General features: G+C 58.3%; 100 protein-coding genes (2 of these 100 cut by a window edge). 48 read left to right on the forward strand and 52 right to left on the reverse strand.

Annotation, left to right across the window (positions count from 1 at the left end; all coding sequences use genetic code 11):
- The 4 genes from EYC79_RS17300 to EYC79_RS17315 all read left to right on the forward strand — a co-directional run.
- Window positions 1–244, forward strand: partial view of a chemotaxis protein CheW gene (locus tag EYC79_RS17300; protein ID WP_062424057.1) — the final stretch only. 251 nt of this gene lie to the left of the window's left edge; 244 of the gene's 495 nt are visible here — the last part of the coding sequence; its start codon lies off the left edge, out of view; its stop codon occupies window positions 242–244.
- Between the two features lie 12 nt (window positions 245–256).
- Window positions 257–1,105 (forward strand): CheR family methyltransferase, encoded by an 849-nt coding sequence (locus EYC79_RS17305; RefSeq protein ID WP_130978756.1) that lies wholly within the window; start codon window positions 257–259, stop codon window positions 1,103–1,105.
- Window positions 1,106–1,111: 6 nt separating this feature from the next.
- Window positions 1,112–2,200: a protein-glutamate methylesterase/protein-glutamine glutaminase gene (locus EYC79_RS17310; protein ID WP_062424055.1), complete on the forward strand. Its 1,089-nt coding sequence runs from the start codon at window positions 1,112–1,114 to the stop codon at window positions 2,198–2,200.
- Window positions 2,201–2,323: 123 nt separating this feature from the next.
- Window positions 2,324–3,016: a ParA family protein gene (locus EYC79_RS17315; RefSeq protein WP_062424054.1), complete on the forward strand. Its 693-nt coding sequence runs from the start codon at window positions 2,324–2,326 to the stop codon at window positions 3,014–3,016.
- A 35-nt stretch (window positions 3,017–3,051) separates the two neighbouring features.
- Here EYC79_RS17315 and EYC79_RS17320 read toward each other — a convergent pair whose 3' ends face one another.
- Window positions 3,052–4,482, reverse strand: a complete 1,431-nt coding sequence (locus EYC79_RS17320; protein ID WP_130978757.1) for a mannose-1-phosphate guanylyltransferase/mannose-6-phosphate isomerase — start codon at window positions 4,480–4,482, stop codon at window positions 3,052–3,054.
- A 257-nt stretch (window positions 4,483–4,739) separates the two neighbouring features.
- On the reverse strand, window positions 4,740–7,169 hold the full coding sequence (locus EYC79_RS17325) for a glucose/quinate/shikimate family membrane-bound PQQ-dependent dehydrogenase (protein WP_130978758.1): 2,430 nt from the start codon (window positions 7,167–7,169) through the stop codon (window positions 4,740–4,742).
- Window positions 7,170–7,820: 651 nt separating this feature from the next.
- Here EYC79_RS17325 and EYC79_RS17330 point away from each other — a divergent pair.
- From EYC79_RS17330 to EYC79_RS17340, 3 genes are all read left to right on the forward strand, one after another.
- Complete coding sequence (locus tag EYC79_RS17330; RefSeq protein ID WP_130978759.1) at window positions 7,821–10,109, forward strand: NADP-dependent malic enzyme; 2,289 nt, start codon at window positions 7,821–7,823, stop codon at window positions 10,107–10,109.
- 172 nt (window positions 10,110–10,281) lie between these two features.
- The gene (locus EYC79_RS17335) at window positions 10,282–11,859 is read left to right on the forward strand and encodes a glycosyltransferase family 39 protein (protein WP_130978760.1); all 1,578 of its coding nucleotides are present in this window, start codon (window positions 10,282–10,284) and stop codon (window positions 11,857–11,859) included.
- A 132-nt stretch (window positions 11,860–11,991) separates the two neighbouring features.
- On the forward strand, window positions 11,992–13,254 hold the full coding sequence (locus EYC79_RS17340) for an NAD(P)/FAD-dependent oxidoreductase (RefSeq protein ID WP_130978761.1): 1,263 nt from the start codon (window positions 11,992–11,994) through the stop codon (window positions 13,252–13,254).
- 175 nt (window positions 13,255–13,429) lie between these two features.
- On the opposite strand, the gene EYC79_RS17345 is transcribed toward EYC79_RS17340, so the two are convergent.
- From EYC79_RS17345 to EYC79_RS17355, 3 genes are all read right to left on the reverse strand, one after another.
- The gene (locus EYC79_RS17345; protein ID WP_112360358.1) at window positions 13,430–14,377 is read right to left on the reverse strand and encodes a substrate-binding domain-containing protein; all 948 of its coding nucleotides are present in this window, start codon (window positions 14,375–14,377) and stop codon (window positions 13,430–13,432) included.
- A 145-nt stretch (window positions 14,378–14,522) separates the two neighbouring features.
- Complete coding sequence (locus EYC79_RS17350) at window positions 14,523–15,536, reverse strand: ABC transporter permease (protein ID WP_062424046.1); 1,014 nt, start codon at window positions 15,534–15,536, stop codon at window positions 14,523–14,525.
- A 64-nt stretch (window positions 15,537–15,600) separates the two neighbouring features.
- The gene (locus tag EYC79_RS17355; RefSeq protein WP_112519559.1) at window positions 15,601–17,121 is read right to left on the reverse strand and encodes a sugar ABC transporter ATP-binding protein; all 1,521 of its coding nucleotides are present in this window, start codon (window positions 17,119–17,121) and stop codon (window positions 15,601–15,603) included.
- Window positions 17,122–17,283: 162 nt separating this feature from the next.
- Between EYC79_RS17355 and EYC79_RS17360 the strand changes: the two genes are divergently transcribed.
- The gene (locus EYC79_RS17360) at window positions 17,284–18,327 is read left to right on the forward strand and encodes a LacI family DNA-binding transcriptional regulator (protein ID WP_130978762.1); all 1,044 of its coding nucleotides are present in this window, start codon (window positions 17,284–17,286) and stop codon (window positions 18,325–18,327) included.
- A gap of 28 nt (window positions 18,328–18,355) precedes the next feature.
- Here EYC79_RS17360 and EYC79_RS17365 read toward each other — a convergent pair whose 3' ends face one another.
- Window positions 18,356–18,625: a DUF6074 family protein gene (locus EYC79_RS17365; RefSeq protein ID WP_113225246.1), complete on the reverse strand. Its 270-nt coding sequence runs from the start codon at window positions 18,623–18,625 to the stop codon at window positions 18,356–18,358.
- A 342-nt stretch (window positions 18,626–18,967) separates the two neighbouring features.
- Here EYC79_RS17365 and EYC79_RS17370 point away from each other — a divergent pair, with 342 nt between their 5' ends.
- Both EYC79_RS17370 and EYC79_RS17375 read left to right on the forward strand, forming a co-directional pair.
- Window positions 18,968–19,258 (forward strand): exopolysaccharide production repressor protein, encoded by a 291-nt coding sequence (locus tag EYC79_RS17370; RefSeq protein ID WP_130978763.1) that lies wholly within the window; start codon window positions 18,968–18,970, stop codon window positions 19,256–19,258.
- A gap of 126 nt (window positions 19,259–19,384) precedes the next feature.
- A complete protein-coding gene (locus tag EYC79_RS17375; RefSeq protein WP_245495310.1) occupies window positions 19,385–20,374 on the forward strand; it encodes a glycosyltransferase family 2 protein in 990 nt (329 codons plus the stop codon).
- A 23-nt stretch (window positions 20,375–20,397) separates the two neighbouring features.
- Here the strand turns inward: EYC79_RS17375 and EYC79_RS17380 are convergent, their stop codons facing one another.
- Window positions 20,398–21,351: a polysaccharide pyruvyl transferase family protein gene (locus tag EYC79_RS17380; protein WP_113180070.1), complete on the reverse strand. Its 954-nt coding sequence runs from the start codon at window positions 21,349–21,351 to the stop codon at window positions 20,398–20,400.
- A 52-nt stretch (window positions 21,352–21,403) separates the two neighbouring features.
- Complete coding sequence (locus EYC79_RS17385) at window positions 21,404–22,369, reverse strand: glycosyltransferase family 2 protein (RefSeq protein ID WP_130978765.1); 966 nt, start codon at window positions 22,367–22,369, stop codon at window positions 21,404–21,406.
- Window positions 22,370–22,489: 120 nt separating this feature from the next.
- On the opposite strand from EYC79_RS17385, the gene EYC79_RS17390 reads away from it, so the two are divergent.
- The 9 genes from EYC79_RS17390 to EYC79_RS17430 all read left to right on the forward strand — a co-directional run bounded on the left by EYC79_RS17390 (window position 22,490) and on the right by EYC79_RS17430 (window position 33,933).
- Entirely contained in the window at window positions 22,490–23,974 is a 1,485-nt protein-coding gene (locus EYC79_RS17390) for a lipopolysaccharide biosynthesis protein (protein WP_130978766.1), read from the forward strand.
- Between the two features lie 394 nt (window positions 23,975–24,368).
- A complete protein-coding gene (locus tag EYC79_RS17395; protein ID WP_165457066.1) occupies window positions 24,369–25,478 on the forward strand; it encodes an acyltransferase family protein in 1,110 nt (369 codons plus the stop codon).
- A gap of 36 nt (window positions 25,479–25,514) precedes the next feature.
- Complete coding sequence (gene exoK / locus EYC79_RS17400) at window positions 25,515–26,270, forward strand: endo-1,3-1,4-beta-glycanase ExoK (protein ID WP_245495313.1); 756 nt, start codon at window positions 25,515–25,517, stop codon at window positions 26,268–26,270.
- A gap of 41 nt (window positions 26,271–26,311) precedes the next feature.
- The gene (locus EYC79_RS17405) at window positions 26,312–27,511 is read left to right on the forward strand and encodes a glycosyltransferase family protein (protein WP_130978769.1); all 1,200 of its coding nucleotides are present in this window, start codon (window positions 26,312–26,314) and stop codon (window positions 27,509–27,511) included.
- The gene (locus tag EYC79_RS17410; protein ID WP_113265390.1) at window positions 27,508–28,524 is read left to right on the forward strand and encodes a glycosyltransferase family 2 protein; all 1,017 of its coding nucleotides are present in this window, start codon (window positions 27,508–27,510) and stop codon (window positions 28,522–28,524) included. Before EYC79_RS17405 ends, EYC79_RS17410 begins: the two co-directional genes overlap by 4 nt.
- 59 nt (window positions 28,525–28,583) lie before the next feature.
- Window positions 28,584–29,453 (forward strand): glycosyltransferase family 2 protein, encoded by an 870-nt coding sequence (locus EYC79_RS17415; RefSeq protein WP_130978968.1) that lies wholly within the window; start codon window positions 28,584–28,586, stop codon window positions 29,451–29,453.
- Window positions 29,450–30,442: a glycosyltransferase family 2 protein gene (locus EYC79_RS17420; RefSeq protein ID WP_130978770.1), complete on the forward strand. Its 993-nt coding sequence runs from the start codon at window positions 29,450–29,452 to the stop codon at window positions 30,440–30,442. The genes EYC79_RS17415 and EYC79_RS17420 overlap by 4 nt, the downstream gene beginning before the upstream one ends.
- Before the next feature lie 71 nt (window positions 30,443–30,513).
- Window positions 30,514–32,862 carry a Wzz/FepE/Etk N-terminal domain-containing protein gene (locus EYC79_RS17425; RefSeq protein WP_130978771.1) on the forward strand — a complete coding sequence of 783 codons (2,349 nt, stop codon included), beginning with the start codon at window positions 30,514–30,516 and terminating at the stop codon, window positions 32,860–32,862.
- Between the two features lie 126 nt (window positions 32,863–32,988).
- Window positions 32,989–33,933, forward strand: coding sequence for a 2-hydroxyacid dehydrogenase (locus EYC79_RS17430; protein ID WP_130978772.1), 945 nt, complete (start codon window positions 32,989–32,991; stop codon window positions 33,931–33,933).
- A gap of 66 nt (window positions 33,934–33,999) precedes the next feature.
- Here EYC79_RS17430 and EYC79_RS17435 read toward each other — a convergent pair whose 3' ends face one another.
- Entirely contained in the window at window positions 34,000–36,951 is a 2,952-nt protein-coding gene (locus tag EYC79_RS17435; protein WP_130978773.1) for a hybrid sensor histidine kinase/response regulator, read from the reverse strand.
- A 140-nt stretch (window positions 36,952–37,091) separates the two neighbouring features.
- Window positions 37,092–38,303 carry a TIGR03862 family flavoprotein gene (locus tag EYC79_RS17440; protein ID WP_111847486.1) on the reverse strand — a complete coding sequence of 404 codons (1,212 nt, stop codon included), beginning with the start codon at window positions 38,301–38,303 and terminating at the stop codon, window positions 37,092–37,094.
- Between the two features lie 180 nt (window positions 38,304–38,483).
- Here EYC79_RS17440 and EYC79_RS17445 point away from each other — a divergent pair, with 180 nt between their 5' ends.
- Genes EYC79_RS17445 through EYC79_RS17455 form a run of 3 tightly spaced genes read left to right on the forward strand, consistent with a single transcriptional unit; the run spans window position 38,484 to window position 40,430 of the window.
- A complete protein-coding gene (locus EYC79_RS17445; RefSeq protein ID WP_130978774.1) occupies window positions 38,484–39,071 on the forward strand; it encodes an IMPACT family protein in 588 nt (195 codons plus the stop codon).
- A 52-nt stretch (window positions 39,072–39,123) separates the two neighbouring features.
- Window positions 39,124–39,792: an RluA family pseudouridine synthase gene (locus EYC79_RS17450; protein ID WP_111847544.1), complete on the forward strand. Its 669-nt coding sequence runs from the start codon at window positions 39,124–39,126 to the stop codon at window positions 39,790–39,792.
- Window positions 39,789–40,430: a class I SAM-dependent methyltransferase gene (locus EYC79_RS17455; RefSeq protein WP_404944067.1), complete on the forward strand. Its 642-nt coding sequence runs from the start codon at window positions 39,789–39,791 to the stop codon at window positions 40,428–40,430. Before EYC79_RS17450 ends, EYC79_RS17455 begins: the two co-directional genes overlap by 4 nt.
- Here the strand turns inward: EYC79_RS17455 and EYC79_RS17460 are convergent.
- Window positions 40,427–40,612: a hypothetical protein gene (locus tag EYC79_RS17460; protein ID WP_062424028.1), complete on the reverse strand. Its 186-nt coding sequence runs from the start codon at window positions 40,610–40,612 to the stop codon at window positions 40,427–40,429. The genes EYC79_RS17455 and EYC79_RS17460 overlap by 4 nt on opposite strands.
- A 183-nt stretch (window positions 40,613–40,795) precedes the next feature.
- On the opposite strand from EYC79_RS17460, the gene EYC79_RS17465 reads away from it, so the two are divergent.
- From EYC79_RS17465 to EYC79_RS17490, 6 genes are all read left to right on the forward strand, one after another.
- Window positions 40,796–42,019 carry a PQQ-dependent sugar dehydrogenase gene (locus EYC79_RS17465; RefSeq protein WP_113326266.1) on the forward strand — a complete coding sequence of 408 codons (1,224 nt, stop codon included), beginning with the start codon at window positions 40,796–40,798 and terminating at the stop codon, window positions 42,017–42,019.
- 112 nt (window positions 42,020–42,131) lie between these two features.
- Window positions 42,132–43,148: a DNA topoisomerase IB gene (locus EYC79_RS17470; RefSeq protein WP_111847482.1), complete on the forward strand. Its 1,017-nt coding sequence runs from the start codon at window positions 42,132–42,134 to the stop codon at window positions 43,146–43,148.
- Window positions 43,149–43,286: 138 nt separating this feature from the next.
- The gene (locus EYC79_RS17475) at window positions 43,287–44,942 is read left to right on the forward strand and encodes a phosphoethanolamine transferase (protein WP_245495311.1); all 1,656 of its coding nucleotides are present in this window, start codon (window positions 43,287–43,289) and stop codon (window positions 44,940–44,942) included.
- A 67-nt stretch (window positions 44,943–45,009) separates the two neighbouring features.
- The gene (locus tag EYC79_RS17480; RefSeq protein WP_111847480.1) at window positions 45,010–45,663 is read left to right on the forward strand and encodes a response regulator; all 654 of its coding nucleotides are present in this window, start codon (window positions 45,010–45,012) and stop codon (window positions 45,661–45,663) included.
- Between the two features lie 37 nt (window positions 45,664–45,700).
- Complete coding sequence (locus tag EYC79_RS17485) at window positions 45,701–47,014, forward strand: ATP-binding protein (protein ID WP_130978775.1); 1,314 nt, start codon at window positions 45,701–45,703, stop codon at window positions 47,012–47,014.
- A gap of 132 nt (window positions 47,015–47,146) precedes the next feature.
- Complete coding sequence (locus tag EYC79_RS17490; RefSeq protein WP_130978776.1) at window positions 47,147–48,247, forward strand: RHE_PE00001 family protein; 1,101 nt, start codon at window positions 47,147–47,149, stop codon at window positions 48,245–48,247.
- A 129-nt stretch (window positions 48,248–48,376) separates the two neighbouring features.
- Here EYC79_RS17490 and EYC79_RS17495 read toward each other — a convergent pair whose 3' ends face one another.
- The 6 genes from EYC79_RS17495 to minC all read right to left on the reverse strand — a co-directional run bounded on the left by EYC79_RS17495 (window position 48,377) and on the right by minC (window position 54,641).
- Window positions 48,377–50,575, reverse strand: a complete 2,199-nt coding sequence (locus EYC79_RS17495; RefSeq protein ID WP_062444993.1) for a methyl-accepting chemotaxis protein — start codon at window positions 50,573–50,575, stop codon at window positions 48,377–48,379.
- 326 nt (window positions 50,576–50,901) lie between these two features.
- On the reverse strand, window positions 50,902–51,837 hold the full coding sequence (locus EYC79_RS17500) for a dihydrodipicolinate synthase family protein (protein WP_130978777.1): 936 nt from the start codon (window positions 51,835–51,837) through the stop codon (window positions 50,902–50,904).
- A 138-nt stretch (window positions 51,838–51,975) separates the two neighbouring features.
- On the reverse strand, window positions 51,976–52,695 hold the full coding sequence (locus tag EYC79_RS17505) for a GntR family transcriptional regulator (protein ID WP_130978778.1): 720 nt from the start codon (window positions 52,693–52,695) through the stop codon (window positions 51,976–51,978).
- A gap of 114 nt (window positions 52,696–52,809) precedes the next feature.
- The gene (minE, locus tag EYC79_RS17510; RefSeq protein ID WP_130978779.1) at window positions 52,810–53,070 is read right to left on the reverse strand and encodes a cell division topological specificity factor MinE; all 261 of its coding nucleotides are present in this window, start codon (window positions 53,068–53,070) and stop codon (window positions 52,810–52,812) included.
- A complete protein-coding gene (gene minD / locus EYC79_RS17515; RefSeq protein WP_062424020.1) occupies window positions 53,067–53,879 on the reverse strand; it encodes a septum site-determining protein MinD in 813 nt (270 codons plus the stop codon). Before minD ends, minE begins: the two co-directional genes overlap by 4 nt.
- 30 nt (window positions 53,880–53,909) lie before the next feature.
- Window positions 53,910–54,641, reverse strand: coding sequence for a septum site-determining protein MinC (gene minC, locus EYC79_RS17520; RefSeq protein WP_165457067.1), 732 nt, complete (start codon window positions 54,639–54,641; stop codon window positions 53,910–53,912).
- 209 nt (window positions 54,642–54,850) lie between these two features.
- Between minC and EYC79_RS17525 the strand changes: the two genes are divergently transcribed.
- On the forward strand, window positions 54,851–55,699 hold the full coding sequence (locus EYC79_RS17525; RefSeq protein ID WP_130978781.1) for a TIGR02587 family membrane protein: 849 nt from the start codon (window positions 54,851–54,853) through the stop codon (window positions 55,697–55,699).
- A gap of 7 nt (window positions 55,700–55,706) precedes the next feature.
- A complete protein-coding gene (locus EYC79_RS17530; protein WP_130978782.1) occupies window positions 55,707–56,117 on the forward strand; it encodes a TIGR02588 family protein in 411 nt (136 codons plus the stop codon).
- A 3-nt stretch (window positions 56,118–56,120) separates the two neighbouring features.
- Here EYC79_RS17530 and EYC79_RS17535 read toward each other — a convergent pair whose 3' ends face one another.
- From EYC79_RS17535 to EYC79_RS17560, 6 genes are all read right to left on the reverse strand, one after another.
- Window positions 56,121–57,197, reverse strand: a complete 1,077-nt coding sequence (locus EYC79_RS17535; RefSeq protein WP_130978783.1) for an ABC transporter ATP-binding protein — start codon at window positions 57,195–57,197, stop codon at window positions 56,121–56,123.
- Window positions 57,194–58,024: a carbohydrate ABC transporter permease gene (locus EYC79_RS17540; RefSeq protein WP_130978784.1), complete on the reverse strand. Its 831-nt coding sequence runs from the start codon at window positions 58,022–58,024 to the stop codon at window positions 57,194–57,196. The genes EYC79_RS17535 and EYC79_RS17540 overlap by 4 nt, the downstream gene beginning before the upstream one ends.
- Window positions 58,014–58,916 (reverse strand): carbohydrate ABC transporter permease, encoded by a 903-nt coding sequence (locus EYC79_RS17545; protein WP_062424015.1) that lies wholly within the window; start codon window positions 58,914–58,916, stop codon window positions 58,014–58,016. Before EYC79_RS17545 ends, EYC79_RS17540 begins: the two co-directional genes overlap by 11 nt.
- 123 nt (window positions 58,917–59,039) lie before the next feature.
- Complete coding sequence (locus EYC79_RS17550; RefSeq protein ID WP_062600119.1) at window positions 59,040–60,245, reverse strand: ABC transporter substrate-binding protein; 1,206 nt, start codon at window positions 60,243–60,245, stop codon at window positions 59,040–59,042.
- Between the two features lie 52 nt (window positions 60,246–60,297).
- Window positions 60,298–61,230, reverse strand: a complete 933-nt coding sequence (locus EYC79_RS17555; protein ID WP_130978785.1) for a sugar phosphate isomerase/epimerase family protein — start codon at window positions 61,228–61,230, stop codon at window positions 60,298–60,300.
- An 8-nt stretch (window positions 61,231–61,238) separates the two neighbouring features.
- On the reverse strand, window positions 61,239–62,273 hold the full coding sequence (locus tag EYC79_RS17560; RefSeq protein WP_130978786.1) for a Gfo/Idh/MocA family protein: 1,035 nt from the start codon (window positions 62,271–62,273) through the stop codon (window positions 61,239–61,241).
- 136 nt (window positions 62,274–62,409) lie between these two features.
- Here EYC79_RS17560 and EYC79_RS17565 point away from each other — a divergent pair, with 136 nt between their 5' ends.
- Window positions 62,410–63,450, forward strand: coding sequence for a LacI family DNA-binding transcriptional regulator (locus tag EYC79_RS17565; RefSeq protein ID WP_116492883.1), 1,041 nt, complete (start codon window positions 62,410–62,412; stop codon window positions 63,448–63,450).
- Between the two features lie 42 nt (window positions 63,451–63,492).
- Here the strand turns inward: EYC79_RS17565 and EYC79_RS17570 are convergent, their stop codons facing one another.
- From EYC79_RS17570 to EYC79_RS17590, 5 genes are all read right to left on the reverse strand, one after another.
- Window positions 63,493–65,496 carry an aldo/keto reductase gene (locus EYC79_RS17570; RefSeq protein WP_130978787.1) on the reverse strand — a complete coding sequence of 668 codons (2,004 nt, stop codon included), beginning with the start codon at window positions 65,494–65,496 and terminating at the stop codon, window positions 63,493–63,495.
- A 34-nt stretch (window positions 65,497–65,530) separates the two neighbouring features.
- Entirely contained in the window at window positions 65,531–66,613 is a 1,083-nt protein-coding gene (locus tag EYC79_RS17575; RefSeq protein ID WP_130978788.1) for an ABC transporter ATP-binding protein, read from the reverse strand.
- 15 nt (window positions 66,614–66,628) lie between these two features.
- Window positions 66,629–67,465: a carbohydrate ABC transporter permease gene (locus tag EYC79_RS17580; RefSeq protein ID WP_062424008.1), complete on the reverse strand. Its 837-nt coding sequence runs from the start codon at window positions 67,463–67,465 to the stop codon at window positions 66,629–66,631.
- Window positions 67,462–68,322 (reverse strand): carbohydrate ABC transporter permease, encoded by an 861-nt coding sequence (locus tag EYC79_RS17585; protein ID WP_062424569.1) that lies wholly within the window; start codon window positions 68,320–68,322, stop codon window positions 67,462–67,464. The genes EYC79_RS17580 and EYC79_RS17585 overlap by 4 nt, the downstream gene beginning before the upstream one ends.
- A gap of 90 nt (window positions 68,323–68,412) precedes the next feature.
- Complete coding sequence (locus EYC79_RS17590) at window positions 68,413–69,684, reverse strand: ABC transporter substrate-binding protein (RefSeq protein WP_130978789.1); 1,272 nt, start codon at window positions 69,682–69,684, stop codon at window positions 68,413–68,415.
- An 86-nt stretch (window positions 69,685–69,770) separates the two neighbouring features.
- Here EYC79_RS17590 and EYC79_RS17595 point away from each other — a divergent pair, with 86 nt between their 5' ends.
- The 4 genes from EYC79_RS17595 (at window position 69,771) to recX (ending at window position 73,085) form a co-directional block, all read left to right on the forward strand.
- The gene (locus EYC79_RS17595) at window positions 69,771–70,664 is read left to right on the forward strand and encodes a helix-turn-helix domain-containing protein (protein WP_205654420.1); all 894 of its coding nucleotides are present in this window, start codon (window positions 69,771–69,773) and stop codon (window positions 70,662–70,664) included.
- 212 nt (window positions 70,665–70,876) lie between these two features.
- On the forward strand, window positions 70,877–71,107 hold the full coding sequence (locus EYC79_RS17600; RefSeq protein ID WP_062444964.1) for a helix-turn-helix domain-containing protein: 231 nt from the start codon (window positions 70,877–70,879) through the stop codon (window positions 71,105–71,107).
- A gap of 183 nt (window positions 71,108–71,290) precedes the next feature.
- Window positions 71,291–72,538, forward strand: a complete 1,248-nt coding sequence (locus EYC79_RS17605; RefSeq protein WP_130978791.1) for an adenylate/guanylate cyclase domain-containing protein — start codon at window positions 71,291–71,293, stop codon at window positions 72,536–72,538.
- Between the two features lies 1 nt (window position 72,539).
- The gene (gene recX, locus EYC79_RS17610; protein ID WP_130978792.1) at window positions 72,540–73,085 is read left to right on the forward strand and encodes a recombination regulator RecX; all 546 of its coding nucleotides are present in this window, start codon (window positions 72,540–72,542) and stop codon (window positions 73,083–73,085) included.
- A gap of 8 nt (window positions 73,086–73,093) precedes the next feature.
- Here recX and EYC79_RS17615 read toward each other — a convergent pair whose 3' ends face one another.
- From EYC79_RS17615 to cls, 4 genes are all read right to left on the reverse strand, one after another.
- Window positions 73,094–73,480 (reverse strand): c-type cytochrome, encoded by a 387-nt coding sequence (locus tag EYC79_RS17615; RefSeq protein WP_130978793.1) that lies wholly within the window; start codon window positions 73,478–73,480, stop codon window positions 73,094–73,096.
- 101 nt (window positions 73,481–73,581) lie between these two features.
- Window positions 73,582–74,112, reverse strand: coding sequence for a DUF992 domain-containing protein (locus EYC79_RS17620; RefSeq protein WP_130978794.1), 531 nt, complete (start codon window positions 74,110–74,112; stop codon window positions 73,582–73,584).
- Window positions 74,113–74,432: 320 nt separating this feature from the next.
- Window positions 74,433–75,254, reverse strand: a complete 822-nt coding sequence (locus EYC79_RS17625; protein ID WP_112519533.1) for an endonuclease/exonuclease/phosphatase family protein — start codon at window positions 75,252–75,254, stop codon at window positions 74,433–74,435.
- A gap of 104 nt (window positions 75,255–75,358) precedes the next feature.
- On the reverse strand, window positions 75,359–76,819 hold the full coding sequence (gene cls, locus EYC79_RS17630; protein ID WP_062444955.1) for a cardiolipin synthase: 1,461 nt from the start codon (window positions 76,817–76,819) through the stop codon (window positions 75,359–75,361).
- 125 nt (window positions 76,820–76,944) lie between these two features.
- On the opposite strand from cls, the gene EYC79_RS17635 reads away from it, so the two are divergent.
- From EYC79_RS17635 to scpA, 8 genes are all read left to right on the forward strand, one after another.
- Window positions 76,945–78,249 (forward strand): L,D-transpeptidase family protein, encoded by a 1,305-nt coding sequence (locus tag EYC79_RS17635; RefSeq protein ID WP_130978795.1) that lies wholly within the window; start codon window positions 76,945–76,947, stop codon window positions 78,247–78,249.
- Window positions 78,246–78,479 (forward strand): sulfurtransferase TusA family protein, encoded by a 234-nt coding sequence (locus tag EYC79_RS17640; protein ID WP_130978796.1) that lies wholly within the window; start codon window positions 78,246–78,248, stop codon window positions 78,477–78,479. Before EYC79_RS17635 ends, EYC79_RS17640 begins: the two co-directional genes overlap by 4 nt.
- A 196-nt stretch (window positions 78,480–78,675) precedes the next feature.
- Entirely contained in the window at window positions 78,676–79,494 is an 819-nt protein-coding gene (locus tag EYC79_RS17645; RefSeq protein ID WP_130978797.1) for an N-formylglutamate amidohydrolase, read from the forward strand.
- The gene (locus EYC79_RS17650) at window positions 79,491–81,365 is read left to right on the forward strand and encodes a flavohemoglobin expression-modulating QEGLA motif protein (protein ID WP_130978798.1); all 1,875 of its coding nucleotides are present in this window, start codon (window positions 79,491–79,493) and stop codon (window positions 81,363–81,365) included. The genes EYC79_RS17645 and EYC79_RS17650 overlap by 4 nt, the downstream gene beginning before the upstream one ends.
- 10 nt (window positions 81,366–81,375) lie before the next feature.
- A complete protein-coding gene (locus EYC79_RS17655; RefSeq protein WP_062423995.1) occupies window positions 81,376–82,422 on the forward strand; it encodes a glutathione synthase in 1,047 nt (348 codons plus the stop codon).
- A 101-nt stretch (window positions 82,423–82,523) separates the two neighbouring features.
- Window positions 82,524–83,417 (forward strand): DMT family transporter, encoded by an 894-nt coding sequence (locus tag EYC79_RS17660; protein ID WP_116492968.1) that lies wholly within the window; start codon window positions 82,524–82,526, stop codon window positions 83,415–83,417.
- Window positions 83,418–83,605: 188 nt separating this feature from the next.
- Window positions 83,606–84,874 (forward strand): GNAT family N-acetyltransferase, encoded by a 1,269-nt coding sequence (locus EYC79_RS17665; protein ID WP_130978799.1) that lies wholly within the window; start codon window positions 83,606–83,608, stop codon window positions 84,872–84,874.
- A gap of 168 nt (window positions 84,875–85,042) precedes the next feature.
- Window positions 85,043–87,184: a methylmalonyl-CoA mutase gene (gene scpA, locus EYC79_RS17670; RefSeq protein ID WP_130978800.1), complete on the forward strand. Its 2,142-nt coding sequence runs from the start codon at window positions 85,043–85,045 to the stop codon at window positions 87,182–87,184.
- 131 nt (window positions 87,185–87,315) lie between these two features.
- Here scpA and EYC79_RS17675 read toward each other — a convergent pair whose 3' ends face one another.
- The 5 genes from EYC79_RS17675 to EYC79_RS17695 form a co-directional block, all read right to left on the reverse strand.
- Complete coding sequence (locus tag EYC79_RS17675; RefSeq protein WP_130978801.1) at window positions 87,316–88,149, reverse strand: DUF4167 domain-containing protein; 834 nt, start codon at window positions 88,147–88,149, stop codon at window positions 87,316–87,318.
- Window positions 88,150–88,533: 384 nt separating this feature from the next.
- Window positions 88,534–89,397 (reverse strand): peptide chain release factor N(5)-glutamine methyltransferase, encoded by an 864-nt coding sequence (gene prmC, locus EYC79_RS17680; RefSeq protein ID WP_130978802.1) that lies wholly within the window; start codon window positions 89,395–89,397, stop codon window positions 88,534–88,536.
- Window positions 89,394–90,473, reverse strand: a complete 1,080-nt coding sequence (gene prfA, locus EYC79_RS17685; protein WP_113261529.1) for a peptide chain release factor 1 — start codon at window positions 90,471–90,473, stop codon at window positions 89,394–89,396. The genes prmC and prfA overlap by 4 nt, the downstream gene beginning before the upstream one ends.
- 31 nt (window positions 90,474–90,504) lie before the next feature.
- Complete coding sequence (gene ptsP, locus EYC79_RS17690) at window positions 90,505–92,772, reverse strand: phosphoenolpyruvate--protein phosphotransferase (protein WP_062423989.1); 2,268 nt, start codon at window positions 92,770–92,772, stop codon at window positions 90,505–90,507.
- 163 nt (window positions 92,773–92,935) lie between these two features.
- Window positions 92,936–94,216: an aspartate kinase gene (locus tag EYC79_RS17695; RefSeq protein WP_062423988.1), complete on the reverse strand. Its 1,281-nt coding sequence runs from the start codon at window positions 94,214–94,216 to the stop codon at window positions 92,936–92,938.
- Between the two features lie 345 nt (window positions 94,217–94,561).
- Between EYC79_RS17695 and EYC79_RS17700 the strand changes: the two genes are divergently transcribed.
- Window positions 94,562–96,406 (forward strand): DEAD/DEAH box helicase, encoded by a 1,845-nt coding sequence (locus EYC79_RS17700; protein ID WP_130978803.1) that lies wholly within the window; start codon window positions 94,562–94,564, stop codon window positions 96,404–96,406.
- A gap of 33 nt (window positions 96,407–96,439) precedes the next feature.
- Here EYC79_RS17700 and EYC79_RS17705 read toward each other — a convergent pair whose 3' ends face one another.
- Window positions 96,440–97,225 (reverse strand): SH3 domain-containing protein, encoded by a 786-nt coding sequence (locus EYC79_RS17705; RefSeq protein ID WP_165457068.1) that lies wholly within the window; start codon window positions 97,223–97,225, stop codon window positions 96,440–96,442.
- 216 nt (window positions 97,226–97,441) lie between these two features.
- On the opposite strand from EYC79_RS17705, the gene ubiG reads away from it, so the two are divergent.
- A complete protein-coding gene (gene ubiG, locus EYC79_RS17710) occupies window positions 97,442–98,188 on the forward strand; it encodes a bifunctional 2-polyprenyl-6-hydroxyphenol methylase/3-demethylubiquinol 3-O-methyltransferase UbiG (RefSeq protein ID WP_062423985.1) in 747 nt (248 codons plus the stop codon).
- 22 nt (window positions 98,189–98,210) lie between these two features.
- On the opposite strand, the gene EYC79_RS17715 is transcribed toward ubiG, so the two are convergent.
- The 4 genes from EYC79_RS17715 to EYC79_RS17730 are packed head-to-tail and all read right to left on the reverse strand — an operon-like array spanning window position 98,211 to window position 100,590.
- On the reverse strand, window positions 98,211–98,639 hold the full coding sequence (locus tag EYC79_RS17715) for a DUF1178 family protein (RefSeq protein ID WP_112519524.1): 429 nt from the start codon (window positions 98,637–98,639) through the stop codon (window positions 98,211–98,213).
- Window positions 98,636–99,496 (reverse strand): carbon-nitrogen hydrolase family protein, encoded by an 861-nt coding sequence (locus tag EYC79_RS17720; RefSeq protein ID WP_112953015.1) that lies wholly within the window; start codon window positions 99,494–99,496, stop codon window positions 98,636–98,638. The genes EYC79_RS17715 and EYC79_RS17720 overlap by 4 nt, the downstream gene beginning before the upstream one ends.
- Before the next feature lie 37 nt (window positions 99,497–99,533).
- Window positions 99,534–99,788: a glutaredoxin 3 gene (grxC, locus tag EYC79_RS17725; protein ID WP_130978804.1), complete on the reverse strand. Its 255-nt coding sequence runs from the start codon at window positions 99,786–99,788 to the stop codon at window positions 99,534–99,536.
- Window positions 99,789–99,831: 43 nt separating this feature from the next.
- Window positions 99,832–100,590: a ComF family protein gene (locus EYC79_RS17730; protein ID WP_130978805.1), complete on the reverse strand. Its 759-nt coding sequence runs from the start codon at window positions 100,588–100,590 to the stop codon at window positions 99,832–99,834.
- An 81-nt stretch (window positions 100,591–100,671) separates the two neighbouring features.
- On the opposite strand from EYC79_RS17730, the gene EYC79_RS17735 reads away from it, so the two are divergent.
- A complete protein-coding gene (locus EYC79_RS17735; RefSeq protein WP_130978806.1) occupies window positions 100,672–101,544 on the forward strand; it encodes a methyltransferase domain-containing protein in 873 nt (290 codons plus the stop codon).
- A 32-nt stretch (window positions 101,545–101,576) separates the two neighbouring features.
- Here EYC79_RS17735 and EYC79_RS17740 read toward each other — a convergent pair whose 3' ends face one another.
- From EYC79_RS17740 to EYC79_RS17765, 6 genes are all read right to left on the reverse strand, one after another.
- A complete protein-coding gene (locus EYC79_RS17740; protein WP_062423979.1) occupies window positions 101,577–101,774 on the reverse strand; it encodes a Flp family type IVb pilin in 198 nt (65 codons plus the stop codon).
- A 205-nt stretch (window positions 101,775–101,979) separates the two neighbouring features.
- Window positions 101,980–102,297, reverse strand: a complete 318-nt coding sequence (locus tag EYC79_RS17745; RefSeq protein WP_062423978.1) for a hypothetical protein — start codon at window positions 102,295–102,297, stop codon at window positions 101,980–101,982.
- A gap of 143 nt (window positions 102,298–102,440) precedes the next feature.
- Window positions 102,441–102,854, reverse strand: a complete 414-nt coding sequence (gene mutT, locus EYC79_RS17750) for an 8-oxo-dGTP diphosphatase MutT (RefSeq protein WP_130978807.1) — start codon at window positions 102,852–102,854, stop codon at window positions 102,441–102,443.
- A complete protein-coding gene (locus tag EYC79_RS17755; protein ID WP_062423976.1) occupies window positions 102,854–103,624 on the reverse strand; it encodes a GNAT family N-acetyltransferase in 771 nt (256 codons plus the stop codon). The genes mutT and EYC79_RS17755 overlap by 1 nt, the downstream gene beginning before the upstream one ends.
- A gap of 18 nt (window positions 103,625–103,642) precedes the next feature.
- The gene (gene argJ / locus EYC79_RS17760; RefSeq protein WP_130978808.1) at window positions 103,643–104,884 is read right to left on the reverse strand and encodes a bifunctional glutamate N-acetyltransferase/amino-acid acetyltransferase ArgJ; all 1,242 of its coding nucleotides are present in this window, start codon (window positions 104,882–104,884) and stop codon (window positions 103,643–103,645) included.
- Between the two features lie 78 nt (window positions 104,885–104,962).
- Window positions 104,963–105,826, reverse strand: a complete 864-nt coding sequence (locus EYC79_RS17765; RefSeq protein ID WP_130978809.1) for a peptidylprolyl isomerase — start codon at window positions 105,824–105,826, stop codon at window positions 104,963–104,965.
- 240 nt (window positions 105,827–106,066) lie between these two features.
- On the opposite strand from EYC79_RS17765, the gene secA reads away from it, so the two are divergent.
- Window positions 106,067–108,784 (forward strand): preprotein translocase subunit SecA, encoded by a 2,718-nt coding sequence (gene secA / locus EYC79_RS17770; protein ID WP_130978810.1) that lies wholly within the window; start codon window positions 106,067–106,069, stop codon window positions 108,782–108,784.
- A gap of 120 nt (window positions 108,785–108,904) precedes the next feature.
- Here the strand turns inward: secA and EYC79_RS17775 are convergent, their stop codons facing one another.
- The 4 genes from EYC79_RS17775 to EYC79_RS17790 form a co-directional block, all read right to left on the reverse strand.
- On the reverse strand, window positions 108,905–110,722 hold the full coding sequence (locus EYC79_RS17775) for an alpha/beta fold hydrolase (protein WP_130978811.1): 1,818 nt from the start codon (window positions 110,720–110,722) through the stop codon (window positions 108,905–108,907).
- A 97-nt stretch (window positions 110,723–110,819) separates the two neighbouring features.
- The gene (locus EYC79_RS17780) at window positions 110,820–112,076 is read right to left on the reverse strand and encodes a glycosyltransferase (protein ID WP_130978812.1); all 1,257 of its coding nucleotides are present in this window, start codon (window positions 112,074–112,076) and stop codon (window positions 110,820–110,822) included.
- A gap of 71 nt (window positions 112,077–112,147) precedes the next feature.
- A complete protein-coding gene (locus EYC79_RS17785) occupies window positions 112,148–113,227 on the reverse strand; it encodes a glycosyltransferase family 4 protein (RefSeq protein WP_130978813.1) in 1,080 nt (359 codons plus the stop codon).
- Complete coding sequence (locus EYC79_RS17790) at window positions 113,224–114,336, reverse strand: glycosyltransferase (protein WP_165457069.1); 1,113 nt, start codon at window positions 114,334–114,336, stop codon at window positions 113,224–113,226. The genes EYC79_RS17785 and EYC79_RS17790 overlap by 4 nt, the downstream gene beginning before the upstream one ends.
- 269 nt (window positions 114,337–114,605) lie before the next feature.
- Here EYC79_RS17790 and EYC79_RS17795 point away from each other — a divergent pair, with 269 nt between their 5' ends.
- Window positions 114,606–115,343, forward strand: the 5' portion of a protein-coding gene (locus tag EYC79_RS17795) for a glycosyltransferase (RefSeq protein WP_130978815.1). Its footprint extends 504 nt past the window's final position; the window shows 738 of its 1,242 coding nt (coding positions 1–738); its start codon is at window positions 114,606–114,608; the stop codon falls past the right edge of the window.

Consider the following 115,343-nt stretch of genomic DNA (forward strand, 5'->3'; position numbering starts at 1 on the left):
TCCTTTCGTCGACAAGGTGTTGGCGCTTGGTCTCGTTGCCGACAAGGTTTTTGAAGTCGCGCCTTTCAGGCAGGACCAGATCGAGACCGCACCGGACATCGGCATTCGCTGGAACTCCAGCTACATCGCCGGTGTCGTTCGCCGCGAAAGCGATTTCGTCGTCATCATCGATCTCGCAAAGCTTTTCTCTGGCGACGCCGGTGAGCTTGCCAAGGTCGACAACGGCCCGATGCGCGCAGCCTGAAAGGACGAGTAATTGAGTACCGCTGTTAGCGTCAACTTCGAAGATAGTCTGAGCACCCGCGATTTCCGCCAGCTATCCAGTTTCATTTATGATTATTGCGGGATCAAGATGACGGACGCCAAGCGTTCGATGCTGGAAGGCCGTCTGCGCAAGCGCTTGCGCGCAACAGGCTTTCGATCCTTTGGCGACTACTGCGAATACCTGTTCCGCCAGGACGGTCTGAAAGACGAGGTCATCTATCTCATCGACGTGGTGACGACGAACAAGACGGACTTCTTCCGCGAACCGAACCATTTTGATTTCCTCGAAAAAACTGCTCTTCCTACGCTCGCCAAGCAGGGGATCAGACAGCCCCGCACGTGGAGCTCCGCCTGTTCGACGGGTGCCGAACCCTACACGATGGCGATGGTCATGGCCGAAGCCGTCGAGAAGGGTGTGATCGCCGATTTCAGCATTCTCGCGACGGACCTCTCGACAGACGTTCTGAGGAAGGCGCATTCCGGTATTTACAACCGTGATCTTCTGGAGCCTGTACCCTCCGCCATGCAGCGCAAATACGTGATGCAGGCGCGCGACAAATATCGCAGCGACGTCAGGATTTCGCCGAAGCTGCGCGCCAAGGTCGGCTTTGCCCGCATGAACCTTATGAACCCGTCCTATGAGATCGGCGCGCCGGTCCATGTCATCTTCTGCCGCAACGTGCTGATCTACTTCGACAAGAAGACGCAGACCCACGTGCTCACCGAGCTTTGCAAGTGCCTGGCACCGGGCGGCTACCTGATGATCGGGCATTCGGAATCTGTCACCGGCATCAATCTTCCGGTCAAGCAGGTCGCCAATACGGTTTTCCTCAAGCAGTAGGTTATCATGGTCAAAAAAGTACGCGTCCTCATTGTTGATGACTCTGCCAGCGTAAGACAGACGCTGACTGCGGTGCTAGAGGGCGATCCTGCGATCGAGGTCATTGGGGCAGCGTCCGATCCGTTCATGGCGGCGAAGAGGATCCAGGAAGATCTGCCCGACGTCATCACGCTCGATGTCGAAATGCCGCGCATGGACGGCATCACCTTTCTGCGCAAGATCATGTCGCAGCACCCGATCCCGGTGGTCATGTGCTCCTCCTTGACCGAAGCAGGCTCCGAAACGCTGATCCAGGCGCTGGAAGCCGGTGCCGTCGACGTCATCCTCAAGCCGCGCATCGGCGCTGCGGATCATCTGGCAGAATCCGCCTTGCGCATCTGCGAAGTCGTCAAGAGTGCGGCACATGCGCGCGTCAAGAGCGTGCGCGCCCAGCCTCGCGGGTCGAGTTCGCTCGGCACCCAGGCCAAGTTGACGGCAGATGCCGTGCTGCCGCCGCCATCCGGCAAGGCGATGGCGCGCACCACCGAAATGGTAATCTGTGTCGGCGCCTCCACAGGCGGTACAGAAGCTTTGCGGGAGATGCTGGAGAGACTGCCGGCAAACTCACCGGGCATGGTTATCGTCCAGCATATGCCGGAAAAGTTCACAGCGGCATTCGCCAAGCGCCTGAATGGTCTTTGCGAAGTTGAGATCAAGGAAGCGGAAGATGGCGATCCGGTTTTGCGCGGCCACGTGCTGATCGCACCGGGCGACAAGCACATGCTTCTGGAGCGCCAGGGGGCGCGCTATCATGTGTCGGTCAGAAACGGCCCGCTCGTTTCCCGGCACCGGCCGTCGGTCGATGTTCTCTTCCGCTCCGCCGCCCGCTCCGCCGGGTCTAACGCCATGGGCGTGATCATGACGGGCATGGGGGACGATGGCGCGCGCGGGATGCTCGAAATGCATCAGGCCGGAGCCTATACGATTGCCCAGGATGAAGCCTCCTGCATCGTCTTTGGTATGCCCAAGGAAGCGATTGCGCACGGCGGCGTCGACAAGATCGTTCCGCTCGATCAGATCGCCCGTGAAATCATGGCGGAAGACCACAGACGCTGACTTCTCGCACTTTCTCTTCAGACCCTATTAACCATATTGTTGAATGATCGAACCGCACCATGAGATGGGTGCGGTTTCTTGCGCGATGATCGCCGCCTCCCTCTTTTTACGCTCGGGTTCATCATGGCAGTCATCACGTTCGCAAACACCAAGGGCGGTGCAGGCAAGACAACCGCAGTTCTTCTCTTGGCATCGGAGCTTGCGCGGCGGGGCTTGCGCGTCTGCGTGATCGACACCGACCCGCAGCGCTGGCTCTCGAAGTGGCGCGATAATGCCGACCACCGCATTGACCTTACGGTCATCACCTATGTTTCGATAACCACACTGCAGCAGCATGTGCTCGACAACCGCAAGAAGTTCGACCATGTGATCGTCGATCTGCCGGGCGCCCAGTCTCCGCTTCTGGCGACGGCGGTTGGCCTCTCCAATCACGTCATCATCCCGGTCCAGGGCAGCACGATGGATGCGCAGGGCGCAGCACAGGTGCTGGAACTACTGCGCTATCTCGACGATCGCGCAGGCATCAAGATCCCGCACTCCGTGCTGTTGTCACGCGTGAATTCCATGGTCACCACGCGCGCGCTGCTGGCAGCAAAGGCGCTTCTGGCCAAGCGCGACGTCAACGTCCTCAACACGCCGATCATCGAACGTGCCGCCTTCCGCGACATGTTCGAGTTCCGCGGCTATCTCCACATGATGAACCCGTCACAGGTCAGCAATCTCGACAAGGCGCTTCAAAACAGCATGGCCTATGCCGATGAAGTGCTGAGACTTCTGCCGGCACAGGGAACCGTCAGGCTGTCTTCCGCAGCCTGATCCGATCCACGTTTCGGGGCGCTGACGCTTCGATCCTACTCGCGCTTGTAGTCGTCGTGCAGTCGAACGATATCGTCTTCGCCAAGGTAGGAGCCGGTCTGGATTTCGATCAGTTCCAGCGGGATCTGGCCCTCATTTGCCAGGCGATGCGGCTTGCCGATCGGGATATAGACCGACTCGTTTTCCGTCAGAAGACGGGTCTGGTCCTCAATCGTGACTGTCGCGGTGCCGCGAACGACGATCCAATGCTCTGAACGATGATAGTGTTGCTGCAGCGAGATCCGGTGGCCCGGCTCGACCTTGACGTGGCTGACACGGTAGCGGTGGCCGGAATCCGTCTGCTCGATATGACCCCAAGGACGGTAGGCGCGCTTGTGCCGCTCCGTTTTCAAGGAATGATCGCCACTTTTCAGAGTCTCCACCAGGCCCTTGACGTCCTGAACACGATTCTTCGGTGTGACAAGAACCGCATCCTTCGTGGCAACAACGACGAGATCCTTGGCGCCGACGACAGTCGTCAGCAGGCCGTTGGAATGCACGAGGCAACCTTCGGAATCGATAATGATCCCCTGTCCCTCGATCGCATTATCAGCGTCATGCTTGTCGGCAATCTCCCAAATGGCATCCCAGCTACCAATATCGGACCAACGGAAATGCCCCCGCACGACGGCCGTGCGTTTGGTGTTCTCGATGACAGCATAGTCGATCGAGTTCTTCGGCGAGGACTCAAAGCTTTCCTTGTGCAGGCGAACGAAACCGAGGTCGACTTCCTGGTTTTCCACGGCCGCCTGAACTGCGGCCAGGATCTCGGGAGCATGGCTCCTCAACTCCTCGATCATGATGTCGGAGCGAAACAGGAAGTTGCCGGAATTCCAGAGATAGCCCTTCTCGACGTAGCTGACAGCACGCGCCTCATCCGGCTTTTCGACGAAGGCTTCGACAACGCAAAGGTCCGGATTTCCGTTGATAGCTTCGCCGGGATTGATGTAACCATAGGACGTGCGCGGCTCGGTGGGCGTCAGGCCGAAGACCACGATGTTGCCCTGCTCTGCCGCTTCCGCACCCAGCCTCACGGCATCGGCGAAAAGATCATTGTCCAGCACCACATGGTCTGCCGCGAGCGCCAGCACGAGCGACCCCTTCTCGCGCCGATCCGCCAGCAATGCTCCAGCAGCCATGGCCGCAGCGCTGTCGCGGCGCGCCGGTTCCAGAACGACGGTTGCCGGCAGATCGATCTCTTCGGCCTGTCGTCTTGCGAAGAAGCGAAAATCCTCGTTGGTGATCACCAGCGGTTCCGCATAGAGGCTTTTGTCGCTGACGCGCTTTAAGGTCTGCTGATATGTCGAAAGCTCTCCGACAAGAGGCTGGAACTGTTTGGGCAACTGATCCCGTGATACTGGCCAAAGTCTAGATCCAGCGCCGCCTGCCAGAAGTACTGGGGTGATCTTTCGAGATAGTTCCTTCACAAATAAAACCTTTCCAAGCTAAAAATGCCTGCGCCGACCATATAGATATTTCCCAACATCGCTATGACCGTTCTTGGGCGAATACGAAACTTATCAGCCCAACCCGTCAATAGTCTGTTGATCGAAATGGTTACTGCCCGGCGCGGGGCTCCTAACGCCCTCCAAAGTGAGCGGTTCCAGCGGTATTCTGCTCTCCAAAACACACGAACCCGGGATTGCTCCCGGGTCCGATCGTCATTCAGCGCATCTTGTGGCCATCATTCCGGCAGCGCGTAAGCGATGACGTAATCGCCGCGGTCGGGAGACTGGCGCGCGCCGCCAGCCGAAATAACGATGTACTGCTTGCCGGTCTTTGGCGACTTGTAGCTCATCGGGCCGCCCTGGCTGCCCACGGGAAGGCGGGCTTTCCAGACTTCCTTGCCGGTCGCGGTGTCGAAGGCACGCAGATAGTAATCCTGCGTTCCGGCGATGAAGACCAGACCGCCCTGCGTGGCGAGCGTACCACCAAGGGTCGGCATGCCGATCGGGATCGGAAGACCCATCTTGATCCCGAGCGGGCCGGTATCTTCGACGGTGCCAACAGGAACCTGCCACTTGATCTGCTGTGTCTTCATGTCGATGGCGGTCATGGTGCCATAGGGCGGCGCCTGGCAGGGAATGCCGAGTGCGGACAGGAAGCGGTTCTTGTCGACGGCATAAGGCGTTCCCTTCATAGGCACGAGGCCCATGCCGGTATTGACGCTTTCGCCACCGCTTGCTGTTGCCTTGGTCGGTGCGGCTTCCTTCATCTGGATCCACAGGCCGAGACGCATGTCGTTGACGAAGATGGTGTTCGTCGTCGGATCGGTCGATAGACCGCCCCAGTTCATCCCACCAAGCGAGCCCGGGAAGCTGAGCGACAGGTCAGTGCCAGGCGCGGTATAGAGGCCGTCGTAGCGCATGCCCTTGAAAGCGATACGGCACAGAAGCTGATCGAATGGGGTCGCGCCCCACATATCCGCTTCGGTGAGCGTCTGCGCACCGATCTGCGGCATGCCGACGGAGCGTGGCTGTGTTGGCGCGTAACGCTCGTTTGGAATATTGGCCGGCTTGACCGGGACCTCTTCCACCTTGGTTAATGGCTGACCCGTGGCACGGTCGAGGACGTAGATCTGGCCAGCCTTGGTGCCGAAAACGAGAGCAGGCACGGTCGTACCATCCGCCTTCGGGAAGTCGATGAAGCTTGGCTGCATCGGCACGTCGAAATCCCAGAGGTCGTTGTGAACCGTCTGGTAGACCCACTTCTCACGACCCGTCGTGGCATCAAGAGCGAGCATCGATGCGCCGTATTTATGATCGAGCGGCGTGCGCGTTGCACCGTAAAGATCGACGGAGGGGCTGCCGACCGGCATGAAGACGGTGTTCAGCGCCGGATCATAGGACATTGCGGCCCAGACATTCGGCGTGGAGCGCGTATAGGTCTGGCCTTCGGGCGGCAGCTTGGTGATCTCGGGGTTGCCCGGGTCGAAGGCCCAGCGCAGCTCGCCGGTGATCACGTCGAAGCCACGCATCACGCCACCTGGCATATCAACCTGGACGTTGTCGGCGATACGACCACCGACCACGACCGTGGTGCCTGCAAGCGTTGGTGCGGAGGTCAGCACATATTGCGGATCAGGCGCGTTGCCGAGCCCGACCTTCAAATCGACGCGACCATTGGTGCCGAAGTCCGGGCAAAATGCGCCGGTATCGGCATCGAGCGCAATCAGTTCAGCCGTGATCGTGTTCATCAGAATACGACGCTGGCAAAGCGCACCGTCTGCAACGGTCACGGGCGTGACAGGCGTGGAGCCAGGTACGGTCGGCTGCTGCAACGGTGCCTTAGCGTCGAAATAGGCAAGACCGCGGCAACGCATCCAGACGGACGACTTGGCGTTGATTTCCGTCTTCCACTTCTGAGCACCCGTATCGGCATCGAGAGCGATGACGTTGTTGTGGGGTGTGCAAAGGAAGACAGTGTCGCCCACCTGTAGCGGCGTTTCCTGATCTTCCGCACCGTTTGCACCGGGGCTGATCGGCGTATCGCCAGTGTGATAGGTCCAAGCGACCTTGAGGTCTTTGACATTGTCACGGGTGATCTGATCCAGAGCCACGAACCGGCTGCCGCCTGCGGTATTGCCGTAGTGCTCCCAGTTCTTCTGCTCATCGCCAGCCGTCACCGGTGTCAATTGAGCCGCCTCGCCCTTGAAGGCGACAGTTGGATGCGGCACGAACATGCCGGCGAAACCAGCACCGGAGGCGATGGCCAAGATGGCAGCAACGGCAAAGGAAGAACCATAGGCAGGTGTCTTGCCCTGCGCGCGCCGCAAAAGCGGATAGGACAGCGCAACCACCGTTGCACCGACGCCGATCGCCAGCATACGCGAGATCAGCGGCCAGAAGTGTAAGCCTGCCTCCCACACCGCCCAGATGGCGGTGCCGATGAAAACAAGGCCGAAAAGAAGAGCGCCGGCAGGCTTGCGCAGGATGATCAGCAGGCCCGAGATGACGAGCGCTGCACCAGCCGTGACGAAATAGGGGCTGCCGCCAAGCGAAATGAGCTTGCCGCCGCCGATGGCGAAGAACAAGCCCGCGGCAAGGATGACCACGCCCAGCACCAACAGCCATAATCTGGCTGGAAGTGAAAGTGAATTTGCAGATTTATTCATAGAGTCAATATCCGGTTGGAGAGCCACCAAAAAAAGGAAGGCTCGATAATCATTCGGTTTCCGGCACCGCCGGGACAGTTCGCAGGAAGAGTTTCTGGACGGAACCTCGATGAGGTTGGCGCAACCGAACAAGGACGATTGAGGGGAAAGACGTCCGCCGTGACAGTCATATCGATCCATTCATTGCATAGATCGTCGCCGACCCTGTGGCCGACGACCAAAATACCAGAACAAATCCTCCCAGGGTTCGGAGGACGAGACATTGCCGTCATCCAAAACCACTACCGGCGATATAGCGTCGTCTGGGCCGGAATGACAATGGCGAAAGAGTCGTTTTCATAAGGAGGACTTATCAATAGTCCCTCGGGCAGAAAAGCCTGTGAGCCGGCGCAAACCACGAACTCCCGATGGTGTGGACGCGACAGCAGCACAAGAGCGGCATTGCTCTCGCCCGTTATCCACACTGCGCCCGACGTCCGAAGCAAAGATTAATAAGAGCAATTGCAAACTAATCGATTGAATCTGTCTCAGTGGTTCTCGTCTTCAATTTTGCTGCAGTGAACAACATTCAGTCCTTGGCACCAGCGCCGAAAATACAATAACTACGGCAGAGATTTTATACTGTTGATAGCCGGAAAGTACCGCAAGCTCATGTCAGACTCGTCAAAGCCCGCCAGCACAAGAACATCGGTTACGGATCAGGAAGCCCTGGATTTCCACTCGGAAGGCCGTCCCGGCAAGCTTGAAATCGTTCCGACAAAGCCGATGGCAACGCAGCGGGATTTGTCGCTGGCCTATTCCCCTGGCGTCGCAGTCCCGGTGAAAGCGATCGCGGAAGATCCTGCCACCGCTTATGACTACACCACGCGCGGCAACATGGTGGCGGTCATTTCCAACGGAACTGCCATCCTTGGCCTCGGAAACCTAGGCGCGCTGGCGTCCAAACCGGTGATGGAAGGCAAATCCGTCCTCTTCAAGCGCTTTGCCGATGTCGACTCCATCGATCTGGAAGTGGACACGGAAGACGCAGACGCCTTCATCAATTGCGTGCGCTATCTCGGCCCTTCCTTCGGCGGCATCAACCTCGAAGATATCAAGGCGCCGGAATGTTTCATCATCGAAAGCCGTCTGCGCGAACTCATGGATATTCCGGTGTTCCATGACGATCAGCACGGTACCGCCATTATTGCCGCTGCCGGCCTCATCAATGCCATTGCGCTGACGGGTCGCGACTTCAACAGCACCAAGCTCGTCTGCAACGGCGCAGGCGCGGCAGCAATCGCCTGTATGGACCTGATCAAGGCCATGGGTTTCAACCCTGCCAACATCACCATATGCGATACCAAGGGCGTCATCTATCAGGGACGCACCGAGGGCATGAACCAGTGGAAGTCGGCTCATGCAACAAAGACCGACAACCGCACACTCGTAGAAGCGATGAAGGGTGCGGATGTGGTGTTCGGTCTCTCGCAGAAGGGCGCCTTCACCGAAGAGATGATCCGCTCCATGGCACCGAAGCCGATCATTTTCGCCATGGCCAATCCCGATCCGGAAATCACACCGGAAGAAGTCTCGCGCATTCGCGATGACGCCATCATGGCAACGGGGCGTTCGGATTATCCAAACCAGGTCAACAACGTTCTCGGCTTCCCTTACATCTTCCGCGGCGCGCTCGATGTGCGTGCAAGCCAGATCAATGACGAGATGAAGATCGCAGCGGCCCAGGCGCTCGCCGATCTCGCCCGCGAAGACGTGCCAGACGACGTGGCTGCTGCCTATCAGGGCAACCGCCCCCGCTTCGGGGCTCAGTATATCATCCCTGTTCCCTTCGACCCCCGCCTGATTTCGGCGATCCCTGTCGCCGTCGCGAAGGCTGCGATCGAGACCGGCGTTGCGCGCCGCGTGCTGCCGGACCTCGATGCCTATGCCCGCGAATTGTCGGCGCGCCGCGACCCGATGGCATCCACCACGCAGCGCCTCTACGAGCGCATCCGCCGTTCGCCAAAGCGCGTGGTCTTTGCCGAAGCCGAAGAAGAGCAGGTCATGCGTGCGGCGATCTCGTTTACCGCGCAAGGGCTTGGCACTGCCATTCTTCTTGGGCGCGACGACATCATCAAGGCCAATGCCGAGCGCGCTGGCATCGATCTCGACCGTCCGAACATCAAGATCACCAATGCGCGCCTGTCCGAGCGGGTCGATTCCTACATCGATTACCTCTACGCCCGCCTGCAGCGCAAAGGCTTGCTGCTGCGCGATGTCCAGCGCCTGATCCACAACGACCGAAACCACTTTGCGTCCTGCATGGTGGCGATGGGCGATGCGGATGCTATGGTGACCGGCACAACGCGAAACTACTCCACAGCGCTTGAAGACGTACGCCGCTGCATCGACGTCAAGCCCGGCCACCGCGTCATCGGCGTCTCTCTTGTCGTCTCGCGCAATCGCACTGTCTTCGTCGCCGATACGGCCGTTCACGACATGCCGTCAGCCGAAGACCTCGCGGATATTGCGGAAGAAGCGGCAGGACTGGCACGGCGTTTCGGCTACGAGCCGCGCGTTGCAATGCTCGCCTATTCCACCTTCGGCCATCCCGTTGGTGAGCGCTCCGACAAGGTTCGCGAAGCGGTTCGCATTCTCGACAAGCGCAATGTGAGCTTCGAAGTGGACGGTGAAATGGCGGCAGACATCGCCCTCAACCACCAAAAGATGCAGAGCCAGTATCCGTTCGCGCGGCTCTCTGGACCGGCCAATGTTCTTGTCATGCCGGCAATCCATTCCGCGTCGATCTCGACAAAGATGTTGCAGGAACTTGGCGGTGCCACCGTGATCGGTCCGCTGCTGGTCGGTCTCGACAAGTCGGTACAGATCACCGCCATGGGTGCGAAGGACAGCGATATCGTCAACATGGCCGCGATCGCTGCCTACAACGCCGGACGCTAATGCAAAGGCGGGGTGCCCGGTGGGCCGGGCATCCTCGCTACGCAAAAGATCCCGTAGAATTTTCTGTCTCGAAAGCGTGATTTTTCACGCGCAAAACAATTAGGCCATGCTAAAACGCCCCGCAAACATTCGCCAGTCTGGCGAATGCGCATGACGAAAAGCTGGATCCACTATGGCACTCTGCACAGGTCTGGAGCATAGAGCGTCGGGCATAAACAGTCTCTACAGGCGGCTCACAAGCTCTCTGGTGAACAATCCGAACGCGATAATTGCCCTTTTTGGCGTCTACTTTCTCATTCAGATCGCCGTTCGCCTCCTGCTCCCTCCGGCACTACGTATAGACGAAGCACAGCAGGTGCTGTTTGCCCAGTGGCTGGCGCTCGGCTATGACGCCCAGCCACCGCTCTATAACTGGTACCAGCAGGCAATCTTTGCGATCTTCGGCACCTCGGTGCTGGGTCTTGCTGTTGCCAAGAACCTCATTCTTTTTCTGGTATTTGCGACCTATGTGAAACTGTCCGACCTTGTCTTGAGAGAGAAGTCTCTGGTCCTGGTTGCGTCACTGGCATTTTTCGTGAGCCCTCAGCTGTTCTGGCAAGCGCAGCGCGATCTCACGCACACGACGATGCTGATGCTGACCAGCCTGTGGGCGATCTATCTGAGCGTCCGGCTTCTTAAGACGCCAACCACGATGGGCTATGTGCTGACCGGAGTTGCGGTCGGCCTTGGGATGCTGTCGAAATACAATTTTGTCCTCATCCTTCCCGCGATCCTCCTTGCCGTCTGGCTGCATCCAAAGGGGCGCGAGCGCATCTTCGATTGGCGCATTCTGCTGACGATCGGGATCAGCCTTCTCGTCTTCCTGCCGCATTCGATATGGCTTTTCGACAACCTGCAATTCGCCTCGGATGTGACCCTACGGCGGATGGCGGAGGAGGCGCCTGAAAGCCGGTGGATGCAGATCCTGACGGGCATCGCGCACGTCTTTTCAGGATCGGCGATTGTGATGATCCTGCCTGCACTGGTGCTTTTTGCGTCAAGTGCGAAAAGGACGGGCACCACAACCGGCGAGCAACAGGTCTCGCCTTGGCTCCGCTTCTTCCTGCATTACTTCATCGCGCTTGCGGCGGTTCTCCTCATCGTCATCATAGCAACGACGATGACGGAAGTGAGAGACAGATGGTTGCTCCCGCTCGTCATGCCCTTCCCGATCCTCGCAGCGCTGTGGCTTGAACAGAGGTCATTCGATCCGGCCGTTTTCGTCAAGAAGGTTCTCCCCGTCTGCCTCGTCGTCATGGCAATTTTGCCCGTCGCTTTGATCGTATCCGTGCCGGTCCAGGCGATGCTCGGCAAGACATCGAGATCCAACAATGACTGGCAGGTATTCCGGCAACATCTTCAAGAGAAGGGGATCTCGCCTTCTCTCATCGTGACCTCCGACTGGTACACCGGTGGAAATCTGCGGTTTGTTTTCCCAGACACCACGGTTGCCACCACAACTTATGACGACTTCGATCCAGCCTTCGCGCTGTCGAGCGATCATCCCGTATTGTTCGTCTGGGTTACCGGACGCGACCAGTCGGCTGGCATGGTGGATTGGCTGCAGGCGCAAATGGGTGTGACGTTGAGCGGCATAGGCGTCAACACATTCGAGGCGCCGATGTATTTTCCTGTCGAAGGCAAGATGCAGCGGTTCAGCTATGCTTTGATCACGCCGGACAATCTAGTGAAATCCTCGAAACAGCCGTGAAGCACGACACGGTCTCTGGAACGGCTGGGCTTGGATTCCCACGATACGCCCTAGTCGACAAACAATATTCAAAAATGGTAGGCAAGCGAAGGATTTGCGATCGGCGCTTATCTCGTTCGGAATGGATGAGACATGGATAGAAACGGCTCTCTGGGCAAATGCGAAGTGCTGGTCATCGGCACGGGGATCGTCGGCGTCATGTCGGCGCTTTATTTGCAGAATGAAGGGAAGTCCGTCACGCTTCTGGAGCGCGGCGAAATTGCCCGCGGCGCCAGTGCCGGCAATGCCGGCATACTGGCCTTTCCGGAAATCATTCCGATGCCAGCCCCCGGGATCATGAAGAAGGCGCCGAAGTGGCTGATCGATCCGCTCGGCCCGCTAAGCGTTCCGCCGGCCTACGCCCACAAAATCGCACCTTGGCTTTGGCGTTTCTGGAAAGCGAGTTCGCCGCGCATGTTCGAACATGGCATGCGGGTGCAGACGCGGATGATGGCGCTTGCCGCATCCGAGATGCAGCATGCGGCCGCGATGCCGGAACTGTCCTCCTTCATCTCCAACACCGGCACGCTCGATCTCTACGATACGAGCGCGAGCTTCGATGCGTCCAGCCATCACTGGGATGAGAAGGCCAAAGCCGGCTTCGTCTTCTCCAAGATCGGCCGCACGGAGATCGACGAGCTGCAGCCAGGGATCGCGCCTCAGTTCAAGCATGCGGTCTATACGCCGTCTGGCCTGCAGGTCAGCGACCCTCACGAGTTTACCAAAGCCATAGCTGAACTCGTAATTGCGCGCGGTGCGAGCTTCAGAAAAGGTGAGGCCGTAAAAATCGAAGCGGTTGGCGAAAGCACCATCGTGACGCTTGCCAATGGCGACAAGATCGACGCCGACAAGGTGATCCTGGCAGCCGGCGCGTGGTCGAAGCCGCTTGCCGCATCTCTTGGCAATGACGTTCCGCTGGAAACCGAGCGTGGATACAACACTACCCTTCCCGCAGGTAGTTTCGATCTGAAACGCCAGATCTACTTCAACGACCATGCCTTTGTCGTCACGCCACTGTCGAGCGGCGTGCGTGTCGGGGGTGCTGTCGAACTCGGCGGCCTCGACCTGCCCCCCAATTTCCGCCGCTCCGAAGCGATGCTGAAAAAGGCAAGTCGGTTCCTGCCCGGGTTGAAAACCGAAGGCGGTCAGCAATGGATGGGGTTCCGCCCCTCACTGCCGGACAGTCTTCCGGTGATTGGGCCGTCGCGCGCCGCGCGCTCCGTCATCTACGCATTCGGCCACGGCCATCTCGGACTGACGCAATCGGCGGCGACCGCGCGCCTTGTCACGGAACTGGTCTGTGAGCGCGATACGTCGATCCCCGTCGATCCCTTCCGCGCCAATCGCTTCTCTTGAGCGGCAGCATTGTGAAGTAAAGCGACCTTACAGCATCGGCCCGAAAATCGGAATCGATTTTCGGAAAGCACGATGCGTAGATCAAAGAAGATAGAGCGTCCAACACCGCGCAGGGCGCTCTAAACGCAAAAGGCCCGCTTCGACAGCGGGCCTCTCATCATATGCTTCGATACGATCAGAACGGCGAATCCGGGAAGTAGAAGTCCTTCGCGTTGTCCTTCGTGACCAGCGTGGCATCCAGAATGTAGGTGCCGCGAACAGGAACCTGATCGTAGAAGTTGGCAGCGGTCAGTTCCATGGCGGTTGCCACCATCGACGGCGGATAAAGAACGTCGACCGGGATCATCTTGTCGCCATCCATGACCTTCTTGATCATGTCCTTGGAGCCTGCACCGGCAACGACATACTGAATGTCGGTACGCTTAGCCTGCTCGATAGCCTGCAGAACGCCAACGGCCATGTCGTCATCCTGGCACCATACGACGTCGATTTTCGGATACTTCGTCAGATAGTCCTGCATCACCTTGAAGGCGTCGTCGCGGTTCCAGTTGCCGAACTGGCGGTCGAGAACCTTCACCTTGGAGCCAGCAATGCCCTTGTCGAAACCGTCCTGGCGCTGCTGATCGATCGGGATCGGAAGACCCCGAATGATGACGACTTCAGCTTCTGGTGTCTTTTCAGCAATGTACTTGCCCGCGACTTCGCCGAGTGCCGGGTTGTTGCCGGCGACGTAGAGATCACGCACGGTGTCGTCATTGACGCTTGGAGCGCGGTCGACGAGGGCGACGAACTTGCCGTTGCCCTTGACTTCCTTGATGGCGTTGACCAGCGGATCAGGATCGGACGGCAGGATGACCAGCGCATCGATGCCCTGGGTCTCGAGATCCTGTACCGCATTCGCCTGGGTTGCTGCATCGGGCGATGTCTTGACGATCACGTTGAGGCCCGGATGTTCCTGCATCAGAAGCTTGGCAACACGTTCGGCATGAAACACCACGCCCGATGTCCAGCCATGGTCGGCGGCCGGGATCGAAACGCCGATCGTGACCTTCTTGTCCTCCGTATGTGCTGCCCCCGCCAGCGCCACCATGGCGACAGCCATTCCCAACAGTCTTTTACGCATGTGTCTTCCTCCCAACAGATAAGGTCTCGATTCCGAAGCCGGGCGACCTCTCGACCCGGTGTTTCCGGAGCGCTTTGCGTCCGATGGACAATCAGAAGCGCTCCAAGACTTTGAGCAAGCCGCCCCGCCTTGGGGCAGGCAGCTGTCACCGCTGGCGCATCAGCGAACGCTGTACCAACATGGCGATGATGATGATCGCACCCTGGATGGCACCGATCAGATACTCGCTGATGAAGTTGGAGAGCAGCATGATGTTGCCGACGAGTTCGAGAATGAAAGCGCCGCAAATGGTGCCCCATACGCGCCCTGCCCCGCCCTTCAGCGCCGTGCCACCAACGACGACGGCCGTGATTGCCTGCAATTCCCACATCATGCCCGTCGTGGCGGATGTGGAGCCAAGGCGTGGTACGTAGAGAAGAACGGCGATAGCAACGCAAAGTCCCTGGATGACGAAGGCGATGGTGCGGACGCGGTTGACGGCGACGCCCGAATATTTGGCAACGTCGCGGTTCGATCCGACTGCGGTCACATGCCGGCCATAGCGCGTGCGATAGAGGATGAAAGCCGCAATGGCCGTCACCGCAAGGATGACGATAATCGGAACGGGAATGCCGAAGATCGTACCGAAATAGGCAGGTCGGTACATGCTCTGCAACTGTGGTTCGCGCAGCGTGATCGCGCCGCCTTGGGACAGCCATGTCGTCAGGCCGCGAAAAACGCCCATTGTGCCAAGCGTTGCGATAAAAGGCTCGATCTTGCCGACCGTTGTGATCAGGCCATTGGCGAGGCCACAGAGCGAACCGGCAATGACGGTGAACACAATCGCCGCTGTCAGCATCAGTGCGGGGTCGGTGATCGTGCCGGAATTCATTAGCAGGATCATAAGGCTTGCAACGAAGGCAACCATGGATCCAACCGAGAGATCGAGGTCTCCGGCGGAAATGACGAAGGTGGCGCCGACGGCGATGATCGCAATGAAAGCGCTACGGGTTGCGACATTCGCCAGATTGTTGATGCTGATAAAGTTCGGGTTGACCAGCGCGCCGACGATCAAAAGCAGTAGCAGCGCAACAAAGGGCGCCACGGCGCGCAGATCCACGTCACGAAAGGATCGCGACCGGCGGACACTCTTTTCCTTGCCGTCTTCACTTACACTCATACCCACAACAGACCTCCCGTCCTGCCCCTGTTGCCCGCAACGACCCCTCAATTGACAGGGTCGTTCAGGCGGCTGTTTTTGTTTTCAATCCGGCGGCATAGCGCATGATTTCGTGTTCGTTGATCTCGTCACCCTCGAGCATGCCGACGATCCGACCTTCGCGCATCACCGCAACGCGGGTGCAAAGTCCGATGACTTCCTGCATTTCTGAGGAGACGACGATGATCGAATGACCGTCTCGCGCGAGCGCCGAGATGAAATGATAGATTTGCTGTTTGGTGCCGACATCGATGCCGCGTGTCGGCTCGTCGATGATGATGATCTTCGGCTCGGTCTCCATGACTTTCGCCAACAGAAGTTTCTGCTGGTTGCCACCGGACATGCGGCCAACCATCACATTGCCGTCTCGCACACGAATGTCGAAGCGACGGCGCGCCTTTTCCAGCGCTCTCGCCTCACTGCCGGAGCTGAGATAGCCGAAGCGGCCATGCCGGTCGAGCGATTGCAAGGTGAGATTGAGACCCATTCCTGAGCCCAGCAACAGGCCCTTGGACTTCCGATCCTTGGTCATATAAGCCAGCCCCGCATCGATCGAAGCGTGCAGATCATGCGATGGCAGCGTGACACCATTGGCCTCCACCTCTCCCGCCTGGCTTGCCTTGATGCCGACAATCGCCTCCATCAACTCGGTTCGGCCGGAGCCGATCAGACCGGAGAAGCCTAGGATTTCGCCCTTGCGCAGTTCGAAACTGGCGTCCTTCACATAACCCGTGGAGAGGCCTTTGACATTAAGGACAATCTGTTCGTCGACGTCCGGCTCGCGTTTCGCCGGGTAGAGGCTCGAAAGCTCACGCCCCACCATAAGCTGGGCGATCGCCTCGCCATCCAGCATCGAGGTGGGCGCAGTCTTCACCCAATGGCCGTCGCGAAGCACGGTCACCCGGTCGGTCAGTTCCATCACCTCGTCCAGCTTGTGCGAGACGAAGACAAAACTGGTCCCCTGGTCGCGCAGCTTACGCACCTGTTTGAAGAGGTAATTCGTCTCCTCACGGGAAAGAACGGCCGTCGGCTCATCCATGAAGACGATGCGCGCTTCGCGGCTAATGGCTTTCGCTATTTCCACCATCTGTTTTTCCGCGATGGAGAGGCTCGAAATCATCGCGTCTTCATCGACATGACAGTTGAGGAGATCGAGAATGCGCCGCGTCTCCGCCCGCATGAACTTTCGGTCGAGCACGCCGAAGCGAGTCACCTCGCGACCGAGGAAGATGCTTTCGGCCACGGTCAGGTGGTCTGCGAGGTTGAATTCCTGGTGAATGATGACGATGCCGAGCGCCTCTGCGGCGCCGTTCGGCGGCAGCCTCACAGGCTGCCCGTCCAGAAGGATTTCGCCGGAGCTTGGCTGCTCGAAGCCGGAGAGAACCTTGACCAGTGTCGATTTACCGGCGCCGTTCTCACCCATCAATGCGTGGATCTCGCCTGCCTTCAGCTCGAAATTGACGCTGAAGAGGACCTGAACTCCATTGAACGATTTTGAAACCCGGCGCGCGCATAGCACAGCATTGCCGTTCTCGACGGTTTCCATCCCACTCCTCCATGCGGCTCCCATTCCGCAAGGCTGGTGTAAACCTTTACATAATCGATGTAAAGGTTTACATTCGCAGTTGTTATACAGATGTGATCAATCCATTTGACGCAACGCGCGGCGTGTGTAGTGTCCGGTCGCAGATAGACCCGAGGCTTATCTTTGTCCAATTCGCCACCAGCCACGATAGAAGATGTAGCCCGTATGGCGGAGGTATCGATTGCCACCGTATCGCGCGCCATCCACAACCCTGAAAAGGTTGCCAATTCTACTCGGTTGAAGGTCAATCAAGCCATTGCCGTCACTGGCTACACCACCAATGCGGTGGCGCGTAGCCTGAGACTCGGCCGTTCCAACATGATTCTTGTGGTGGCACCCGATATCGGCGACCCCAACTTTTCCAATATCCTCATCGGTTTGGAGAATGAGGCACGGGCGCACGGCTATGGCATATTGATCGGCCACACCCAGAACGATGCCCAACGCGGTCTGGAATATCTGAAATTCCTCAACGCCAACCAGACGGCCGGACTCATCCTTTTTACCGGGATATTGCCCTTCGGCCACCAGGCCATGACGGCGCGTCTTCCGCCAAGCGTCGGCGTTTTCGAGCCGATCTTCAATGGCGGCATTCCCTATGTCGGCGTCAACGATGCCGCCGGCGCTCGAAAAGTCGTGGATATGCTGATTGCCGAGGGCCACGAGCACATCGCCTTCATTGGCGATTCCAGAGTCCGCCTTGCCTATATGCGCAGACGCGCAGGGTTTGACGAAGGGATGGACGCGGCTGGACTTCCCAAAAGTAGCCGCATGATTCTGGAAGGTGATGGGACACTGGAAAGCGGCAGGCTGGCGGTGGAGCAGCTGTTCATGCGCGACAGGTTGCCGACGGCCTTCATGTGCGTCAACGACCAGACAGCGATTGGCGTCATGATCGGCCTCTCAGCCCGCGGCTATGATGTGCCGGACGATTTTTCGGTCACCGGCTTTGACGATATTCCGCAAGCCGTCTTCATGTCGCCGCCGCTCACAACCATTCGCCAGCCTCGCAGCGCCATTGGCAAACATGCAATGGCGCTTCTGTTGCAGCTTCTCAACAATGAAGAGCCGACCCAACAGGAAGTGTTGCTGACACCCGATCTGGTGGTGAGAAACTCCGTCGCAGCACCTTCACGGCGCAGCCACAAGTCGCGCGATAAAAGCTAGACGTGGTTGGCGGGTCGCCAGACGCTCTTTAGTACGTGTCGCGGCGTGCGGCTTCTTCGGTCTGGGATTGCGCCCAGAGCTGCGCCTGGACCGCGTTCTGGAATTCCATGACCTCGTGGCGCATGGCTGTGTCGTCGTAGCCGAGTTCCGTCAGATGCGCAGCAAGCGCGCGGCACTCATCCCGCCAGAACCGATTGGCCTGATCCCCTTGGAGGGTCTCCAGCATGTCGACGCAACGCTGAATGTCGCGGATGCGATTTTTGACGGGAAACGCAATTACTTCGGAACGCTTGGACACACGTACACCTGACAGCTTGAGAATCGGTTCCCAAGTTTTACGGGCTACATAGTTAACGAAGTCTGCAGAGGCGAAGCGGAACCGGTTATCGGCAACTCGACGCCGAATTTTGCGTAGGATTCCCGCAACGGCCTATCGCTCGATGGCGCAGTCTCTGATTCGAAAATATCCTTGTTGAGTAGATTTTTACCTTGAAACCTTACCTGAATTTCATGTTCGGCGGGGTATTTGAGCCTATTACTTGGTTGAAACGACGCCAATTTGCCCATATATTTTATGGAAAAAGAACCGATGAAAAATTGTATCCCACAGATCGGGATAGCATCAGGCGAGGAGAGAGACATGTACGCGCCCCGCGTTTTCGTCAGCATGATCTGCGCCTTGCTGGTGTTCGCAGTGGCGACCTATTGGATCCATGGCTCCTTCTACACGACGTTTATACAGACGGCCATCTCGCTTGTCGTCATTCAGATCTGCTACTTCATCGGTGTCGTCTTCATGGTATCGCGCGAGAAGAAGCGCATGCGCAAGACACTGGAATTTCAGAAGGATCGACCTGCTTCAGCCGACCAGGCAGGCCCGGAAGCCATCCCGGCCGTCAGTCGTCATCGCCCGACGCTGAAGGATATCTGACCGCGCTGACCTCCTGAAGCGCTTTGAATATATTTCGCAGGTGCGAAATAGCACTTCCCTCTCCTCATCCCTGACATGTTTTCTCTCCAGTAATCGTATCGAATGCTGAAGAACGGGAGCGAAGTCATGGGCTCACAATCCATCTGCGTCATCATAGCGGCTAAAAACGCGTCATCGACGATCGCCGAGGCGATCCGATCAGCGCTGGTTGAGCCGGAAGTCTCGGAGGTCGTCGTCATCGATGATGCATCCACCGACGACACGTTCCAGGTTGCGAAGCAATGCGATGATGGAACGGGACGGCTGATGGTCGAGCGCTTCGACGTCAATCGCGGCCCGTCCGCCGCGCGCAATCATGCGATCGGCATTTCCTCTGCGCCGCTGATCAGCATTCTGGATGCTGACGATTTCTTCTTCAAAGGGCGCTTTGCCGCAATGATAGTGGAGGACGACTGGGATCTGGTGGCGGACAATATTGCCTTCATTCAGCAAGGGTCACCTTCGGCCACCAATATCGTTCCCCGTCGCTTCGCTCCCCAACATCACTTCCTGACGCTCACGGAATTCGTGACGGGAAATATTTCCACGAGGGGTATCGAGCGCGGTGAAACCGGCTTTCTGAAACCCGTCATCCGCCGATCGTTTCTCGACCGGCACCAGCTTCGCTATGACGAAGCTCTGCGGCTTGGTGAGGATTACGAACTCTACGTTCGGGCACTTGCCTCAGGCGCACGATACAAGGTCATCTGCAATTGCGGTTACGGTGCCATCGTGCGCGGCAATTCCTTGAGCGGACGACACAGCACGCAGGATCTGAGGCTGCTCTACGAGGCCGATCGCAACATCCTCGCCGACTACGCTCTCTCTGCGGAAGAACAATCGGTGCTGAAGGAGCATGAGCGGCACATTCGGGAGAAGTTCGAATTGCGGGATTTCCTCGACGCCAAGTCACAGCGTGGCTTGGGTGGCGCCATGGTTCATGCATTGCGACGCCTTCCCGCCGTTCCTGCCATCACCAACGGGATTTGGCACGACAAGACAGCCCGCTTGCGCAAGAAGCCCACTCAGCCCGCCGATATCCGTTATCTCCTGAAAGGAACGCCGCTGTCTTCCTGAAGGAAAAAGCGGCGTGTTTTGTTTCAGAAGTAGTCGCGCTTGACCGTTTCCAGAACCGCCTGAAAGCGCTCCTTACGTTCTTCCAGCCGTCCGTCTGGGCTCAATCTTGGTTCCGCACGGCTTGCCTGCCATAGCGCCAGAATCGACGGAGCGGCGAGAACCTGCTTTGCGAGTTTGCGCAGCGGGCGTTGGGTCTCGGCACGGACAAGCACATCGCCATCGTCATGTGGCGCTGCAGAGGTGTGTTCGACGATGACCGGCGGGGGCGGAGGCGGAAAGCTCATGCCCCAGAACTTCGAACCCTTCTTTGCAGCTTCTGCGCGTGTGGAGACGGGAATGTAACGAGGCTCGTAGGTGACGCCGACACTTCCTGCCCAGTCACTCCACTTGAAGCTGTTGATCGATTGCGAGGTGCTGACCGCGACCCAGGGAACCCGAAACGCATCGGCAAGGATCGCGCCATGCATGGATTCGGCCACGATCATTTCTGACTGGGCAATCTGCTTGATGACGGATTTCGCCTCTCCTCTCGGATCGAGATAGGTGAGACCAGCCGGTTCGCACACAGTGTCCCACATGCCGAACTCCGCCGATTCCCAATGGGGAACGAAGGTCTTTTTATAGATCTTCTGCAGGTTCTGGAACTCCGGCATCTCCGTCACCATCACGGCGGGATCGACGATGCCCTTCTCGGGCGCCAGTCCAAGCTTGGCAGCGGTCATTTCACCGCGCACGCAACGGATATCCCAAAGATCGGGGTTCGATGTATCGGGCACGGCACCATAGCCATATCCGCTGCCGATCACCAGCTTGCGCTGGCCGGGAGGGAAGAGCACATCGTTGAGAACGGTGCCGACGCCGACAAGCAGAACATCCGGATGAACATCGCGAAGCCCCGGCAGCAGAAAATCCCAGAGCCAGAGATTGAGGTCGTCGCCGAAATTCCCGTGATGGGATTCCCAATGGTAAGGTTTCATGGATTTCTCCTGAGTGAAAAAAGGGCCTGAAAGAAAGCCGCGAAAGAGACGATCACTTCGAGCGGACGATCTTGCCGGCCCCAAGTTCGAAGGCTGCACGCAAGATCGCAGGATCACGCATCATCCATTTGAACAGAAGGCCAAGCTCCGGCGCCTTGCGACGCTTCAGCTTGCCGGCCTGGCTCCAGAGTGCCTGTCTGCGCGCCGTATTCTTGTAGGACGCGATGGAAGCCACATCGGCGGGACGTTTGGAAAAACGACTTTGCAAGGTGTCGAGTGCGACCCAGGTGTTGAACTGCTGGCGCAGAAATTCCGGCGAGGTGTTGTCGATGCTGTGGAAGATGTTCACACCCATGCCGCGTGCCGCACCCGCGTCGTCACATAGAAGGGTGCGCCTGGATGCAAGAATGCAGTCGCAGAAAAAGAGCACGTCCTCTGCCGCCAGCCGAAGCGCGGGATCGAAACGGATCTTTTCAAACAGCGGCCTGCCGATGACCATGCAGGAAAGATGGAGGAAGCTCCAGTTGCGCAGCATGACGCTGGCGAGATCCGGCAGCTCGATGACACGCGGTGATTCGCTCAGACGGGCGGCACCCTCGTTCTTTTCCAGCTCCGACATGGCGAAGTGATAATAGAACTCATCGCTTGCCTGCATGGACGCCCAGTAGCATTCGCCTTCGAACCGATCGAGGCTGAGCTCTGCATTTTTTAGGTGCTCCGGCGTCCAGATATCGTCCGAATCAAGAAAGGCCACATAGCGTGTTTCGGCCGGCACATGATCGAGCCCGGTATTGCGCGCACCACCTGGACCGGCATTCGCCTGCTTGACCACCTTGATGCGGTTTTTCTGCTCTTCAGCCAGCTCCGCTAGTTCATTTTCAATGGGATACGGCGATTCGTCGTCGACAATGACGAGATCGAAATCCTGGCATGCTTGAGAAAAAACCGATGCGAGCGCTCGACCGAGTATGCCATGCTTCTTCTGGTAGTAAGGAATAACGACTGTAAATTTCGCCATTGTTTCGCCCCTTGTTTCATCAAGAAGTGTCGGGCCCGCCGTAGACTTACGGCCCCGATGAGTGGCAACCCTCCCGCCGGCTCCACGATTTTTGCCGGCCTCCAGACACAGGATGGACCCATGCCTCCAGCCCCAAGCGTCAAAACCATCACGGCCAATGTCGGCTGGAGCGTGCTCTCAAAGACAGGCACATTCGGGCTTAAATTTGTCACAGTCCCGATTCTTGCACGTTTGCTGACACCGGAAGAATTCGGCGTTGTCGCTGTCGGGCTCACAGTCGTGCAGTTTTTGACGATGATTGCAGGCGCTGGTCTGACCTCCGCTCTGATTGTGGAGAAGGAAGAGGATATGGATACGATCCATACCGTCTTCTGGGCCAATCTGGCAATTTCCTGCACCATGGCCGCCATCCTCTACTTCGGCGCGGAGTTCTTCGGTGGCCTCTTGGGTGCCGTGGAAAGCGCCTATCTGCTGCGCATCATGGCCTTTCTCATTCCGCTGCAACTGGCAGGCGATGTTGCCTATTCGCTTCTGGCGCGGCGGATGAATTTCAGCAAGGACGCCATCTGGAGCGTGACGTCGGAAAGTGCTGCAGCCATCCTCGCCGTCGTCTTGGCCTTTGCCGGCTTCGGCGTGTGGGCTCTGATCATCCAGCTTTTCGCCGCAGCCCTCATCCGGCTTGTCGGGCTCTATGCCGTATCGCGCTATACGCCGCGCCTCGTCATGAAGCCGAAGCGTTTGATCCCGTTGCTCGGCTTCAGCTCCGGCCTGATGGGCTCGGAGATCGCCAACTTCGTCACCTTCCAATCGCCGATGGTGATCATTGCCCGCTATCTCGGGCTTGCCGATGCCGGCGCCTATTCCGCCTCCAATCGCTTTGCCAGCATTCCCAACCAGGTCGTGCTCTCGGCCGTTATGGGCGTTCTTTTCCCGGCCTTCAGCCGCATGATGGACGACCGGCAGCGGCGGCGCGAAGCGCTGATGTTCAGCACACAGGTCTTGACCGTCATCCTGGCACCGATGATGTTCGGCCTTTGGGCCGTTGCAGAACCGGCAATGCTGGTGATCTTCGGCCAGAACTGGGCCTATGCGTGGCCTGTGCTCGGCCTTCTTGCTCTGTCGAAAGCCATCCTCACCCCATGCAGCACCTTCATCCCCTATCTGAAGGGTGCCGGCTATGGGCGCGTGCTGTTCTGGTCCGCCACGATCCGCGCCGTCGTGACCACCGCTGCGGTCTGGGTTGCCGCTGTCTACGGGTCGCTTATCGACGCGATGATCTGGCTCTGCATCGTCAATGCAGCAACGTTGATTGCCTATTCCTGGGCCGTGTTCAAGGCGAGCGAGACCCCCTTCTTTTCGGGCCTCTATGTCAGCAGCCGGCCGATGATCTCGGCTTTCGTCATGGCTCTTGCGGTCCGCTACATTCTGCAATGGACGGGCGACGCGCTGCCACACGCATACATGCAGGTGCTCGTCGGCGCTGTTGCTGGCGGTGTGATATACGGCGTTCTGATCCTGCTGACCGAACGCGCATTGCTGCAAAAGATCATCGGTCTCGTAAGATCGCGCAAAGACCAAGGTGCCCCTGCCCCGATCACCAGCTGACGGGGGCGGCACGGGCCGTCGAAGCGATTCTGTCTTCAATACCGTGGGAGAATACGGCGAACTCCGGAGTTTATTTCGCAATGCAGCATTACAGCTCTCCTCTCCTCAGCCTCAGGAGACACTCCTGAGGGCGGCACGATAGAGAAAATAAGCAAAATAAAATCATACGCTTAAGACAAATAATTTGTTTTAGTAAAGTAGTATCCAGACATTTACCCCTCATATCTTGCGGCGCGATTTTCCCGCGCTGCCACATTTTGCCCTTAAGTGAAAACCAGACTTTTGCGCACGGGCTTCAAGTTCGCTCTGTGTGAAACGCGGTGAGGGGAGACACCGCCCAACTAGGGTAACTGATGTGACTGTTGATCAGAACCTATCTTCCCGTATCAATTTGATGCGCATAATTTTGATATCCGGCATCGTGTTCGTTCACGTGCCGCACGATCCGGAGACAAGTCCGTTTCTGGGTCTTTACGGATTTTTCGACTGGGTCCGGGTGTTTCTTGGTGATGCCCTGTTCCGCATCGGTGTGCCGTGCCTGAGCGCGATCTCGGGCTATCTGCTGTTCCGACGCGGCTGGAATGCCTTTAGCTATCCGGCAACGATCAAGTCCAAGACCAAGACCGTGCTTCTGCCATTCCTGCTGTGGAATGGCGGGCTGTTCATTGCGGTCATGCTGCTTCAGCGTGCAGGTATTGGCGTTGGCTATTTTCCTGACCTGTGGAATGCCAGCCCGCGCGAAATGCTGAGCCATGGCGTTGCGGCGGAAGAGCTGCCCGTCAACGTGCCGCTCTACTTCCTGCGCGATCTCTTCGTTTGTATCCTGCTGTCGCCGCTTTTGGCGCTGCTGGTTCGCCGCTTTGCGTTACCGACGCTTGCCATTCTCTTGCTCCTGACGGCGATCCCGGATCTCAATCTGCTGATCGTACAGAAGAAATCCATCCTGTTCAGCTTCACGCTCGGCATTGCGCTCGCACTCCACAAGATCGACCTGAAGATGCTTGATCCTTATGCCAAGCCGCTGACGGTGGTCACGCTGATCGTCGCCGCCGCGCTTGCCACCGCCTTGTACTGGACCGGTCCGGAATTTACCTTCGGCCTCAATCTCATGCGCAATTTGCTGGCCGTTTTCGGCGTGCTGGGCTTCTGGGTCGCCTCGTCCCTGCTCGTGCAGAACCGTCTTGGCCAGCGTCTATCGCAAACCGGCAGCCTGAGCTTCTGGATTTTCTGCGCCCATTATCCCCTGCTCGTCATCCTATGGATGGTGTGGAACAAGGGAGATCTTGACTTCTATCCCGCCTTCTATATCGGCGCGGTGGCTTTGACCTTCGTGCTTCTGATCATCAGCAATGCGCAGGTCCGTGCCCGGCTGCCCTCGCTCTATGCAGTCCTGACCGGCAGCCGTAGCGGCAAGCCGAAGCCCCTTGCCCATAACGACGCGGCGGAAGCTGCCGCCGCTCGCCAATCTTCTGCCAATCCCGCCTATACGCAACGACGGAGGTAACACATGACCTACCCCGCCCTATCCCAGCCGCGCATTATGGCTGCCGCACTGATCGCTATTACGTTCGGCGCATCTCCCGCCTTTTCCCAGGAAGAGAACGGCAAGTCCTTCATCGAGAACTTCGACAGCATGGACCGCTCTTTCTGGTACGTTTCCGATGGGTGGAACAACGGCCCGCACCAGAACTGCACATGGTCCAAGAAGCTGGTCGCTTTCGAAAACGGCCATCTGGAACTCGGCTTCAGCAATGAAAAGGCCGGAGACCGCAACTATTCCTGCGGAGAAATCCAGACCAAGGGCCGCTATCGCTACGGCACCTATGAAGCGCGCATCAAGACCGCGCCGGGCTCCGGCCTGAATTCGGCTTTCTTCACCTATATCGGTCCAACCGATAAGAAGCCGCATGACGAGATCGACATGGAGATTCTGGGCAAGAACAGCAATCAGGTCCAGCTGAACCAGTATATCTCGGCAAAGGGCGGCAACGAAAAGCTGGTGGATGTGCCGGGTGGTGCCGACAAGGGCTTTAATGATTACGCCTTCGTCTGGGAACCGCAGCGACTGCGATACTACGTGAACGGAAAAATGGTTCACGAGGTCACAGATCCATCGAAGATCCCGCAAAACGCCCAGAAAATCTTCTTCAGCCTTTGGGGAACCGACACGCTGAAAAGCTGGATGGGCAAGTTCGACTATTCCGGTCCTGTGACCATGCAGGTCGATCGCTTCGCCTTCACCGCGCTCGGCGACAAGTGCCAGTTTTCGGAATCCGTCGCCTGCCAGACCAACTGATACAGACTGCCCAAAGTCAGACGAAGATGAACGGATCGGACATGACCCACATTCTCTATTTTGCGCATGATCTGGCAGACCCTGCCATCCGTCGTCGCGTCATGACGCTACGGGCCGGTGGCGCGACCGTCAGCCTCGCGGGTTTCAAGCGCGCGGATAACGGGCTGGCCGACGTCGATGGCCTTGCCCCGATCGATCTCGGACAAACGGCCGATGGCCGCTTTGCCCAACGGATCGCCTGCGTGGCAAAAGCAAGCCTCAAGCTTGCGAGCAAGCTATCGCCCGTGAAAAAGCCGGACGTGATCATCGCCCGCAATCTGGAAATGTTGGCGCTTGCCCGGCGCGCCGTGAGCCATTTCGGTGTGGACGTCCCAGTCGTCTACGAGTGTCTCGACATCCACAGGCTTCTTTTGAACGACGGGCTGCCTGGCAAACTGCTGAACGCTGTTCAGCGTGCGCTTGGCCGGAACGTCAAACTCCTCATCACCAGTTCACCGGCATTCGTGGAGAATTATTTCAAGCCGCGTTCCGGTCTGAACCTTCCTGTGCTTTTGCAGGAAAACAAGGTCCTGGCGCTGGATGGCGACGACATGACCGCACCCTCCCCGCGCCTGCCGCAAGCGGGAGAGCCGTGGAAGATCGGCTGGTTCGGGGCGTTGCGCTGCCGCAAATCACTCCAAATCCTCGCCGACTTCGCCGCAAAGATGGACGGTAAGGTCGAAGTGGTCTTGCGCGGCCGCCCGGCCTATTCCGAATTCGATGACTTCGACGGCTTCGTTGAACGCGCGCCTCATCTTGCGTTCCATGGCCCCTACAGAAATCCAGAGGATCTGGCGTCGATCTACAACGATGTCCAGTTCACCTGGGCCATCGACTTTTTCGAAGAAGGACAGAACTCAAGCTGGCTCTTGCCGAACAGACTTTATGAAGGCTGCCTCCATGGTGCCCTGCCGATTGCGGTCGCTGGCACCGAAACCGCGCGTTTTTTGCAGCAGCGAAAGATCGGGCATGTTCTCGAGACGGCCGACGTCGCATCGCTTGAAACGCTGTTTTCCGAATTGAGCGATGCCTCCTATCTCCAAAGCTTCCGAACGCTCGCAGCAATCGACCGGCAGCAATGGATCACGAATCGAAACGACTGCCGCGAGCTTGTCCGCGTGCTTCAATCCTTGACCATGCAAACCGACGGCCGGCCGGTCGATGCAGTTCCTTCGATGGCTTTGAGCGGGAGGACATCATGAAATCAGTCTCTATTCCCGGTGCGAAGACTTTGATCGTCATTCCCTGCCTCAACGAGGCACGAACGATCGATGATCTGCTGTTGAAATTTTCCAGCACGTTGAACCATCCGGACGATCGCATCATCGTCGCAGACGGCGGCAGCACGGATGGGACGCGTGACATCGTTGCCGATTTTTCCCGGCAGGATCAGCGCGTCATTTTGCTTGCCAACCCAAAGCGCATCCAGAGCGCAGGCATCAACCTTGCGGTCGAAGTCTTCGGAGAGGGCTACGACTATATGATCCGTATCGATGCGCATGGCGACTATCCTGATGATTACTGCCATCGACTGCTGGAAGATGCCGTCGCGACGGGTGCAGATTCCGTTGTTGTCGCCATGGATACGGTCGGCCATGGCACGTTCCAGAAGGCCACGGCGGTTGCGCAGAATTCCAAGCTCGGCAATGGCGGTTCGAAGCATCGCGAAGGCGCCAAGGGTCGCTGGATCGATCACGGCCACCATGCCCTGATGCGGATCGAGGCGTTCAAGGCCGTCGGCGGCTATGATGAAAGCTTCAGTCACAATGAAGACGCCGAGCTGGACCATCGCTTGCGCAAGGCGGGCTTTCGCATCTGGATGACCGACAAGACGCGCATGACCTACTATCCGCGTGCCAGCATCGGTCCGCTGTTCCGCCAATATATGGCCTATGGCCGAGGCCGGGCGAAGAACCTCTTGAAGCACCGCACCATTCCAAAAATCCGCCAGATGATCCCGCTTGCGGTGCTGCCTTGTGCCGCTCTTGCGCTCTTCGGCTTTGTCCACTGGATCGCTCTTGTCCCGCTTTGCCTCTGGATTGCCGCATGTCTGGCTTATGGGGTGTGGATGGCAATTGCAGAGAAAAACCCCTACGGGCCGCTTGCGGCCGTCTCGGCTATGACGATGCATCTGGCCTGGTCGACAGGTTTCTGGCGTGAGCTTCTGGGCTCCATCACCACGCCCCAGCCACTGGCAGGAAAGGCTGTCTCGTGACGTATGATCCCGCAACTCCTGTGAAAGTCGATATTGGCATCTGCACCTATCGCCGCCCGATGGTGGTAGATACGCTGCTCTCGCTGTTTCGGCTTGACGTTCCGCAGCGCGTGTCGGTGCGCCTGATCGTGGCGGATAATGACGCCGAACCCTCGGCGCGCGCGTTGATCGACGCGTTACGCGAGCGTTCACCCTTCCCGATCCATTACGTCCATTGCCCGAAGTCCAACATCTCCATTGCCCGCAATGCCTGCCTATCCGAATGCGGAGCCGATTTTCTGGCATTCATCGACGACGATGAAACGGCGCCGGCAAACTGGCTGACCGAGCTTTTGAAGACGGCGCAGGAGACGCAAGCCGATGCCGTGCTCGGTCCCGTGACAGCGCTCTATGCCAATGATGCGCCGGGCTGGATGAAGAAGGGCGACTTCCACTCCACCCGGCCTGTCTGGGTGAGTGGGGAGATCATCACCGGCTACACATGCAACACACTGCTGCGCATGGCGTCCCCTGCGGTGAACGGTCGGCGCTTCGCCCTGTCGCTCGGACAAAGCGGCGGGGAAGACACGCATTTCTTCACGAATATGCATTTGGACGGTGGACGCATCGCTTATTCGGAAAACGCCCTGCTGACAGAACCGGTACCGCAAAGCCGTGCGAGCTTTATGTGGCTTGCAAAGCGGCGCTTCCGCTCCGGCCAGACGCATGGACGGTTGCAGGCGGAGCAGAAGACAGGGCTCCGGCGCTTGCCGCTGATCGTCTCGACGGCGGCGAAGATCACCTATTGCGCCACCACCACGCTGGTCACCGCTTTCGATCCCGTCCGTCGCAGCCGTTCGGCTCTGCGCACCGCACTTCATGCCGGATCGCTGAGCGGCATCTTTGGCGTTCGTGAAATCCGCCAATACGGCGCCGTGGAGGCTGCATGAGCGCATTGCCGACCGAACCGGATGTGACCTTCGTCATCGCGGCCTACAACGCCGCCGACACGATTGTCGCTGCCATCGACAGCGCTCTGGCGCAGGACAATGTCTCGATCGAGGTCGTCGTGGTGGATGACTGCTCGCCGGACGATACGCGCGCTGTCGTACAGGCAGTTGTCGAGCGCAATCCCCGTGTCAAGCTGATTGCCCTCGACAACAATCTTGGCCCCGGCGGCGCGCGCAATGCCGGGATCGATGCCGCGCGGGGGCGTTGGATTGCGGTGCTCGATTCCGACGACGTGGTCTATCCGGATCGCATGGCGCAGATGATCATGCGCGCTGAAAAAGCCAATGCGGATATCGCCGTCGATAATCTGGATGTCGTTTACAGCGACGGACGCCCGCGCGAGACGATGTTCGATCCCGCCTTTCTTGAAGCGAAACGGGTCCTCACACTTGAAGACTTCATCCGCTCCAACATCCTCTTCAAGTCCACTTTCAATTTTGGCTACATAAAGCCGATTTTCCGTCGTGAGTTCCTAAACGACCACGGCCTCCGCTTCCGCCATGACCTGCGCATCGGCGAGGATTACCTTCTTCTGGCGTCAGCGCTCGCGTCCGGTGCCTCCTGTGTCATCGAACCGATGCCGGGATATGTTTATAATATCCGGCAGGGCTCCATTTCGCGCGTGCTCGAACTCCATCATGTTGATGCGATGATCGCCGCAGACAAGGAATTCCTGCGCCAGTTCACGCTTCTGCCGGCGGCGATGGACGCGCAGGTCGAGCGAACAAAAAGTCTTATCCAGGCGAGGCACTTCCTGATGCTGGTCGACAGCATCAAACGGCGCTCCGTCTCAGACACGATCAGGATCGCGCTTCGCGACCCTGCCGCACTCAAACACCTCCGCATGCCGATTTCCGTCAAACTGCAAAAGCTCAAGAAAACGCTTTTTCCTTCAGCCTTATCTTCGGCAACGCCGGCCAGAAACTGAACGCTGCGGTGACCAAGCGAGGCAATCAACTGCCGCGCGTCCCGCGCCCATAAAAATGACAAGGTAGGTCCATGAACCAGAAAACCTTTAGATCGAACGGCCATTTTCCGGATCCTGCGAAGGATTCCGACACCTTTATCGACCTCGACCGCCTATGGGCTGCTGTGGTGCGCCGGGCCAATATCATTGGCGCTTGCGTCGTTGCAAGCATGGTTCTGGCTGGCCTTTATCTCGTTCTCGCAACCCCCGTTTATACCGCGATGACACAGGTGCTTCTCGACGAGAGCCTGTCTCGCTATGCCGAGGAAGAGAGCCCCGTCCCTGCGGCCCAGGTCATCGACAACCGGATTGCCAGCGCTGTCGAAATCCTGAAGTCGAAAGAGATGGCTCTGACGGTCGTAGACAAGGCAAGGCTTGACGAGAACGACACCATCATCAACCCGCCGACCGGCCCGGTCGATCTCGTCAAATCCTCCGTCAAGGCCGTGGTCGATCTGCTGACACCGAGCGACACACCCGCGTCGGAAGAGGCGATCCGTAACGGCAAGCGCGAAAAGGCGGCTGCCGTGATCCAGCAGGCATTGACGGTGGAGCGCGTCGGCAGAAGCTCGGTCATCGCAATCTCGATCCGCTCCACCGACCGCCAGCTTGCCGCCAACATCGCCAAGACCTATGCGAATTCCTATCTGACCGAGCAGTTGAACGCCAATTTCGACGCTTCGGAACGCGCTTCGGTCTGGCTGCAGGAACGTTTGACGGATCTCAACCAGCGCGCCCAGGCTGCGTCCCTGGCCGTCGAGAAGTACAAGGCCGACAACAACATCGTATCCTCGCGAGGGGAGTTGATGTCGGAAGGTCAGCTTGCCGACTTGAATGGGCAACTGATTGCTGCCCAGGCCGATGCGGCGACGGCACAGGCCCGCTACTCTCAGTACAAGTCGATCATCGATCAGGGCCCGGACAACGCGGTCAATAACGCTGTGGTCTCGGCACGTGACACGGACAATACGGTCATTCAGGACCTGCGCAAGCGCTACATCGGCATTTCGGACCGAGAGCGCGGCGTGATCCAGCAGTTTGGCAAGGATCACCCCCAGGCCATCGCTCTCGAGGCCGAGAAAAAGGATCTGGCGGGCCAGATCTACCAGGAACTTCAGCAGCTGACTGGCAGCTTCAAGAACGAATTCGACGTCACCCAGTCACGTGTACAGTCGCTGCGCGATAACATCGACCGCGTTGCCGGCCGCAACTCCCAGACCAATATGACGATGGTCAAACTTCGGGAGCTTGAGCAGCAGGCAACCGCGCTGAAGACACTTTACGAGTCCTATCTGGGTCGCTTCGAGGAGGCTTCGCAGAAGCAGTCCTTCCCGATTGCCAAGGCACGCGTCATTTCGGAAGCCGGTCTGCCGACATCGCCCTCCAGCCCGAAGAAGACCATGACGATGGCGCTTTCGATCGTGCTCGGCCTGATGCTGGGTGGCGGTCTGGCGGCGGTGCTGGAATTCCGGGATCGCTATTTCCACACCGGCGCCGACGTGCGTGACAATCTGCGGATGCGCTTCCTGGGCTACCTGCCGTTTATTGGCGAGAAGGGGGTCGAGACCGGAAAGTCGGAAACTGGCGCGGCCACGCCGGATGTGCCTGATACCAATATCGAAGATAACGGGCAGGTCTCTTTCCAAAAGATGCTGCGGCTTGCGGTCGACAGCCCGCGCTCCAGCTTCACCGAGACGCTGCGCAACGTGAAACTGACGGCCGATGTGGTGATCCAGGAGCGGCAGTGCCGTGTGATCGGCGTGATCTCCTGCCTGCCGAATGAAGGCAAGTCGGTCGTCGCACTGAATCTCGCGGGGCTCATCGCCACCACGGGCAAGCGCACGCTGGTGGTGGATGCGGATATTCGCAATCCTGGTCTCAGCCGTATGCTGACCACGCGCCAGTCGGCGGGTCTTGTCGAAGTGGTTCTCGATGATGTTCCTTGGACCAAAGCCGTCAAGGTCGATAGCCGCACGAAGATGGGCATTCTGCCAGTCTCCGTCAGCAACCAGTTTGCCCATTCGAGCGAGTTGCTGGCATCCGCGGGCATGCGCAAATTCATGGAATCTGCCCGTGAAGCCTGCGATTACATCATCGTCGACTTGGCGCCTGTCGTGCCGGTGATCGATGCAAAGGCCTTCGCCTCGCAGGTGGATGGCTTCGTCTTCGTCACCGAATGGGGCAAGACGCCAATTCAGATGGTTCAGAACCTGATGAACCACGAACCGGAAATCGCCAGCAAGACGCTTGGTATCGTTCTGAACAAGACGGATATGACAGAGCTTCAGCGCTATGCAGACCCGGGCGGCTCGGAACATTACCATGAGCAGTTCGGCGCCTATTATGGTGATGCGAAAAAACCGGTGCCGGAAACGGTCTGATCAAGCAACAAGATGCCCGCCCCTCAAGCGGGCATTTTTTTGTTCCCAAGCGCTATCGCGGGATGGATTTCGAATTCTTTTTCCGACTTTATGTGGGCTCAGCCGATCTTATGCAGGATGATGACCATGACCTCCCCTATCGCTTACGTTTCTCGCGCAGCCGATGACGAGGAGGCGACTTGGATCGACACGCTGGCGAAGGCAATGCCGAACGAAAAGATCGTCTCCATTCGACAGATGACAGACGCCGAACGTCAAGCCGCCGAGGTCGCCATCGTCGCCAATCCTGATCCAGCCGATATCGCCAGGCTCCCCGGATTGACATGGATCCACAGCCTGTGGGCGGGCGTGGAGCGAATTGTTTCGGAACTCGGACCGACAGCACCGCCCATTGTGCGTCTCACCGATCCGGAACTGGCGCGCGTCATGGGAGAGGCGGTGCTTGCCTGGACCTATTACCTGCATCGCGACATGCCTGCCTACCGACAGCAGCAGCAAAAGAAGGTCTGGAGAGATCTCGAATACCGCCATCCGAAAGACGTGACGGTTGGCCTTGTCGGGCTAGGCCTGCTCGGCACCGAATCTGCAAAACGCCTGCGGGGCGCCGGCTTTGATGTCATGGGCTGGAGTCGCTCGCTCAAAGAGCTGGAAGGCGTGGCAACTTTATCCGGTGAAGATGGGCTGAGGGAGCTTCTCGAAAAAAGCGATATCGTCGTCTGCCTTGTTCCGTTGACCTCCGAGACCCGCGGCCTCATCAATGCCGGCCGTTTGCAGCGTATGAAGGCAGGCGCGTCGATCATCAACTTTGCCAGAGGCGCTGTTATCGTTGCCGATGATCTCTTGGCATCGCTTGAGAGTGGCCATCTCGCTCATGCCGTGCTCGATGTCTTCGAAAAAGAACCGCTCGACGAAGGTTCAGCGTTCTGGAGCCATCCGAGCGTTACGGTCCTCCCCCACATCTCTGCACCGACCGATCGCAGTTCCTCTGCCGCAATCGTCGCGCAGAATATTCGCAACTGGCGGAGGACGGGAGAATTGCCGACGACAGTTGATATGCAAAAAGGCTACTGACGCAGGCAAGGCATCGGCCTCAAGCGTATCGCAATCTGAAAGACCGCGACACGCGCTCATGACGGATCAGGAATTGCTCATCGCCTGACCGATGGCATAGCGCACATCGTTTTCGTTGTAAGGCTTGCAAAGCAGGACCGCACCAGCCGGTGCATTCTTCGGCAGGAAATTGTCACCCGTGGCGAAGACCACGGCGATGTCCGGCTTGCGCTGCTTCACCAGCACGGCAAGCTCCGCACCGCCCATATCCGGCAGCCCGAGATCGGTGACCAGGATGTCGATCTCCTCCCGATCCAGCAGGTCGAGTGCCTGCGTTGCATTCGCGGCTTCCACCACCGCATGGCCGACTTCGGTCAGAATGTCCGTGGTGTTCATGCGGATCAGGTCATCATCCTCAACTAGCAGGACACGCAACGCGTCCTTCACCTCGACCTTCGCAGTCGGCTCGCTCGCCACCGCCTGATCCGGCGCGCGGTCCCGGCCGGATTCGGCTCTCTGCTTCTGGTTGGCAATCACATGACGCAACCGACGGGCCAGTGCTTCACGCGTATAGGGCTTCGACAGGAGCTCAACGCCCGGATCCAGCTTGCCGCCATGGACAATGGAGTTTTCCGTATAGCCGGAGGTAAAGAGGATGGCGAGATGCGGCATGCGCTCCTTGACGCGGCGCGCCATCTCACTGCTCTTCAACGGCCCGGGCATGACAACATCGGTAAAGATGACGTCGATCGGCACGCCGCTTTCGGCAACCGTCAAACCGGCCTGCGCGTCGCGCGCCGTCAGAACCCGGTAGCCAAGATCGGTCAGCATCTCGACGACAGTGCCGCGGACTTCGTCATCATCCTCCACGACAAGCACCGTTTCCGAGCCGCCGACGACAGGCCCGTTGTGAACGACAATCTCTCTGTCTTCGTCCGCCATGGAGCGCGGCAGATAGATGCGCACCGTCGTGCCCTGCCCCAACTCCGAATAGATCTTCACATGGCCGCCCGACTGCTTGACGAACCCATAGACCATAGAGAGGCCAAGGCCCGTGCCCTTGCCTTCCGGCTTGGTGGAGAAGAAGGGTTCGAAGACGCGGTCGAGGATTTCCGGTTTCATGCCGGAGCCGGTATCGGTCACCGCAAGCATGACATATTGGCCAGGCTCCACCTCCGCATGGTTGCGCGCATAGTCCATATCAAGCGAGGCATTGCCAACTTCGATCGTCAGCTTGCCTGTTCCTTCCATCGCGTCGCGCGCGTTGATCGCAAGGTTGAGAAGTGCGTTTTCGACCTGGGTCGGATCGGCATAGGTATTCCACAGGCCGCCAGCGGTGATGACCTCGACCTCGACGGCCTCGCCAAGCGAGCGTCTTAAAAGATCATCCATGCCGGCAACGAAACGACCGACATTGATGACGCGCGGCTCAAGTGCCTGACGACGACCGAAGGCCAGAAGCTGGCTTGCAAGCTTCGCGCCGCGGCTGACGCCTGCCAGCGCATTGCCGACGCGGCGTTCGGCTCTTTCATTGCCAGCCACATCCTTGGCAAGAAGCTGGAGATTTCCGGCAATGACCTGCAGCAGGTTGTTGAAGTCATGGGCGACGCCACCGGTCAGCTGGCCGATCGCTTCCATCTTTTGCGCCTGCTGCAACGCAAGCTCCGTCTGGCGACGCTCGGCAATTTCCTTCTCGACCCGTGCTTCAAGCCCTTCGTTCAGCTGACGAAGCTGGTCTTCGGCGCGAATACGGTGACGGATTTCGCGCTCAAGACTGGCGGCATGCTCCTTTAGCGCCACCTCGGCGCTGCGCTGCTCGGTAATATCGGTATGAACGCCGACCCACTCGGTTATCTCGCCCTGCGCGTCGATGATCGGCACGCCGCGAATGGCAAAGGTGCGATAGACGCCATCACGCCGGCGGACGCGATGCTCCCAGACATAGGTTGCCTTAGCCGCGACGGCGCGGTTCCAACTGTCGATCGATCCTTCACGATCTCCAGGATGAACTGCTTCTGCCCAACCGAAGCCTTGATATTCGTCGTAGCTTTGACCGGTCAGTTGCGACCAGGCAGGCTGTTCACCACTCATCCGGCCTTCGGGGCTGTTCGTCCAGAGAACACCGTGGACGGCTTCGACGGCAGCCTTGAACCGACTGTTGCTGAGCAGGATTTCGCGCTCGGCCTGCTTCCTCGTCTCGATATCGATGATCAGGATGTAACAGCCGTCCACCTCGCCCCTGTGGTCACGTCTCGGGACGTATCGGATTTCAGCCGCATGCTGCTTGCCGTTAGGACGCTGGATGCTGGTGTCGGAGACGATATGCTCGCCTGCCATGGAGCGCTGAATGAATGGCTTGCGCTCGTTGAAGAATGCCTCACCCACGACGTCCACGACGCGCTTGCCAAGCACGTCTTCTGGTGCCCAGCCGAACCAGTCGAGATAGCCCTGATTGGCAAAGCGATAGGTGTAGTTGAGGTCGATGAAACCAACGAGGATCGGCAAGGCAGAGGTGAGACGGCTGAGTTCTTCGCGACTAGCGGCCAGTGCCTGGACAGTCTTCACCTTCTCGGTGTTTTCCAGAACAGTGCACAAGACGCCTTCGACGATGCCTACGTCATTGTAGATCGGCGTGTAGAAGAGATCGAAAACGACCTCCTCCGGCGTGCCATTGCGGTTAAGGACCATCTTCTGATCGCGAAAGGACTGCACCTCTCCGCGAAAACCCGCCTCCAGGATCTTTTCGTTCCAGTCCCAGATTTCCGGCCATATGCCGTTGACCGTGCCGCCCAGTGCGTGCGGATGATAGTTTCCGGCAATTTCAGTGTAGCCGTCATTATAGATCATCACATGATCCGGCCCCCACATCAAAACCTGGGGGATGGGTGAATTGACCACCGAGTTCACCTTCAGGCGAAGGATCTGCGGCCATTCGGCAATCGGCCCGAGCGACGTCTTCGACCAGTCAAAAGCGCGTACCAAGGCACCCGCCTCTCCGCCACCGACAGGCCAACTCGCAAACGCACCCATATCAGTCATGCAAATTCACCAACAAGAACTTCGACTTGCCACGCCAAGTCTTGAACACAGGAGATGGAAGCAGGCTTTCGCTTATCCATTTGAATGGACTTATCAAGCGCTTTTTCATGTGCGATGCAAGAGGTATGACGATCATGTGACTAACAGATGTTTGTCAACCGGTTCAGCAGACCTCTAGCGGCCGCTTTTCCTGTGGCAAAACAGGCTGTTAGGAGGTATCCACCGGTGGTTGCCTCCCAGTCCAGCATCTCGCCTGCGACGAAGAATCCCGGCAAACATTTCAGCATATAGTTCTGATCGATACCTTCCCAGCGAATCCCACCAGCACTCGATATCGCCTCGGCAATTGGACGAGGTGCGGAAACAGCAAGTGGAACCGCCTTGATCAACCGAGCAAGCTCGCTGGCGGACATCTCCTGTGGTGATGCGCATTCGCGCAACAGGGCGACCTTGACGGGAGACAGCCCGACGCTTTTACGAAGCCGGTTCGAGAAACTGTCCTTGCTGGATGCCCGCGCCAGATCCCGCGCGATGCGCTCCTCGGAGCGGCCAGGAGCCAGATCGATCGTGAGGACAGTCCGACGGGCGTCGCGAAGACTGTCTCGCAAAGCGGCAGCGTGCGCGTAGATCAGAGCACCCTCCACACCATGCCGGGTGATGACGAACTCCCCTTCGAAGCGCCCCGCATCGGACGAGGTGACAACGGATTTGAGCGGCTCGCCGGCAAAGCGCTCGCGAAAATGCTCGCTCCAGGCGACGTCGAACCCGCAATTGGCCGGCTGGAAATCCGCAATATCCACGCCTGCCTCCCGCAAACCCTGCACCCACTCACCCGTAGAGCCAAGCCTCGGCCAGCTTGCGCCACCGAGCGCAAGCAAAACGGCATCCGGCTTGATTTCGATTTGCCCATCCGGCGTATCGAAGAGAAGCGCGCCGTTGCGCAGCCCAACCCAGCGATGGCGCACCTTGATCGCAACGCCCCGTTCTGTGAGGCGGCTGAGCCACGCCCGCAACAAAGGCGAGCCTTTCATCGCCTTCGGAAAGACACGGCCAGAGGTTCCAACGAAAGTCTCTTGCCCCAGCCCCTCCGCCCAATCGCGCAGCATCTGTGGTGTAAACGCGTCCAGCGCGCTTTTAAGGCAGGCTTCTGAAGCGCCGAAGCGCGTGGTGAAGCGGGCGTAATCCTCGCCATGGGTGATGTTGAGGCCGGACTTTCCGGCCATCAGAAATTTGCGCGCGACGGTCGGCATCGCCTCGTAAACAGTCACGTCCATATCCGACGTGGATAGTTCCTCGGCAGCCATCAGACCTGCCGGGCCTCCACCGATGATCGCAATCTGTTTTCTTTGCATTGCCAACGACTATCCTTCGCTCACTCGGCCTTCTTAAAGCATGTCGCGCAACACTGTGCAGCGGTTTTGCGAGAACGACATGCGACAAGACAAAGAACGAAGGCGTGAGGGGCGAATCTCAAAGATCGCCACGTGCTTTCGAACGTTTGCCGAAACGCGTATATGCGCTATTGAGGCGTCATGTTCACGCTTATCCGAACGGAAACTTTCGAACAGGACATCAAGAAGAGTCGCTTTATCGCGACGGCAGGTTCTGTTGCCAATGAGGAAGCCGCAAGACGCTTCATCGCCGACCATTCGGACCCGGCGGCCAACCACAATTGCTGGGCATGGCGCATCGGCCAAAGTTATCGCTTCAACGATGATGGCGAACCGTCAGGAACAGCGGGCAAGCCAATCCTCCAGGCGATCGACGGGAACGAACTCGACAGCATCGCAGTGGTCGTCGCACGCTGGTTCGGCGGAATCCTCCTGGGCAGTGGCGGCCTTGTGCGGGCCTATGGCGGAACGGCGGCGTCTTGTCTGAAGAATGCCGAGAAGACCGCCATCATTCCTGCCTATCAACTGACTTTGACCTGCGGCTTTTCCGACCTCGCGCTGGTCAAGTCCCGCCTTCTATCCGTTGAGCATCTGGTCATCGAGGCCGAGACATTCACGGGCTCGGGGGCAGACCTCAGCGTCAGTGTGCCTTCAAGCGAGGCGCAACGCGTTGCGCGCATGATTCAGGACATCACCAGTGGGCGTGTCCTTCTTCCGCTGCCGGAATAGGCCATCTCGCACCGCGCTGGCGTGTGGCGCAAATCATGCTATGAGGCTTCGCATGTCTGGCCAATTGCAAAACCCGATCTATAATCCACCGCTGGAGCCCTATATCTCGATCCTTCACCGGGATGAGAGCTTGCTGGTGCTGGACAAGCCAAGCGGGCTGCTGTCGGTACCAGGGCGAGATCCCGCACTTGCCGACAGCCTCGCAACTCGCGTTCAAAAACAGTTCCCCTCTGCCTTGATGATCAACCGGCTCGACAAGGATACCTCCGGCATTGTCTTGATGTCGTTGAACAAAAAAGCTCATGCTGCCATCGCGAGCCAGTTCGAAAGCCGGACGACGAAAAAAATCTACCAGGCAATCGTCTGGGGCGAAGTGACGGGCGAAAGTGGTGAGATCGATCTTCCGCTGGCGATCGACCCGGATAATAAGCCGCGGCACCGGGTGGACCAGGATAATGGACGTCCGTCACAGACACAGTGGCGCGTTCTGGAACGTCTGCCGCTGCCCGCGACGCGTCTCGAACTGCGTCCTCTAACCGGCCGAACGCATCAGCTGCGAGTGCATCTGAAGGCGCTTGATCATCCTATTCTTGGCGATGAATTCTACGCCAGCGGCGAGGCCCTTGCCGCATCGGAGCGGCTTCTTCTGCACGCCGAAGAACTGAGCTTCCAACATCCGGACGGTCACGATGTGACCTTTCACGTCCCCGCGCCCTTCTGAGACGAGCCATGGCAAGGAAAGATGAAAGTCAAGAATTTGTCGTTGATTTCGTCGGCGGAGCAGTCGGTCACCGATTGCGCTCGGGTGAAGGGCGGGGACAGGCTTTGCCGAAGGCCGCCGGTTTCAGCAAAGGCCGCACGCCCACAATTGTCGACGCGACAGCGGGTCTCGGCCGCGACGCGTTTCTGCTTGCCTCGCTTGGCGCGCATGTCACTCTGATCGAGAGGTCGCCGGAGATGCATGCCCATCTGCAAGATGGGATTGCCAGAGCGCTCGCCGCAGGCGGCATATATGAAGAGATTGCCTGCAGAATGAAGCTTCTTCACGGGGACTCCCGGGAGTTGCTGAAGACCTTATCGCCCGACGTGGTGGTGGTCGATCCGATGCACCCGCCCCGCCACAACAGCGCGCTGGTGAAAAAAGAAATGCGGATGCTGCGCGATGTGGTGGGTTCAGACCCGGACCAGCTGGAAGTGATGGAAGCGGCTTTGCGGTCCGCGAAAAAAAGAGTGGTCCTGAAATGGCCGCTTCGGGCGGCGCCTATGGAGGGGCTTCAAAAGCCCTCCCATCAGATTTGCGGAAAGAACACGCGCTATGACGTGTTCATGGTGTTCAGAGCTGAGGTTTCCGACGATTAACGGAACACCGGCTTGCGCTGCGCGTTCATCAAAAGCTCGTGACGCGAGGCAAAGTCACCGAAAAGTTTGCGAAGACGCTTCTCTTCGGTCTCATCCAGTCGATAGCGACGGCAAAACTCCATCACGCTCAAAATTGGCTTGACCTCGGTAGTGTCAAGCTCGTCCTTGTCCAATCTTTGCATAATGCCCTCCTAACCGACGCAGCTAAACGCCGCTCATAGAAGAACGTTCCAAGGTAAATCGTGTGGACGAGAAATTACATATGACTGTACACGCGCCGATCAAGTTTTCTTGACGGACGTTGATGCAACTTAAAAAGTACCGAAATGTTCCCGGTCGGCTCAATTAAACCGGAAGGGAGTTCCATGCCGCGCGTTCGAAACCTGCTGACCACCACAATTCTGTCTGCCATCCTTGCCGTTCCCAGCTACGCCTTGGCGCAATCTGCGAGCCCTGTAGAAACGAACCCACCGCATGGGACGAACCAGAAGCCCGCTTTTGAAGGACAGACACGCGCACCACAGCCCGACAAAATGCCGTCGCTGCAAAAGACCGTTGTTGCCGATGACCTTCCCCATCTCTGGTCGATGGCTCTCCTGCCAGATGGCCGCATGCTGGTCCTGGCGAAGGAAGGGGCCATGCACATCGTGAAGGACGGCAAGGCAGGACCTGCGATCGAAGGTGTGCCTGAAGTCGCTTCCGACGGACAGGGTGGCCTTCTCGACATTGCGTTGGCGCCTGATTTCGAAACGTCCGGGATGATCTACTTCTCCTTCTCCGAACCGCGCGATGGCGGCAACGGCACGTCGGTGGCTTCGGCAAAGCTGGTGGAGAAGGATGGCACGGCAGCGCTTGAGAACACCAGCGTCATCTTCCGTCAAACGCCCACATACGACGGAGACAAGCACTTCGGCTCTCGTCTCGTCTTCGGCAATAATGGCGAGCTTTATGTCACCGTTGGCGAGCGTTCCGACAAGGAGCCACGCGTCCAGGCGCAGGATCTCTCCAGCGGACTGGGCAAGGTGTTCCGCATCGACACCAGCGGCAAGGCGCTCCAGGATAATCCCTTTGTCGGCCGCGAAAACGCCCTGCCCGAAATCTGGAGCTACGGCCACCGCAACATTCAATCCGCCGCCCTCGACAGCGAAGGGCGCCTTTGGACCGTCGAACACGGTCCAAAGGGCGGTGATGAGTTGAACCTTCCAAAGGCTGGACTGAATTATGGCTGGCCGGTCATCACCTACGGCATCGAATATAGCGGCGACAAGGTGGGTGAAGGCGCGACCGCCAAGGAAGGCATGGAGCAGCCCACCTACTACTGGGATCCGGTCGTCGGCCCCTCCGGCATGGTCTACTATAATGGCGATGCCATTCCGGAGTGGAAGGGCTCGTTCCTGATCGGCGGCCTGGTCACCCAGGGTCTCGTGGTGCTGAAGATGGACGGCGACAAGGTGGTTTCGGAAGGCCGTCTGCCGCTGGAAGCGCGCATCCGCGATGTCGAGCTCGGCAAGGACGGCGCAATCTACGCCGTGACCGAAGAGCGCGGCGGCGGCAAGTCACAGATCATCCGTCTGGCGCCGGACGCCTGATCCTCCGGAGTCTGATCAAATTCAAAGGAGCGGGCATGTCCCGCTCCTTTTTCTGGAACGGACACCTGTTCAGCGCAGTTATTTGGGAAAACTCGAAGGCAGCGCCAAAATCATGAACCAGCATCCCGCCCGGCTCCTCAAGAAAATCGGCCTAACCTATGTCAGCGACCAGGAACCCGGCATCGCCCGTGAGCGGCGCGGTAAGGGATTCTCCTACAGGCTTCCAGACGGAACGCTGCTTTCCGACAAGATCGAAATTACACGCATACGGTCACTCGCCATCCCGCCCGCCTATCAACGCGTCTGGATCTGCATCGAGCCATCGGGCCATCTCCAGGCGACCGGCTTCGATGCGAGAGGGCGAAAGCAGTATCGCTATCACGTCGACTGGCACGCATTTCGCGGTGAAACCAAGTTCTTCCAGCTGAAGTCGTTCGGCGAGGCATTGCCCGCCATTCGCCGCCGGGCGCTTTCCGATATCGAGAAGGACATCAACAGCCAGAACAGAACGCTCGCAGCATTGGTTCTTCTTCTTGACGCCGCCTATCTACGCGTCGGCAACAAGACCTATCTTGAAAGCAACGGCACCTATGGTGCAACGACACTTCTGAAGCGCCATGTGTCGCTCGGCGAGACGATTGAACTCCGTTTTATCGCCAAGGGTGGACAGAAGGTGCGCCGCAGCCTTCGGCACCCAAAGCTGCAAAAGATTCTGGAAGAGATCGCCGATCTGCCCGGCAAGCAGCTTTTCGTTTGGCAGGATGAAAACCACATGGTCCATCCCATCGATTCCAGCGCGCTCAACAGCTACCTGTCTGAAACAGCGGGAGAAGGCATTTCAGCCAAGACCTTCCGCACCTGGGGTGGCACGCTGGCTGGCTTTTGCCATGCTGCCGAGCGCCTCGCGAGCGGTAGCACGCCGACCATCAAGAGCATCTGCGAGGCAGCGGCAGAAGAGCTTTCCAACACGCCAGCCATCTGCCGCAAAAGCTATGTCCACCCATCTGTACTGGATCTTGCCACCGAGCCTAAAGCAATCAAACGGCTTGAGACCGTTTTGGAAACGCCGACAAAAGCCATATCGGGGCTAAGGGCAGACGAGCGTCGGCTTATCTCCTATCTCACCTAATTAAGAACTATCTTGATAACCAGATTGATCCGTTCAGTCTCGTGTCAGCAAATCTCTCCAGAAGGCCTTCATTAGCCGGAAAAGTAAAAAGCGCGCATGCGCATCCGGTACATTGATTGGCACGAGGAGAATGGGCGCGTGGCACCATTGACGGATCACCTGGACAGCAGCAGACTTCGCCGTCCTGAAATTGGCAGCATTACATTGAGCATTATCACCGCTCTGTATTTGCTGTTCTTCATGAACCAGACATTCTGGTCGAAGGTGAACACCCATCTGTCTGCCTATCCTGCCGCGATCTACGCGCTCTATGTGGCCATAGGAGCGCTTTTTGCTGCCCTCCTCATCACCTTCTCGGCCAAGTACGTCATGAAGCCGGTTCTGATGGTGGTGATCGTCATTTCCGCGCTCTGCTCCTGGTTCATGGATCGCTTCGGTGCGGTGATCGACCGCGACATGGTGCGCAATGCCTTCGAGACCACCACCGGCGAAGCGAACAATCTGATCACCTCCGCCTTCCTTCTGCACATGGCGATCTACGCGCTCCTTCCCATCGTCCTTCTTGCTTTCGTGCGCATCCGCCACCGCCCGATCCTTGGAAAGCTGTTCTGGAATACGCTGAGCGTGATCGCCTGCCTCGTCATCATTGGCGGCATGGCCGCGATGAATTCCAAGACGTTCACCACAGCGATCCGTCAGCACCGGGATATCGTCAAAAGCCTCAATCCAATTTCGCCGATGTTCGCCACGGCGCATTACTTCCAGATCGCCAACAAGGAAGCGCAGTTGACGGTGACGCAGAGCGGTCTCGATGCGAAGGTACAGCCTCCTGTCGTTGCGGTCGGTAAGCCGCGTGTGACCGTGGTCGTGGCAGGGGAAACCGCGCGTGCTGCCAATTTCTCGCTGAATGGCTATGGCCGCGAAACCAACCCCGAACTCAAAAAGAGAGACGTGTTCTATTTTCCGAGCACGGTCAGTTGCGGCACCTCCACGGCAATCTCACTTCCCTGCATGTTCTCGAAGTTCACCCGCTCGGAATATACCCACAGCAAGGCCCTCTCCAATGAGAACCTCATGGATGTTCTGGTGCATGCCGGGGTCGATGCGCAGTGGCTGGACAACGATACCGGAAGCAAGGGCGTAGCGGATCGCATTCCCTATTTCGATCTGAGCGCCACCCGTGACGCCACCTTCTGCAAGACCGGCGAATGCAGCGACGACATCTTCCTCGACAGGCTCGACAGTTGGCTCGACCGCGTCACCAAGGACAGCGTCATCGTGATCCACCAGCTTGGCAGCCACGGTCCGTCCTACTACCTCCGTTATGGCGATCAGTTCAGGACATTCACGCCGGATTGCCGCACCTCGGAGCTCGGCAATTGCAAGGACGAAGAGATCGTCAACGCCTACGACAATACGATCCTCTATACCGACCATTTCCTCTCTGCCATCATCGACAAGCTGAAGGCCCGCTCCGACAAGCTTGCGACCGGCATGCTCTATGCCTCCGACCATGGCGAGTCGCTTGGCGAAAACGGTCTCTATCTCCATGGTGCGCCTTACATGTTGGCACCGGCAGAGCAGACCCATGTGCCCTTCCTGGTATGGATGGACAATGACTTCGCACGTTCCATGGGTGTCGACCGGGCCTGCCTTGCCGATGAGGCAAAGGCCGGTGGCAAATCCCACGACAATTTCTTCCATAGCATTCTCGGGATGATGAACGTCTCCACCTCGGTCTATGACCCGTCGCTCGACGTGTTCCACACCTGCCAGTCGAAGCCCGCGACATGATGCGCCTGTGCCTTGACGACGAACCGCACGAAGCGATACGCATTGGCAGTTCGGGAGTGAGGTCGGTGTGCGCGTTCTGCTGGTTGAAGACGATCATGTGCTGGGAGAAGCACTAAGGGATCACGTGGCGGCAGCAGGGCATGCCGTGGATTGGTTCAAGACATTGGGCGAAGCCATGGCCGCGACCGAGACCGTGAGCTATGGTCTCATCCTGCTGGACTTGCGTCTTCCCGATGGCGAGGGGCTCGGCCTCTTGCGGGCATTGCGAAAAGCGAACAATGCCGTCCCCGTGATCATCCTGACTGCCCATGATCAGGTCTCAGACCGGATCGAAGGCCTGAATGCCGGGGCGGACGACTATCTGGTCAAACCGTTCAATCTTGGCGAACTGACAGCCCGGATGCTTGCCGTGTCCCGCCGTTACGAGGGACGCTCGACGCCGATCGTCAGATTGCCAGGTATTGAAATCGATCAGGCGGCGAAAAGTATTACGGTCAACGACCGCTCACTGACGCTGAGTGCGCGGGAATGGGCGGTGCTGGAAAAGCTCGTCGAGAGACCGGGCGCGCTGATCTCGAAAGCGCAGCTGCAGGAAACCTTGTATGAGTTCGGCGCTGAAATCGAAAGCAACACTGTCGAGGTCTATATCAGTCGGCTGCGCAAGAAGATCGGTTCGGATCGCGTGGAAACCGTAAGAGGGCTTGGTTATACAATTCGCTGATCTCATACCGTTTAAAACGGGGCCTCGTAAAACGAGCATGACGCGCCGGATGGTGCTCGCGCTGGTCAGCGTGCTGGCTATTTCCTGGATGGTCGCATCTGCCCTTGGCGTGATGGTCATGGAGGAAGAGTTTGCTGAAATCTTCGACAGCGGCGTTCAGGAAACAGCCGACCGGCTGCTACCGCTCGTCGCAGAGGATCTTCGCGAACGCAGCCCCGAAGCGCAACGGCGTCTCGGCCAGCCGACGACCGGCTCGGAATATCTGACCTATCAGGTGCGCGATCGCGACGGTGCTGTTTTGCTGCACTCTCATGAGAGCGCCAGAGAAGGCTTCGATGTGCCACTGAGGCCTGGTTTTGCCGATACGGATACCCAACGAATTTACACCGTGGTCACGCCGGAGGGAGATCTCTATCTTCAGGTGGCCGACGCTTTCGCCAATCGCCGCGAAGCGATTGAGGAAGCGTCCACGGCGCTCATCCTTCCCGTCCTAGTTCTCATCCCGGCCAGCATCATTGCCGTCATTCTCGTCATCCGTCGCACGTTGGTGCCGATCCAGACGCTGAGAGACGACATTGCCCGCAAGGATGGCGGCAATCTTGCGCCGGTCGATTCCGGTTGCCTTCCGACAGAGCTGGATCCGATCGCCCGCTCGGTCAATCTGCTGCTCGAGAGGTTGCGTTCAGCGCTAGAGGCAGAGCGTTCCTTCGCCTCCAACAGCGCGCATGAATTGCGAACGCCGATTGCCGGAGCGCTTGCCCAGGCGCAGCGTCTGAAGGCAGATATTCCACCACACCTTGCCCCGCGTGTCGATCAGATCGAATTGTCGCTCTCCAATCTCGCGCAACTGTCCGAGAAGCTTTTGCAAATGTCGCGCGCGGAGGCCGGTATCGGCATTTCCGATACGATCATCGATCTTCTCCCGGTACTGGAACTCGTGGTAGAGGATATGAGCCGCTCAGAACTTGGCGCCGGACGCATCCACCTGCACCTCCCAGAGGACGGGCCGCTGAAAGCCAAGGTCGATCCGGACGCTTTCGGTATCGTCATTCGAAATCTCCTGGAAAATGCGCTGACGCATAGTCCCGAAGATTCGCCGGTCGATATCTATGTCGATAAGAACAGGTCCATTCGGATCGTCAATGACGGGACGCCGATCGATCCAGCACTCCTGCCGAGACTGACAACCCGCTTCATGCGCGGCCAAACCCAGGCGTCTGGGTCCGGTCTCGGCCTTGCGATCGTCGACAATCTGGCAAAGCGCATGAATGCGTCGCTCACACTATCCTCGCCCGCCCCAGGTCGAGAACAGGGCTTCGAAGCGAAGATCGATCTGCCGAAGCAGGCGTGAGGCCCAGGAGATGATTCCAAGGCCTCTTAGACTTTAATCTTCTTGGATGTGAACATCGGTTGAATGTAAACATCGGTTGAAAGTGAACAGCCAGGATTGCTTTCATTCCGGTCTGTCCTTTAAGTGATTCCAATGACCTATGAGTTCTCCTTATTGAAAGCCACAAGGCTCCTGCAGTCCGTGACGCGGGCTGGCGAGGCTTTGGCGCGTCTCGATGAAAGGGTCAGCCGATCTCCGATCAGAGACGGATTTCTGCAGCGACAGAACTTCCATGATGCCGTTTCCTCGCTTTGGGTCGATGGAGAACTGGTCCATGTCGAGGATCTCGTCTTGCACGATGCACGTATGGACATTCGAGCCCCGACGAACGAGATCGTCAATGCCCACCGCATTCTGAGGGCAAGGCGGCTGATGGAAAGTCATCCGCCGCAATGGGCGCTGAGCGATCACGGCATCGACCTCCTTCGCGGAAAGAACGTCCAGCCGCAGGCCGCCCCATCAAACCTGGTTTCGGATGGCGAAGAGGCGGACTTCGAAGAGCCAGACGATGCGGACAAAGCTCTTGCCGATGAGTTGGCTCAGATGGACGCCGTGCTGTCACGCAGCACCGCTCTTGTCGCAGATGCCTTGAGCTATCGCAGCCAGTCGGAGACGTCGATCCACAGCCCTGCCGGCGAACAGTCCGATGAGGATAGCGAAGAAGAACGACTTCATCGGTGGCGGAAGCTTGTCGATCGCTATTCGGACTATCCGGCGGCGCTGCAGGCTGCCATTCTTCTCGATGCCTGGCGCGATATCCAGGTTTCAGACCGAAGCCCGTGGCTGGGTCGGCAACTCTCAGCCGCGTCGCTGCGTGCCAGTGGTTTAACGATCCTGCCAGCGCTCAACAGCGGACTTCGCGCCATTCACAGAGAACGGCGCCATTCGCGCGATCAGGAAGAACGACTGGTCGCGATCCTTGATGGAATGATCGAGGCGGCCGAACTCGGCATGAAGGAACACGACCGTCTTCTGAACGGCAAAAGCCGGATGGAAAGACGGTTGGTCGGAAAGCGGTCAAATTCGCGACTGCCGGATCTGGTCGAACTGGTTCTGGCAAACCCAGTCGTCTCCACATCCATGATCGTCAAGGAACTTGGTACCACGCCACAGGGCGCGATGGTCCTTGCCAACCAGCTGGAGCTGCGCGAAATGACGGGTCGCGGACGTTTCAGGGCCTGGGGGATTTTGTAAGCTCCTCGCCGCTACGGCATCGGCCCGAAAATCGGAACCGATTTCTGGAAAGCACGATGCGTCGAATCAAAAAGATAAAGCCCCGTGCGTACCAAAGGATGCAAGGGGCTCTCGTTTCTAAATCGCAGATCAGCTTGCCATGGCGTAGCGTGCGTGGGACGAGTTCGAGGCGAGCCTCGTATCTGCGCTGACGCGGAAGCGTCCCACCATGCTGGCGAGGTTTTCGGTTTCCTGCGACAGGCTTTGAGCAGCTGCGGTGGTTTCTTCCACCATCGCTGCGTTCTGCTGCGTCACCTTATCCATCTGATCGGCGGCCGACGAGACTTCCTTCAAGCTGACAGCCTGCTCACGGGCACCGGCCGCAATCTGGTTGATGGTCTGGCTCATGCCGAGAACCTGTTTGACGATCTTGCCAAGCGAATCGCCCGTTTCTTCAACCAGATGAACGCCGGTTTCGACCTGGCTGGACGAGGTGGAGATCAAGCCCTTGATCTCCTTCGCCGCATTGGCGGAGCGCTGCGCCAGTTCACGCACTTCCTGCGCGACCACCGCAAAGCCCTTGCCTGCTTCGCCAGCGCGTGCGGCTTCGACACCCGCATTCAGCGCCAGAAGGTTGGTCTGGAATGCGATTTCATCGATGACGCTGATGATGTTGCCGATCTTGCTGGACGATCCTTGGATTTCGGTCATCGCTGCGACGGCGCGGGCAACGACGTCGCCACCCTTTTCAGCATCCGCCCTGGCGCCGTTGACGGTCTTTTGCGCATCCGTTGCACCATCGGCCGTATCGTTCACACCACGAGTGACCTCGCTTAGGGCTGCAACGGTCTCTTCCAGAGCGGCGGCCTGCTGCTCGGTACGGCGAGCCAGATCGTTCGACGCGGTGGAGATTTCGCTTAGACCCGAGCGAATCGTGTAGACTGCGCTCACGACATTGCTGATCGTCTCTTCCAGCGCAGATACCGAGATGTTGAAATTCTGGCGGATCGTGTCGAATTCAGGAGCGACCTTCTCGTTCATGCGAACCGTCAGGTCGCCGCTTGCCAGAGAATTCAAGCGGCTCTGAACCAGCTCGACGAAGTGTCGAAGATCTTCAGCCTTGGCATTGTCGATGTCGCTTTGACGCTTGCGATCGGTTTCGACCTGGCGCTGGAGTTCTTCCTGCTCGGCCTGGACGTCTTCGCCGCGGGCAAGCGCGAAGCGGAACTTTTCAAGTGATGCGGCCAGATTGCCAAGTTCATCCTGCTTGCCCGTCTGGGCGACCTGATCCTTGTAATTGCCATTGGCCATCTTGCCGACGGAACCCAGAACGGATGTCAGAGGCTTCTTGATCAGGATCTGTGTGGCAACGAGGATCACGCCAAGCGTCACTGCGAGAATGATCAGGCCACCGATCAGCATGCTGTAGATCTGCTGCCAGACTGGCCCGGAGAAGACGGCCGAAGGCACATCCAGGACCGTCGCCCAGGTGGTGTTCATGCCGGGTGCCGTGAAGGGGTAGACGAGACGGACAGAACCGTCCGGGAGACCCTCGATCACACGCATCTTGCCGTCGGCCAAGGCCTGCTTGACGAGATCGGCGCCGACATCGGAATAATCCTTCATCAGATTGTCGGCGTTGTCGTGGGCGAGCCACTTACCGTTGTTCGCGACCAGCATGACGTCGCCACCTTCGAACGGCTTGATCTGGGCCAAGCTCTTTGTCAGATCGCCGAGCTTGATATCAACGCCGGCGATGCCGACCATCGTTCCAGCGGCCTTGACTGGCACGGAGACGGAGGTGACGAGCTGCTTCGTGTTGGTCAGATAGGGCGACGTGATAAGCGGTTTACCGGTCTTCACCACACCGCCGTAATATTCGTCCTCTGGCTTGATCTTCCAGGTTGAGAGACCGATCTTGCCACTGTCATCCTTTGTCCAGTAGGGCGTGAAGATGCCCTCCTCGTTCAGAGCTTCCTTGCCGACCGTCGGCTTCGGGCTCTTGCCGTCGATCAGTTCACACATCCACGCGCCAAAGACGTTCGGATATTGCGGCGCGACGGTCTCGATCATTGAAACGATGTCGGCGCGGCTGCGCGAACCGTTTTCGATGAAGCCACCGATCGTGGCAGCAAGCGTTGCGCCTGCGGATGTTGCGACGGAAATGTCTCCAGCGATCTTCTCGCTGACTGAAGCAGCCTTCTCGGTTGCGAGCGCCATCACGTCACGCTCGGTCGCTGATTTCACGTTCATCACGTTGACAGCAGTGTAAGCAATCATGATGCCGGCAATAGCTGTTCCGGTAGCTAAGATAAGCTTTCCGGAAACGGAATTGAGAATCTTCTTCATGCGACGAGCCCCTCTAAATTTGGGGCGACGTTAATGTAAGATTTTAAACAATTCGCAAACAAACCGCAAAAAGAATAGTGCTGTCTGGCATTTAGGAATTTTGCATGATCGCCTCTGAGCTTAAGCGAAACGCGTTATCTTCTGCTTGAACTCTATTCCATCGCGATCGGCAAATCAGTTTCCGCTTCCAGGTCTGAAATAAAAAAGAGGCGGCCCTCGTCTGGCCGCCTGCTATATCTTTGAACCGTAAAGTATAGGGTGAAGAATGAGACTTGATGCACAGCGCAATTCTTAGCAATCGCGTCTCGCATCCAAGTCGGTAATCGTCACGCCGAGTAACGCGATGCGTACCAGTTTTGGAACAAGGTGTACTGGCTTTCCAGATGACGGCGCTGCGAGGCGCTCAATTCATCCGTTTCGTTGAAATGCAGCGTGTATTCGGTATCGCCGTTCAGAACCATCAGATACTTGTAGTGTAGAACGAGGTCTGGACCTTCGTCATAGGTCGAGAGCACCGTCAGCGCCTCTTCCAGCTCGCGCGCTTCGGCACGTGCTGCCGCATCGCCCTTGGCGGCCTTTTCGCACAGAGCGACCAGATGCAGCACTTCCTTCGGCAGCGCGTTACCGATGCCGGTGATGGCACCGCCTGCACCGCAGTTGACGAAGCCGTGGTAGACGCCCGTATCGACGCCGACCATCAGGGTCAGATCATCGTCGCCGGCGGTGATGTTTTCTGCAGCATAGGTCATGTCCTGCTTGCCGCCGAATTCCTTGAAGCCGATGAGGTTCGAATAGCGCGAGCGCAGATCGAAAAACAGATCAGCTCGGGTCGCAAAGCCATAATAGGGGCTGTTGTAGATCACCGCCGGAAGTCCGTTTGCCGCTTCAAGAATGGCGGAGAAGTGTGCCTTCTGTGCAGAAACGGAAGAACCGCGGGAGAGAACGCGCGGAATGACCATCAAGCCCTTGGCGCCGACCTTTGCAGCGTGAGCAGCGTGGCTGACGGCCGACTTGGTGTTGATGGCGCCGGTGCCGACGATGACGGGAACACCCGCTTCAGCAAGACGCTGCACGCCTTCCTGGCGCTGCTCGTCTGTCAACAGCGGCCAATCGCCCATAGAGCCGCAGTAGACGACTGCCGACATTCCGGCCGCGATGAGTTCCTTGCCCTTCTTCACAAGCAGGTCGAAGTCAGGCGTTCTGTCCGCCTTACAGGGCGTCATGAGGGCGGGGATGCATCCGGTGAAGATCGTGCTGGCCATGGTTTCCAATCCTTTTGCGGCACCATAGCCGCCTGATGTGCATCCCTTGTAGCACCGGATTTTGATCTTGTCGACAAATAAAATACATGAAATCTGGGCGCAAATGCTGGGCGTTCCGCCAAGGCGCGCTTTTTGAATTTAAAAGCTGAGATTGGCGCTCTGGCGGGTATCGGCCGTGATGTAGGAGCGGATCTGTTTGACAATCTGATCGGCATGCGCTCTGGCAAGCGCATCCGCCTTTTCGACGTCCCGGTCGATGATCGCCTGAATCATGTCCTCATGCTCGCTGACATATTGGTTGGGCAGGACATCGTTGAAGGAGGAGTAGTAGAGGCGAAGGATGCGCCGTCCTTCATCGAGCAACCGAGTGAAGAGTTCGACGTAATGACGATTGCCACCGGCTTGCGCGATCGCAACGTGAAAATCGCGGTTGGTGGAGATCATCGCTAGCGCGTCGCGTTCTTCGACAGCCAATGCAAAGGCGCTTTGCAGGGTGCGGATCTGCGCGATATCCGCCTCTGTGTGATTGGCCGCAGCAAGCCGAGTCGTAACGCGATACATCAGGGTCAACGCGTCGAAGAATTCCGGCAATCCGAGAAAATCGATCTGCGAGACGATAGTCGCGCGGTTGGTCAGCGTCGTGATCAGTCCTTCGGCGGAAAGACGAACCAGCGCCTCACGAATGGGCGTGCGCGACAGCGAGAAACGTTCGGAGAGTTGCAGTTCATCGATCGGACTGCCGGGCGCAAGCCGCAATTCGATGATCTCATTGCGTAGCTTCTCGTAGACGGTGGAAACGCCAAAGCCTCGTCGGTGGGTCTGTTTTTCCCGCTCGTCCGCCTTCTCCACCTCTGCCATCAAACCACCCTTCAGTCTCGATCAAGACAGGCTTAGTCCAGAATCGCACCTGAGGGAAAGGTCAAACCGCCCAATGACAACGCCGGGACAGTGCCCGGCGTTATCTTGATCGAGTTAGGCAGCGCGAAGCGACGCGCTCAATGGAATTTCGACATCGATTTCCAGAAGCGACATATGCTCGTCGCTGTCCATTTTGACATGGACCTTATCGCTATCGATCTGCACATGCTTGGCGATCGCCGCCAGAATTTCCTCACGCAGAATGACGACCAGATCCGAACTCTGATTGGTGCGCTCATGCGCAAGAAGGACTTGCAACCGTTCGCGTGCGACGGGTGCGGACTTCTGTTTGCGGAAAAGGTTGAAGATGCTCATGCGGCCCTCCCGAAAATCTTGGCAAAGATGCCGCGCTTTTCGCCGGGAATGGAAACCGGAATGTCTTCGCCCGACAGACGTCGTGCCGCATCGAAATAGGCCATGGCTGGCGCCGACTTGGCATCGGCAAGCGTGACCGGTGCACCAACGTTGGAAGCGCGCAGCACGTCCATGCTTTCGGGAATGATGCCGATCAGCGGAATGGAGAGGATTTCCAGAACGTCATCGACCTTTAGCATGTCGCCGCGCTCGGCGCGGGCGGCATCGTAACGCGTCAGAAGCAGGTGCTTTTCCATCCGCTCGCCCCGTTCAGCCTTGATCGTCTTGGAATCGAGAAGGCCGATGATGCGGTCGGAGTCACGCACGGACGAGACTTCCGGATTGGTCACGACGACGGCGATATCCGCGTGACGCATGGCAAGCGTTGCGCCGCGTTCGATACCCGCCGGACTATCGCAGATCACCCAATCGAAATGCTTCTTGAGTTCGGAGATGACCCACTCGACACCTTCCGGCGTCAGATTGTCCTTGTCGCGCGTTTGCGAAGCCGGCAGCAGGAACAGCGTATCGAGACGCTTGTCGCGGATGAGCGCCTGCGTCAGCTTGGCGTCGCCCTGAATGACATTGACCAGATCGTAGACCACACGACGTTCCGCACCCATGACCAGATCGAGGTTGCGAAGACCGACGTCGAAATCCACGACGACGACCTTTTCCTTGTTCTGTGCCAGCGCTGCACCGAGGGCTGCGGTCGACGTCGTCTTTCCGACGCCTCCCTTTCCGGAGGTAACGACTACTACCTTCCCCATCCTGATCTCCTGTTTCCTGCCGCTTACGGCTTAATTGAGTTTGTCCGCCTTGATCGTATCGTTTTCCAGCCAGAGCTGGACGGCCTGCCCCCGAAGCTTCGGGTCGATATCTTCCGCAACCTTGTAAACACCGTCGATGGCAAGAAGCTCGGCTTCCAGCTTCTTGCAGAAAATGCGTGCAGAGGCGTTGCCGAGTGAGCCCGCCATGGCGCGTCCGCGCAGCGCGCCGTAAATATGGATCGAGCCACCGGCGATCACTTCTGCGCCGGAGGCGACGGAACCGACGATCGTCACATCGCCTTCCGGGAAGATGATCGACTGGCCCGAGCGCACCGGCTCGCTGATCATCAGCGACTGCACGACGCTGCGGATTTCGGTCACGGGTGCTCTTTGCTCCGCCGGCGCTTCCACCTCGGCAAGCGCCACCGGTTCAACCTCGACATCCGAGGCCGGCTTTCCGCCCTTGAGCGCGGGCGGCATGCCGGTTTCGATCATCGACGGGCGTCCGCCCTCGATGCCCATGATGGCAACGTTGCGATTATAAAGCTCGGCAAGCAAGGACTTCAGGCCTGCCTTGTCGAGCTTCAGGTCCGCCACATCCAGCACCACCGGACGTGACAGAAAGAACCCGGCAGAGCGCGCTGCCAGATCGTCCAGCCGCTCCAGCCAGACATCCAGCGGCGACTCGGGAGAAAGAACGACCGCCAGAAATGAGCGGCCCTTGATACGGATCGAACGCGAGTCTGTTAGCACTTTGGTCATCTTGGTAAAGAAATCGTTGATAGAGAGGTAGCGGTGATTTGGTTAACAAATGGTTAACGCGCGCCCTTAGCGGCGGCTAAAATTAACTTCGAGACCCCCTTGACCGAGCACCGGACTGAGTCGGTCGATCCGTGTGAAAAAGCCTGCTTATGCGGCTGCGGGAACCGGCCTCAATCCAGAAGGTTATAGGCCTATTCCGGGGGGATAAAATGGTCGAGAGTGCGACACGGGATTCATCGAAGGAACGGGAGTTTCTGGTCGGCCTCGCGCGTGGCGTGGGCGGTGCGCTTCTCTTTGCGCTTCCCATGTTGATGACGATGGAGCTGTGGTTTCTCGGCTTCTACATGTCGCGGGAAAAACTGCTACTGCTCTGCGTTCTCAACATCCCGCTTCTGGTGGTGCTGGCAAAGCGTGTCGGCTTTGAGAAAACCTCCTCCTGGATCGAAGTTATCCGAGACGCGGTGACGGCCTATGGCCTTGCAATAATCGTCAGCGCCGCCATTCTTGCCCTCTTCGGCTTGATCAATGACCAGGCGACGACGAGCACGACGGTGGCAAAGATCGCGCTTCAGGCCGTTCCCGCCAGTATCGGCGCGCTTCTTGGCCGCAGCCAGCTTGGCATGCATTCCGAAGACGATGACGAAGGCGACGACGCCGAGACGGAGACCAGCTACTTTATTGAGCTGTTCATGATGCTGGTCGGCGCTCTCTTCCTCGCGCTCAATGTCGCGCCGACTGAGGAAATGATCCTGATCGCCTACAAGATCACGCGCTATCAGACGCTGCTCACCGTACTCCTGTCGCTCACTCTGATGCATGGTTTTGTCTATGCCCTCCATTTCAAGGGCGGGCACGGTCATGCAGAAGACAGTGCCTGGTGGCACACCTTCATCCGCTTTACCATGCCGGGCTATGTCATCGCGCTTGGCATCAGCCTCTACTGCCTGTGGAGCTTCGAACGACTGACGGGAACATCCCTGTCGCAGATCGTCGGAGCCGTCGTCATCTTGGGTTTCCCCGCAGCTATCGGCGCTGCTTCGGCCCGCCTCGTGCTATGAGAACGCCATGACCAAATCCTCCGCAGACGGCCAGATGGAAACATCCTCGCCCCACTGGATCGAGTGGGTCACCGGCATCATCTCATCTTTGCTCGTGATAGCACTGCTCGGCTGGATCTCATGGGACATCTATCGCTATGACGACGCGAAAGCGGATTTCGAACTCTCCGTTGTTTCGGTGGAGCCTGCCAGCAACGGCTTCAGGGTGAACTTCGATATCCACAATGTCAGCCAGACAACCGCCGCCACGGTGCATGTGGTCGGCACGCTGCTCAGCACAGACGGAACCACGGATACGGCGGATGTGACCTTCGATTATGTTGCAGCCGAATCCCATGACAACGGGACGCTCTTCTTTAAGAGCGATCCGCAATCGGGCACGCTGGATCTGCGCGTTGGAGGCTTTACCGATCCTTGAAGATCAGAGCCGCTGTTCGGTTTCATGGTCGAACAGATGCAACGACGCTGGATCGATATTGAAGCCGACGCTGTCCCCCGCTTTCACATTGCTTCTTCCCTGAAGCGCCACCGTCATTTCCGGTTGCGTCGCCGTGGTCACCGAGGTCGCGGAGCCTGTGGTTTCCACAATGCCGACCGGCAGGGTGATCGTCGACGATCCGGGCGGTGCGAGCGTAATGTGCTCCGGCCGGATACCAACGGTCACGCGTGCGCCCGGCGTGAAGGCGACGGGGGACATGATCGTCTGAGGTTCGGACTTTCCACCAAAATTCAAAACCAGCGTTCGTCCGTCTTCCGCGGCGATAGCCGCTACAAAGTTCATGGCCGGAGAGCCGATGAACCCTGCGACGAAGCGGTTGACCGGTCGATCGTAGAGCTCAAGCGGCGCGCCTTGCTGCTCGATCACGCCGGCGCGCATGACGACGACATGATCGGCCATGGTCATGGCTTCGATCTGGTCATGTGTGACATAGACAGACGTTGCTCCGAGGCTGTTGTGCAATTTGCGAATTTCAGCGCGCATGTGAACGCGAAGCGCCGCGTCGAGATTGGACAGCGGCTCGTCGAAGAGAAACGCCTTGGGATTGCGGATGATGGCCCGCCCCATTGCGACGCGCTGGCGCTGGCCACCGGAAAGCTCACGCGGATAGCGGGCAAGAAGCGTGGTAAGGCCGGTGATCTGGGCAATCTCCTCCGCCTTGCGGCGTGCTTCGGCCTTGGAAACACCCTTCAGCCGCAGCGAATAGGTGAGGTTCTTTTCCACTGTCATATGCGGATAGAGCGCATAGGACTGAAACACCATGGCGATATCGCGCATGCGCGGCGGCTGGCGGGTGATATCTTCGCCTTCGATGCGGATTGTGCCGCTCGAGATCGTCTCCAGCCCCGCAAGGGTGCGAAGCAAGGACGACTTGCCACAGCCGGACGGCCCGACAAGTGCCACGAACTGGCCTTTCGGGATGGCGATATCGATGCCGCGCAGCGCGTGGTAGGCGCCGTAGTGTTTCTGGATGCCGGACAATTCGATCTGCAATGTCATTTGAGCGCTCCGGATGTCAGGCCGCTGACGATGCGGCGCTGAAGCAGGACGAAGATGATGAGAATGGGCGTTACATAGATCGCCGCGAAGGTCATGATGCCGGTCCAGTCGGAGGCATTCGGCCCGACGAAGAACTGCAGGCCGACAGTCGCAGGCTGGAAGGCCCTGTCGGTGATGAGCGAGCGCGAATAGACATATTCGCCCAGCGACTGAAGAAAGATGAGGATCGCCGAAACCAGTATGCCATTGCGGGCAAGCGGCACCGAGATGCGAAGGAATGCACCAATGCGGCTGTTACCATCCACCAGGGCTGCCTCTTCGAGCTCGCGCGGCACCTGGGTGAAGGCTGCCCGCACCAGAACGATATAGAGCGGCAGCTTGTTGGCAGCGGTTGCCAGGATGACGCCCGTTCGCGGCCATGACAGCAGGCCAAGCTGACTGAAAGCGACGAAGATCGGATTCACCATCAGGGATGGCGGCAGGACCTGCAGCATCAGAACGAGGAAGAGTGCGAGATCCATCCAGACAGAGCGGACACGCGCTAGGGCATAGGCACAACCCGTGCCGAAGAGCACGACGAGCGAGACCGTACCGAAGGCGATGATCAGCGAGTTCTGGATGAAGGTATCCATGCCCATGTCGTTCCAGACACGGGTAACCTTCAACTCGGGATGATGCGGCCAGAGTGTCGGCGGGTTGGCGAAGGTCTCGGTGTTGGTCTTCAGCGCCGTGACATACATCCAGTAGAGCGGGAAGAGGTAGATCGCGACGATAGCGACGGCAATGGCCAGTAGAAGCCAGCGTTTCCAGGGGGTGCTAGACAACATGTTCGTGCCTCGTCGAGCGGACATAAGCGGTGGCGACGACGATGACCAGAAGGGTCATCACGACGGAAACAACCGAGCCATGGCCGATGCGGTATTCGCGGAAGGCAAGCTCCCAGGACCAGTATTGCAGCACGTTGGAGGCATTCGACGGACCGCCTTGTGTCAGCGCCGCAAAGAGGTCGAACTGCTGCAGGGTGAAAATGATGCCAAGCGAAATGACGGCACCGAGCTGCGCCCGCATCATCGGCAGGGTGATGGTGAAGAAGCGCTGCAAGCGCGTCGCTCCATCCAGTTCCGCCGCCTCGTAGACGTCATCGGGGATCGAGGCGAGACCGACCGACAATAGGATCATGTTGAAGGGAACGCCGAGCCAGATATTGGCGATGATGACGGAGTAGATCGAGATCGATGGGTCGGAGAGCCAGAAGATCTTCTGCTGGGTGATACCGAGTGATTGCAGGAGCCAGTTCACCACACCGAAGTCACCGGCCAGAATCCAGCCCCAGATGGCACCGACCACCAGTCCCGGCATGATCCAGCCCGCAAGAAACAGGCCCCGCAGCCAGGAGGCGCCTGGAAAATCGAGCCGGAAGAACAATGCAAGCGCCAGGCCGATCCCCAGTTGGAAGATGACTGACAGGAAAACGAACAGGAAGGTGTTGCGCACGATCGGCATGAACAACGGATCGTCGATGATTTCGCGGTAGTTATCGAGACCGACAAACGGACGGTCGAAGGTGGCAATGGTGAAGAGATCGACGCTCTGGAACGAGATGACCAGATTGTAGATCAACGGGAAAGCGGAAAATGTAACGAGATAGGCGAGCGCGAACAGAACGAGCGCGCTGTCAAACCCGCCACCATCGCGGAAAACTCGATTGAAACGGAGCATTTCGCCTCCCGACATCTCATATGCGCGTTCCACCAAGTCGGACCGTGCGCTTCATCAGTTTGGAAACTGGCTGCGGACGTGGACGCGCCCGCAGCCTCTCGATCAAAGGACCGGACGTCCAGCCTATTTGAGGATCTTGTCGATCGACTTCTGCGCCGTCGTCAGCGCATTTTCCGCTGTGGCCTGGCCGGTCAGAGTCGTCTGGATCGCGGTCTGGATCGCCTTTGAAATCTTCGACCAATCGGGGCTGGGGCCGCGATTGCGCGCAAACTTCATCGACTCCTCGAAAACCTTGTACGCCTGTGGATATTTCGGATCCTCGACCTTCACCGGATAGGCGGGCACATAGCCGAAGTCGTTCCAGACGCGCGGCATCTGCTCATACATATATTCGATGAACTTGAACGCTTCCTTGGGGTGCTTGGAGTTGGCAACGATGACGTTGTCGCCTTCACCCAGGGCCGAAGCATGCGGTGCTCCTTCCTTGGGAACAGGCAGGATCGCGACACGATAATCGAATTTCGCGTCCTTGCTCATGCGCGGCAGTTCCCATGGGCCGGAAATGCTCATGGCGGCATTGCCGGCATTGAAGGTACCGGTCGAGTCCCACTGGCCACGGATCAGCGTGTCCTTGGAGGCAAGCCCCTCATCGATGAACTTCTTCCAGAGTGTCAGCGCTTCCACACCGCCCGGAACATTGACCTTGTTGTAATCGCCGCCGGCCATCTGCAGCCATGGCAGGAACTGGAAGGTGCCTTCTTCGGTCGCTGCGGCGGAGAACGCCAAGCCATAAACGCCCTTATCAGGTTGCGTCAGCTTCTTGGCGGCATCATAAAGCTCGTTCCATGTCTGCGGCGGCTTGTCCGGGTCGAGCCCTGCGGCCTTGTACATGTCGGCATTGTAGTAGAGCGCGATGGTGTTCGCCCCGCGCGGAATGCCGTAGACGCCATCCTTGTAGGTGACGGAGGCGAGCGGGCCAGGCAGGATCTGATCGAGCTTGATGACCGAGCTTTTGTCGATCATCGGCTTCATGTCGAGCAGCAGCTTGCGCGATGCAAAGAGCGCGACATCCGGGTTGTCGATATAGGTGACGTCCGGCGCTTCGCCTGTCGCCATGGCCTTCGCCAACTCGTTGACCATGTCCGGAAACTGAACCGAACGGACATTGACCTTGATGTCCGGGTTCTTGGCGGAAAATTCCTCCGCCATCTTGTAATGATATTCGCCCGGCCGATCGACGGTCCAGAGATTGATTTGAACCTGCTCGGCCCATGCGGGCGTCGACAATGCGGCAAGTGCAACTGCACCCATTAGCTTTGCAATAGTCATGATACTCCTCCTTTGATCATGATTGCGATGCCGGTTCCCCCCGGCTTGAGTCTTACAAAAGCGACGGGTCGCCGCCTCCATATTCTGCGGCGAGATCGACGAAGGACCCTCCCCGGCTGTGCTTCAGATAGTTGAGCGCATGAACCTGGCCCGTCATTTCCAGCTGATCGCGATAGACCGGATCATGCCAGCCTTCGATATCGATGGAGCCGGACCAGCCGGCCAGCCGAAGCTCGGAAATGATGTCGGTCCAGTTGCTGTCGCCAAAGCCCGGCGTGCGCATGAAGACGAAGGGATGCTTGCCAAAGATGCCGTGCTCCTTGATCACGTCCCAACGGATGGTCGCGTCCTTGCCGTGGACGTGGAAAATCTTGTGCGCCCATTTGCGGATCTGCGGCAACGGATCGATCAAGTAGACCATCTGGTGGCAGGGCTCCCACTCCAGACCGATATTATAATCCGGCGTCTCGTTGAACATCAGTTCCCAGGCATCCGGATTGTGAGCAATGTTCCAGTCACCCGTTTGCCAGTTGCCGTCCATGGCGCAGTTTTCAAAGGCGATCTTCACGCCCTTGTCGGCAGCGCGCTTCGCCAGTTCGCTCCAGACTTCCCTGTAGCGTGGAAGGCTCTCCGGCAAGGGCTTGCCGCGGACGCGGCCGGTAAAGCCTGCCACGCAGGTGGCGCCAAAATGATGGGCGTTGTCGATGCAGTCCTTCCAGCCTTGAAGGGTCTGGAGGTCCATCTCCGTTTCTTCCAGCGGATTGCCGAACATGCCGAGCGTCGAAATGGTGATGTCGCGGTCGCCGATGGCTTCGACGCAGCGTTTGCCAAGTTCCGCAAGATCCTGGCCATTGGTCGTCTGCCAGAAGAACGGCTCAAAGCTTTCGAATCCAAGGTCGCCGATTTCCGAGATTCGCTCGGCGGCATCCCCTTTTGTGGCACTGACCATGGTGCCGATGCGGACGGATTTTGCTGGATCGCTCATATTAGACCTCAAATCTCGATAACAACACGCTGACCGGTGCGGGCGCTTTCAATCGCGCCCATGACCATGGCCAGGCTTTTGATATTGTCGGAGGAGACGGTCTCTGGAACCGTCCCATTTTCGATGGCACGCAGGAATGACAAGAGCACGCTGGCATGCCCTTCCGTCTGCTCTTCATTCACGTTTTCAGAAACGTTTACGGCAGAAGTTCCGCGCAGAAGCCCTTCGTCGCTTCCCGCTACGTTTGCCGAGAAACCATCCTCACCATCCCAAAGGATCATGCCCTTCGATCCGACCAGCCGCCATGTGCTTTCCCAGCTTGTCCGCTCGCCTTCGGCGCACCACGAGCCGCGATAGGTGAAGATGACGTCATTTGAAAGTTCGAAGATGACGTTGGCCGATGCGCCATGGGCGTACCATGAGCCAGCTGGATTTCTCTCCACGCAATAGACCGCCAGCGGGTTCTGGTCGGCGACGAAACGCGCGGCATCGAAGGTGTGGATCGCCATATCCAGCAGCAACACATTTTGCATTTCCTCACGGAAGCCGCCAAAGTGCGGCGCCAGAAAGAAGTCGCAATGAATGGCCGTCAATTCCCCGATTACGCCATCCTGAACGGCGCGATGCAGGCGGCGTATCCCCCTGATATAGCGCCTGTTTTGAACAATGGCGTGGATTTTCCCGGCACTTTTGGCAAGCTCCAGCAGCGTCTTCGCCTCTTCTAGGGAAGGCGCCATCGGCTTTTCGCTCAACACATGGCAGCCAGCCTTAAGGCCAGTAGCAACCACGCCGAAACGGGCATCGGGGATGACGACATCGAAAACCACGTCAGCTTTGGTCTTGGTGAGGACGTCTTCGAGATCGCTGCCGATAACGACGTCCTGGAGCGCGAACTCGTCGGCCAGCGCCTGGGCGACCTTCTCGTTCAGATCGACAAGGCCGCATATGCGGATCGACGATTGCAAATCTGGATGTGAGGCGATCGCGCGCAGCCAGCCTTTGGCCATAGCTCCGCACCCGCACAAAACGGCATTCAATGTCACATTGTCCTCCCTGCCGCCCGCAAACTCCTCTTTGCGGAACCAGCTTTCGTAAACGTTTACGAGACTATGCTTAAGGTGCTAGATGTGTCAAGACCGTAGTGAAGGGCTTCTCTGGTTTGGAGCCGGGAGGACATGCATGAAGGGTATCCGCCAGCTCGCAGACTATCTGGACATCTCCATCGGCACCGTATCCCGCGCCTTGAATGGCAAGCCGGATGTGAACGACGATACCCGTCGCAGAGTGTTGGAGGCGGCAGAAAAGCTGGGCTACGTCGCAAACCAGTCCGGGCGCAGCCTGCGACAGGGTGCCACCAACGTCATCGGCCTGATGACCGGGTCCGACACGCAAGCGGTCGAAAACGCCGACAACTTTTTCCTGGGCGTGACGGATGGCTTGCAGAGTGTTTTCTCGACCCACAATCTCGACCTCATCGTCCTGCCTTGTCCTGCGGAAGAGGATCCCGACGAGTATTTGAAGCGCATGGTGGCAAGGCGCATGGTGGATGCGATGGTCATTTCGTCCACCAGCCGGATCGACAAGCGCGTCGACTTCCTCAAGCAGACGCGCCTGCCCTTCGTCACCCTGGGGCGAACGGGTTCCAGCACCGATCACGCCTGGATCGATCTCGATTTCGAAGGTGTGGCAAGAACCGCCGTGGCTCGCCTTGCGGCCGCCGGTCACCGTTCGATTGCCGTTGCAGCACCCGACACCGACATCAATCTTGGCTATATCTTCCTGGAAGGCTATCGCAAGGGTCTGGAGGACGCGTCTCTCCCCTATGACGAAAAACTCATCATTCGCGCCAGGTCCAGCGAACAGGGTGGCTATCACGCGGCAAGCGAGTGGCTGCAGATGCGGCCACGCCCCACAGCCCTGATCCTGATTTACGAGTTGATGGCGATCGGTCTCTACCGACGCCTTGCAGAGGTGAAACTTCGCGCTGGACAGGATCTCGCTGTCATCGGCTTTCGCGAGGGCCCGAGCGGCCAGTTTCTCGAGCCGAGACTGACGAGTTTCCGCATGTCGCTGCGCGATCTCGGCGTCTCCGTCGGCAAGACCCTGCTATCGACCATGCCGGCCTATAGCAGCTTCTATCCGCAACAGCCCAAGCACATCGTCTGGCCGATGCAGCTCATTCCGGGCGACAGCGATATCACGAACCTGCAATCCAGGTGACATCCGGCCGCGCAGTTTCCGCGGCCGGATATTTATGATCAATCAAGCTTCCAGCCAGCGCACCTGCTCAGGCGTGAGCTTGATATCGAGCGCCGACAGGCTGTCTTCCAGCTCGGCAATGGTGCGCGGGCCGATCAGCGGAATGACGGGGAACGGCTGGGCGATCACATAGGCAAGCGCGATGTGGATCGGGTGTCGGCCAAGCTCCTTGGCAAGCTCGATTGCCCGGTCGCGGCGCTCGAAATTGCGCTCGGAGTACCAGACGCGCACGATCTCCTCATCGTCCCGCTTGTCGCGGCCTGCCCTGTCGGTGAAGAAGCCTCGGCCTTGGCTGGACCAGGCAAAGTTCGGGATCTGGCGCTCTTTCGCCCATTCTTTCCAAGGCTCGTCGGAGGCTGCGACACATCCGGCCCAGATCGGGTCCAGCATTTCGGCCAGCGAGAAATTGTTGGAAAGCGCGCCCGGCGCGGTCTTGCCGGTCTTCTCAGCATAGGCGTTTGCCTCGTCCATGCGCTGGCGCGTCCAGTTCGAACCGCCAAAAATGCCGCGAATGCGCCCGCGCTTTACTTCGGCATCCATTGCATCGACGAACTCACCGACAGGCACATCGGTATTGTCGCGGTGCATGAAATAGATATCGACATAATCCGTCTTCAGCCGGTTCAGAGACTGGTCGAGCTGCTTGGCAATCACATCGGGATAGCAAAGCGGCGAATGCGCGCCTTTGCCGATCAGCACGATCTCTTCGCGCGGGACGTTGCGGCTGGTGTGCCAGTCGCCAAAAATCGCTTCCGTCTTGCCGCCGCCATAGACGAAGGCGGTGTCGAAGAGATTGCCGCCGGCCTCATAGAAGCTGTCGAGGGTGAGCGATGCGGAAGCAAAGTTCGGGAAGAACTCGAAACCGAGCGCCACGACCGATGCGGGCTTGGCGACGCCTGGAATCTGACGCTTCGGTACGGAATTGCCCGGCGCAACCTTGCCGCCTGCAATGTTGAGAACGCGCTTGGACGCACTCTCCACGCCATATTCGAGTCCAACCGAGGCGCGCCACTGATCCATGACCCGCAGATTTCCGAGCGTGTCGGCCCAGCTCATGCCGGGGTAGGCGAATTCCTGGGACTGGTTGCGAATGGCCTCGCCTGCCGCATCCACCTCGAAGGAGTAGAGATAACGATCTTCGGCAACCTCAATGGTCTGGCGGTCCTTGCCCTTGATCACGTCGATCTTGCCGACCCCACCCTTATGGCCGGAAGCAAACCAGAAGTCCTGCACTTCAATGCGGCCTTCCGATCCAATGATGCGCAGCACGTTGTCCTGGTTCGCCATGATCGAGCAGGACACTTCGGCGATGATCTCGTTCGGAAACTTCAGCACGGCCGAGGCCCATTCATCGACACCCGATTGACCGAGATGCGCGACGCCGGAAACCTTGGTGGGCTCCAGGAAAGGCTGACCTGAAACGGCACCGGCAATCAACCTAGCCATAGAAACCGGATAGCCACCGACATCGAGAATGCCGCCGCCAGCACTCTCATTGGCAAACAGGCGGTGATCGGCGCGGAAGCTGCCCATGCTGAAACCGAAGCTGGAGCGGATGATCCTCACCTCGCCAATCGCGCCACTCTTGACCAGCTCGACGATCTTGGCGGTCTGCGGATGCAGACGGTACATATAGGCTTCACCGGCAAAAACGCCTGCCTTCTTCGCCTCGTGGAAAATGGCATCGGCATCATAGGCGGAGAGCGCAATCGGCTTTTCCACCAGCACATGCTTGCCGGCCCGGATCGCCTTGATGGCCCATTCGGCGTGGCCTGTGTGTGGGGTCGCGATATAGACCGCATCGATCTCTGCATCGGAGAGCAGCGCGTCATAGCCATTGACGATGCGGGCACCGGGGAAGCCATCGCTCAGGCCCGGCCGATCCGGATTGCGCGTTGCGATCGCCACGAGCTTGCCGGTCGTCGAATGGGCAACACCCTCGGCAAAGGTCTTCGCGATAGTGCCGGGTCCGATAATGCCCCAGCGGATGGGTTGAAGGTCGGGCATGATATTCCTCGTCTGCTTTGGATGTGAATTTGGTTTAGCGCAGGCGCGTGCCGTTGCTATCGAACAGGAAGGCCTTGTTGGCCGGGACGGAGACGGTAAGCCGGTCGAGCTTGCCGACGTGGCGGGATTCGGGGCGCTCGATGATCAACGGCAACTTTTCCGCCAGATGTGCATAGACGTAGCTGGTATTGCCCAGATGTTCGGCGACATCGACGGCAACCGTCAAATCGGCGGCCTTGCCGGCATCCTCGAAATGCTCCGGGCGAATACCAAGCGTGATGGGCGCGCCGATCCCAGGCCGCGCCGCAACCGGCAGGGTCAATGAGAAGGTCGGCGCGTGGTCCAGGGTGATCGTCACGCCTTCAGCGGTCTCGTGAGCGACCTTGCCCGGCAGAAAGTTCATTTTTGGCGATCCGACGAAGCCTGCGACGAAGCGATTTTCGGGATCGTCATAGAGATCGAGCGGCGCGCCGACCTGCTCGATCTTGCCGCCGCGCAGCACCACGATCTTGTCGGCAAGCGTCATGGCTTCCGTCTGGTCGTGGGTGACGTAGATCATCGTCGTGCCGAGCTGCTTGTGCAGCTTGGAGATTTCCACCCGCATCTGGACACGCAGTTCCGCATCGAGATTGGAGAGCGGTTCGTCGAAGAGAAACACCTGCGGTTCGCGCACGATGGCACGTCCAATGGCAACACGCTGCCGCTGACCGCCGGAGAGCTGCTTTGGCCTGCGCTGCATCAACTCGTTGATCTGCAGGATTTCGGCGGCGCGCCGAACGCGCGCTTCAGTATCCGCCTTAGGATTACCATTCATGCGAAGGCCGAAGGACAGATTTTCTTCAACCGTCATATGCGGATAAAGCGCATAGGACTGGAAGACCATGGCAATGCCGCGATCGGCTGGCTCGGCATCATTGACGACTTTGCCGCCGATCTCGATCTTGCCATCCGAGATATCCTCCAAGCCAGCGATCATGCGAAGCAGGGTCGATTTCCCGCAGCCGGAAGGGCCGACAAAAACGACGAATTCGCCATCTTCGATTTCCAGGTTCGCGCCGTGGATAACCTCCAGCGAACCATAGCGTTTGACGACGTTGTTAAGTGAAAGTCCCGCCATGCGGCTCCTCCCGGATTACTTGACGGCGCCGGCTGAAATGCCGGCGATGAAGTGGCGTTGCAACACCACGAAGATGACGAGGATTGGCGCGGTCAGCAGCACCGCTCCGGCCATGATCCCGCCCCACGAGACCTTGGTGAGACCGATCAGCGTGCCGAGCGCCACGGGTGCCGTCATCATTCCTGGACGGGAGTTAATGAGCAGCGGCCAGAGATAGTTGTTCCACGAGGCGAGAAACAGGATGATCGAAAGAGCGGCCATGGTGGGACGCGCCAGCGGCAGCGCTATGCGCAGAAAGATTTGCCACTCTTTCACCCCTTCCACACGCGCGGCGTCGAACAGCTCACCCGGCATCATGGAAAAGGACTGGCGCATAAAGAGTACCCCGAGCGAGTTGAAGAGAGGCGGGACGATCAGCGCAACCCATGTATTTCCGAGCTTGAACTCGCGGGCCACCATGATGAATTGCGGAATGACGACGACCGCATAGGGCAAGGTGATCGTGCCGATAATGATCGCCACCACCACCGAACGTCCGGCGAAGCGATAGCGCGCCAAGGCCCATCCCGCCATCGACGTCAGCATGACGGAGAGGACCGTGTAGATCACCGCCACCGTGATCGAGATGAACATCGCGCGCAGAAAATCGGTATCGGCCTGCAGGTTCTGGAAGTTCTCGATAAAATGCGTCGACGGGATCAGCTCGATATTCGGACTGAAGATGCCGTAATCCGGCATGGTCGAGAAGACAAACATCATCCACAGCGGGAAAAGCCAGATCAGCGCAAGTGGCGTGAGGGCCGCGTGCAACGCGATTTTCTGCCAGAGAAGCGATCTCGATTTCGATCTCATTTCTGCTCCCTCCCGACCCAGAGATTGAAGAGCGATATGACGATGGCAAGGGCTGCGATCGTGTAGGCAATCGCCGAGGCATAGCCGAAGTTGAGCGAGGTGAAGCCCTGGCGGTAAAGGAAGATGCCGAGCGTCTCGGTGCCGCCACCCGGACCGCCGCGATTGGTGATGAGGAACGGTTCGGTAAAGAGCTGCATCGTGCCGATCACCGAAAGCACCATGCAAAAGATGATGATGGGCTTGAGAAGCGGCAGCGTGATGTGGAAAAACTGCTGGCGTTTGCTGACCCGGTCCAGCCGCGCCGCCTCATAGACGTCGCCGGGGATGGATTGCAGTCCGGCGAGGATGATGATGGCGTTGTAGCCTGCCCAGCGCCACGTCACGGCGATGATGATCAGCGCCATGGCAGCCGTTGCATTGTCGAACCAGGAGATGGGCGAGAGACCGACATTCACGAGCATCTTATTGATGATGCCGAAATCGGCACTGAACATCAGACGGAAGACGGCGGCGTAAGCGACCTCCCCCACGACGACCGGAGCGAAGAAGGCAAAGCGGTAAAGCGGTCTTGCTTTCAGAAGCGGCGAATTCAGCAGCACGGCCATGATGGTGGCCAGTGCGATCATGATCGGCACCTGGATGACGAGAATGATCAGCGTGTTGTAGAGCGCATTGTAAAAGGCCGGATCGCCGATCAGGCGTCCCCAGTTCATCGTCGGCGCGAAACGCCATGGATTGACGCGCGTGTTTTGGAACGACAGCAGAAACGAGTTGATGATCGGCCAGAGCCAGAATGTCGTGAAGATCAAGAGATAGGGCGCTAGAAACGCATAGGCGACCCTGGTTCTGATGGGCATCTTCACCTCCCGAACGATAATTTGCATGAGGGCTGAGCCTATCCGGGCGCCCCGTGCAAGGGGCGCCCGGCTCTGGTTCAGCTTGGGAGATCACTGTGCAGCGGGAAGACCCGTTGCGGATTCGATCTGCTTGGCGGCATCATCGAGTGCCGTCTTGGCGTCCGGGTAGCCGCCTGCCAGATATTTCGTCTGGACGGCGCGGTAGATCCCTTCCGCATCGGACTGGTAGGCCGTGCCTCTGCTTGGCTTGATCTTCGGCAGGGTCGCCAGAATATCCGTCCACACGGCCTGGCCGCCCCAATAGGGCTGCGGCTCCTTGACGAAGGGATCGTTGACGGCGGACAGAAGCGACGGAACGAGACCGAACGACTTCAGCATCATGACCTGGCCTTCATTCGTCGTCAGCGCGTAATCGACGAACTTCCAGGCCGCTTCCTTGTTCTGGGAGACCGAGCTGATGGCGAGCGACGAGCCGCCAAGGTTTGCCGCACGTGGACCATCTGTCGTCAGGCTTGGCATCGGATAGACGCCCCACTTGCCGGAAAGGTCCGGAGAGCCGGAGCGGATCGAGCCTTCATACCAACCGCCATACATCTGGCTTGCGACCTTGCCGGCGGTGTTCGCCTGGATCTTTTCATCCCAGATCGCGGCGGTGATGATGCCCGCGTCCTTCATCTGTTTCAGCTTTTCAAGCGTCGCAACGCAGGCCGGCTGATTGATGGTGATGGACTGGCCATCTGTCGAAAAGTAACCGCAGCCCTGTTCGTTGGAGATCATGCGAAACCATTCGCTGTCTCCGTTGAAGTCGGCTTGCGTCATGACCACGCCGGGATTGGCCTCCATGACCTTCTTGCCGGCGGCAATGAAATCGTCCCAGGTCTTGATGGTAGCCGGATCGACGCCGGCCTTTTCATAAAAGTCACGACGGTAGAAAACCGCCACCGGACCGGAGTCCCACGGAACGGCGTAGGCAACGCCATCGACTTCCAGTTCGGTGCGTTTGAATTCGGGAAAAAGCGCCTGCTTTTCAGGCGTGTAGCCGAGTGCCTTTACATCGGTGAAACAATCCGGGAAACGGCTCCAGAAGACTTCCGCCTCAAAGTTTTCAACGGTTACGATATCTGGCAAGCCTTCGCCACCGGCGGCGCAGGCGGCAAGCGCCTTGTCATAAACCTGGTTGTTGCCAAGATCCTGGACATCCACCTTGATGTCCGGGTTAGCTTTGTTGAAGCCTTCCAAAGTAGATTTCAACGCCGATGCGGCGACGTTCCAGCTCCAGATCGTGATGGTGGTTTGGGCAGACGCGGGTGCAGCCGCAAGCAGGGCAAGCGATACCGCCACGCCCGTGATTTTAAAGCACATTGAAAACCTCCCTTTTTCAATTGCCGTTCTTAAGCGAACATGTGCAGAGTAGCGGGGTGGCGAAATCTGTCTCGTAAAATGGGAACGTGAATTTGTCGAAAAGTAAGATCGAGGAAAAAGCCGTCTATCAGCCGGGTGCGAGCAGCATCGAGGGTTGGCCGACGACGCTGCAGTTTTTCTACGCCCACCCACCCGTCATGCTGATGCCCCACTGGCATGCGCAGGTGGAAGTGAATTACGTCATGTCCGGCAGCGTTCACTATCGCATGGGTGACCACACGTTCCGTATGAGCGCGGGACAGATGTGCCTGTTCTGGGGCGGACAACCGCATCAGATGGACGAATCCTCTGACGATTCCTTCTACGCCGGCGCGCATCTGCCGCTCTTTCATTTCTTCCGCATGCGTCTTCCACCCGCCGTCTCCGCCATGCTGATGGGCGGTGCCACCATGCTGACGGAGGTGACGGGGAAGGCAGATGATGAGAACTTCGCCCGATGGCAGGACTATGCGAAATCGGGTGACACCGCCAAGGCCGAGAATGCTGTCCAAGAACTGATCCTGCGCGTCGAGCGCATGTTCATGGAGCCTTACGATGTCATTTCCCCGGCCTCCCCGGCCTCAAAGACGACCAGTCAGGACAATGCCGCATCCGTTGCCGTGGCACGGATGTGCGATTTCATTGCCGCCAATTTTCTGGAGGATATCGATGCGACGGATATTGCAAGGGTGGCGAACCTGCACCCAAAATACGCGATGAACGTCTTTCGCAAGTCGACCGGCATGACGCTGATGAAATATCTGACACTTCTCCGGCTCTCCCGCGCCCAGGCCATGCTCGTCAACGGTAAGGACAATATTCTCAGCATCGCGATGGAAAGCGGCTTTGGTTCGGTGAGTGCCTTCAATAAGGCGTTCCGCCAGATTGCCGGCATTCCGCCATCGGGGTTTCGCCGCGGCTCCAGTGGCTACTTCCAATGAGTTGCCAGACATCGCCATTGCAGGCGTGCGACAATCTGACAAAGGCATATTCGTTAATCGCGATTTAACTATTGCAAGCGCGGCAAAGATCACTATTTTCCCTGCTGCGCTGCAACATTCATCTCTCCTTTGCAGCGCAGTCGCATGCAATTCAACGCGACGGCATTCGCCGCCGGCACATTCAGTGTCCATTCTTCTAGGGAGATTTATTCATGACGATTTCCGTCTCGACACCTTTTACAGGACATGAAACCAGCGCCCCTTTTGCAGGCAAAATCGCCTCGGCGCGTAACGCTGCAGGTTATACGGTCGATCAGTTGGCTCTGACCTGCGGGCTGACCTCGCAAGAAATTCTGGCTCTCGAAACGGGCGCAGACAGTGATCCCTCGCGACTGAGACGCGTTGCGAACGCGCTTCAGCTTCCGTTGACCGCCGTTCTCTAAACCGATCCTTCAAGATCGAAAAAGGGCGCCTGCCGGCGGATGCCGCATGCAGGCGCCCTTTTTATATCCAATATTTCTTATCCTCCCCGCTCTTCCATTTTCCGTTATGATGCACCAAATGCCCTGCATTGAAGTGGGAGCGCTGCCGCCTCTTCAATCACGCAAAGGCGGAGAGGCGAGCACATGGCTCTTGTGGAAACCGTAGATATTCCAAACCCTGTCGAAGAGAACGCGCTGTGGCCACACCAGCGAAGCGATGTGCTCGACTGGCTGGTGACTGGGACGAGCGATAACCGCTACATCGACAATATTTTCGTCGAGATGTGCGGACGACTAAGAAGCCAGGGCATCTCGATTGCGCGGGCATCGATGAATTTTCTCGTGCAACACCCGCAATGGCGGGGCGCGCGCATCTTGTGGAACCGGGGCGAGAAGGAAGCGGAGTTTGCGACCTATGCCTATGGTAGCGAAACCACGGCAGAATATCTGAACAGCCCGCTCTATGACATCCACAAGGGCGCAGACGAGGTCCGACAGGCGCTCTATCTGCCAGGTCCTATCGATCCGGACTACCAGATCTACCGGGATTTGCGCGAAGAAGGCCTGACGGAATATGTCGCCTGGCCGCTTGAGCACACATTCGGCAAACGCCACGTGGTAACCTTTGCCAGCGATCGTGCGAACGGATTTCTCGAATCGGAAATCGAGCAGTTGAAAAGCCTGGTGCCGGCCATCTCTCTCGTCTCGGAAATACGGCTGAAGAACCGCATGGCCCGCACATTGCTGGAAACCTATGTCGGCCCGCATGCCAGCCAGGAAATTCTGGAGGGCGCAACGCGAAGGGGTAGCGGCAATACGGTGAGCGCGGTGATCATGATCTGCGACCTGCGCGACTTTACGCGCATCTCCGACCTTTGGCCGCGTGACGATGTCATCGAGTTGCTGAACGGCTATTTCGATGCGCTGGCAGAGCCGATCGAGAAGCACGGCGGCGAAATTTTGAAGTTCATGGGTGACGGTCTGCTGGCCATCTTTCCGTTGAACAATGCCGATGCAGGACCAAACCTCATCGCCGCCATTCGCGAGGCGCAGACTGCGCTTGAGGAATTGAACACCAGCAATATCGACAAGGGCCACGAGCCGTTCGGCTATGGTATCGGCGTTCATGTCGGCGATGTCATGTATGGCAATATCGGCTCCAAGAGCCGGCTCGATTTCACGGTGATCGGCCCGGCGGTCAATATTGCCTCGCGCCTGGAAACCCTGACCAAAACGGTTCGCAGGCAGGTTCTGCTCTCCGAAGATTTCGTTGCGATGATCGACAACAAGAGCGAATTCGACAGTATCGGGCCGCAACTGCTGCGCGGCCTTGAGCATCCGGTGGGGGTCTACTCCTTGAAGAACCTGTCGCACGAGGCGCCGCAGACCTGAGATGAGCGACGAGCCGACCGAGACCGCTCCCACAAGCCGCATGCTGACATGGGCCAGGAACTCCACGATCTACCGTCTAGAAAGACGGATGATGACGGAGCGGCAGCTTTTCGATGCTATTTCCCGCAAGGCCAAAGAGAAGTTCGAAGACATCTCCGCAGAACAGATCCGCGCTTTGGCCGACTCCGCGGTGCGGTTTGCCTATGAGATCAAGGCACTGGACGATAATGCCTTTGCCGAAATCACCACCCGCTCCGCCGTGCGCAGTGGAAAATCCAAACGGGCGATCGCGCAGAAGCTCAATCAGAAAGGCGTCAGCAAGGACATTGCAGAACATGCTCTTGAAGCGAGCGACGATCTTTATGCGGCCGTCGTGCTGGCACGGAAGAGACGGTTTGGGCCGTTCCGTCGTGAAGACGAGTTGGACGAGAAGCGGATGAACAAGGAAATCTCGGCTTTTGCCAGAGGCGGTTACAGCTTCGAGTTGGCGAGCCGCGTCTATTCCATGGCTCTCGATGAGGCGGAAGACATTCTCGCCTCGCGTTGATAACTGGCTCAGGGAGCCGGTTTTGTCTTAAGATAGGCGATGATGTTGTCGATCTCCGTTGCACTCCAGAGGCCGAAAAAACGCATCGCAGTGCCCGGCACCTTCTTCTTCGGGCTCGAGAGAAACTCCCGTAACGCCTCTTCATTCCAGACAAGTCCGCCTGCTCCGGCATCCTTCATGGCCTGCGAGTAATGCGGATAGTCGGCAACGGAACCCGCCTGCCTTCCCACAACGCCCATCAGGTGTGGTCCGAGACGCGTCCGGGGCGTATCGACGTTGTGACAGTTCGAGCATTTGCCAAAGGCACGTTCACCCGCTGCCGGATCACCATCGGCATAAGCCCCGGTCGTAACAAGCAAGACGAGTGGAACGGCGAGCGACAAGATTGGCTTCATGGGATTTCTCTGGTCCGGTAACGAAAACGCCCTCCCCGCTATATAGCGAAGAGGGCGATTGTTGCTCATGCGGCATTTTGACGTGGCCGCGATGATGCCGATCAGCCGTTGGCCGGCGTCAGGGTCACGGATGTGCCGGTCGCAGCAAGGTTCAGACCAACCTGGCCGGTCACGCTGACAGTCTGCAGCTGGATCGAGCCGGCAGTACCGCCGACGAGAACGTTCGCGCCGATGCCGACGCCAACCGTGGCTTCAGCCGTTGCGCCCTGGTAGAGGCCGGAGAGCGAACCGCGGTGATAGCCGGCGGTCGGAGCGAACACTGCCCAGACAAGCTTACCCTGCGTGGTGAAGCCGAGGTCTACACCCATCTTGCGGATGACGCCCGTGTAGCTGTCGGTGCGGCGCGCGCCGATGGTGGACTTGAACGTGCATTCCAGTTCCTTGGCCGAACCGATCACGTAGCCAACACCGCCGCCAACGTCGCAGGTCAGATAGCCGATCTTAACGCCATTACGGTCATCGCTGTCCTGGTAGGTTTCGCGGTACGGCGCCAGATCGGCTGCGACTGCGCTAATCGGACCGCTCAGTCCAAGTGTCATGGCAGCAAAAGTAATGGCAAAAGTCTTTTTCATCTGTTTTCTCCTGTTTTATTCTGTGACCCAACAGCCCTGAAGTCTTTGTCGGACATTCAATTGCGCACACCCAAAATGGTTCCAACGATTCGATCCAAAGCCTTCAAGCAAGTGGAGAATCTCGTCCATCGCCCCAGCACCGATTATGGAGTAGAAGTCCAATTGGGCGGGATGATGGCACCCAGATACCGCATCTTAGAGGGGAAGCGCCAGTCGGCTCTATCGTGTCGACTGGGAGTTGGACGTGGCGTTCGCAAAGCATCGCGCCCAGCGTCACGGAGCGGGCGCATCCTTGCGCGTTCGAAGGGGCGTGCAGCGATCTAGCCAGCAGCCGACATCTTGAGAAGATCCGTATTGATCGTCGCTTTCAGCGGCAGGTGATCGGAGGCAACACGCGCCAGCGCGCTGTCATGGGCTTCAACCTTCTCGATCATGCCTTCGCGATTGGAGATGATGCGATCGAGCGCAAGAACAGGAAGCCCGGAGGGAAAACTCGGCACCGCGGGCGGCAAGGTCCCAAAGGCCTCGCGGAAGGTATTGAGCGATGAGCCATTGCCCAGCCGCCACTCGTTCAAATCGCCCATCAACACGGTTGGCTGCGCTTCTCGCTTGTTCAGCAACTCCACCAGGGCTTTGGCCTGCTGAGCGCGGGAATGCCGCAGCAGGCCGAAATGCGCGGCGATGATGCGGAGCGTTCCCGCGAGCTTCAGGTCCAGCTCCACCACGAGTGCGCCGCGCGGCTCTAACCCAGGCAGTTTGACCGTGTGAACATCGCGGACCGCGCCTTCGCGGAACAGCACGACATTGCCGTGCCAGCCATGCGCCTTGCTGGTACCCGCCACCTGCACCGGGGTCAGCCCGCACTCACGTTCGAGCCGCCCGAGATCCAGCAGGCCCGTCCGCTCGCCAAATCGACTATCGGCCTCCTGGAGCGCGACGACGTCGGCTCGCAGTTCGTGAATGACCTTGCATATGCGATCGGGGTCAAACTTGCCGTCGCGACCGATGCATTTGTGCACATTGTAGGAGGCCACGACCGGAGAGGTCTCCTCGATCGAGACCTCGTCTATACAGCGCCGGTTCTTGCGGTTGCGCAGCGACGAGATGAAAACTGCAGGGAGACTATCGTTTTTCGGTCGCATCGTTTTCCTGTCGTAAGCGCCGCGCGTCTTTGGGACGCACAAGGGACGCTCTAGTTCCTTCAATCGACGCATGGTCGCGTCATGGGTTCAACCCGATGCCGATGTCAAAGGTAAGGCGAGGCCAACCACAATATCCGTTCCGTCAGACGAACGAGGAACGGCCTTGCCCTCAACTCTTCCAGCTTCACCGGCGTTGCATTCTCGAGTGCCAGACCTATTCGCTCCGACACCGTGTTCGCAAAGCCTTCATCCAGAACTTCCATATCCACCTCAAAGTTCAATCGAAGCGAACGCGGATCGAGATTTGACGAGCCGACATAGGACCAGCGATCATCGATCACCAGAAGCTTGGAGTGATTGAATTGGCCGGTGGCGCGCCATATACGGCAGTAACTCCTGAGCAACTGATCGAACTGTGCCGTCATGGCGCGATCGACCAGCATCAGGTTGTTTGTCGCCGGAACGATGATGTCGACCGCGACGCCTCGACGCGCTGCCGTTGTCAGGGCGGAGATCAGTTCGCGATCCGGCAGGAAGTAAGGCGACATGATGCGGATCGAGGACCGGGCGATGGAAAACGCACCCATCAGCATCTTATGGCTCGTCTCGATGCTGTTGTCCGGTCCGGAGGCCACCGCGCGCATCAGGATCGGCTGACCGGGAACGCCATCGGGAATGGTGATATCCCACACAGGTCCGTCCAGACGCTCGCCGCTGGCAAAGCGCCAGTCCTCGGCTGCGACCGTGAAAAGATCGGCGACGACCGGCCCTTGGACCTTGAAATGCGTGTCGTGCGACTGCTTGTCTCCATGGAACTCGCGGGTGAAGCCTTCGCGAATATTCATGCCGCCGGTAAAGGCGATCTTGCCGTCGACAATCAGGATCTTTCGGTGCGTGCGCAGATTGGCATAGGGCAGCCGCAGCCCCATGATCACGTTGCCATTGAAGACCGCGGATTTGATCTCTTCCAGCCGCAGTTTGGAGAGGATGCTTGGTACTGAGTATCGCGCGCCGACAGCGTCGACCAACACACGAACCTCGACACCCCGTTCTTTGGCGCGGGCGAGTGCGGCGACGACGCGAAGCCCGATCCGGTCGTGATCAAGAATATAGGTTTCCAGGATGATCGACCGGCGCGCGTGACCGATGGCGTCAAGCATGGCCGCATAGGCCTCGTCTCCATCGGACAGGGTCTCGATGGTGTTGCCTGTGGTCAGCGCCGCACGCGTCACTCGGTCACCCACGGTCTTCATCGCCACAAAGCGTCGGCCGAATCGCTCGACGACCAGGGCGTTGTCCGCGTCGAACCGCGCCACCCGGTCCATGATCGTCCCATGCATCAAAGACCGCTGTTGCCCAAGGTTGCTGCGCCTGATCCGGTTGATGCCGGCAATGGCATAGAGCAACGCGCCGATGATGGGAGACAGCACGATCACGCCCACCCAACCGAGTGCGGATCGTACTTCCTGTTTGGTCATTGTGGCATGGACCGCAGCCACGGTCCCCATGACAAGCGAGAGCAGTGCGAGAACGTGGGGCCAGTAGGCTTCGAACAATGCGATCATGAACTGAATATAGCGATCAAGAGCCAAGCCGCAACGACCTGAATCACGAGAGAAAACAACTGACTTGTAATCAAATTCAATTTACCTTACGAGCATTAGACATCATGCAAATCGGTATGACGCCCATGCGTTTGAGACACATCGCTCTTCTTGCCTGCGCCGGTCTAATGCTTGCGGGCTGTAACGAAACGCTCGAAACCGTCGAGCGTGACGTGTCTCATGTCAAGAACAAGGTCGATTATCCCCTCGCTCCCACCATCCTTGCCGAGATGGACAAGAAGAACATGGATCGCAATGCGCCGATCATGATTCGCATCTTGAAGGAAGAAGGCAAGCTGGAAGTCTGGAAGGCGCGACGCGACAACCGGTTCGAGGTGATTGCGTCCTACGATATCTGCGCCTGGTCCGGCAAACTCGGACCGAAGGTCAAAGAGGGGGACAGGCAGGCGCCTGAAGGGTTCTACAACCTTTCTCCCAGCCACATGAATCCCTATTCAAATTACTATCTTTCGATCAACACCGGCTTCCCGAACCGCTACGATCAGGCAAACGGCCGCAACGGCACGAACCTGATGATCCATGGCGCTTGCTCGTCATCGGGCTGCTACTCCATGACCGACGCGCAGATGCTGGAAATCTACGCTTTCGCGCGTGACGCCTTCAAGGGTGGCCAGAAGACGATCCAGCTTCAGGCGCTGCCATTCCGCATGACCGCGGAAAACATGGCGCGCCACCACAAAAGCGAGAATTACGAATTCTGGAAGATGCTGAAGGTCGGCTACGATCATTTCGAAGTCACCAAGCGTCCGCCCGAGGTGAATGTCTGCGAGAAAAAATACGTCTTCAATCAGCAGGCACAGGGTGGGCAGTTCAACGCTGCTGCAACCTGCCCCGCCATGAGCACGCCACCGGCACTCGCCAGCACAATGGTCAGCTACAACAAGACCTACGACCTTGCCTATGACAAGGCGATGAAGAAGTTCGACGGTATGGTCTGGTATGATCCGACCGAGGCCGAGCGCAAGGTTCTGGTGGCAGAAAAGCGCAAAGGTCGCGAAGCGGCTTACGCGCCGACCGGCTCGGCGCTGAAGGCCGGTAAGCTGATGAAGGAAACCGAATTCGCCGCACTGATGGAAAAGAAGGCCGCAAAGGGGATTTCCGCAACCGGGGCGACCGCCATTGCCTCGGCCTCTGGTTCGGCACCGCGCACCACCGCTCCGGCCTCTCAGCCGGCGCCATCCCAGCCCGCGGTCGCTGCCCGCCCGACATCCGTCATGCTCGCAGCCGCGGCACAGGTTCAGACGCAGCCAGCACCAGCGGCAGCAACGCAGGCCATCCCCGTTCCCGCCGTCAACCCGCTCGCATTTAGCGCCACGGCACAGGAAGAGCCGGCAAAGAAACCGTTCTGGAAGTTCTGGGCCAAGGAGTGACCTTGGCAACCGACGCCGTCTTCGATCTCAAGGGGCTGAAATGCCCTCTTCCGGTTTTGCGCAGTCGCAAGAAGCTTTCCGCCATGCTTTCTGGCGAAGACCTGGTTGTCGAGACGACCGACCCTCTGGCGGTTATCGATATTCCCCATATGTGCCGGGAAGATGGTCATATTCTTCTCGAGACGATCAAGACCGAGGATGGCCACCGGTTTTACATTCGCCGCGGTTGAGCGCGTAAGCCGCTCTTAAAGCATGGTCCACGCAAAACGTGCAGCGATACCGGCATACGACAAAACAAAAGCTTGAAGCATCAGGACCGAATCTGAGAGATCGCGACACGTTTTAGGCCGTTCCACGATCCAATAGAGGTATCCTGGAACCAACATTCGCGTTTTCGTGTTTCCCACCTGAGTTCATGAGGGGAAAATGACGGAAAACGGCGCAAGTCCCAACACATCAAAAAGACAAATCTGGTCGGCGTCATTTGGCAGCTCACCGATCATTGGCACCGCGATCCATGACGGTCATCTCCTGCGCGATGATCTCCTCGATACGATGGCGCTTTCCGATGCAGAACGGCTTTATGAGGAAGATCCTTATACCGGTGAGATGATCAGCGGTCTGACAAACAGGATCATCGGGCAGCGATCACGCTTCGAGATCGACCTCAATCGTGCAAGGGACGCCGCGGTCTATCTCACGCCCGATCAGTCCTGGGGACTGGAGGTCTGGCGCGCGCGTCCATCCGACGCCGCCATTGCCGCGTCTCTCTCCGTGCACGACGACTATTACGCGATGCTGTCGGCCTTCTTGGATCGGATCGAAAGGTCACATGGCCGCTTTATCCTGTTGGACGTTCACAGCTACAATCACCGCCGCCAGGGCGCCGACGGACCTGTCACTGCGCAGGTAAAAGCGCCCGACATCAATATCGGCACCATCTCCATGGATCGCAGCCGCTGGGCCTTTGCGGTGGACGCCGTGATGGAGCACTTTGCCTCTGCTGAGATCGGTGGCCGCAAGCTGGACGTTCGTGAAAATGTTGCATTTCAGGGACGTGGCGAACAAACGCGTTTCGTTCATGAGACCTATCCGGACACCGGATGTGCCATTGCCATCGAGTTCAAGAAGATCTTCATGGACGAGTGGACCGGAGAACCGGACACACGGGTTGTCGCCGATATTCGCCGCACGATGATCGCGCTGGAAGCACTGCTCGAACGGTTGCTGCGAGAGCGCCAATGAGCAATGTCTCCCCGATCAAGCAGGAAAAAGAAGAGCCGCTGCTGTCGCAAATCTCAACTGCTTTGTCTGAGGGACAGGCAATCCGCAAGGATGTCGGCAAGGATGGTCGTCTTCACATCGACAGGCCGCTTCCGTTCCTGTGCCTGCACTTGACCTACGGAACGAAGAACCTTGCAGCGCGCGACATTGCTTCTGCCAATGCATCCTACCTCATCGCCTCGAGCTTGAGCGAAGCCGCACCGATCATCCAGGCGATCGGCGATGAGATGGTCAAGCGCTTCGGCGCCTTCGTCGTCCTCGATATCGGCGAGCTGGAGCACGATATCCTGCTGGCTGACGACTCCCCCTTCCTGCCGCATTACGAGGTCGCCGTCTCCGCGACCACGGAACCCGAGACGCAGAATGCCCGAAAAGCCTTCATCAAAGCGATTTGCGATGCCGAGGTCCGGTTCCGCACACCGCGCATCACGCGGCCGGAACCCGCACAGGACCCGATCTTGCGGCTGAGAGAGGCTGGTATTTCTTTCCCCTGCATCAGCGTTCGCTTCGCGCCCATCTATCGTCAGCCGGAATCAGGAACCGACTATCCCGGTCTTCGCGAAACGATGATTGCCGATCTCTTCGATGCAGGGCTTCGCGCTTTCTCAGCCTTCGCGACAGAAACGAACACACTGAACATCACCACCCATCGGGCGCTCGGGCGAAAAGCGTTTGTCGATGCGGTGCGTCGTGCCGATCGCTCGGTTGATGAAATCGCTCAGTCCTTCGATTTCCTCCTGTCGGTCACGCCGATCAACGCGCGTCAGGCCTTCGAGGAATTCAAGCAAAGCGATTTCGAGTATGCGCCGCATTTCCTCTATCGCCCGCTGGGGGTCGATGTTGAAGAGCAGAAGCGCAAGCTCTATTCGGTCGCCTTCGACCATCTGGAAGACCCGGTCCTCTATCATCTTTACCGCGAGAAGCAGCAGGAGATCGACCTGCAGCTGACGATGCTCGCCCACTTGCACAAGCGGCAATATACGGATTTCGGCCGCGCGCTTTACAGTTCGGTCGAGCCGGAACTGCTAACCCTCGCGCTCGATGTTCTTGCGCGGTGTAAGATGCCTGCCAATGAAAATGATATCCCCATGGTCGGCTGCTACGAAGTTGCGCAAAAGGCCCGCGAGATGGTCGACGCCTATCATCAGGAGGAGGCGAGCTTCAAGGCGCGCGTCGAAATCCGTGATGACCTTCCGCCGGGTCTGATGGTGACCGGCGAAAAGCTGCTGATTTCCCGCCACACGGTGATGGAGCAGCGCCGCCTCGACGCCTTGCTACACCACGAGATCGGGGTCCACCTGCTCACCTACTTCAACGGTTCGGCTCAGGGTCTTCGGCTCTTTCGCAGCGGCCTCTCCGGCTATGAGGGCGTGCAGGAAGGCTTAGCCGTGCTGGCCGAACATCTTTCGGGCGGCATGACACGCCAGCGCCTTCGCCTCGTCGCCGGACGCGTCGTCGCCTGTGCTGCCATGCTCGATGGGGCAAGTTTTGTCGAGACCTATCGACTGGTCACGGATGAGCACCATTTTGATCAGGCGAATGCCTTCAACATGGTGCTGCGCGTCTATCGCGGCGGCGGGCTACCGAAGGACGCCATCTATCTTCGTGGGCTGAGCGAAATCCTCCAGCATCTTCGTAAAGGCGGCGCTCTTGACCCCTTCTGGATGGGCAAGATTTCCGCGGCCCATTTCCCCATCATGCAGGAGCTTTCGCTTCGCGGCCTGCTGCGGCCGCCTGGTATTCGACCGGCCTTTCTCTCGCTGACACGCGCCAATGAACGGCTCGAAAAAATACGATCAGGACTTTCCATCGCCGAAATGGCCACGCTTTAAGGAGGGGACCATGCGCCTAGCGTTCTTTGTCAATTCAATCGAAGGCGAACATCCAAGCTACGCCACAGGGCTTCTGGCCATGGCCGCGCTCAATCGCGGCCACGAGGTCATCTACCTGACGCCCGGGGACTTTACCTTGCGCCCGGATGACACGCTTGTCGTCCATGCGCTCGTTATGCCGAAGCAAAAATACAAGAAGGTGGAGGCTTTCCATGCGGCTCTGCAGGAACGGCAATTGCAGCGCGAGACGATCGATATCGAAGAGATCGACGCGCTGATGCTGCGCAACGACCCGTCGCTCGATCAGACCGCGCGACCTTGGGCCGTCCACTCCGGCATTCTCTTCGGGCGACTGGCGGAGCAGCGAGGTGTTATCGTCCTCAATGACCCGGAAGGTCTGGCGCTGGCTCAGAACAAACTCTACTTCCAAAGCTTCCCTGAGATCGTTCGTCCGACAACGCTGATTTCGCGCAACGTTGAGGAAATTCGCGCTTTCGCCGATGCCCACCCCAAGGGCGTCATCGTCAAACCCTTGCAGGGTTCCGGCGGCAAGAACGTTTTCAAGATCGGCTCTTCCAAGGAAACCAACCTGAACCAGATATTCGAGGCGGTTAGTATCGAAGGGTATCTCATTGCCCAAGCCTATCTGCCCGCGGCGAAAAGCGGCGATATCCGCTTCTTCATGATGAACGGTAAACCCTTGATGCGTGACGGGGCCTATGCCGCACTTCGTCGTGTTCCGGCCAAAGGCGATCTTCGTTCGAACATCCACGCCTCCGGCACGGCGGAAGCGGTCGAGGTCAATGACGATGTGCTCGCGCTTGCGGAAATGATGCGGCCAAAGCTCGTTGAGGACGGCATGTTCCTCGTCGGCCTCGATATCGTCGGCGACAAGATCCTAGAGGTGAATGTCTTTTCCCCTGGCGGCCTCGGCCATATCCGCGAACTCACCAATGTGGATTTCACCGATACCGTCATCGAGGCAGTGGAGAAGAAAGTCTCCATGCAGGCGGCCTCAGCGGGCATGTTGAGCAACCGGCTGCTGGCAACGCTGTAATGCGAGTCGCGGCACCATTATTCGGGAAAATCCATTTGACCGAATCCAGGGCCTTGCCTAACTGTTCCGGCATAATCCCTCTTGCCGGAACAATCCTTGCCATGAAACCGGGCCAACTCGCCGCCTATCTCTTTCTTGCCGTGGCGTGGGGCTTTTCCTTCATGCTCGTGCTTCATACCGTCGGCGCTTTTGGCTGGGTGGGGGCCGTCTCGCTCAGGTGCTTCATCGCCAGCATCACGCTCTATCTCGTCGCCAAGGCAATCGGCCGTCACCTGGATTTCTCCGCCGGATGGCGCGCCTTCGCGATGGTGGGGGCAACGACCGTTGCCGGCCAGTTGATCGGCCTGTCCTACGCCACGCCACTGATCGGTACGGCAATGGCGGCCATTCTCGTCGCCAGCATCCCGCTGTTTTCCATGCTGATCGGCCAGTTCTGGGGCCTGGAGAAGATATCCGCGCAGTCGCTTGTCGGTATTGCTTTCGGTATCCTCGGCATCGTTATCCTGGTGGGTTTCCCTGCTGTTCCGGTCACTCAAGCATTCGTGCTCGGCTGCATTTCGTGCATGCTCGGCTGCCTCTGCGCCGCCTTCGGCAGCAATTATGCCAGCCGCTACCTGAAAGGAACCGGCTCTTGGGAAATCACCATCGGCTCGTTCTTCGCCGGTGGCGTCGTTACTTTGCCCCTGTTTGCCGTGGTGCCGATCACCACCATGCCGTCTCTGCTCGATATCGGCTACCTCTTCGCCCTCGCCATCTTGATGAGTGCGCTGACCTACATCACCTATTTCCGCTTGGTCGCCACGATCGGCGCGACCAAGACGATCAGCGTGGAATTCGTGGTGACCGTCATTGCCGTCTTCATCGGCGCATTTTTGCTGGATGAGCCGCTATCGGTAGCGCAATTCGTCGGGGCCGGTATTATCATCATCGGTTGCGCCCTGGTGCTCGGCGTTCTTCCTCCCCGAAAACGCGCGCCCGTCGTTCCAGATTTATGATCATATGCGAATATTTCGTTTTAGACGGCCCTCAACATTCGTATGATTTCGATATATGATGAGGACGTTGTGATAAATGTGCGCGCCCAAGGATTTGTCGCCGGTCCCATTTGCCTGAAACCAATTAAAGTACTGAAGCTGCTTTGGCTTTTATGGTAATCCTACATCCAGCAATGGTATAGAAAAGCATGGCAAGCGACCCAAACAATCCGGATTTCAGCGAAAATCGATTCGCCATGGTGAAGACCTCCGCTGACCTGGAGCGACCTGAAGCCGATAGTAGTATCCGCGTCGGTCGCGAGGGTCGTGAGTTTTGCATCTATCCTGGCCAGCTCGGTTACGACCTTCAGGAAGAACTCGATTTCCTGTCCAATCGCGTCATGGAGCCGAACGTCTTTTTTACCGGGCGACTGCTCGCACCAGCCATGCCGCGCATCGATGACCGTTCCGTTCGCTTCGCTCTGATGCGGGATGAAAATGGCACGCGCAGCCGCATGCGGTTTCTCATGCCTTTTACCGTCGAGAAGCCCGGCTTCTCCGTCGGCCCATCCATCTTGCGGGCCTGGGCCAATCCGTTTGGTCCGCTCGGAACGCCGCTTGTCGACATCGAGGGCGCAGGCGAAACGATCGACAATCTCATCGATGCCCTGATGCAGGCGGAACTGAGACTGCCCAAGGTGCTCGTCCTTCCGCTGGTGCGGCTGAATGGCCCCTTCGTGCGAATGATCCGCACGATCGCCATGACCCGCAACCTTCCTGTTGCGACCGCCGAACGTGACAGACGTCCGCTTCTGGAAAACGGTCCGGATGCCGACAGCTTTCTTCACAACCGGCTTTCGTCCGATGAGCGGGCGCTTCTGAAGGCGAAATGGTCTGATCTGGAAGCAATGGGAGAGGTCACCTATGACGTCGCCCGTCAGGCGCGCGATGTGCGCATGCGGATGGAGGAGTTTCTGGCGCTCGAGGCGCATGGCGCGAGTAACCGCAAGCGCAATGCGCTCGTTACCGACCGCTACCGCACCGCCTTCGCCCGCGAAGCCATCAACAACCTGGCAGAAATCGACTCCGCGCGTATTCATACGCTGAACCTCAACGGTGAAGCCATCGCCTCTGTCGTCATCCTTATAGCCATGGGCGAGGCCTATATCTGGAAGGCGGCGTTCAACGCGCGCTACGCCAACTATATGCCGGAGCGGCTTCTTGCCCATCGGCTGACCGAATGGCAGCTTGACGATGCCAACATCATTCGCACCGACAGCTGCGTTCCAGACGACGAGCTGCCCGTGAACCAATTGTGGCGCACGGATGCCGAGATGGGAACGCTGGTCATCGGCCTTTCGGAAAACAGCGACCGTGACGTGCGTCAGGTAGCAGCGCAGGTGCATATGTACCGAAATACCCGCAATCTGGCCAAGGCACTGCGCGAACGCATCATGTCGCTTGGACGCAAGGCATAGACTTGTTCGATCGTAGCGGTTGTTAATTCATCGATTGCTTTCTAACCTGTACATTCAGCCGCATTCAGATGCGACCGGATGGAGAGATGAACGTTTTTGTCTTTGCAGAAGTGGCGCCCGGAAGGGCGCAGCCACCGGCGCAGGACATAACGCAACAGGGAGACAGGCATGACGGAGGAAAAGTCGGCGATGGATTGGGACAAACTGGCAGAGAAAGAACTCAAGCGGTCCCCCGACACATTGACCTGGCAGACACCCGAGGGCATTGCCGTCAAGCCGCTCTACACCGCACAAGACCTGGAAAACGTCTCCCACCTCGATAGCCTGCCGGGCTTCAAGCCCTTCGTCCGTGGCCCACGGGCGACGATGTATGCAGGCCGCCCCTGGACGATCCGCCAATATGCCGGCTTTTCGACCGCTGAAGAATCGAACGCGTTCTACAAACGCAATCTCGCCGCTGGTCAAAAAGGCCTTTCCGTCGCCTTCGATCTAGCCACCCACCGCGGCTATGACAGCGACCACGAGCGCGTGGTCGGCGATGTCGGCAAGGCGGGCGTCGCGATCGATTCCGTCGAGGACATGAAGATCCTGTTTGACGGCATTCCCTTGAAGGACATGTCGGTCTCCATGACGATGAATGGTGCAGTGATCCCGATCCTCGCTTCCTTCATCGTCGCCGGGGAAGAACAGGGATGCGCGCGCGCCGAGCTTTCCGGCACGATACAGAACGACATTCTCAAAGAATTCATGGTGCGCAATACCTACATCTACCCGCCGGAACCCTCGATGCGGATCATTGCCGACATCATCGAATATACGGCGCGCGAAATGCCGCGCTTCAATTCCATCTCCATCTCCGGTTATCACATGCAGGAAGCCGGCGCGACGCTGGTGCAGGAACTGGCCTTCACGCTGGCCGACGGTCGCGAATATGTGCGGGCCGCTCTGAAGAAGGGGCTGAACGTCGACGATTTCGCTGGCCGCCTCTCCTTCTTCTTCGCCATCGGCATGAATTTCTTCATGGAAGCAGCAAAGCTTCGCGCTGCCCGCCTGCTCTGGTCGCGGATCATGGAGGAATTCAAACCGCAAAAGGCATCCTCGATGATGCTGCGCACGCACTGCCAGACCTCCGGCGTGTCGCTTCAGGAGCAGGACCCGTTCAACAACGTCATCCGCACGGCCTATGAGGCGCTCTCCGCCGTGCTTGGCGGCACGCAATCGCTTCACACCAATGCGCTCGATGAGGCGATGGCGCTGCCGACCGATTTTTCCGCGCGCATTGCCCGCAACACCCAGCTCATTCTCCAGCACGAAACGGGTGTCACCAAGGTGGTCGATCCGCTGGCGGGCTCCTACTACGTCGAGAGCCTGACGAACGAGCTTGCGGAAAAAGCCTGGGCTCTCATCGAAGAGGTGGAGCAATTGGGCGGCATGACAAAGGCCGTCGATGACGGCCTGCCGAAGCGATTGATCGAAGAGGCTGCGACAAAGCGCCAGGCCGCCGTCGACCGCGGTGAAGAGATCATCGTCGGCGTCAACAAGTTCCGTCTGGAAAATGAAGAACCGCTCGACATTCTGGATATCGACAACTCCGCGGTTCGGGCATCACAGATCAAGCGTCTGGAAACCGTGCGACGCCAGCGCAACCCAAAGGATGTCGAAAAGACCTTGGCGACGCTTTCGGACGTTGCACGTACGGGACAAGGCAATCTGCTTGAAGCGGCTGTCGAAGCAGCGCGTGCGAGGGCGACCGTCGGCGAGATTTCCGACGCCATGCGCGCAATCTTCGGAGATCATTTGGCCGTCCCGGAAGTCGTCCACGATGTTTATGGCGCCGCGTATGAGGACGATCCGGAATTTGCCACCTTGCGCAACCGGATTGGCGAACTGTCACACAGCGTAGGTGGCAAGCCGCGGATGATGGTCGCCAAGCTCGGCCAGGACGGGCACGACCGCGGCGCGAAGATCATCGCATCCGCTTTCGGCGATATCGGCTTTGATGTGCTCGCAGGGCCGCTCTTCCAGACGCCTGAGGAAGCGGCCGATCTGGCGGTCAAGAACAAGGTGCACGTGGTTGGCATGTCATCGCTTGCTGCGGGCCACAAGACGCTTGCGCCGCAGCTTGTCGAAGCGTTGAAGGCCAAGGGCGCAGAGAACATCATCGTCATCGTCGGCGGCGTCATTCCGCGTCAGGACTACGAGTTCCTGCTGGACCACGGCGTCGCAGCGGTCTTTGGCCCCGGCACCAACGTATTGGAAGCCGCCCGTGCGGTTATCGATCTGATGCAGGGGCGTTTGCGTAACGCCTAACGGCGACGCAGCGGCGCTAAAATAAAAACAAGTGTTGGGCCGATGCTGTAGGGATGCTCTCGGCATTTCAACAAAAAAGCGATGGATTTTCACCCATCGCTTTTTCTTTTTCTCAATGTGAAAGAGCAGCCTTACTCGGCAGCCTTCTCCAATTCGGAAGGCTGTTCGCCTTCTGCCTCTTCGGCGCCTGCCGTGCGGCGTGGGCGGCGAGGACGCGGGCTGGTGCTGCGCGTGCGGCGCGGTGCGCGCTCGCCTGCACCGGCTTCGGCCTGGGCTTCCTCTTCAACGGCCACTTCCTTCGGCGTACCTTCGATCACGGGCTGCGGTGCAGAGCTTGCATCGTAAACCGGCGCGATGACAACGGGTGCTGCGGCAACGGCTTCCGCGCCCTCTTCGGCCTGCGCTTCGCGCGGCTGACGTTCAGGGCGATTGGGACGCTCGCGGCGATCGCGACGCTCACCACGGTCCGGACGATCTTGCCGTTCCTGACGCTCTGGCCGCTCTTGGTGCTCCTGACGTTCGGGCTGGTCCTGACGCTGCGCGCGCTGTTCGTTCTGCTCATGCGCGACGGGCAGCACAACGACGACGTCGTCATTGTCATTGCCGTCCATATCGTCGCCGTCACGGTCATTGCCGTATTCGCCGCGATCGTCGCGCTGGAAACGTTCCTGCATCTGCGCCTGGGCGGATGCGATGATACGGTTATAATGTTCGGCGTGCTGCAGGTAGTTTTCCGCCATGACGCGGTCGCCGGAGCTTTGAGCATCACGTGCGAGCGCGGCGTACTTTTCCGCAATATGCTGGGCAGTGCCGCGAATCTTCACATCGGGGCCGGAACTATCATAGGTTCTGGTCAGCGGATTTCCACCTTTACGGTTGAAATTGTTACTGTTTCCGCCGCCATTATTATTGTTGTTGTTGTTATTACGCCCCCGGCCGCGCTTGTTTTGCTGTCCTGGCCTCATCAATTGCTCACCTGAATTCTGTTGTGCTGACAATTATCGTTTTTCGATGCGATCCGGCAAGGAATTAGCCCTCTCCTGAACCGCGACCATTACGCGTCCTGCTCTCACAAGAGACAAGACTTCGCGTTTGCCGACCTGATGCGCATATGCTGCATCTAGCCCCTTGCGAACAAAGTTTCCTGAATCACATGCCGGAAATGCCCAGCCTTTCAGAGTTCTCCAAGAGAACCCGCTTCGGGACTGATCCAAACCCTGACGAATCTTATTTCGCCCTCAGCCACCCGGCATGTGGCCGCAAACTAGCCCGCTTCCTGCGGAAATCCAAGCCTTTTCTTTTGCTTTGCAAAATATCCTTGAACAAAACACCCGCAGCTGTTTTTTGACCTATCTGCGAAATACCAATACGCGATCGTTGCCGCCATAGTCTTTGACGTGGTCCACGCAATCATATCCCTGCGATACAAATATGGTCGTTACATCTGCCATTTGATCGTAGCCTATTTCGACCCCGACCACTCCACCACTTTCGAGAAAATCCACTGCTTTTTCAGCTATAACTCTGTAGGGGAGAAGGCCATCCGCACCGCCATCCAGGGCGATAAAGGGATCAAACTCGCGAACTTCGCGATCCAATGTATCGATGACATCTGTTCTAATATAAGGCGGGTTTGACAAGATTATGTCGAAGCGCCCGGAAATACGGTCGAACCAGTCGCTTTCCACCGTCTCGAACCGCGTCTCAAGCCCAAATCTTTCCGCATTGCGAAATGCAGTTGCCAGGGCATCCGTCGATACATCGCTGCCGACCCCCGTGGCTTCAGGAATAGAATGCAACAGCGACAGGCATATGGCGCCAGTGCCAATCCCCATATCGAGAATGCGCGCCTCACCCTTTTGCGCAACCACCGCCCGCAGATGCGGCAACACCGCCTCGATCAGCACTTCGGTATCCGGCCTCGGCTCCAGTGTCCCGGCCGACATGAGAAAGTCCAGGCCGTAAAATTCGCGGTGTCCCAGGATGCGGTGGACTGGCTCCCCCTTTTCACGCCGCGCGATCAGGTCTTCGATCCGGTGCGCTTCATAAGGATGAACGGGCCGAGACCCTTTCAGAACGAAGTCGGTGAGCGAAAAGCCGATGACGTCGCCGATCAAAAGCCGCGCATCCGTCGAAGGATCGGCAATGCCCACAACAGCGAGGCGCCGCTTCGCATCGGCCACCAAAGCTTGAACGGTCGTCTCGACGCTCACTGCTGCTCGCCAAGCTGGGCCAACTGGCCCGCCTGATAATCGGCAATCAAAGCATCGACCAACTCGTCGATATCGCCTTCGATCATGCGATCGAGCTTGTAGAGTGTCAGGTTGATGCGGTGATCGGTGACACGACCCTGCGGGAAATTGTAGGTGCGGATGCGCTCGGAGCGATCGCCGGAACCCACCTGGCTCTTACGGTCGGCTGAGCGTTCGCTGTCGGCCTTCTGCCGCTCGATATCGTAAAGCCTGGAGCGAAGAACCTGCATGGCCTTGGCACGGTTCTGGTGTTGCGACTTCTCCGATGAGGTGACGATGAGACCCGTCGGCAGATGGGTGATGCGCACGGCGGAGTCGGTCGTGTTGACGTGCTGACCACCGGCACCAGATGCCCGCATCGTATCGATGCGGATATCTTCCGGACGGATTTCGATGTCGATATCCTCGGCTTCCGGCAACACGGCGACCGTTGCCGCAGACGTGTGAATGCGCCCGCCCGCTTCCGTTTCCGGCACACGCTGAACACGGTGAACACCGGATTCGAATTTCAGCTTGGAGAACACGCCGCGGCCAGTAATCGTCGCGATGATTTCCTTGAAGCCGCCCGCTTCCCCTTCGCTCGAGGACAGTACCTCCACCTTCCAGCCTTTGCCACTGGCAAAACGCTCATACATGCGGAAGAGATCGCCGGCAAAGAGCGCGGCTTCGGACCCGCCGGTTCCTGCGCGGATTTCAAGGATCGCGCTTCTCTCGTCCGCCGCGTCCTTCGGCAGCAGAAGGATCTGCATCTCTTTCTCCAACGCTTCGATGCGTTCGGAGAGATCGGGCAGTTCGGCTTCGGCAAGTTCGCGCATGTCGCGATCCATCGTCTTGTCGGACAGGATCGCTTCCAGATCGGCAGCCTCAGCCTTGGCCTTCTCATATTCCCGGATGGTCTTTACCACGGGCTGCAATTCCGAATACTCGGACGCAAGCTTGACATAGACATCCGCGGCCGGGCCTGCAGACATTCGGGCTTCGATCTCGCCGAAGCGGCGTTCAAGCTCACGCATTTTCTCGACGGGAAGCTTCGCCACCTGTCACATACTCCACTTTTTATAATCGTGCTTAGATAGGGATCGAATGGGTCGAAGCAAACCGCACCAGCAAATCACGCGTACTTTCCAATGATTTGCTGTCATCGAGCGCCGCATTCAACTCTTCCGCCAGCAGCCCGGCATCGACCCCAAGCAGCATCGCCTTTACCGGACCGATCGCCGTTGGCGACATGGAAATCGACCGGAAACCGAGCCCGATCAGTGCCATGGCCGACAATGGCTTGCTTGCCATTTCGCCGCAGAGCGTCACCGGGGTGTTGTTGCGTTCGCCAGCCCGGATGATGTCGCGCAGAATGCGAAGGAACGGCTTGCCCAGATTGTCGAAGCGATCCGAGACACGGGCGTTACCGCGGTCCACCGCCATCGCAAACTGGAACAGATCGTTCGATCCGACCGAAACGAAATCCACTTCCGACATCAGTTCGTCGAGCTGCCACATCAGCGACGGCACTTCCAGCATCACACCGAATTGCAGCTTGCGCGGCAGCGCGTGACTGAACTTCGAAAGATGCTGAACTTCCTTCTGCATCAACTCGCGAACCGCGTGAATTTCCGAGACTTCCGTCACCATCGGCAACATCATCTTCAATTCCGCGCCGGAGGCCGCACGCAGGAGCGCCCGCATCTGGGTGCGAAGCAAGCCCGGACGGTCGAGCGACAGACGAATGGCGCGCCATCCGAGAGCCGGATTTTCTTCCTCCTGGCCCCGCATATAGGAGACGACCTTGTCGCCGCCGATATCGAGTGTGCGGAAGGTCACCGGCTTGCCCTTGGCCTGGCGCAGGACGCTTCGGTAGAAGGCCTCCTGCTCCTCGCCCTTCGGCATATTCGATGCGATCATGAATTGCAGTTCGGTGCGGAAGAGACCGATACCGTCTGCGCCGGACTCTTCCAACTGCGGAAGATCGACCAGCAGGCCGGCATTCATCTTCAGGCTGACCTTCTGGCCATCCTTCGTGATCGGCTCCACGTCGCGCAGCGCACGGAACTGTTCCTGGCGGCGAGCCCGCAGGCGAACCTTCTCTTCATAGGCGCGCTGCAGGTCTGTGACAGGCCGCAAATGCACCTTGCCGTCGTCGCCGTCGATGATGATCGGGTCGTTGTTTTCGGCCAGCGCCACGATGCCGGTTGCCTGGCCGATGACGGGAATACCCATGGCACGGGCAACGATCACCACATGGCTGGTGACCGCACCGTCTTCCAGCACCAGACCACGCAGCTTTTCACGCGGATAATCCAGAAGCTCGGCAGCACCCATGGCACGCGCCAATACGATGGCGTCGAGAGGAAATTCGTGGTCTGGGGCTCTGCCACCAAAGCCCATCAACTGACGCAGCAGGCGGTTGGCCAGGTCGTCGAAATCATGCATCCGCTCGCGCAGATACGGATCGGTCAGGCGCATCATGCGCGCCTTGGTGTCGCTCTGCACCTTCTCGACCGCAGCCTCGGCCGTCAGGCCGTTGCGGATCGCCTCTTCCATACGGCGTACCCAGCCCTGGTCATGGGCGAACATGCGGTAGGTTTCCAGCACCTCGCGATGCTCGCCTTCGGTGGCGACATCACGGCGCTGCAACATGTCGTCGATCGAAATGCGCAGCGAGCCGATGGCTTCGGCAAGGCGACGAATTTCGGTATCGGCGTCTTCGTTCAGAAGGTTGGTGACGACGATGCGGGGATCGTGGAGAACCACATGACCAAGGCCGATGCCTTCACCATAGGCGTCGCCATCGATGGAGACCGCTCTGGTCAGGTCCAATTCCACGCCGGGGCGGGTGATTTTCTTCAATTCGCCGCTCGCCACGATTTCCGCAATAAGCATTGCGGTTGTCTCAAGCGCTTCAACTTCATCCTCCCGGTATGTTCGGCTGGTCTTGTTCTGAACGACAAGAACGCCAAGAGTGCGACCGGATCTCAAAATCGGCACACCGAGGAAGGAATGATAAATTTCTTCACCCGTTTCAGGGAGATAGCGGAAAGCGGGATGCGCCTGCGCATCGGAAAGATTGAGCGGCTGGGCGGAAGCGGCAATGGTACCGACAAGGCCTTGCCCCATTTTCAACTGGGCAAGATGGACCGCATCCTTGTTCAGGCCTTCGGTGGCGTAAAGCTCGAGAATGCTGTCGGAGCGAAGCACGTAAACGGAACACACTTCGGCAACCATGTTGCTGGCGATCTGCCGGACAATCTGGTCGAGGCGCTCCTGCGGCTCAAGATGCTCCGCCATCATTTCGCGAAGCCGCCTGAGAAGGACACGCGGACCTGCGGAAAGGTCTCTCATCGCGCATGCTCCCGAATGCCGATCGTGCAAACCATTGCGGCGGGCACGAAAGGCTCAATCAAATTTATGGCGTACCGCCCCCGGCTCTCAAGCCGAAAGCGACACTTGCATCAGAATACCGCTCTTCGGAAAGAATCGAATAACGTGTACTGACGTTCAAGAATCAACTTTTATCCAGACCGTAGGCAGAATGCAAAGTGCGAACTGCAAGTTCGGCATAGGCACCGTCGATCAGGATGGAAATCTTAATTTCCGAGGTGGTGATAGCCTTGATGTTGATGTTCTTTTCAGCCAGCGCCTTGAACGCGCTCGCGGCAACGCCCGCATGGCTGCGCATGCCGATACCGATGACCGACACCTTGGCAAGGCCGGTTTCGTTCTGCACGACGTCGAAGCCGATCTGCGCCTTGTTGTCTTCCAGAACCTTCAGCGCCTTGGGAGCGTCGCCTGAGGGAACCGTAAAGGTCATGTCCGTGCGCGAACCGTCTTCAGAGATGTTCTGAACGATCATATCGACATTGATATGCGCTTCAGCGAGCGGGCCGAAGATAGCGGCCGAAACGCCGGGGCGATCCGAGAGGCGACGCAGCGAGATTTGCGCTTCATCCTTGGCATAGGCGATGCCGGTTACGACTTCCTGTTCCACGATTTCATCCTCGTCACAAATCAAAGTACCGGGCGGGTTGATAAGGTCACCCATGCCCGGCGCATCGGGATCTTCAAAACTGGAGCGCACGAAGGTACGAACCTTGTGCACCATGGCAAGCTCGACCGAACGGACCTGCAAAACCTTGGCGCCAAGCGACGCCATTTCGAGCATTTCCTCAAACGCCACCTTTTTCAGGCGCCGTGCCTTCGGCTCGATGCGGGGGTCGGTCGTGTAGACGCCATCCACATCGGTGTAGATGTCGCAGCGATCGGCCTTGACGCCAGCGGCAATGGCAACGGCGGAGGTATCGGAACCACCACGGCCGAGTGTTGCAATGCGGTTGTCCGGGCCGAGACCCTGGAAGCCGGCGATGACGGCCACCTGACCCTCGCCCATGCGGCGAATGATATCGGAACCGTCAATGTCGAGAATGCGGGCAGCGCCATGGGCGTTGTCGGTGCGGATCGGAATCTGCCAGCCCTGCCAGGAGCGGGCATTCACACCCATCGACTGAAGCGCGATCGCCAGAAGACCGGATGTGACCTGCTCGCCAGACGCAACGACGGCATCATATTCACGGGCATCGTAAAAGGACGCGGAACCGCTGGCACCGGCGACTTTCGGCGTGTTCTGCACCCAGTCGACCAGTTCATTGGTTTTTCCGGACATGGCCGAAACCACCACGGCCACTTCATGGCCGGCATCCACTTCACGTTTCACATGCCGCGCGACATTGTGAATACGTTCGAGGTTTGCGACGGACGTACCGCCGAATTTCATGACAATGCGAGCCATAGCCTAGACCAGTACCATCCCACTGCGCCGCGCGAGCGGCAGATAAGCACACACCCCGTTTCCCCCGGAAAGACCGGGCTGTCAGGTTGCGGGTCTCTTAGCGAAAAGGATAAGGCCATGCAATGCCGTTTGTGAACCATGCGGTACGGTTATGGACGCGTGCCCGCGCCGCGCTCCAGACAAGCCTTTGCGCCAAAATCGGCAAGCGTACCGTCCCGCACTGTACAAATGCGGGCAATCGCAGTAAAAGCGCGCCACATGAATTGGCCATAGTGGCCCTCAACGGCCTGTGTGGCGTCGTCCGTTTGGGACAAATGCAGGCATCCATATTCCGAAAGACGGTAGATGACAGACACTCAGGGTATCGCCCCTGCGATTGCGCAGGCGTTGGAAAAGCGCGGCTATAAAGACTTGACCCCCGTTCAGCAGGCCATGCTGGACCCGGAGCTTGCAGACAAGGATGCGCTGGTTTCGGCGCAGACCGGCTCTGGCAAGACGGTCGCTTTCGGCATTGCGCTGGCGCGGACCCTGCTCACGAAGGGCGACCGGTTCGGCGCGGCCGCGGCCCCGCTGGCTCTCGCCATTGCCCCAACCCGCGAACTCGCCATGCAGGTGAAGCGCGAGCTTGAGTGGCTCTATGAATTTGCCGGCGTTTCGATCTCCTCCTGTGTGGGTGGTATGGATATCCGTAACGAGCGCCGGGCGCTGGAACGCGGCTCCCATATCGTCGTCGGTACGCCTGGCCGTATCTGCGACCACATCAAGCGCGGCGCACTCGACCTGTCGTCGCTGCGCGCCGTGGTGCTCGACGAAGCAGACGAGATGCTCGATCTCGGCTTCCGCGAGGATCTCGAATTCATTCTGGAGGAATCTCCGGAAGATCGCCGGACGCTGATGTTCTCCGCCACCGTTCCGCGCAGCATTGCCAAGCTTGCCGAAAGCTACCAGAAGAACGCGGTGCGCATCGCCTCTGCGTCCGAACAGAAGCAGCACGTCGATATCGAATACCGCGCCATGATGGTCGCTCCCTCGGATCGTGAGCACGCCATCATCAACGCGCTGCGTTTCTACGAGGCGCGCAACGCCATCGTCTTCTGCTCGACACGCGCTGCCGTCAACCACCTGACAGCGCGCCTCAACAATCGTGGCTTCTCTGTCGTCGCCCTTTCCGGCGAGCTATCGCAGAACGAGCGCACCCACGCGCTTCAGGCCATGCGTGACGGCCGCGCCCGCGTTTGCGTGGCCACCGATGTGGCTGCTCGCGGTATCGACCTCCCCGGCCTTGAACTCGTGATCCACGCCGACCTACCGACCAATTCCGAAACGCTTCTTCACCGCTCGGGCCGTACCGGTCGTGCTGGACAGAAGGGTGTCAGCGCGATCGTCGTTCCCATCAACCAGCGCCGCAAGGCCGAGCGTCTCCTCGAAGGCGCGAAGGTCAGCCCCGCCTGGGTTCATCCGCCTTCTGCCGACGAGATCGTCGAACGCGATGGTGCCCGCCTCCTGGCAGATCCATCCCTGAACGAAGCGGTTACCGATGAAGAACGCGATTTCGTCACCAAGCTTCTGGAGCAACATGGCGCTGAAAAGGTCGCGGCGGCCTTCGTGCGCATGTACCATTCCGGTCGCTCTGCCCCTGAAGACATTGCGGAAGTTGCACTGGACGGCCGCAAGCCGCGTCGCGACAGCTTCGAAACTGTCGAGAATAACGCGCCGCGCCGTGAACGCTCCGACTTTGCCGATAGCGCCTGGTTCACCCTTTCGGTCGGGCGCAAGCAGAATGCCGAACCTCGCTGGTTGATCCCGATGCTCTGCCATTTCGGCAAGCTGACGCGTCAGGATATCGGCGCGATCCGCATGCAGCAGACGGAAACCTACGTGGAACTGGCAGCTGACGCCGTCGACCGCTTCGAGTCCGCTCTCGGCAAAGACATGACGCTCGAAAAGGGTATCCGGGTCAAGGCCATGGAAGGCAAGCCGGAAATGACCGGCAAGCCCCGCGAGGACACCCGTCCGCCAAAGGCTCAAAAGAAATTTGCAGGCAAGGGTGATTTCGGTGGCGAGCGCCGGGGCGAAGACAAGCCCTGGAAGAAAAAAGCCAACGCCACCGGCGACAAACCCGCCAAGTTCGAAGGCAAGAAAGACAAGCCCTTCGAAAAGCGCGGACCTAAGAAAAAAGACCCCGCATAAATAAAGCCCGGCGCGAAGCCGGGCTTTTTAGTTTTAACGGTTTTCGCAGTTACGATCTCCGGGGCGGCACCACATTCCGCCGCCCTGATCGGACGGCTCAACTTGCTGCTCCTGCCAGCGACGCTGGCGCTCGCCATCATTCCAGTTGCGATCACGCTCGCCATCTCGGTTCCGGTCGCGCTCCCAACGGGGGCGATCGCCGTCACGGTCACGCTGACGCTCCCTGTCTCGCTCCATCCGCTGCTGCTCGCGGTCACGGCGATCGCGGTCGCCCTGATTCCAGTTGCCGTAACGCTCTTCCCAGCGTCCGTCATTGGGGCCAGGACCGCGCCGGTCGCGCCATTCTTCCCGCGGCGGACGCGGACGATCGCGATCAGCCCATGGCGGCGGTGCATTCCAGTAGCCACCGGCAGGCGGCGGGCGACGCCAGCGATCACGCTCGCGGTAAAAGTCACGGTCGCGATAGTAGCGATCCCAATAGCGGCCCACTTCGAAGGTGATGACCGGAACACCCAGATCGCGATAGTAGCGTGGCTCGACATAGACACGGTTCTGGCGATAGAGCGCCTGGATATAACGCCCGGCCACCCAGCCGCGTCCATAGCTGAAGGACACGTCGCACCAGGGCGTATCGGACAGGCAGCCGTGGATAGTGAGCGGCGCGCCATCCGGAATGACCACGACGGCAGGATAGGCGGTGCTCGGGCCGGAGCGCATGTTGACGTTTGCGGTCGCAAATCCGCGCGTCGCTGCTTCAGCGAGCGCAGGTGCGGCCATGAGCGCCAGGAGCGCAATCGCTCCAAATAGTTTCTTCTTCACTTTTTTCTCCTCAAGCAAAGGCCTGGCCACCGATGTCGGCAATCAGTATGGGAAAAATACGCTCCCCTTGCTGAACGCAGCATGAAACGAAAAGCCCGCTAAAACAGTTCCTTGCGTCGATGGATCGCGGTGAATGATCCCAGCTGTGGAAGCCCGACCCTTGACTTCACCACCCAATCATCCGACTTCAGGCTAAAAGACATTCAGGAGATGACCATGAGCGAGACCGCGAAAACGACGATCGACCAGAGCGAAGTGGATCGCTTTTCCGCCATGGCCGCAGAGTGGTGGAGCCCGACAGGGAAATTCCGTCCGCTGCACAAATTCAATCCCGTCAGGCTCGAATTTATCCGCAACCGGGTGTGTGAAAATTTTGGCCGCGACCCGAAGGCTCATCGGCCGCTGGAGGGTTTGCGCTTCCTCGACATCGGCTGTGGGGGCGGGCTGCTGTCCGAGCCGATGGCTCGCATGGGCGCCGAGGTCGTTGGCGCCGATCCTTCTGAGAAAAATATCGGCATTGCGTCTACCCATGCGCGCGAAAGCGGCGTTCCCGTCGACTATCGGGCAGTGACTGCCGAACAGTTGCAGGCGGCGGGTGAGACGTTTGACGTGATCCTCAACATGGAGGTGGTCGAGCACGTGGCCGACGTGAACCTCTTTCTAAACACCTGTGCGCAGATGGTTCGCCCCGGCGGGCTGATGTTCGTCGCAACGATCAACAGAACGCTGAAGGCACGCGCACTCGCCATCTTTGCTGCCGAAAATGTCTTGAAGTGGTTGCCACGCGGAACGCATCAATATGAAAAGCTGGTGCGACCCGAGGAAGTGGAACGTCCTTTAACCGCCAACGGCCTGGAGATCGTTCACCGCACCGGCGTTTTCTACAACGTTCTGCAGGACCGGTGGAACCTGTCTCCCGATATGGATGTCAACTACATGATGCTGGCCAAACGCCCGGCCTGAGAGCGCGTTTGAAGCCGAGGCTTCAATTCACATCGTCGGGGAGAAGGGGAAGAGGTGCTACCTCGATCCCTTCTTCCACAAGCGCTTTAACGTCCTCTATGGAAGCCTGACCGATGATGCCGCGCTCTTGCGCCTCGCCATAGTGGATTTTGCGAGCCTCTTCTGGAAATTTGTCTCCGACATCTTCGGCGCTGGCCCGGATGCTCGCGACCGTTTCCCTGATTTTCGCCAGGACTTCCTTTTTTCCCGCATCCATCGCCAGCGTGTGCATCGCCTCTTTCTTCCGTCCGGTCGAGACTGAAGGCGCCATCAGTGTCTTGTCGATGGCCTGTGAATTGCACACCGGGCAGCTAACGAGCCCACGCTCGCGCTGGCTGTCGAAATCGGCGCTGCCCGAGAACCATCCATCGAAGGCATGCGCATGGTCACAGGTCAGCGAGTAGCGGATCAAGCAAGCGCACTCCTAGAAGCCGCCCTGGACGCCACCGTATCGAGTTGAAAGTCGCGCGCGTTCTTCAGGTTGGGGATTTTGCCACGAACGGCGGAAACCTGTTCAGGATCGATATCGGCAACGATGATCTCTTCGCCAGCACCGCCGGCAGAAGCCAGCACCTTGCCCCAAGGGTCGATGATCATCGAATGGCCAAAGGTTTCACGGCCATCTTCATGCTGTCCACCCTGAGCCGCGGCGATGACAAAGGCGCCGTTCTCGATGGCGCGCGCGCGCAGAAGAATTTCCCAATGGGCTTCGCCGGTCTGCTTGGTAAAGGCTGCAGGAACCGTCAGAACCTGCGCGCCGGCGACGGCTTCCGCGCGGAAGAGCGACGGGAAGCGGACGTCGTAGCAGATGGCGAAACCAAAGGTCGCCAGAGGCAGTTCCGCAATGCGTGCCGCTTCACCCGGCTGATAGGTGGCGCTTTCACGCCAGCTCTCGCCATTGTCGAGATCGACATCGAACATGTGGATCTTGTCATAGGTGCAGATGCGGTCTCCATCCGGCGCAAAGAGAAAACCACGATTGGCGATCTTGCCGTCGGGACGCGCAATCGCCGTGGAGCCGACATGAACATAGATCCCGAGTTCACGCGCAAGCTTGGCTGCTGTGGAAACGATGATGTCGCAGGTCTCGTCTTTCAGAACGGCTTGGAGTGCGGCACGGTCGCGCTGCAAAGCGCCGGTCATCTCGGGCGTCTGTACATAGACGGCGCCCTGCGCCACAGCGTCGCGCACCAGCCTCTCCATGGCTTCGGCGTTTCGCTTCGGATCCGTTCCGGAGCACATCTGGATTGCGGCGGCCTTGAAGCTCATGTCTCTCTTCCCAATGTCCATTTGAAACGATCGGCTGTTAAGCTGCCAGAAGCGGATCGAGCTTTCCGTCCCGATCGAGCGCGTAAAGATCGTCGCAGCCACCGACATGCTGCTCGCCTATGAAGATCTGCGGGAAGGTGTTCCGGCCGGACTTGTCCATCATTTCCTGGCGATATTGCGGATTTTCCGTCGCATTATATTCGGTGAAATTCACGTTCTTGCTCTGCAGCAGGGCCTTGGCGCGGGCGCAATAGCCGCAGAAATCGCGCGTATAGATCGTAACGGATGCCATGTATCTCAACCTCTAAAGCTGCGTGGAGCATGAATTTTGCATGTCATATAGGCCCGGATATGGCCATTGCAAAGGTCAAAACCGTGACTTGCGCCGCACCTGATTTTTTCAGCCGCTTCGCCGCCGCCGAGACTGTGGCTCCAGTGGTGTAGACATCGTCCACAAGCACCACGCGCTTGCCGAAAATCTCGGCCTCCTGCCCCGGCGAAAGCGCAAAGGCGCCTTGGACGTTCTTCTTTCGCGCAACAGCCGAAAGCCCTACCTGACGGCTGGTCGACTTCACCCTGATCAGGGTCGCCGGCAGAAAAGGCTTTCCGGCAATCGCCGCCAGATGCCGTGCAAGTTCGGCGGATTGATTGAAACGGCGCGAGAAAAACCGCCAGCGATGAAGCGGAACAGGAATGATGCAATCACATTGAGCAAGCGCTTCGCCGCCTGCCCTTGCCATCCACAATGCCATCAGACCTGCTAGATCCGTACGGTCCTGATATTTCAATTGGTGGACCAACTTGCGGGCTGGCCCGTCGTAAATCGTCGCGGACCTGAGGCGATCGAAGCTCGGCGGATTGGATATGGCTTCAGCGCTGACCATTCCTTCGCCGTGATCATAGACGAAGGGGATGCCGAGAACCTCGCAATAGGGCCGCTCGATGAATTTTATCTCTGGCCAGCATTGAACACAGAAGGCCCCGGCGCCACCTGTGGCGCGACCGCAGCCGGCACAGGCAGGCGGGTAGATGACATCACTGACATAGCGAAGCAGCCGATGCAGGGGCGTTACGACAATCTGCCTTGGAACCATCGCCTTCCCCTTATGCTCCCGCGCTTGACAATAGGGGGAAAGGGGTGCCTTTGCGACAGCAAAGTTATCACAGGTTCACCAATGGACATTCTTTTCGACCCTCAACTTGTTGAACGCCACCGTGAGCGCGCATTGCAGATTGGAGATCGTCAGGCTCACTTTCTGCTGAATATTGCGGCAGACGAAATCGCCGACCGCATTGCGATCGTCGAGCGCCATTTCGATACCGCAATCGAGCTTCACGGCGCGACGGGTGTTACCGCCCAGCGGGTCGTGGAAACCGGCAAGGTAGGCTCGATGACCCGGATCGAGACCAGTGACGAATTTCTTGTCCGTGAGCCGAACTCGAAAATCTCATCCCTTGAAAACCTCGGGCTTGAACCTGCTTCCGCCAACCTCGTGATCTCACCGCTCTCGCTGCATTTGACCAATGACACGCCGGGAACGCTGATCCAGATTCGCAAGGCGCTGAAGCCGGATGGCCTGTTTCTCGCCGCCCTTCCTGGCAGCGGCACGCTGCAGGAGCTTCGCGACGTTCTTCTGGCAACGGAGGTGGAACTGCTTGGCGGCGCAAGCCCACGCGTCATTCCCTTTGCCGATGTGCGCGATATTGGCGCGCTCTTGCAGCGCGCGGGATTTGCCTTGCCGGTCACGGATACGGAAACCTATACGGTGCGCTACGATTCCATCTTCCCGCTGATGCGCGACCTGCGCGCCATGGGCATGGCAAATCCGCTTATGGGCCGCAGCCGGACACCGCTGACCCGACGCTTCTTCATGCGCGCAGCAGAACTTTACGCGGAACGATACAGCGATCCAGATGGACGGATCAGGGCCACCTTCTCCATCATCTACATGTCAGGCTGGGCACCGCATGAGAGCCAGCAGAAGCCGCTGAAACCCGGCTCTGCCAACGTCAGGCTTGCGGATGCATTAAAGGGAAAAAGCTCCTGAAAGTGACACTCGTGCGCTTAAAACAGATACTTTCAGGAGGGCAAGGCGTTGGTGAGGGCTTCGACAATGGTCGTTAACACGCCCAGGAGACTGTCACGCACGCCCCCCAGTCCAAGGATCAAGGCGCCGCCAATAATGCCAATCAGAAGGCCATATTCCACGGCGGTCGCGCCGCGCGTATCGGTGACGAAATTCCAAAAGTAACGCGAGATACAATTTTTTCCGTGCAAATCACAAACCCCTGCCGGACAGACGCAATAGAAACGTCCTCAATCAACATGCTTGCGATAATGGATCAACAACATATCTATTTCGTTACCGTACCTTCGACTTTTCTCCGATAGGTAGTGAAACAGTGGCATTGGTTGTTGCTGTACTGAAGAGACGTTTAAACCACGCCCCATATCTTGCAATACTGATCTATTGCGAGACGGATCAGCAATCGCGCCCGCTGTTATAGCCATCTACGATGCAGACGGACCCGGGCATGGGCTGCGTGATACTGCGACGAATGCTGTAGGTCGTTGGCTGATCGCCGCGCTTGATCGAACCGGTGCTGATCATGTCGATATTGTCCGGCACCTGCGCAAAGCGTGCCGGCGAGGTTTTGCCGGCCAGCATGGGCGTTACGATCAATGAGAGCGCGATTGCCACCATGCCAAACAAAAGCGCAACGTTTAAAACGCCGATCCGGCGTGACTTGGCGGAATAAGACTGGCGGTCTTCAACGGTTTTCCAGAAATCCTCATTCATCACTCGGCCTCACTACGCGCCATTTACCAAATCTTCAGCACTGCAATGTGCCAGAGCTTGCTAAACGATCGGTTAACGGCGTGCCGTTTCGGGACGCGTGGGCCGGTTGAAAAGCGCTGCTTTTCGGCCTTTTCACAGAAATTTCAGAGAAGATCCTGAAGATAGGGGATGAGAGGCTCGTCAGCGGGCGGCATGGGGTAGTCGCGCAGAGCCTGCGGCCTGACCCATTTTACAGTCTGGCCTTCCCGCCCATGGGGTATGCCTTCGTAGCGGCGACAGACATAAAGCGGCATCAACAGGTGGAACGTCTCATAGGTGTGGCTGGCAAAGGTGAGCGGCGCAAGGCAGGCGACCTTGGTGGTAATGCCGAGCTCTTCATTCAGTTCACGCACCAGCGTCTCTTCAGGCGTTTCGCCCTGCTCGACCTTGCCACCGGGAAATTCCCAGAGTCCGGCAAGCGACTTGCCCTCCGGTCGCTGAGCGAGAAGTATCCGGCCATCGTGATCCACAAGGGCGCAAGCCACGACAAGCAGGATCTTCTTGAACGGCTCATCCATCACGAATTGTCCTTGCCCCAATAGCGATAGGTATAAGCCTCTTCGAAACCGAACTTCTCATAAAGAGCGAGCGCCGGCACATTGGTTGAGACGACCTGCAGCCACGCCGTCTTTGCGCCGCTGATCCGAGCCCAACGCAATGCCGAGGTGAGGATTTCACTGCCTACACCCATGCGCCGCGCAGCGCTCGCTACTTCGAGGGAAAGAACACCTGCGAGATCATTGTCCTGCACACAGATGACTGTGGCGTGCGGATCACCTTCTACCTCTTCCTTGATGAAGAGGCCCAGATTGGGCTTGATCGAACTGACGATCTCAGCGATCGGAGAGCGGAGGGATAGGTCTTCGTTGCCCACCTTGAGGCTCGCTTCCACGAACCTGCCGATATCATGGGTCGGGAGATGAGCCATGGTCTCCGGCAATTCGGCATTAACCAGATCGGCCGTCATCACCTTTACCTCCTCGAAAACGGTCCAGCCATTATCGTAGAGGTGCGCCCTGAGTTCAGGCGGCATCAGCGTCGTCTCGCGAATGATCAGCGGTCTGCCGAAATCCTCGAAGCGACGGCGCGCCTTTTCCAGTCGCACATCGCAATTGCCGTAATCGGACGGATCCAGAGGCACGACACAATTGATGCGCTTGGAGGGATGCGAGCCCGTCAACCGGATTTGCCAACTGCCATCATAAATGACCGACGAAGCCGGCCAGGCACGAAAGCTTACCGCCTCCAGGCGGCGAACGAGTGGCAAATTGACGGCACTGCTATGCATGGGTTTGGCCTCCACCGTTTAGCTCCGGTAGTCGCCGTTGATTTCGACATATTCCTTGGTGAGATCGCAAGTCCAAACTGTTGCCACGCCACTACCAAGCCCGATATCCACCTTTACCGGAATATCCTGCTGCTTCATCACGGCGGTGGCTTCCGCTTCGGAATAGGACGGGTCGCGTTCGCCATTGACGGCAACACGGACATGTCCGAACGAAATGGCCAGCCGGTCGCGATCGGCAAGCTCGCCGGACTTGCCGACGGCCATGACGATGCGGCCCCAATTGGCGTCTTCTCCGGCAACTGCGGTTTTGACCAGCGGAGAATTAGCTATGGAAAGCGCAATCTTCTTGGCGGCGGCATCGCTTTCAGCGCCGGTAACCGTCACTTCCACCATCTTGCGCGCGCCTTCGCCGTCCCGCACGACCTGAAGAGCGAGGTCTTTCAGGAGGTCGTTAAGTGCGGCTCGGAAGCTTTCGAGCTGCGCATCATCTGCGTTTTCGATACGCGCCTGACCGTCGACAGAAGCAGCGCCGGTGGCAAACAGCATCAAGGTATCGGAGGTCGACGTATCGCTGTCGACCGTCACGGAGTTGAACGTCGGGCCGACGCCTGCGGACAAAAGCGCCTGCAAGGCAGGCGACGCAATGTCGGCGTCAGTCACGACGTAGGAAAGCATGGTCGCCATGTCGGGTGCAATCATGCCCGCACCCTTGGCGATGCCATTGATCATGACCTCAACGCCGCCGATCTTGGCGGTGCGCGTTGCGACCTTTGGGTAGGTATCCGTGGTCATGATGGCCTTTGCGGCTTCGAGCCAGAAATCGCCCTTGGCATCGGCATTCATCTGATCGAGAACGCCGGCAAATTTCGAAGCGTCGAGCGGCTCGCCGATCACACCGGTGGATGCCAGAAACACTTCTCTTTCGCTACATCCGACGGCGGCGGCGGCGGATTTACCCGTCAGCTCGGTCGCTGCCCTGCCTTTCTGTCCGGTAAATGCGTTCGCGTTTCCGGAATTGACCACGACCGCCCGCGCGATGCCGCCCGCAAGGTTGGCACGGCAATAGTCCACCGGTGCGGATGGACAACGGGACTTGGTGAACACACCCGCAACGGCGGCCGGTTCGTCAAACACCATCAGGAGAACGTCGGTTCGGTTCTTGTACTTGATGCCAGCGGCAGCCGTCGCCATGCGCACACCGCGGATGACGGGCATCTCAGGATAGGATTTTGGAGCAAGTGGGGAGACGGCAGCGGACATGGAATCGACCTGCGTTAGGGAAGACAATGCTGGAAGCGAGAAAAGGGCGGCTGAACGCCGCCCTCATGCGTGAGGCACTTACTGCTGCGGCTGAGCGTCTTGCGCCTTATTGACCTCGTCATATTCCTTGCGGAGCGTTTCGTCCTTGATATCGACCTTCTGCTCGGCCTTGGCCTTCTTGATGAGATCCATATACTTGTCACGCATGACGAGCTGGCGAACCTGCGGCTCGACCTGCTCGAAGGCTGGCGGAGGCGAGATGCGCTTGTCTTCGACCTTGATGACGTGGAAGCCGAACTGCGACTTGACCGGCTCCTTGGTGTAGGCGCCCTTCTCCAGCTTGAATGCAGCTTCTTCGAATTCCGGAACCATGCGGCCCTTGCCGAACCAGCCGAGATCGCCGCCGTCATCCTTGTTGGAGTCCGTCGACTTTTCCTTTGCCAGTTCCGCGAAATCCTTGCCGGAATCGAGCTGCTTGATCACGTCCTTGGCTTCTTCTTCCGTCGCAACCAGAATGTGGGCAGCCTTGACTTCTTCTTCCTTCGGAAGTGCGGCGACTTCCTTGTCGTAACGTGCCTTCACTTCGGCATCGGTGATCGCGTCAGCCACGTGCTTGCGGAAATAGGCGTTGTGCAATTCGCGGTCGGAGATGAAATTCAGGCGCTTCTTGAAGTCGTCGGTCTTGTCCAGACCTTCGGCAGTCGCACCCTCGACCAGCAGCTTCACTTCGATCGCGCTGGAAAGAGCGGCAACCTTCTTCTGCTCATCCGGGAGCTGAGCCAGCTGAGAGTCGAGATTGCTCATGGCCAGATCGAGTTCCGACTGACGAATCTCGAGATCGCCGACCGTGGCCACCACGGCATCTTCCTGGGCGAAGGCAGGGAAGTGAAGACCAAGCCCGGCCACGATCACGGCAGCGGCGATTCTATTGTAGCGCAACATATTGAACCTTTCGGAGACAAAGCCGGCTCCAGACGTGGTTTTCCGGCTGAAAAAACTTCCAAACACCGGAATGTGGCCATTCTGTAACGGGCAGAACCGTTGACATCATTTGCCCCCCCTCTTATCTGTCACGCAATCTCGCGTCCAGATGCGTTTCGGGGTGTCGTTCGTCATTTGTGCGTTATTGCCGATGACGCTGGGAGCGCCCGACGAAACGAAATTTCAGAAAGGGCCAGTTGGATGGTCAGTCTCGGCGGCATCGCCCGCAAATTGTTTGGCTCGTCAAACGATCGCCGCGTTCGTTCCTATCGCACCAATATCGCAGCCATCGGCGCGCTCGAAGATGAGTTGAAAGCGCTTTCGGATGAAGCGCTTGCTGCAAAGACGGTGGAGTTTCGCCAGCAACTGGCCGAAGGCAAGACGCTCGACAGCCTGCTGATCCCAGCCTTTGCCGTTGCGCGCGAGGCTTCGCGCCGCGTTCTCGGCATGCGTCCCTTCGACGTTCAGTTGACCGGCGGTATGATCCTGCATCAGGGCGCCATCGCCGAAATGAAAACCGGTGAAGGCAAGACGCTGGTGGCGACACTTGCTGTCTACCTCAATGCACTTGCCGGCAACGGCGTGCATGTGGTGACGGTCAACGACTACCTCGCCAAGCGCGATGCCAGCATCATGGGCCGCCTCTATGGCTTCCTCGGCCTGACCACCGGCGTGATCGTGCATGGCCTGGACGACGACGAGCGCCGCGATGCTTATGCCTGCGACATCACCTATGCGACGAACAACGAACTCGGCTTCGATTATCTTCGCGACAACATGAAGTACGACAAGGCGCAGATGGTCCAGCGCGGCCACAACTACGCCATCGTCGACGAAGTCGACTCCATCCTCGTCGACGAAGCGCGCACGCCGCTGATCATTTCCGGTCCGCTGGATGACCGCTCCGATCTCTACAATACGATCGACGCCTTCATTCCGATGCTGACGCCGGAAGATTATGAAATCGACGAGAAGCAGCGCTCTGCGAACTTCTCCGAGCAGGGCACCGAAAAGCTCGAAAATCTTCTGCGCGACGCAGGCCTTCTCAAGGGTGAATCGCTCTATGACGTGGAGAACGTGGCCATCGTTCACCACATCAACAACGCTCTGAAGGCACACAAGCTCTTCCAGCGCGACAAGGACTACATCGTCCGCAACGGTGAGATCGTCATCATCGACGAATTCACCGGCCGCATGATGCCGGGTCGCCGTTACTCCGAAGGTCAGCATCAGGCGCTTGAGGCCAAGGAAAAGGTGCAGATCCAGCCGGAAAACCAGACGCTGTCGTCCGTCACCTTCCAGAACTATTTCCGCATGTACACCAAGCTTGCCGGGATGACCGGTACGGCCTCGACGGAAGCGGAAGAGTTCAACAACATCTACGGCCTGGACGTCGTGGAAGTCCCGACAAACCTGCCGATCCAGCGTATCGACGAAGACGACGAGGTCTACCGGACCGGCGAAGAGAAGTTCAAGGCGATCATCGAAGAGATCCGTGCAGCGCATGAGCGCAATCAGCCGGTTCTCGTCGGTACGACCTCGATCGAAAAATCCGAACTGCTCGCCACCATGCTGCGCCAGACAGGCTTTGAGAACTTCCAGGTTCTGAACGCCCGCTACCATGAGCAGGAAGCCTATATCGTCTCGCAGGCAGGCGTGCCCGGCGCTGTGACCATCGCCACCAACATGGCGGGCCGCGGTACGGATATCCAGCTTGGCGGCAACGTCGACATGCGCCTTGAGCGCGAACTGGAAGGCATTGAGCCTGGTCCGGAGCGTGATGCCAAGGAACAGGCGATCCGCGATGAGATCAAGGTTCTGAAGGAAAAGGCGCTTGCGGGTGGTGGTCTCTACGTCATCGCCACCGAGCGTCACGAAAGCCGCCGTATCGACAACCAGCTGCGCGGCCGTTCCGGTCGTCAGGGTGACCCCGGCCGCTCGAAGTTCTATCTGTCGCTCCAGGACGACCTGATGCGCATCTTCGGATCCGACCGTATGGACTCGATGCTGCAGAAGCTGGGGCTCAAGGAAGGCGAAGCGATCGTCCATCCGTGGATCAACAAGGCTCTCGAACGCGCGCAGAAGAAGGTGGAAGCCCGCAACTTCGAAACGCGTAAGAACCTGCTGAAGTACGATGACGTTCTTAACGACCAGCGTAAGGTCATCTTCGAACAGCGCCTCGAGCTGATGGAAGCCGACAATATCGGCGAGACCGCAGCGGACATGCGAAACGAAGTGATCGAAGCCCTTGTCGGCAAGCACATCCCGGAAAACGCCTATGCGGAACAGTGGGATATCGAAGGCCTGAAGGCTGGCGTTCAGCAATCTCTCAACCTCGACCTGCCGCTCGACGATTGGGCCAAGGAAGAGGGTATTGCCGAAGACGATATTCTTCAGCGTATCACCGAAGCTGCAGACAAGGTCATGACAGACAAGGCCGAGCGCTTCGGTCCGGAAGTGATGACCTATGTTGAGCGCTCCGTCATTCTACAGACGATCGACCATCTGTGGCGCGAACACATCGTCAACCTTGACCACCTGCGCTCTGTCGTTGGCTTCCGCGGTTACGCACAGCGCGATCCGCTTCAGGAATACAAGGCGGAAGCCTTCGAACTCTTCCAGGCCTTGCTCGCCAATCTGCGTGAAGGGGTCACCGCCCAGCTGATGCGTGTCGAACTGATGCGCGATCCGCCACAGCCAGCCGAGCTTCCGGAAATGACGGCGCATCATCTCGACCCGATCACCGGTGAGGATGAATTTGCCGTGGCCTCCGCCGGCAATGGGGACGTCTATGTTCCACCGGAACAGCGCAATCCAAACGATCCGTCCACATGGGGCAAAGTCGGCCGCAACGAGGCCTGCCCATGCGGATCCGGCAAGAAGTACAAGCACTGCCACGGTGTTTTCGAGCAGGCTTGACCCTTACCGTTGAAAACAATGAGCGCGTCATCTGAGTTTAAATCAGATGGCGCGCTTTTCTTTTGAGGCTACGCCAGGGATGGCCTTACGCCTTTTCTCACCGACTTTGAAAATCAGATCTTAATGCTTGGGCTGAAGTTGAAAGGCTAGTGTCTTCAACTCCAGCGTCCAGGCCTCGCGAGCTTCGGCGGTGGTGAGGTTGTGATCGGCCTTCGGGATGGCGACGATCTTAGGCGTGCCATATGGACCTCTCAAAAGACGCCCGCGCCGGCAGAAGTTGCGCTCAAGCATGCCAAAGCCAGCGTCTCCCTCGGAGTAGATTAAGGTGACCTTTGTATCGTTTCCGGCCAGTTTGCTGAAGTCGCGCGAGAGCGAACGGGCGCGTTCGGAAAAATAAGGGTACTTCACTGAAAGCGGGGTGAGAAAGGAAAACGCCTTCCCCACCAACGCCTTGAACAGATTGGAGAGGCCGCTTACCACGCGCACTTCGCCCCGCAGCACACGCTTCCAGAGCGCTCCGCTCATAAACTTGGAGCCATATCCAGACAGCGACTGACGGGTTGAGCGGAGAAACAGGTTCACGTCCACGTCGGCTGGAATATAGAGATCATAGAGGTTGACCGGAACGCAGCCCTTGATCCGCGGGTCTTTTACGGCGCTCTTGAAGGCGACCCACGCGCCGCTGCAACGTCCGGTCACGACGACAGGAAGCTGGTTTTCCGCTTCGAGAAAATCGACGGCAGCCATGACGTCGGTCAACTGGCTCGCATGATAGAGAATCTGCTCCGGCGCGCCCTCGGCAGGCGGGCTATCGGCAACATTTGCTCCATCGAAGCGAAGCGAGGCAATGCCTTGGCGGGCAAGGTCTCTGCACATTTGAGCTGATATACGCCCCCATCCCGACATGCGTTCATAGCCTGTTGGAGACACGATGACGGTGGCACCTTGTCGCTGACCAAGGGGTTCGCAGACGATGCCGTAGAGCCGTTTGTAATCGCCAAAGCGGACCGGGCGCTCTTGAAACCCATCGCCCGTCAGTGGTTGCGAAGAGAGACTTTGCAATAATGCTTCCTGCTGCGGCATTGCAGTCTTGCCGCTCTGCTTTGCCGCGACGTCGGCAGCCCAGCCAGAGAGCATCTCGATGGCCTTCAGGGACGGAACCGAGAAAAGCACGTCGCGTACAAAGTTGTTGTAGTCGGGAAACACCACCGACCGCAGCTCGGTATCGAGCGCAGCGAGATGGGTTGCGAACTGCTCGTCGGCCGGACGGTTCTCCTGCTTCAAGAGAAAAATATTGCGTGCAGGTACGCTTGTGGAAGACGATATGGCGATGGTGCGAAGACTGGCGGCGAGACTATCAGGGAAGACCTGTTCGCCCATGGCGGGGCCTGATGCCTGCGCCCTATGCTGCAGGGCATCAGGATTGGCGACACGACTCAAGGCCACGAACTCTCGAAGCCAGTGACGCCCGGACAAAGCGGGCGCGGCAAGCGCAAGACCAACCACATTGTCCATGCTTTCCGCAGCCTTCCAGGCCAGCAGCGCGCCAAGACCATGGCCAATGAGGATCAATTGACGGACTTGAGACAGCTCCCGCAGCTTCGCTGCCGCCGCGCGAATGCTGTCGAGCCATAGATCGAGACCCTTGTCGTAGTCGACCGGATCGATTGCGTCCCCCGTTCCGGGATAGTCAAAGCGCATGCTCGAGAGGCCGCGTGTCGCTAGATCGCCAGCAAGCAATCGCCAGAATTTACGTGCGCATAACTCTTCAAAGCCCCAGGAACTGACGAACAGGACCGCCGTGTCGGCACCCTCGCCGCTCAAGGAAACATCCGCCGGCTTATAAAGACCGACCGTGTTTGCAAATGTAACCGGATGGTCGACAGATGTCTGCTGCGTAGACACAGACATCTGACTGGAAGCGAAACCGGCGTTCATGTTCAATTCCCCTGCTTGCACCTATGGAGCGAAAGCAAAAATCGGACAATCGGCTAAATAAAATCTAAAGATACTGTGCTTTTCCAAAGTTATTACTTTAGAGAGCCTGAAGATGTAGATGATCCGGCCTCTGCGCCTCAACCAGAAGTGCGTTCAACCGTTCGTAGTAGCGCGATGCTTCAGCCGTCCCTTTAAAGCCCCGGATACCTGGAAAAAGTTTATCGCGCTCCGCCCACCAATTTCCGTGACCGATCTTAAGCGCCTTTTCCATCACCCCGGCGAGCGATCCGGCCACACTTGGATCATAGCACCAGCCCGTTTTCATATCTTCCACGATCTCGGGTGTACCGCCAAGATTGGTGGCGATGATCGGCACACCATAGGCCGCGGCTTCGATCAGGATGAGGCTTTGAGGCTCGCGCCAGCGAGAAGGTAGAATGACAGCATCCGCCACTCCGTAGACCTCCTCCGGCGGCGTAAAGCCCATGAAGGTGACCGGCGCGCCGTCAGCGATGGACTGCAGATGACGGACATAGTCTTCGCGGCCTCGACCCGCAATGATGAGCTTGGCAGAGCGACGGTTCGGCATGTCGACAAAGGCGCGGATGAGATCTTCGATACCTTTTTCCTCCGACAGAGCCCCGAGATAGCCAAAGGTGAAGATATCACTACGGGCGCTATCGCGGCCGACGAAAGGCCGATGAAGCTTATCCTCTCGGAGGTTCTCGTTCCTCAGCACGTGCCAGTCCGCTTTGGTGAGAACGCCTGCCCGAAGGTAGGTCTGTTTGAGGGCCTCGCTCACTGCAATAGCGGTCATTCCCTCGCCATCAGACTTCAGCCTCGACGTCAGAACACGGCATTTGAGGCACGGGGTGTCGCAATTTCCGCCAGCGCTGAACATGCTCGATTTTGGACAGAGCAGAGCGTAGTCATGCAGATGCACGCATAAGGGGATATTCAATTGCCGGCTGGCCTCGAAGAGCGCCGGCTGCATGCGTGCCGAGTTATGCGCGTAGACGAGGTCCACCTGCTCACGCGCGAATATCTCCCTGATTTCCTTGGCTGAAACGGCACCCACTGATGCCTTAAGATGCCAGCGCGCTTTCTCGATGCGCCCGACCAACGGTTTTTTATGTCCAGGGAGGTAGCTGTTGTGCCAATTCACCCGAACGACTCTGGTACCGTCTTCACCCGTCGCTTCGCCCGTCGGCGCTAACCTGTCGCCACTCATACCGAGCGAGAGAACGAAGACCTCGTGATGGCGCGCCAACTCCCTCGCGCACATACGCGCCACGATCTCCGCACCGCCCTCTTCCTGAGGCGCGAATGTCTGGGCTACGATACAAATCCGCATCGACTGGATTCACTTTCTTTCAACTGGCGCTCTGCCAGTCGACTATTACATTTAAGTATCTTCAATTTTACTTAAAGCTGCTCGGCAATATCAAGAAGGCGACCTGCGCTCCTGTCCCAAGAAAATTCTTGAGCGCGCTGGTAGCCACGCTCTATCATCTTTGCACGATGTTCTGGGTTGTGCAAAACCTCGTTGATCGCGCGCGCCATGTCGTCCGGCCGAAGGGGATCGAAGAACAGCGCCGCATCGCCGCAGACTTCCCGGGTCGGCGGAATGTCCGAAGCCAATACAGGGCAACCCAGCAACATGGCCTCCAGCGGCGGAATGCCGAACCCTTCGTAAAGGCTGGGAAAAAGAAGCGCAGTCGCTCCGGCATAAAGTCCAGCAATTTCCTCATCAGACAGGCGGCCTGTGAAGACGATCTTATCGGTGACAGAATTTGCTTCCGGTTCGGACGTCTCATAGGATTGAAAAACGCTGGATGCGGGCGCGCCTGCGATGACGAACTTGGGTGCTGCTGAACCCATCAGCCGGATAGCGTCCATGGCGCGCCGAATATTCTTGTTCGGCGTACGCGAGCCGACGAACAGGAGATAGGGTTCATCCGCAAGCCCCAATCGCGACACCACGGTCTCATCCCTGACAATTGCAGCCATGTGCTCGCAGCTGTTAGAAACAACGGCGACATCCTTGGTGCCGAAGGCACTTTCGAGCTCTCGCTTTGAGAACTCCGATACCGTGGCGATTTTTCCGCGGCGCGCGAGAAGACGGCCCAACAACCCGTGAACCAGCCGGTACTTGCGCGAAAAATTCTCCGGCGTGCGAAAAATCATCGCGTCGTGAACGACTGTGACCGCGCGCGAATGAAGGACGGGGCCGCTATTGCCAAGGTTGATGAGCCTGCCGTGCCGGGCGGCTTGGTAGAGGTTCGTCTGTTCCCATACATGCCCGGAAGACCGGCCCGCAGCCCGCTGCGTGATCGCGCGCAGAGGCAGCCTTTCCGTGGTACCCTCCGGCGTCAGCAGCACCCACTCGTCCGCGGTGGGGTTTTCGACCAGCCGTTTGTCGAGAGCAATGACGACCTCCCGGGCAAAACGCTGAACCCCACTCGTCGTTTGAGTGAGGAAGCGCCCATTGATAAAGGTGGTCATGCCAGCACACGCACCTCGGCGGTTTGCTTGCCCGTTATCTGGTCATAGAGATCGACAATATCGCCGTTCATCCTGTCGCTCTGATAACGGGACAGGAAACGCATATATCCAGCAAGGCCCATCTCGCGCCAACCCGCTCTATCGCGCGCCACGATCGTTTGCGCCAGAGCGTCACTATCGCCAGCGGGAACCAGAAAGCCCGTCTGCCCATGGCGTACGATCGAGCGAAGGCCACCAACGGCAGAAGCAATCACCGGCTTCCTGGCACGCATTGCCTCCACCGCAACGAGGCCAAAACCCTCCCAACGCGACGGCATGACCACCACGTCGGAGGCATTCATGTAGCCTGCAATCTCCTCGGGCGATTTCCATCCCAAAAGCTCGACATTGTCCGGAACCGAGATGGGCTTGTTTTGCTCTTCCTTCGTCGTGACATGAGCCCCGATGACTTTGACTGCGACCTGGCTACCGAGCGACTGGACGGCTTTCAAAAGCACATCGACACCCTTTTGCCGGTCGAGGCGTCCAACAAACAGCACCTTGAGACGTGGATCGCTCCATTCGACCGGAACCGCCACGGGCCGATTGCTCGACAGGCCGTTTTCGATCACGGCCATCCGGTCAGGAGAAATACCGGCTTCGATCCCTCTGTCATATTCGTGCTGTGAGATCGCAACGATCTTCTGGCACAAGGGCGCAAGCAGACGCTCACCCAGCTTTGCAACAGGACGCAGAGGGCCAAGCGTCTCCATGTCGAAAGACCATCCATGCGGACAGTAGACGACAGGGGGGAAATTTCGGTTGAGCGCGCCGACTAAGCGCACCGCCAGACCTGCAAAGGTCGAATGGGCATGCACGACGTCCGGACGAAACGATTGCACTTCTTCCGTGACCGCACGTGCCAGCGCCGAGAGAGATTTGTAACGGCCATTCCTTCGGAACGTGGCGATACAGGACAATGGAATATTTTGCACATGAGACAAGTGTCGGTCTGGGACGATCACCCTGACATTCGCCGCGCCGTATTTTGCCACCTGATGGGGCGCCACCTCACTGAGATATGTCGCAGGCCCACCCGGCAGTGTTTCAAAAACGTGCAGAACCCTCATTGTCTCTTCCCTTGGGCCACCCATTGACGTGGGTATACGCGGCGTTGTTGTTTTTGTTGCCCAGCGATTTTGTAAAACAGAATTCATGCGCTCGCCACCGATTTGCTCAACTGCGCCCTTCCTCCCGACTTCGAAGTGAAGAACTCTTGATTGATGCAATGACTTTAGACATGCTTTCTCAAGGAAGGTTTATTCAACATATTTAAAGAGTTGTTTGCGATTTAGGAACAATTGTAACGAACCACTCCCGATCAACGAGGGGAAGACGCGTGAAAATCTGCATCGTCTCGCAGACTTTTGCTCCCCAGGCAGAGGGAGGCGCTGAGATATCGGCACGCGCGGGAGCAATCGAGCTCGCCAAGACGCATGATGTGACCGTACTGGCGCTCGGAAAAGTCGGCGACCCTCTAGTGCCGCCAGGGGAAACCAGACTTGCCGGCAATGTACGCGTGGTTCGACTGCCCTGGAAGAACAGCTACCTGCCCGGCCACCTCAAGCCCTCGGTCAACTTTGCTCGTCGTGCCGCATGGCATCTGCGCACGGCCTTTGGCGCGCTTTGCGTAGAAGGACTTGCAGAATTTTTCAAGCGCGAGAATTTCAATCTCATCTACGCGCAGAACTCGTCCTACATGCAGCCCGCAATTTTCCAGGCCGCCGAGGACGCAGGGATCCCGATCTGTCTGCATCTTCGAGACTACGCCCTGCTCTGTCCGAAGACCAGTATGTTCCGAAGAGAGGATAATTGCGTAACGCCCTGCTTCGACTGCAGCCTGATCAATCGTCGCTTGAGACTACGCGGAAACGGCATAACGGTGATTGCAGTCAGCCACTTCGTGAAGCAGCGTTTCATCGAAAACGGTGTTCTGGCAGAAGCTGACTGGCATGTCATGCACAACAAGAACACGCCGCTGCAATCCTTCGACACAAGCGCCATTGGACGCACGACACCGATGGAGCGCATGTTTACCTTCGGTTACCTCGGTGCGCTGGCAAAGGAAAAGGGCGTT

The organism is Agrobacterium cavarae, assembly GCF_004310285.1.
Lineage (GTDB): Bacteria > Pseudomonadota > Alphaproteobacteria > Rhizobiales > Rhizobiaceae > Agrobacterium > Agrobacterium cavarae.

Coding starts and splice junctions, on each gene's coding strand:
- EYC79_RS17535 (WP_130978783.1), bottom strand. CDS start 57,197: ATGACATTGCAGATCGAATTGTCCGGCATCCAGAAACACTACGGCGCC.
- EYC79_RS17650 (WP_130978798.1), top strand. CDS start 79,491: ATGAGCAATGTCTCCCCGATCAAGCAGGAAAAAGAAGAGCCGCTGCTG.
- EYC79_RS17625 (WP_112519533.1), bottom strand. CDS start 75,254: ATGCGACCGAAAAACGATAGTCTCCCTGCAGTTTTCATCTCGTCGCTG.
- EYC79_RS17655 (WP_062423995.1), top strand. CDS start 81,376: ATGCGCCTAGCGTTCTTTGTCAATTCAATCGAAGGCGAACATCCAAGC.
- minC (WP_165457067.1), bottom strand. CDS start 54,641: ATGACCAAAGTGCTAACAGACTCGCGTTCGATCCGTATCAAGGGCCGC.
- argJ (WP_130978808.1), bottom strand. CDS start 104,884: ATGTCCGCTGCCGTCTCCCCACTTGCTCCAAAATCCTATCCTGAGATG.
- minE (WP_130978779.1), bottom strand. CDS start 53,070: ATGAGCATCTTCAACCTTTTCCGCAAACAGAAGTCCGCACCCGTCGCA.
- EYC79_RS17470 (WP_111847482.1), top strand. CDS start 42,132: ATGAACCAGCATCCCGCCCGGCTCCTCAAGAAAATCGGCCTAACCTAT.
- EYC79_RS17665 (WP_130978799.1), top strand. CDS start 83,606: ATGGCAAGCGACCCAAACAATCCGGATTTCAGCGAAAATCGATTCGCC.
- ubiG (WP_062423985.1), top strand. CDS start 97,442: ATGAGCGAGACCGCGAAAACGACGATCGACCAGAGCGAAGTGGATCGC.
- EYC79_RS17570 (WP_130978787.1), bottom strand. CDS start 65,496: ATGCCCGACCTTCAACCCATCCGCTGGGGCATTATCGGACCCGGCACT.
- EYC79_RS17545 (WP_062424015.1), bottom strand. CDS start 58,916: ATGCTCCGTTTCAATCGAGTTTTCCGCGATGGTGGCGGGTTTGACAGC.
- EYC79_RS17755 (WP_062423976.1), bottom strand. CDS start 103,624: ATGCATAGCAGTGCCGTCAATTTGCCACTCGTTCGCCGCCTGGAGGCG.
- EYC79_RS17430 (WP_130978772.1), top strand. CDS start 32,989: ATGACCTCCCCTATCGCTTACGTTTCTCGCGCAGCCGATGACGAGGAG.
- EYC79_RS17660 (WP_116492968.1), top strand. CDS start 82,524: ATGAAACCGGGCCAACTCGCCGCCTATCTCTTTCTTGCCGTGGCGTGG.
- EYC79_RS17635 (WP_130978795.1), top strand. CDS start 76,945: ATGCGTTTGAGACACATCGCTCTTCTTGCCTGCGCCGGTCTAATGCTT.
- EYC79_RS17385 (WP_130978765.1), bottom strand. CDS start 22,369: ATGGCGAAATTTACAGTCGTTATTCCTTACTACCAGAAGAAGCATGGC.
- EYC79_RS17420 (WP_130978770.1), top strand. CDS start 29,450: ATGAGCGCATTGCCGACCGAACCGGATGTGACCTTCGTCATCGCGGCC.
- ptsP (WP_062423989.1), bottom strand. CDS start 92,772: ATGAGAGACCTTTCCGCAGGTCCGCGTGTCCTTCTCAGGCGGCTTCGC.
- EYC79_RS17555 (WP_130978785.1), bottom strand. CDS start 61,230: ATGAGCGATCCAGCAAAATCCGTCCGCATCGGCACCATGGTCAGTGCC.
- EYC79_RS17380 (WP_113180070.1), bottom strand. CDS start 21,351: ATGAAACCTTACCATTGGGAATCCCATCACGGGAATTTCGGCGACGAC.
- EYC79_RS17745 (WP_062423978.1), bottom strand. CDS start 102,297: ATGAATGAGGATTTCTGGAAAACCGTTGAAGACCGCCAGTCTTATTCC.
- EYC79_RS17580 (WP_062424008.1), bottom strand. CDS start 67,465: ATGAGATCGAAATCGAGATCGCTTCTCTGGCAGAAAATCGCGTTGCAC.
- EYC79_RS17405 (WP_130978769.1), top strand. CDS start 26,312: ATGACCCACATTCTCTATTTTGCGCATGATCTGGCAGACCCTGCCATC.
- EYC79_RS17575 (WP_130978788.1), bottom strand. CDS start 66,613: ATGGCGGGACTTTCACTTAACAACGTCGTCAAACGCTATGGTTCGCTG.
- EYC79_RS17765 (WP_130978809.1), bottom strand. CDS start 105,826: ATGTTGCGCTACAATAGAATCGCCGCTGCCGTGATCGTGGCCGGGCTT.
- EYC79_RS17565 (WP_116492883.1), top strand. CDS start 62,410: ATGAAGGGTATCCGCCAGCTCGCAGACTATCTGGACATCTCCATCGGC.
- EYC79_RS17585 (WP_062424569.1), bottom strand. CDS start 68,322: ATGCCCATCAGAACCAGGGTCGCCTATGCGTTTCTAGCGCCCTATCTC.
- EYC79_RS17415 (WP_130978968.1), top strand. CDS start 28,584: ATGGTGGTAGATACGCTGCTCTCGCTGTTTCGGCTTGACGTTCCGCAG.
- mutT (WP_130978807.1), bottom strand. CDS start 102,854: ATGGATGAGCCGTTCAAGAAGATCCTGCTTGTCGTGGCTTGCGCCCTT.
- EYC79_RS17340 (WP_130978761.1), top strand. CDS start 11,992: ATGGATAGAAACGGCTCTCTGGGCAAATGCGAAGTGCTGGTCATCGGC.
- EYC79_RS17345 (WP_112360358.1), bottom strand. CDS start 14,377: ATGCGTAAAAGACTGTTGGGAATGGCTGTCGCCATGGTGGCGCTGGCG.
- EYC79_RS17615 (WP_130978793.1), bottom strand. CDS start 73,480: ATGAAGCCAATCTTGTCGCTCGCCGTTCCACTCGTCTTGCTTGTTACG.
- EYC79_RS17445 (WP_130978774.1), top strand. CDS start 38,484: ATGTTCACGCTTATCCGAACGGAAACTTTCGAACAGGACATCAAGAAG.
- EYC79_RS17605 (WP_130978791.1), top strand. CDS start 71,291: ATGGCTCTTGTGGAAACCGTAGATATTCCAAACCCTGTCGAAGAGAAC.
- EYC79_RS17620 (WP_130978794.1), bottom strand. CDS start 74,112: ATGAAAAAGACTTTTGCCATTACTTTTGCTGCCATGACACTTGGACTG.
- EYC79_RS17525 (WP_130978781.1), top strand. CDS start 54,851: ATGGTCGAGAGTGCGACACGGGATTCATCGAAGGAACGGGAGTTTCTG.
- EYC79_RS17425 (WP_130978771.1), top strand. CDS start 30,514: ATGAACCAGAAAACCTTTAGATCGAACGGCCATTTTCCGGATCCTGCG.
- grxC (WP_130978804.1), bottom strand. CDS start 99,788: ATGGCATCCGTTACGATCTATACGCGCGATTTCTGCGGCTATTGCGCC.
- EYC79_RS17550 (WP_062600119.1), bottom strand. CDS start 60,245: ATGACTATTGCAAAGCTAATGGGTGCAGTTGCACTTGCCGCATTGTCG.
- EYC79_RS17675 (WP_130978801.1), bottom strand. CDS start 88,149: ATGAGGCCAGGACAGCAAAACAAGCGCGGCCGGGGGCGTAATAACAAC.
- EYC79_RS17590 (WP_130978789.1), bottom strand. CDS start 69,684: ATGTGCTTTAAAATCACGGGCGTGGCGGTATCGCTTGCCCTGCTTGCG.
- EYC79_RS17355 (WP_112519559.1), bottom strand. CDS start 17,121: ATGGAAACCGTCGAGAACGGCAATGCTGTGCTATGCGCGCGCCGGGTT.
- EYC79_RS17695 (WP_062423988.1), bottom strand. CDS start 94,216: ATGGCTCGCATTGTCATGAAATTCGGCGGTACGTCCGTCGCAAACCTC.
- EYC79_RS17460 (WP_062424028.1), bottom strand. CDS start 40,612: ATGCAAAGATTGGACAAGGACGAGCTTGACACTACCGAGGTCAAGCCA.
- EYC79_RS17700 (WP_130978803.1), top strand. CDS start 94,562: ATGACAGACACTCAGGGTATCGCCCCTGCGATTGCGCAGGCGTTGGAA.
- secA (WP_130978810.1), top strand. CDS start 106,067: ATGGTCAGTCTCGGCGGCATCGCCCGCAAATTGTTTGGCTCGTCAAAC.
- EYC79_RS17375 (WP_245495310.1), top strand. CDS start 19,385: ATGGGCTCACAATCCATCTGCGTCATCATAGCGGCTAAAAACGCGTCA.
- EYC79_RS17390 (WP_130978766.1), top strand. CDS start 22,490: ATGCCTCCAGCCCCAAGCGTCAAAACCATCACGGCCAATGTCGGCTGG.
- EYC79_RS17450 (WP_111847544.1), top strand. CDS start 39,124: ATGTCTGGCCAATTGCAAAACCCGATCTATAATCCACCGCTGGAGCCC.
- EYC79_RS17645 (WP_130978797.1), top strand. CDS start 78,676: ATGACGGAAAACGGCGCAAGTCCCAACACATCAAAAAGACAAATCTGG.
- exoK (WP_245495313.1), top strand. CDS start 25,515: ATGGCTGCCGCACTGATCGCTATTACGTTCGGCGCATCTCCCGCCTTT.
- recX (WP_130978792.1), top strand. CDS start 72,540: ATGAGCGACGAGCCGACCGAGACCGCTCCCACAAGCCGCATGCTGACA.
- EYC79_RS17790 (WP_165457069.1), bottom strand. CDS start 114,336: ATGAGGGTTCTGCACGTTTTTGAAACACTGCCGGGTGGGCCTGCGACA.
- EYC79_RS17540 (WP_130978784.1), bottom strand. CDS start 58,024: ATGTTGTCTAGCACCCCCTGGAAACGCTGGCTTCTACTGGCCATTGCC.
- EYC79_RS17785 (WP_130978813.1), bottom strand. CDS start 113,227: ATGACCACCTTTATCAATGGGCGCTTCCTCACTCAAACGACGAGTGGG.
- EYC79_RS17495 (WP_062444993.1), bottom strand. CDS start 50,575: ATGAAGAAGATTCTCAATTCCGTTTCCGGAAAGCTTATCTTAGCTACC.
- EYC79_RS17440 (WP_111847486.1), bottom strand. CDS start 38,303: ATGCAAAGAAAACAGATTGCGATCATCGGTGGAGGCCCGGCAGGTCTG.
- EYC79_RS17370 (WP_130978763.1), top strand. CDS start 18,968: ATGTACGCGCCCCGCGTTTTCGTCAGCATGATCTGCGCCTTGCTGGTG.
- minD (WP_062424020.1), bottom strand. CDS start 53,879: ATGGGGAAGGTAGTAGTCGTTACCTCCGGAAAGGGAGGCGTCGGAAAG.
- EYC79_RS17600 (WP_062444964.1), top strand. CDS start 70,877: ATGACGATTTCCGTCTCGACACCTTTTACAGGACATGAAACCAGCGCC.
- EYC79_RS17530 (WP_130978782.1), top strand. CDS start 55,707: ATGACCAAATCCTCCGCAGACGGCCAGATGGAAACATCCTCGCCCCAC.
- EYC79_RS17775 (WP_130978811.1), bottom strand. CDS start 110,722: ATGAACGCCGGTTTCGCTTCCAGTCAGATGTCTGTGTCTACGCAGCAG.
- EYC79_RS17730 (WP_130978805.1), bottom strand. CDS start 100,590: ATGGTTCCAAGGCAGATTGTCGTAACGCCCCTGCATCGGCTGCTTCGC.
- EYC79_RS17505 (WP_130978778.1), bottom strand. CDS start 52,695: ATGGCAGAGGTGGAGAAGGCGGACGAGCGGGAAAAACAGACCCACCGA.
- EYC79_RS17735 (WP_130978806.1), top strand. CDS start 100,672: ATGGACATTCTTTTCGACCCTCAACTTGTTGAACGCCACCGTGAGCGC.
- EYC79_RS17350 (WP_062424046.1), bottom strand. CDS start 15,536: ATGAGTGTAAGTGAAGACGGCAAGGAAAAGAGTGTCCGCCGGTCGCGA.
- EYC79_RS17410 (WP_113265390.1), top strand. CDS start 27,508: ATGAAATCAGTCTCTATTCCCGGTGCGAAGACTTTGATCGTCATTCCC.
- EYC79_RS17395 (WP_165457066.1), top strand. CDS start 24,369: ATGCGCATAATTTTGATATCCGGCATCGTGTTCGTTCACGTGCCGCAC.
- EYC79_RS17335 (WP_130978760.1), top strand. CDS start 10,282: ATGGCACTCTGCACAGGTCTGGAGCATAGAGCGTCGGGCATAAACAGT.
- EYC79_RS17720 (WP_112953015.1), bottom strand. CDS start 99,496: ATGAGCTTCAAGGCCGCCGCAATCCAGATGTGCTCCGGAACGGATCCG.
- EYC79_RS17325 (WP_130978758.1), bottom strand. CDS start 7,169: ATGAATAAATCTGCAAATTCACTTTCACTTCCAGCCAGATTATGGCTG.
- EYC79_RS17490 (WP_130978776.1), top strand. CDS start 47,147: ATGACCTATGAGTTCTCCTTATTGAAAGCCACAAGGCTCCTGCAGTCC.
- EYC79_RS17500 (WP_130978777.1), bottom strand. CDS start 51,837: ATGGCCAGCACGATCTTCACCGGATGCATCCCCGCCCTCATGACGCCC.
- EYC79_RS17465 (WP_113326266.1), top strand. CDS start 40,796: ATGCCGCGCGTTCGAAACCTGCTGACCACCACAATTCTGTCTGCCATC.
- EYC79_RS17330 (WP_130978759.1), top strand. CDS start 7,821: ATGTCAGACTCGTCAAAGCCCGCCAGCACAAGAACATCGGTTACGGAT.
- cls (WP_062444955.1), bottom strand. CDS start 76,819: ATGATCGCATTGTTCGAAGCCTACTGGCCCCACGTTCTCGCACTGCTC.
- EYC79_RS17310 (WP_062424055.1), top strand. CDS start 1,112: ATGGTCAAAAAAGTACGCGTCCTCATTGTTGATGACTCTGCCAGCGTA.
- EYC79_RS17485 (WP_130978775.1), top strand. CDS start 45,701: ATGACGCGCCGGATGGTGCTCGCGCTGGTCAGCGTGCTGGCTATTTCC.
- EYC79_RS17780 (WP_130978812.1), bottom strand. CDS start 112,076: ATGCGGATTTGTATCGTAGCCCAGACATTCGCGCCTCAGGAAGAGGGC.
- scpA (WP_130978800.1), top strand. CDS start 85,043: ATGACGGAGGAAAAGTCGGCGATGGATTGGGACAAACTGGCAGAGAAA.
- EYC79_RS17435 (WP_130978773.1), bottom strand. CDS start 36,951: ATGACTGATATGGGTGCGTTTGCGAGTTGGCCTGTCGGTGGCGGAGAG.
- EYC79_RS17315 (WP_062424054.1), top strand. CDS start 2,324: ATGGCAGTCATCACGTTCGCAAACACCAAGGGCGGTGCAGGCAAGACA.